Source organism: Roseomonas sp. E05 (assembly GCF_030063475.1).
GTDB lineage: Bacteria > Pseudomonadota > Alphaproteobacteria > Acetobacterales > Acetobacteraceae > Pseudoroseomonas.
In genome coordinates this window covers 1-88469 of sequence record NZ_JASIRT010000019.1, presented here as the reverse complement: position 1 = coordinate 88469, position 88469 = coordinate 1, and the positions used below count along the sequence as shown (strand labels likewise).

Below are 88469 nucleotides of genomic sequence, written 5' to 3'. Positions count from 1 at the left end.
AAGCAGTTCCGTCGCGTCGCAACCCGCTACGACAAGCTCCTCGCCAACTTCCGCGGCTTCGTTCTGCTCGCCTCAATCGCCATCCTACTCCGCTGAAATCGTCACCACCGCCTAGAGCGGATCCCATTCCGACGGCATCATCGGAACGGGTGAAGATGCTCGTAAAATCAAATAGTTAGAGCGTTTTCTGCGGGCCAGAGCGAACGAAAAATGTCTGGGGCGGCTCAGCCGCCGCGCGGGGCCAGCAGGATGATGCCGGCGCCGAGCAGGCAGACCGCCCCGCCGAGCAGGTCCCAGCGGTCCGGGCGCAGCCCTTCCACCGCCCAGAGCCAGCCCAGCGAGGCGACGATGTAGACCCCGCCATAGGCGGCGAAGGCCCGCCCGGCGGCGCTGCTTTCCACCAGTGTGAGCAGCGCCGCGAAGGCGGTGAGGGAGGCGAGACCGGGCAGCGCCAGCCAGGCGCCCTTGCCCAGCCGCAGCCAGGCCCAGAAGGCGAAGCAGCCGCCAATCTCCGCCAGAGCGGCGGCGAGATAGACCAGCGCCGTCCGCTCCATGGCCTCAGCCGTGCCTGATGGCGATGGTCTTGAGCGAGGCGAAGCCGGCCAGCGCCGCGAAGCCCTTCTCCCGGCCATGGCCGCTGCGCTTCACGCCGCCGAAGGGCAGCTCGACGCCGCCGCCGGCGCCGTAGTTGTTGACGAAGACCTGCCCGACCTTGATGCCGCGCGAGAGGCGCATGGCGCGGCCCACATCGGCGGTCCAGACGCCGGCCACCAGCCCGTATTGCGTGCCGTTGGCGATGGCGAGGGCCTCGGCCTCGTCGGTGAAGCGGATGGCGGTCAGCACCGGGCCGAACACCTCCTCCTGCGCCAGGCGGTGGTCGGGCGCGACATCGGCCAGCAGGGTGGGCTTGACGTAGAAGCCGCCCTCCGGCGCGTTGGAGGCGATGCGGCCCTCGCCGGCGAAGCGCAGCCCGTCCCGGCGGGCGACGTCGAGGAAGCCGTTCACCCGCTTCTGCTGCTCGGCATTCACCACCGGGCCGAGGTCGAGGTCGCGCTCGGCCGGCCCGGCTTCCAGCTTGCCGAAGCGGGCGGCAAGGTCGGCCACGAAGCGGTCGAAGACCGGCGCCTGCACCAGCACCCGGCTGCCGGCCGAGCAGGTCTGCCCGGCATTCTGGATGATGCCGTTCATCACCGTGGTGGCGGCGGTATCGAGGTCGGCGTCCTGGAAGATCAGTTGTGGGCTCTTGCCGCCCAGTTCCAGCGTGACGGGAATGGTATGCTTCGCCGCCGCCGTCTGCACCAGGGTGCCCACTTCCGGGCTGCCGGTGAAGGAGACATGCGCGATGCCGGGATGCGCCGTTAGCGCCGCGCCGGCCTCCTCGCCGAGCCCGGTGACGACGTTCCACACGCCTTCGGGGAAGCCGGCCTCGGCGGCCAGCTCGGCCAGCATCAGCGAGGAGAGCGAGGCGTCCTCCGCCGGCTTCAGCACGCAGGCATTGCCCATGGCCAGCGCCGCGCCGACCGAGCGGCCGACGATCTGCATCGGGTAGTTCCAGGGCACGATATGGCCGGTGACGCCATGCGGCTCCCAGATGGTCATCACCGTCATGCCGTCGGCATAGGGGATGGTGTCGCCGTGCATCTTGTCGGCGCTGCCGCCGTAGAACTCGAAGTAGCGGGCGCAGGCCAGGGCGTCGGCGCGCGCCTGGCGGATCGGCTTGCCGACGTCGCGGCTCTCGGCCTGGGCCAGCATCTCGGCATCGCGCTGCACCAGGAGCGCGAGCCGGTTCAGCAGGCGGCCACGCTCGGTGGCGCTCATCCGGCCCCAGGGGCCATCCAGTGCTACCTGCGCCGCGCGCACCGCGGCGTCGATCTCGGCCACGCCGCCGCGCGCGATGCGGGCGATGGTGCCGCCGTCGGAGGGATTGATAACCGGCAGGTGCCGCTCGGCGGTGATGGACTTCCCGCCGATCCAGTGGCCGTAGGTCTGCATGGAGCTTCCTCGGTTTGACGCGCTGGCGCCGGTACTAGGACGGATCGGGCGCCGGATGAAGGGCGCGGCGTCGCCCCGCCGGCCGCTTCGTGCCAGGATGGCCGCCTAAGCAACCAGGGGAAGGAAACCGCATGTCCGACCAGCCCGTCCTGCTCGACATCGACGGTCGCGGCGTCGCCACCGTCACGCTGAACCGGCCGCAGCGCGGCAATGCCTATAACGGCGCGCTGCTCGCCGCGCTGATCGAGGGGCTGGACCGGCTGCGCGGCGATGCCGCCCTGCGGGCGCTGGTGATCCGCGGCGCCGGCAAGCATTTCCAGGCCGGCGCCGACATCGACTGGCTGGCCGAGGCTGCCGGCGCCACGCCCGAGCAGGCCTATCGCGCCTCCATGGCCACCACGGAGGCCATGGCCAGGCTGAACGAGTTCCCGCACCCGACCTTCGCGGTGGTGCAGGGCGCCTGCTTCGGCGGCGGTTGCGGCGTGGTCTGCTGCGTGGACGTGGCGCTGGCGACCCCGGCGGCGGTCTTCGGCCTGACCGAGGTGCGGGTGGGCGTGGCGCCGACGCCGATCTCGACGCACATGGTCCACGCCATGGGCCTGCGGCAGGCGCGCCGCTATGCCATCACCGGCGAGCGCTTCGGCGCCGAGGAGGCGCTGCGCATCGGCCTGGTGCACGAGGTGCTGGCGCCGGAGGCCATTGAGGCGCGGCTGGAGACGATCCTGGCGGAGACCATGCTCTCGGCACCCGGCGCGATCGCCGTCACCAAGCGGTCGCTGCTGGAAGCCAACGGGCTGGCGCTGGCGCCGCGCGACATGGCGCAGCTGGCGAACGAATCCTGGATGCAGCGCGCCTCGGCCGAGGGGAGGGAGGGGCTCGCCGCCTTCCGCGAGAAGCGCCGGCCGAACTGGGCGGGCTGAGGCGGTCAGGCCAGCAGGAAGGCCACCGCCGCCCAGCCGCAGAGCAGCACCGCCAGCATCGAGGAGGCCAGCAGCCGCCAGATCTGCGCCGGGCGGGTGCCGTCGGCCAGCAGCCCGGCGATCATGGCGGTGACGCCGAAGCTCATCCCCGCGCCCGCCGCGCCGGCAAAATTGTGCAGCCCGGCAGCGCTGGCCAGCGGCAGGCCCGCCGCCTGCCCGAGCGTCGCCTGCACCGGCATCAGCGCCGCGTTGGAGCCGACATTGCTGCCCGTCACGATGCCGGAGAGCAGGCCGAGCGGCGGCAAGGCATAGGCGGCGAAGGGGCCGAGCGCAGCGGCGGCGGCGGTGGCCATCCCGCTGGCCACGCCCGCGCCCGCCAGCCAGCGCCCGAGCAGGACATAGAGCAGCATCGCCAGGACCGGCCGCCGCGCCCGCGCCAGCGCCATGCCTGCGGTGGCGAGCGCTCCGCGCGGCCGGAGGGCCAGCAGCAGGACGGAGACACTCCACAGCACCACCGCCACATGGTTCAGCGGCAGCCCCGGCAGGTCGGGCCAGGGCTGCAGCGCCGGGGCCTCGTGCCAGGAGCGCGCCAGCAGCAGCGTCAGGGTCAGCCCGGCCCAGGGTGCCAGGGCCAGGAAGGCATGCCGCCAGCCCTGCGCACCATGCGGCGGATCCAGCCGCCAGAGCACCGCCAGCAGCGGCAGGCCGGCGGCCAGGATGCCCGCCGCCTCGAAGGGAAGGGTCAGGTTGGCGGCCAGCAGCAGCGCCGCCACCGCCGCCATCAGGCCAAGCTGCGCCAGCTTCTCCCGCCCCGGCACGGGCAGGCCTGCCGCCGCCGCCACGTGCCAGCCGACCGGCGCCAGGCAGAGCAGCCAGGCGACCTGCGGCCAGGCGGTGGCCAGCGCCACCGTCTGCGGCGGCAGGCCGGCCAGGGCCGCGCCCAGGGCGGTGCCGGGACCGAGGCCCCCCCAGGGCACCAGCACCAGCGCGAGCAGCGCCAGCGCCCCCGCCGGCGCGCCGGAAAGCCCCATCCGTCGCAGCTGCGCCAGGGCGAAGACGGCGCCCACCGCGAAGCCGGTCACGCTCTCCACGAAACTGCCGCCGAGCAGGGTGGCGGCAAAGACACGGCGGGGCGTCGCCGGCCGTGCCGGCAGGCCGGCCGGGGCCAGCCGCACCACCGCGGCATGGAACAGCAGGCCGCCCGCCAGCACGCTGATCGGCTGCACGGCGAGGAAAGCCCCGCGCAGGCTCTCCTGGCCCAGGAAGCCCAGCGGCGGCGTGCCGGCGGGCAGGGTGAGCCAGACCGCCGGCAGGCTGGCTGCCAGCGCTGCAAGGCAGGCTGGCACCGGCCCGGCACGCCCGGAGATCAGCAGCGCAAGAAGCAGCAGGAGCGGCGCGGATTGCAGCAACAGGAGCATGGCCGCACATCCTCCCCCAGCGGCCGCGTTCACGCCAGGGCGGGGCGGCGGTCCTTTGATCGGCTGCCCGACCGGCGCTCCCTTCCACGCCCGGGCGGGACGGTGCAGCCTGCGGCGTGCCATCGAGAAACGACCGGCGGGCCATCAGCCCCCTGGAGGAGACGAAGCATGACCCTGTCCCTTGTCGCGCCCCGCAAGCTGCTGATCGGCGGCGGTGCGGTGCAGCAGCTCCCGGCCCTGCTGCGCGAGCTCGGCCTCGCCCATCCGCTCGTCGTCACCGACCCCTGGATCGTCTCCTCCGGCATGATCGACCGCGTGCTGGCGCCGCTCGCCGAGGCCGGGATCGCCGCCAAGACCTTCTCCGATACGGTGGCGGACCCGACGGACACCGTGGTCGCCGCTGGCGTCGCCCGGCTTCACCAGGAGCATTTCGACTGCCTGATCGGCTTCGGCGGCGGCAGCCCGATGGACACCGCCAAGGCCATGGCGATTCTCGCCGCCGCCGGGCCGGGCCAGGCGATGCGCGACTTCAAGGTGCCCGCCAGCGCCGACCGCGCCGCCCTGCCGGTGATCTGCATCCCCACGACCGGCGGCACCGGCAGCGAAGCCACCCGCTTCACCGTCATCACCGACACGGCCAATGACGAGAAGATGCTGATCGCCGGCCTCGGCGCGCTGCCGCTGGCGGCGGTGGTGGACTACGAGCTGACCTTCAGCGTGCCGCCGCGCATCACCGCCGATACCGGCATCGACAGCCTGACCCATGCGCTGGAGGCCTTCGTCTCGCGCCGGGCCTCGCCGCTGTCGGACATCTATGCGCGCGCCGCCATGCCGCTGATCGCGCGCAACCTGCGCACCGCCTTCGCCGAGCCCCGCAGCGCCGAGGCGCGGGCCGGCATGATGCAGGGCGCCACCCTGGCGGGGCTGGCCTTCTCCAACAGCTCGGTGGCGCTGGTGCACGGCATGAGCCGGCCGATCGGGGCGCATTTCCACGTCCCGCACGGGCTGTCCAACGCCATGCTGCTGCCGGTGGTGGCCGCCTTCGGCCTGGAGACCGGGCGTGCCCGCTATGCCGAGGCGGCGCGCATCATGGGCCTCGCCGAGGCTGCTACGCCCGATGCGGTGGCGGCCGACCGGCTGCTGGCCGAGCTGCGGGCACTGAATGCCGAGCTGGGCGTGCCCAGCCCGCGCCAGTTCGGCGTCAGGCAGGCGGAGTGGGAGGCGGCGCTGGACACCATGGCGGCACAGGCGCTGGCCTCCGGCAGCCCGGCCAACAACCCGCGCGTGCCCGATGCGGCGGAGATCGTCGCGCTCTACCGGGAGGCCTATCCGGGGTAGCGCTGGCGGTGCAGCCCGCCGCGCCAGGCCATGCCCCAGGCGGGCAGGGCGGCGGCGGGCAGCGGGCGACTGACAGCGTAGCCCTGGGCGTTGTCCACTCCGGCGGCGGCCACGGCGCGCCAGAGCTGCGCGTCGGAAATGCCCTCGGCGGTCACGCTCATCCGCCGCGCATGGGCGCGCGCGGTCAGCCGCTCGACCTCGGCGCGGGCGCGCCGCTGCCACGGCATGGCCGCCACCAGATGCCGGTCCAGCTTGATGCCGGCGAAGGGCAGCTCCAGCAGCGCGGCGCGATCCTCCTCCAGCCCCATGTCGTCGATCAGCACCGGCACGCCGGCCCGCTGCAGCCGCCACAGGGCGCGCCGCAGGGCAGGACGGTCGCGCACCGGAGTGGTCTCGGTCAGCTCCAGCGTCAGCGCGCTGAGCGGGAAGCCGGCGTGGCGCATCAGGCGGCGCATCCAGCCCAGCACGTCCCGCTCCAGCAGTACGGCCAGAGGCAGGTTGAGGCTCAATGCCGCACCGATGCGGGCGGGCGCCGCCGACAGCTCGGCGAAGGCCGCCGCCGACACCGCCATGGCGAGGGCCTGAGCCTGCCCGCTTCGCTCGGCGAGCGGCACGAAATGGTCGGGGCCGACCGGCGGGTCGTTCCGCCGGTGCCAGCGCGCCAGGCCTTCCAGCAGCACCGGCCGCCGGTCAGCGATGCGGACCACCGGCTGGTAGCGGACGGTGATCTCGCCGCGCGCCAGCCCGATCGCCAGATCCTCTGGGCCCGCATCGGGGCTGCGCTCGCGCAGGCCGGCCACTTCCCGCAGCGCGGCGGTCAGCGCCTCGGGGAGCGAGGAATCGTCGGCGAGGCCGGGAAAGGCATCGTCGCCTTCGCCCACCACCACGACTCCCGCCGCTGCGAAGGGGTCGGCGGCCGTGGCCCGCAGGGCGGGCCAGCTCTCCCCCGCGGCGGAGGGCTCGCAGACCAGCTGCCGCGCCGTCTCCCCCATGCTGAACAGGTGGCGCAGCGCTTCCCGGCCGGAATCGACCAGATGCGGCGGGCCGCCGGGTAGCCGGGTGGCGGCAACGCGTGCGGCCTCGATGATCGCGGGATCATGCGCCAGCACCAGCAACGATGCGCCGGGATCGGACGGGATGGGTCGGAACTGCAAAGCCATTCATCTCCCCTCTCGCAGGGAAGTCGCGGTGCAGTGTCTAGGCAGCCCATCAGATCTTTGTAAAGAAAAAATATCAGTTTTGAGACCAAACTTGCGTTCACCACAACCCCTGGTTTAATGGTTTTCCGCCGAATGCTGTATTCGTTCGATCAATTAGCCGAGAGGGCTTGCCATCTCGGCCCGGCCGCCACTGCCAGCGGCCGGGAGAGAGTGCGGAAAAGCAAGAACCGCTCAGCGGCCCGGACGGGCGGGCTGCGGCGGCGTGGCCACGGGCTCGGTGCCGCGGCGCAGCCGATTTTCACCCAGGAACAGCAGCAGCGGCGCCGCCATGAAGATGGAGGACCAAGTGGAGGCGACGATACCGAAAATCATGGTCCAGGCGAAGCCGGAGAGTGCGTCGCCCCCGAAGATGGCCAGCGGCAGTGCCGAGAGCAGCAGCGTCATGGAGGTGCCGATGGTGCGGTTCAGCGTCTCGTTGATCGACTTGTCGATCAGCTGCCGCAGCGGCATGGTCTTGTACTTGCGCAGGTTCTCGCGCATCCGGTCATAGACCACGACCTTGTCGTTGACCGAGAAGCCGATGATGGTCAGCACCGCCGCCACGGTGGTCAGGCTGAACTCGATGCGCGTCACCGCCAGGAAACCGACGACCTTGGTCGTCTCCAGGATCAGCGTGATGATGGCGCCGAAGGCGAACTGCCATTCGAAGCGGAACCAGATATAGGCCATCATCGCCAGCATCGAAATGCCGAGGGCGATCAGGCTGCCGGTGAACAGCTCGTCGCTGACGCGGTTGCCCACCGCCTCGGTGCGCAGCAGGCGGGCGCCGGGCGCCACCTGTTCCAGCGTGGCCCGCACCTTGTTGACGGCGGTCTGGGTGGCGCCCTCCTCGCCCTGCACGGGCAGGCGCAGCAGCACGGTGGAGGCATCGCCGAACTGCTGGACGCCAACCTCGCCGAGGTCGAGCGCGCTGACCGCGCCGCGCAGGCTGCCGAGGTCGGCCGGGCCGGGGGTGCGCACCTCCATCAGGATGCCGCCGCGGAAGTCGATGCCCTTCTCCAGCCCGGGATAGAAGGCCAGCACGACCGAGAGCACCGAGATCACGGCCGAGAAGGCCACGCCCAGGATGCGGCCGCGCATGAACGGGATGTTGGTGTTGTCCGGCACCAGCCGGAACAGGGGGCGCGTGAGGAACATCATCGTGCGTTTCCCGATCAGACCGGCAGGGTCTTGGGGCGGCGGGCGCGGTACCACCAGGAGACGAAGAGGCGGACCAGGGTGGTCGCCGTCCACATCTGCACGACCGTGCCGATCGCCACGGTGACCGCGAAGCCGCGCACCGGGCCGGAGCCGAAGGCGTAGAGGCAGGCCATGGCGATGAGGTTGGTCAGGTTGCTGTCCATGATCGTGCCGGAGGCCTTGGTGAAGCCCGCCTCCAGCGCGCTGATCGGCGGCCGGCCGAGCTTGGTCTCCTCGCGGATGCGCTCGTTGATCAGGATGTTGGCGTCGAGCGCGGTGCCCAGGGTCAGCACGATGCCGGCGATGCCCGGCAGCGTCAGCGTGGCTTCCAGCACCGAGAGCGCGGCCAGCATCAGCAGCAGGTTGACCAGCAGCGCCAGGTTGGCGAACCAGCCGAACAGCCCGTAGGCGAGCCCCATGTAGAGAAACACGAAGGCCGCGCCGGCGGCGAGGCTGAGCAGGCCGGCGCGGATCGCATCCGCTCCCAGCTCGGGCCCGACGGTGCGCTCCTCGACCACGGTGAGCGGCGCGGGCAGGGCGCCGGCGCGCAGCAGCACCGCGAGGTCGTTGGCCGAGGCGGCGGTGAAGCTGCCGCTGATCTGCCCCTGGCCGCCGGTGATCGGCTCGCGGATGACGGGGGCGGTGATCACCTTGTTGTCCAGCACCACGGCGAAGCGCTGGCCGACATTCTGCCGCGTGACATCGGCGAAGCGGCGGGTGCCGATGGAGTCGAAAGTGAAGTTCACCACCCACTCGGCGGTCTGGCTGTCGCGCGCGGCGCGGGCATCGGAGAGGTTGGCACCATCCACCTCGATGCGGCGGCGGACCGGGTAACGGACCTCGGCCGTCTCGCCCTGCAGGAACTCGACGCCTGGCGGCGGCAGGCTGGCCTGCAGGTTGGCGTTCTCGTCCAGCAGGCGGAAGGTCATGCGGGCGGTGCGGCCCAGCAGCTCCTTGATCCGGTTCGGGTCCTCCACGCCGGGAAGCTGCACCAGGATGCGGCTCTGCCCCTGCCGCGCGATCAGCGCCTCGGAGACGCCGGTCTCGTCGATGCGGCGGCGGACGATCTCCAGTGACTGTTCCACCGCGCTGCCGGCGCGCGCACGCAGCGCCGCCTCGCTCAGCGTCACGCTGATGGTGCCGTCCGGCGCGGCGGCGAGGTCGAGATCGGGCGCCGTCGCGCCGCCGCCGATCGCCACCGGGTTGGCCAGCTCGCGCAGGGCGGCCATCGCCGCCTCGGTCTGGCCCTGGTCGCGCACGCGCAGGCTCAGCCGGTTGTTCGCCGGGTCGGCCTGCAGGTTGAGGTAGCCGATATTGGCCTGCCGCAGCTTGGTGCGGGCGGCGTCGGCCAGGCCTTCCAGCCGCTCCTTCACCACCGCGTCCAGGTCCACCTCCAGCAGCAGGTAGGAACCGCCGCGCAGGTCGAGGCCGAGCGAGACCTGCCGGGCCGGCAGCCAGGACGGGATGGCCGAGCGCGGGAACAGGTTGGGCAGGGAGAGCAGCACCCCCACCAGGATGACGCCAAGGATCGCGGCAACCTTCCACCGCGCGAAATACAGCATGGCCGAGCAGGCCCCCCGAGCTTGAGGCGCGGAAAATGCTGCCCCGCCGCCGCCGATGCAACCCACCATGCGCGGGCAACAACTCTCTGCTACACGCCCCACCGGCAGAAACGAGGGGGCAGGCAGCGATGCGGCTGAAGCTGGGTGTTCTGGGCGCGGGTCATTTCGGGCGCTTCCACGCGCTGAAGGCGGCGAAGGCGCCGCGGGTGGAGTTCCTCGGCCTGGCCGATGCCGACCCCGCGCGAGCCGAGACGGTGGCGGCCGAGGCGGGCTGTCAGGTCTGGGAGGCCCCGGCGCTGCTGGCGGCGGCGGATGCGGTGATCGTCGCCGCGCCCACCGCCTTCCACCATGAGCTGGCCTCGGCCGCGCTGGCCGCCGGCTGCCACGTCTTTGTCGAGAAGCCCATCGCCGCCACGCTGGAACAGGCGGATGCGCTGGTGGCGCAGGCGGGGGCGGCCGGGCGGGTGCTGCAGGTCGGGCATGTCGAGCGATTCTCCGCCGGCATGGCGACGCTCTCGGGCAGCACCGGGGTCGGCCGCGCGCTCTACATGGAGGCGGTGCGCATCGCCCCCTTCCGCCCGCGCAGCCTGGACGTCTCGGTGGTGCTGGACCTGATGATCCACGACCTCGACCTGGTGCTCGCGTTGGCCGGGTCGGAGCTGGTGGCGGTGGAGGCGGTCGGCGCCGCCGTGGCCTCGCAGCGGACCGACATCGCCAATGCCCGGCTGCGCTTCGCCAACGGCACCCAGGCGACCATCACCGCCAGCCGCGCCAGCCTGAAGATGGAGCGCCGGCTGCGCGTCTTCGGCGCCGAGGGCTATGCCAGCCTCGATTTCCTGGCGCGCGAGCTGAAGCTGGTGCGCAAGGGCCAGGGGGCGCCGCTGGACCAGGTGCCCGGCCATGGCATCGAGCTGCTCTCCTGGCAGGACCACGACAACCTGGAGGCGGAGCAGGCGGCCTTTGTCGCCGCCTGCCTGGATGGCGCGCCGGTCGTGGTGGATGGCCGCGCCGGTCGCGCCGCACTGGACGCCGCCCTGCGGGTGGAGGCGGCGGTGGCCGCCTCGCTGGCGGCGGCGCTGGGCTGAGGCCCGGCCGCCGGGAGCCGGGGGCGGCGCGCCGCCCCCGTTCCGGTTCTCAGCAGCGACTCCTTCTCAGTATCGACTCCGGCCGCGATACGGCGCCGGGCGGCCATAGCTGCGCTGCGGCTCCTGCGACTGGTTATAGATGTAGCCGCCGGCGGCGCCGGCGCCGGCGCCAAGCAGCGCACCCAGCCCGGCATCACCGGTGAAGGAGCCGATGATGCCGCCCAGGGCGGCGCCGCCGGCGGAGCCGCCGACGACATCACGGGTCTGCGGGTTCATGCCGGCGCAGCCGGCCAGCGCCAGGGAGGCCACCAGCGGAAGGACGAGACGGACAGGTCGGATCATGGTCTGGTTCCTTCCCTCAGCGCGCCGTGCCGCCGCGCGCCGGGCGCTGCTGCGTGGTGGTGGAGGAGCAGGGATAGGTCGCCTGTGCCCAGCGGAGCAGCCCTTCCACGGCCGGCTCGCTGTTGTATTGCGGGTTCTGCCGCGCCCAGGCGGCAAAGGCCAGGCCGGACTGGGCGACGGTCGGCGGCGGGTTGGGCAGGCAGAACAGCGGTGGCCGCGAGCTGCCTGCGGGATGCAGGGCGGTGTGATACTGGCCGGCGGCCGTCAGGTAGCCCTGGCAATAGGCGATCGCCTCCAGGCGCCGGGGGCTGTCGGCGGGCGGGTCGCACAGGATTGCCAGATCGGCGACCGTGCCGGCCTGGCTCACGCTCGATGGGGCTGATGACTGCGCCAGGGCGGGTGCGCCAGCCAGGCCAGCAAGCGCCGCAGCAAGGTAGATGGTCCGCATGCAGAAGATCCTCGCGGTTACGTTGCCGCAGGGCCTCGCCCGCCTTTGGCGCGGATGCCCAGCAGCAAAGGGCGACAGCCGCGGGGCCGGAGCCCCACCGCCATCCCTCCAGGAAGCCCCCACCAGCGGCATGGTTGCCGCCATGCGCGGGCGGGCGACCGGCGCAGTGTCGCCCGGTGGGGCGGGGTGGGCAAGCGGGCCGGCTCCCGCGCGCTTCGCTCAGACCGCACGCAGCACCGTGACCGGCCACCGGCCGCGCAGCGGCAGGCTGCCTGCCGCCTGCAGGCTGGCCCCGGTCAGCAGGCAACGCCAGGAGCGCCCGGCCAGCTCGGCAGGCAGCGGTAGGCGGGTATCGCCCCAGATGCCCTCCGGAAGCGTCAGGCTCTCCTGCACCGGGCCAAGCAGCGGCAGGGCGCGGATCGGCACCGCCACCAGGAGGCTTTCCGTGCCCTCCTGCCGCAGGAAAGCCAATACCTCGCCCGCCCGAGCGCCTTCCGCCCGCAACGGCTGATAGCGGCCCTGGCGGAACAGGGCGGGGCTTTCGTTGCGGGCCGCCAGTAGCCGGTGGATGAGGAACTGCTTCACCGCCCCGGAGGGCCAGGCCTCCAGCAGGGCCGCGGGGTCGGCCAGCGGCGCCTCCAGAGCGGCGCGGCGGGCGGCATAGTCCACCGGGCGGCGGTTGTCCGGGTCCACCAGGGACAGGTCCCAGAACTCGGCGCCCTGGTAGAGGTCGGGCACGCCGGGGACGGTCAGGCGCAGCGTGGCCTGCGCCAGGCTCTTCACCGCGCCGAGGGGCGCGATGCGGGCGGCGAAGGCCTCCAGCCCGCGGGCCAGCCCGGGATGGCTGCCGAGGTCCAGCACGCCGCGCAGGAAGGCGGCGGCGGCCTGCTCATAGGCTTCGTCCGGCATGGCCCAGCCGGAGCGGTGCTTGGCCTCGCGGATCGCCTTCTGCTGCCAGCCGGCCAGCCGCTCGATCCAGGCCTCCACGCCGGGGCGGTCGGTGACGGCCAGGCCGAGCGGCCAGGAGGCGACGATCATCTGCAGGAACATCGCCCCGTCCCCGCCCTCCGGCGCCGGCCCTTCGGGAAGCTGCTTTACCAGGTCCTGGCTCTCGGCCAGGAAGCCACGCAGGGCGCCGGCCCAGTCGTCCGGCATCTCCGACAGCACGGCGAGGCGCATCCGCAGATCCTCGCCGCGCTTGTGGTCATGCGTGGCGGTGGCGAGCAGGGCGTCCGGATAGGTCTCGCCGCGCGCGATGCAGGCGGCATGGAATTCCTCGGGCGCGAGGGAGAACTGGTCCGGGTGCGAGCCGACCTCGTTGCGCGAGAGCAGCCGACCGTAGCGGTAGAAGGCGGTGTCCTCCACCGATTTGGCGGCAGTGGGGGAGGAAAGCTGCTGGAAACGCGTGCGGGCGCGCAGCAGGTCGCGGCGCGATTCGCCGGGCGGGCGCTGGCGGATGTCCTCCTCCGCCAGCCAGTAGAGCAGGTGGGTCAGCACCACATGGTCGGTGGTGCGCAACCGGGCGCGGGCGGCGTCGGCGGCCTGCTTCAGCACCCGCGCGTCCTCCGGGCCGGGGCGCCCGGCGCGGGTGTAGATGCGGTAGACCGGGAAGTGCAGCAGCAGCTCCGCCAACACGCGGCGGATGGCGTTGAAGGCGAAGTCGCGCGAACGGATATGGCCGCGCGCGAGGTGGTGCAGGGCGCGGGCGCAGCCATCCAGCTCGGCGGCGAGGCTGTCGCGCAGGATCTGCTTGCGGGCGGCGATCTCCTCGGCGGGGAAGTCGGCGGCGCTGCCGCTGACCTCGCGCCAGAGGGCGGAAAGCGGCGCCTCCCCGGCCGGGTCGTGCAGCAGGGCACCCACCTGGTCCATGAAGTCGTAGCCGGTGGTGCCGTCGGTGCTCCAGTGGACCGGCAGCGGCTCGCCCGGCGCCAGGATCTTCTCGACAACGACGTAGGGCGGGCCGGCGGGCGCCTCGGGCGGGCGATGGCGGCCGGCCTCGGCCATCTTCCGGCGCAGCTTGCGGCAATAGCCGTGCGGATCGGCGAGGCCGTCCACATGGTCGATGCGCAGGCCGTCGATCAGCCCCTCGGCATAAAGGCGGAGAACCAGCGCGTGGGTGGCGTCGAACACCGCCGGCTCCTCGGCGCGCAGCCCGGCCAGGCCGGTGACGTCGAAGAAGCGGCGCCAGTTGATCTCGTCCGTCGCCGTGCGCCACCAGGCCAGGCGATAGTTCTGCCGCTCCAGCAGCGCATGCAGCCGCGCCAGCCCGTCCAGGCTTTTGGCATCGTAGCGCGCGAGGCCGCCCTCCTCGTCCAGGATCGCCTCGGCGTCGCGCGGCGCGATGGGGAAGCGGTTGTCGTAATAGGCCAGGGCGACGCCGGTCGGCCCCTCGGCGACGAGAGACAGTTCCCCCTCGGCCAGCGCCTCGCCATAGGGCTTGCCCAGGAAGGGCGCGAGCATCTTGCCGCGCAGGGCGGGATCGGTGCTTTCCCAGTCGATGTCGAAGAAGGTGGCGTGGTCGCTGTCGCGGCCCCTGGCCAGCACGTCCTGCCACCAGGCGTTGTGCGGCCCTTCCACGCCCATATGGTTGGGCACGATGTCGAGCAGCAGCCCCATGCCCTCGCGCCGCAGCGCCGCCACCAGCCGGCGCAGCGCCGCCTCGCCGCCGAGCACGGGGTTCACTTCGCCATGCGCCACGATGTCGTAGCCATGCGCCGAGCCGGGCGCCGCCGGCAGCAGCGGCGAGGCATAGAGATGGCTGACGCCGAGCCGCGCCAGATAGGGCACGATGGCCACCGCGTCATCCAGCGTGAACTCGGCGCGGAACTGGATGCGGTAGGTGGAACGCGGCGCGGTGGCGGCGGGCGGGCTCATTCGGGGGCTCTCCGCGCCCGCGCCAGGGCGCGCAGGCGCTGTTCGAAGGCGGGGTCGTGGAACAGCAGCTCCACCAGTGGATCGAGCCGGCGGCGCCAGTTCGGGTGCTCATCAACGGTGCCGGGCATGTTCGGTTGCTCGACCGCCGCCAGCGCGTCCTCCAGCGGCAGCAGCGCCAACTCGCAGCGGGCGCGGCCGATATAGGCCGCGGCGGCATCGGCCACCTGGCCCACCTCCTCCGGTCCTGGCCCTGCGCCCCGGGCGACGCCCACCTTGCGGAAGGCCCCCCAGAGCTTCGGCCGCTCGGCGAGGCGGGTTTCCTCCTGCCCCTCCAGCGTGCTGCCCAACGCCTTCCGCCATTCCAGATCGCGCCCGCGCCACCAGCCGGCGACGGTCGGCAGGTCGTGGGTGGAGGTCATGGAGACCGCCTCGCGGGTCCAGCGCGCCGGGTTCTTGAAGCCGCGGCCGCTCTGCTCGAACCACATCACCCGCATGCCGGCGATGCCGGCGCTCTGCAGCTGCGGCCGGAAGCCCTCGGGCACCGTGCCCAGGTCCTCGCCGATGGCGATGGCCTGATGGCGCATCGATTCCAGCGCCACCAGCCGCAGCAGGTCCTCCAGCGGGTAGCGGATGTAGCAGCCCTCGGCGGGGGAGGCGCCCTGCGGCACCAGCCAGAGCCGCCGCAGGCCCAGCACATGGTCCAGCCGCACGCCGCCGGCATTGCGGAAGGCGGCGCCCAGCATCTCGCGGAAGGCGCCGAAGCCGTTCGCCACCAGCCCGTGCGGCGAATAGGTGGTGATGCCCCAGCTCTGGCCCTTGGCGTTGAAGATGTCGGGCGGCGCGCCGATCTCGACGCCGGAGAGGAACTCGGTCTGCCGCGCCCAGGCATCGCTGCCGCCGCCATCCACGCCGACGGCGAGATCGGCGATCAGGCCGATGCGGGCGCCGCCCTCGCGCGCCGCCTGCTGGGCGCCGGAAAGGCCGCGGTCGGCCAGCCATTGCAGGAAGGCGTGATAGTCAACCTCCTCCGCCTGCGCCGCGGCGAAGGCGGCGACCTCGGCGCTTTCCGGGTCGCGCAGGGCGGCCGGCCAGGTCCGCCAGTGCCAGCGGCCAGGGTCCTCTGCAAGCTGCGCCGCGTGCAGCGCCTCGAAGCGCGCGTGGCTTTCCAGCGAGCTGCCACCCTCCTCGCGGAAGGCGGTGAAGGCATTGCGCAACCCCTCCGGCGCCATCTGCCGGAAGGCCTCGTAGAGCTGGCGCAGCCGCGCGAGACGGGCGCGCGTGCTGGCCGGCCAGTCGACGAGGTCGAGCGCCTCCAGCCGCGCCCATTCCGCCTTCAGCTCGGGCGGGAAGGGCGGCGCGTCCGCCATCAGCGCCTCGCCATCGGCATAGCGCACGTCGAGCCGCAGGCGGCTGGAGGGTGCATAGGGGCTGGAGCGCGACGGGTCGGCGGTGAACTGGGCGTGCACCGGGCTGATGGCGACGGCATCGGCCCCCTGCGCGGTGGCCCCGGCGGTGAAGGCGCGCAGCGCGGTGTAGTCGCCGATGCCGCCGTCGCCGGCGCGCTTCAGGGAATAGAGCTGCACGGCAAGGCCCCAGGCACGGCCGCCGGGGCAGGCATCCTCGATGCGGTGGCCATGCGCCGGCGCCACCGCCAGGGTGAACTGGGCGCCCCCGATCTCCAGCAGGTAATAGCCGGGCAGGGCGGGCACGGTGAGGCGGGCGCCGCCGGGGGCGGACGTCGCGGTACCCTCGACGGTGAGGCCGTCCTCCGCCGTCAGCTGATAGCGCCCGGCGCCGGCGGGCAGACGCAGCGTGGCGCCGGGCGAGGCGGTGTAGAGCGGCGGGGGCGAGGCTTTCAGCGCATGGTGCCAGGTGCGCAGACTCTCGCGCACCTGTGCCGCGCTGCCGGCCGGGAAGCCCAGCGCGCCCAGGACGGTGCGCAGGGTCTCCGGCGCCACCGTCTTGCGTTGGCCGGTGGCATCCTCCCACTCGCTCATCAGCCCGGTGGCGCGCGCCAGGCGGCGCAGATCGGCTTCCTCGCTCACGCGGCGGCGTCCGGCTGCTGCAGCCAGGCGATGGCGGAGCGGGCAGCCAGGCCGTGCTCCGGCACCGAATCCTCCAGGCCGGAGCGGGACTCCGCCAGCAGCCGGCCGGGGCCGGCCTCGCAGGGCACCGCTTCACCGCCGAACTGCGCCGCGATGGTCAGCACCGATCCGTCGGTCAGCTTCCACTGCGCCCGCACGCCGTGCTCGCCCAGCTTGCCGGCGCCGAGCGGCTTCGCCCCTTCGTAGTGCGCCGCCAGACGCATCCGCCGCAGCCGCAGCAGGGTGGAGACGAAGCTTTCCATGTGTTCCTGTTCCGGCTGCTGCCGCTCGGCCGGGTCGAGGCAGCTTGCCTCGAAGGTCTTCGGGTCGTTCGGGTCGGGGATGAGCTCGCGCCGATGCGGATCGGCGAAGGCGGGGAAGCGGGCGAACTCCTTGCGCCGCCCCTCGCGCACCGCCTTGGCCAGATCGGGCGAGGGGAAGCCGGTGAAGAACAGGAAGGGGCGCTTCGAGGCGTATTCCTCGCCCATGAACAGCATCGGCACCTGCGGCGCCAGCAGCAGCAGCAGCGTCGCGGCGCGCACGTTCTCGATCGGCGCCAGCGCCGCGATGCGTTCGCCGAGGGCACGGTTGCCCACCTGGTCATGCGTCTGCATCGAGTTGACGAAGGCCGAGGGCGGCAGGTGCACGCTGGGCTTGCCGCGCCCTTCGGCATGGTTCCTCGAGGCCTCGCCCTGATAGACGAAGCCCTCCGCCAGCGCGCGGGCAAGCCGGCCGGCGGGGTCGTCGGCATAGTCGGCGTAATAGGCGTCGTGCTCGCCGGTCAGCAGGACGTGCAGGCAATGATGCACATCGTCATTCCACTGCGCATCGAAGTCCCGCTCCAGGCGGGCGGCGTCGTTGGTCTCGTTCTCCAGCACCAGATAGACGGTGCGGCTCCCCACCGCGGCGCGGACACGCTCGGAAAGCTCGTGCAGAAAAGTTTCGTCGGCGATGGCGTGCACGGCATCCAGCCGCAATCCGTCGAAGCGGTATTCGGTCAGCCAGAAGATGGCATTCTCGATGAAGAAATCGCGCACCGGCTTCTCGCGGAAATCGATGGCGTCGCCCCAGGGCGTGTGGATGTCCTTGCGGAAGAAATCCGGCGCGATGCTGTGCCAGTAGTTTCCGGCAGGGCCGAAATGATTGTAGACGACGTCGAGCATCACCGCGATGCCATGACCATGCGCCGCGTCCACCAGCGCCTTCAGCTCGTCCGGCGTGCCGTAGGTCTCGTCGGGCGCGTAGGGCAGCACGCCGTCATAGCCCCAGTTGCAGCTTCCGGCGAAATCGGCGACCGGCATGATCTCGATGGTGTTGACGCCGAGGGTGGCGAGCCGTTGCAGCTCGTCCATCACGCCGCGCAGCCCGCCCATGGCACCGAGATGCAGCTCATAGACCACGCTGCGCGGCCAGGGATGGGCCTTCCAGTCATTGTGCTGCCACGCATAGGCGGCGTGGTCCACCACCACGCTCCAGCCGTCCACGTCGCCGTCCTGCGCATGGCTCGCGGGGTCGGGCACCGTGGGGCCATTGCCCAGGGCATAGCGGTAGCGCGTCCCCGGTGCTGCCTCGGTCTCGGCGGACCACCATCCGTCCGGCTCCGCCTGCATCGGCAAGGGCGCGGCGTCCCGCCGCTCGAGCGTGACGCCGGGCTGGCCGGGCGCCCAGAGGCGGAAGCGCATGCGGCCGCCGGGCAGGGGAAGCGCGCCGAAGGAGAGGCGTTGGCTCATGAGGTGGGTTCCTTCGCGGGCAACACAGCCGCCAGCAGGCGGGCCGAGCGGCCGGAGACAATGACGCGCGTGCCGCCTACGGGCGCCTCAGGCGCTTCCGGATCGGCACTGTCGAGCGCGGCGATCCAGGGAAAATCGGGGGAGGGGAGGGCGAAGACCCGGTCGTCCGGCGAGCCGTTGATCAGCAGAAGCGTTGCCTCGGCCATGTCGTCCCGTATGGGGCCGGCGCGGCGCAGCGCCAGGAGAGGGTGGTCCGGGTGGTGCCAGTCCTCGCTGACGAGCAGCTTGGCATGCTCATCGAACCAGGCCACGTCCGGCACACCCGGCAGCGGCTCGGTCAGGCCGTGCAGGAAGGTGGCAGAGCGGAGCGTCGGGTGGCGGCGGCGCAGCTCCGCGGCACGTGCGATGAAGCGCGTCAATGCCTCGCCTTCCGGTCGCGCGAGCAGCGACCAGTCCACCCAGGAGACGTCGTTGTCCTGGCAGTAGGCGTTGTTGTTGCCGCGCTGGGTCCGGCCGAACTCGTCCCCGGCGAGCAGCATCGGCGTGCCATGCGAGGCAAGGAGGGTCAGCAGCATGGCGCGCTTGAGCCGCTCGCGCAGCGCGTTGATCTCCGGATCCTCGGTTGGCCCTTCCACACCCCAGTTGGCGCTGTGGTTGGCGCCGTGGCCGTCGCGGTTGTCCTCCCCGTTCGCCTCGTTGTGCTTCTCGCGGTAGCTGACGAGATCCTGCAGCGTGAAGCCGTCATGCGAGGCGAGGAAGTTGACCGAGGCCCAGGGCCGGCGGCGGCGGCGGTCGAACAGCTCGCCCGAGCCGGAGAGCCGCGCGGCCAGGTCGGCCCGCCGCCCCGGATCACCGCGCCAGAAGCGGCGCACGCCGTCGCGGTAATGGTCGTTCCATTCGGAGAAGCCGGGGGGGTGGTTGCCGAGCTGGTAGCCACCCGGGCCAATGTCCCAGGGTTCGGCGATCAGCTTCAGGCGGGAGAGGATGGGGTCCTGCCGGACGGCGTCGAAGAAGCCCGAGCCGGGGTCGAATCCCGTTCCCTCCCGCCCGAGCGTGCTGGCGAGGTCGAAGCGGAACCCATCCACGCGGAACGCGGTGGCCCAATAGCGCAGGCTGTCCATCACCATCTGCAACACGCGGGGATGCGAGAGGTTCACGGTGTTCCCGCATCCCGTGTCGTTGATGAAGTGCCGCTCGTGACCCGGGATCAGGCGGTAGTAGCTGGCATTGTCCAGCCCACGCCAGGAGAGGGTGGGGCCAAGCTCGCTGCCCTCACAGGTGTGGTTGTAGACGACGTCCAGGATCACCTCGATGCCGGCCGCGTGCAGCCGGCGGATGGCGACGCGGATCTCGTCGTTCTGGCTGGTGGAGAGGTAGGACGGTTCGGGCGCGAAGAAGGCGAGGGTGGAGTAGCCCCAGTAGTTGCGCAGCCCCTTCTCCACCAGGAAGCGGTCCTGCAGGAAGGCGTGCACCGGCAGCAGCTCGACCGCGGTGACACCGAGCCGTTGCAGATGCGCGATCATCGGCGGCGAGGCCAGTGCGGCGAAGGTGCCGCATTCGCGCAGCGGCAGGTCCTCGCGCAGCAGGGTCAATCCGCGCAGATGCGCCTCGTAGATGACGGTCTGATCCCAGGGCACGGCCGGCGGGCGGTCGTCGCCCCAGTTGAAGGTGTCGTCCACCACGACGGATTTCGGCATGGCGGCGGCGCTGTCGCGGCGGTCGAAGCTGAGGTCGGCGCGCGCCGCGCCCAGGCGGTGGCCGAACAGCGCGTCCGACCAGCGCAGCGCTCCCTGCAACTGCCGGGTATAGGGGTCGAGCAGCAGCTTGTGCGGGTTGAAGCGATGGCCGCGCTCGGGCTGATAGGGGCCATGGGCGCGGTAGCCGTAGATCAGGCCGGGCCGCGCCTCCGGCAGATAGCCGTGGAACACCTCGTCGGTGCACTCGGGCAGCGGCATGCGCGCCACCTCGCGCCGGCCCCCCGCGTCGAAGAGGCAGAGGTCGATCTGCGTCGCATGCGCGGAGAACACGGCGAAGTTGACACCGAGCCCGTCCCAGGTTGCGCCCAGCGGGTCCGGCCGGCCCGGCAGGAGGCGGTCGGGGAGGAGCGGCAAGATCAGCTCTCCGTGGGCACCAGCACCAGGGTGGAGAGGCCTGGCAGCTCTAGCGCCATGGAGGCGTCCAGCCCGTGCGAGGGCTCGGCCGCCGCATGCACCATGCCGCCATTGCCGTTGTTGGCGCCGCCATAGATCGCTGCGTCGGAGTTGAACACCTCGCGCCAGCCGCCCGCGAAGGGCACGCCGAGCCGGTATCCCGAGCGCGTCACCGGCGTCATGTTGACCACCACCAGAGCGGGCGGCGTCCCCTCGGGCCCCTGGCGCAGGAAGGCGAATATGCTGTTCTGCGCATCGTCCAGCACCACCCAGCGGAAGCCGGCGGGGTCGGTGTCCAGCGCGTGCAGGGCAGGGGTCGAGGCATAGAGCTGGTTCAGGTCCCGCACCAGGCGCTGCAGCCCGGCATGACGCGGCTCGTCCAGCAGGTGCCAGTCGAGCGAGCGGTCGTGGCTCCACTCCCGCCACTGGGCGATCTCACCGCCCATGAACAGCAGCTTCTTGCCGGGATGCGTCCACATGAAGGACAGGTAGGCGCGCAGGTTGGCGAACTTCTGCCAGTCGTCACCAGGCATCTTGCCGATCAGCGAGCCCTTGCCATGCACCACCTCGTCATGGCTGAGCGGCAGCATGAAGCGCTCGGAGAAGGCATAGACCAGGCCGAAAGTCATGCTGCCATGGTGGTACTGCCGGTAGACCGGGTCTTCCTCCATGTAGTGGAGCGAGTCGTGCATCCACCCCATGTTCCACTTGAAGTCGAAGCCCAGACCGCCCTCGTCGGCCTTGCGGGTGACGCCGGGGAAGGCGGTGGATTCCTCGGCGATCAGCAGCTTGCCCGGGCAGCGCTGCGCGATGACGCGTGAGAGCTCCTGCAGGAAGCTGATCGATTCCAGGTTCTCTCGTCCGCCATGGATGTTCGGCACCCACTGGTCGTGCGGCCGGCTGTAGTCGCGGTAGAGCATGGAGGCCACGGCATCCACGCGCAGCGCGTCCACCCCGTAGTGCTCAAGCCAGTGGAGGGCGCTGCCGAGCAGGAAGTTCCGCACCTCCCGCCGGCCGAGATTGTAGATGTAGGTGTTCCAGTCGTGGTGGAAGCCCTCGCGCGGGTCGGCATGCTCGTAGAGTGCGGTGCCGTCGAAGCGGGCAAGGCCATGGGCATCACTCGGGAAATGCGCCGGCACCCAGTCGAGGATGACGCCGATCCCCGCCTCGTGGAAGCGCTCCACCAGCCGGGCGAAATGTTCGGGCGGGCCGAAAGCGGCCTGCGGCGCGAACTGGCCGAGCGGCTGGTAGCCCCAGGAACCGCCGAAGGGGTGTACCATGATCGGCAGGAACTCGACATGGGTGAAGCCCATCCCCTTCACGTAGGGGATCAGCCTGTCGCCCAGATCCTCCCAGGAGAGCGGCGCATTGCCCTCGCCGCGCATCCAGGAGGCGGCGTGCACTTCATAGACGGACATGGGACGCGTCGCCGGGTCGCCCGGTGCGACGAGCGGCTTCGGCCTGCGGATGCCGGCGGTGTCGGCGACGACCGAACCGGTGGCAGGGGCCGGCTCGGCCTGCCAGGCCACCGGGTCCGCCTTCAGCGGCAGCATGCTGCCGTTGGGGTCGAGCAGCTCGAACTTATAGACGGCGCCGGGCATCACGCGCGGCACGAAGATCTCCCAGATCCCCGCCTCGATGCGATGCCGCATCGGGTGACGGCGGCCATCCCAGCCGTTGAAGTCGCCTACCACCGAGACGCGGCGCGCATTCGGCGCCCAGAGCGCGAAGCGCACGCCGCGCACGCCCTCGAGGGTCATCGGATGCGCCCCGAGGCAGCGGCCGATATCCTGGTGCGTGCCTTCCGCCAGCAGGTAGATGTCCATCTCGCCGAGCAGGGGCGGGAAGGCGTAGGGATCCTCCGTCTCCTGGATCACGCCGTCCCAGTCGATGCGCAGCAGATAGGGCTGCTCGGCCAGCGGCCCTTCGAACAGGCCGGCGGGATGGATCTTCTCCAGCGCCCGCGCCCCGCCGCGCGTCACCACCTCCACCGAGCGGGCGCCCGGCAGTAGCGTACGCACCACCTGCCCCGAAGGCGTAGAATGTGGCCCAAGCGCGGCGAAGGGGTCGCCATGGCGGCCTTCCACCAGGTCACGGATGGCATCGGGATGCAGCGTGGTCTCAGCCATGCGGCGTCTCCTTCCCCAGCAGGCGGGTGGCGATGGCGTCCAGGCCACGGAGCGGGATGTGCAGCCAGGTCGGGCGGTTCGCTGCCTCGTAGCAGATCTCGTAGGCCGCCTTCTCCAGCAGGAAGAGATCGAGCAGCGCCGCCTCCGCCTCGGCTGGTGCCCAGCGGCGCGGCGCGGCGGCGTGCACTGCCTCGTAGGCCGCCATGAAGGCGGCCGTGGCCCGCTGGCGGAAGCTCTCCAGCAGCACGTCGTGCCGCAGCGTGGTCTCGCCGGGATTGATGTGCTCCGGGTCGATGCTCGCCACGGCATAGTCGTAGGAGCGCAGCAGCCCGGCCACGTCGCGCAGCGGCGAGGTCTTGGCGCGGCGCGCCGCCAGCGGCTTGGCCGGCTCTCCCTCGAAGTCGATGATGTAGGCGTCACCCTGCGCCACCAGCACCTGGCCAAGATGGAAATCGCCGTGGATGCGCGTCTTCAGCACGCCGGTGACGGACTTCGCCCGGTCCTCGATGGCGGCCAGGAGGGCGCCACGCTGCGCGGCGAGGCGCTGGGCGCGCGCCGCATCCTCCGGGTCGCGCCAGTTCTGCACGCCCTCGATCGCGCCGAGCGCGGCGAGCAGCTGGTCATGCGCGCCCTTTGCCCAGGCCTGGCCATCCTGCTCGCTGGCGGGCTCAGGGCGGAAGGCCGGGTTGTCGCTGTCCTCCGCCAACAGGGCGTGCATTTCCGCCAGCCGCCGGCCGAGCGCGGTGGCGAAGGGCGTGTAGCTGGAGAAGGCATTCTCCTGCTCGTCGGCCGGCGCCTCCGTCACCGCCATCTCGGTGATGGCGCGCTTGAGGAACTGGGTGGTCCATTCCCAGCCGTCGCCCTGGTTGCGGACGAAGCCCTGCACGACGACCAGCGTGCGCGGCGTGCCGTCCGGCGTGACGCGCACCACCTCGCCGAGCAGCGGCGCGGTCTGCGCGAAGCCGCACTCCGTCAGGTGGCGCGTCATCTCCGTCTCCGGGCTGATGCCCTCGACGATGCGGCGCACCAGCTTCAGCACCGCCTGGTCCCCGATGATCAGCGAGGAGTTCGACTGCTCCGCCGAGAGCCGGCGGATGTCGGCATCGGCGGGGATGCTGTCGGCGTTGAAATGCGAGGTCGGCAGGAAGCGGATCTCGCCCTCGGAAAGGGGGATGACCCGGCCGTCCTTGAGACCACGCAGCACGCCCCAGGGCAGCGCGTCCAGCGCGAAGGCGTCGGTCAGCAGGCCGACGCGGCGGCCGCGGCGGATGCGTGCCAGCGCCAGCTGCTGCGGCAGCGGAGCACTGATCTGTTCCTCCCAGATGATGCCGAGCGGCAGCTGGTAGCGCGCCGGCCCGCCCGCCTCCGTGACCTCGACCTCGGCCAGCAGCACCTCGACCGAAGTGCCCGAGAGCGCCTCGGCGAAGGCGAGACGCGGGTTCGCCGGCGGGCCGTCCTTGCCGGCGAACCAGCGGCGCTTCGAGAGGTATTGGGGCAGGCTATCCTGCTCAATCACCTTGCGCGGGGCGGGGGCCAGGACTTCCGACAGCCCGCCGCGCAGGACGAGCGTGGAAAGCTCCGACATCGGCTCAGGTGCCGGCGCGTGCCAGTTCGGCATGGCTGCCTCCGTTGCAAGGAGAAACCAGTAAAATCCGTAGGGCGGCAGCGTCAGCAGGTAGGTGAGCTGTCCGATCGGCGGGAAGGTGGAACCGCCCAGCAGCTCCACCGGCACGCGGCCGGCGAAGTTGGACAGCTCCAGCTCCACCGCCTGCGCGGTGCGCGAGAGATTGCAGACGCAGAGGATCGTCTCGCCCTCATGCTCGCGCAGATAGGCGAGGATCTTGCGGTTGCCTGGATAGAGATAGCCGAAGGTGCCGCGCCCGAAGGCCTTGTGGCGCCGCCGCACAGCCAGCATGCGGCGCGTCCAGTTCAGCAGCGAATGCGGGTCGGCCGACTGCGCCTCCACATTCACCGCCTCGTACCCATAGACCGGGTCCATGATGGCGGGGAGCACGAGTTGCGCCGGGTTGGCGCGCGAGAAGCCGCCATTGCGATCGGGCGACCACTGCATCGGCGTGCGCACGCCATCGCGGTCGCCGAGATGGATGTTGTCGCCCATGCCGATCTCGTCGCCGTAGTACAGCACGGGCGTGCCGGGCATGGAGAGCAGCAGCGAGTTCATCAGCTCGATGCGGCGGCGGTCATGCTCCAGCAGCGGCGCCAGGCGGCGGCGAATGCCGAGGTTGATGCGCGCCCGCTTCTCGGAGGCATAGGTCTCCCAAAGGTAGTCCCGCTCCTTGTCGGTGACCATCTCCAGCGTCAGTTCGTCATGGTTGCGCAGGAAGATGGCCCATTGGCAGTTCTCCGGAATGGCCGGGGTCTGCCTGAGGATGTCGGTGATCGGGAAGCGGTCCTCCTGCGCCATCGCCATGTACATGCGCGGCATCAGCGGGAAGTGGAACGCCATGTGGCATTCGTCACCCTCGCCGAAATACTGCTGCGTGTCCTCCGGCCACTGGTTGGCCTCGGCCAGCAGCATCTTGCCGGGGGCCATGCGGTCCAGCTCGGAGCGCAGCTTCTTCAGCACCTGGTGCGTCTCGGGCAGGTTCTCGTTGTTGGTGCCGTCGCGCTCGATCAGGTAGGGGATGGCGTCCAGCCGCAGCCCGTCCACGCCGGCATCCAGCCAGAAGCGCATCACGGAGGTCACCTCCCGCATCACCTGCGGATTGTCGAAGTTCAGGTCCGGCTGATGGCTGTAGAAGCGGTGCCAGAAATAGCCGCCGGCCTCGCTGTCCCAGGTCCAGTTCGACTTCTCGGTATCGAGGAAGATGATGCGCGTGCCGTCATACTTCTTGTCGGTGTCCGACCAGACGTAATAGTCGCGATGCGCGGAACCCGGCTTCGCCTTGCGGGCGCGCTGGAACCAGGGGTGCTGGTCCGAGGTGTGGTTGATGACCAGCTCGGTGATGACGCGGATGCCACGCGCATGCGCCTCGTTGATGAAGCGGCGGATGTCGTGCAGCGTGCCGTATTCCGGATGCACCGCCTTGTATTCGGCGATGTCGTAGCCGTCGTCGCGTCGGGGCGAGGGATAGAAGGGCAGCAGCCAGACGGCGTCCACCCCCAGCGAGGCGATGTAGTCCAGCTTGGAGATCAGACCGGGCAGATCGCCCACGCCATCGTCGTTCGAGTCGAAGAACGACTTGATGTGGAGCTGATAGATCACCGCATCCTTATACCAGAGCGGATCAGCCGGCATTTCCGGCTTGGTCTTACGCGGCATGGATCAAGCCTTGTCGGCGGCGCGGAGGCGCCAGATGGCGAAGGGCAGGCTGTGCGGGTCGAGACGGACATGGCGGTGCGTGCCGTACCAGTGCTCCTCGCCGCCCTGCATCAGGTTCTCGGCAATCAGCGTGGCGCCGGGCGGCAGGCCCATCGCGTGCTGGGGCAGCTCGAAATGCGTCTCCAGCGGCTGGTGCGGATCCATCGAGACCGCGACCAGAATGACGTTCTCCCCGTCCGGCGTGGACTTCACATAGGTCAGGATGCCGTCATGGTTGGAGGCCAGGAAGGTGGTGCCGAGATGCGTCTGCAGCGCAGGGTTCTGCCTGCGGATGCGGTTCAGCGTGGTGATCTCGGCGCCGATGTTGCCGGGCCGGTCATAGTCCCACGCCTTGATCTCGTATTTCTCGCTGTCGATGTACTCTTCCTTGCCTGGCGTCAGGGGGCGCGCCTCGCACAGCTCGAAGCCGTTGTAGACGCCCCAGAGGCCGGAGAGCGTGGCCGCCAGTCCGGCGCGGATCAGGTGGCCGCCGCGGCCGCTGTTCTGCAGGAAGACCGGGTTGATGTCCGGCGTGTTGACGAAGAAATGCGGGCGGAAGAAGTCGGCCTGCGGCGGCCGGTTCAGCTCCTCCAGGTACTCGCGCATCTCCCAGGCGGTGTTGCGCCAGGTGAAGTAGGTATAGCTCTGCGAAAAGCCGATCTTCGCCAGCCGGTACATCACCTTCGGGCGGGTGAAGGCCTCGGAGAGGAACACCACCTCCGGGTCGCGCGCCCGCACCTCGCCGATCATCCATTCCCAGAAGGGCAGGGGCTTGGTGTGCGGGTTGTCCACCCGGAACAGCTTCACGCCCTCCTTCACCCAGAACAGCACGATGTCGCGCAGCGCGATCCACAGCGCGGGCTTGGCGCCCTCGGTGTAGAAGTCGACGTTGACGATATCCTCGTACTTCTTCGGCGGGTTCTCGGCGTATTTGATGGTGCCGTCCGGGCGCCAGTCGAACCAGTCCGGATGCTCCCTGAGCCAGGGATGGTCCGGCGAGCACTGGATGGCGAAGTCGAGCGCCAGCTCGATGCCGTGCTCCGCCGCCGCGCGCACCAGGCGCCGGAAGTCCTCGAAGCTGCCGAGCTCAGGGTGCAGGGCGTCGTGCCCACCGGCCTCCGAGCCGATGGCATAGGGGCTGCCGACGTCATCCGGCCCCGGCGTCAGCGTGTTGTTGCGGCCCTTGCGGTTCTTCTGGCCGATCGGGTGGATCGGCGGGAAGTAGAGCACGTCGAACCCCATGTCGCGCACGCGCGGCAGGATGCGGATGACGTCGTCGAAATTGCCGTGCCTGTTCGGGTCGCCGCTCTGGGAGCGGGGGAAGACCTCGTACCAGGAGGCGAAGCCGGCGCTGCGGCGCTCCACGTCCAGCTTGAACGGCTCGCTGCGCACCTTGAAGGGGCGGCTGTCCGCCTCGGTCATCAGGGCGCGGGTCTCGGACGCGGTGAACAGCGCCACCGCATCGGCATCCTCGGCACCCCGCAGCCGCTCGATGATCGCCGACAGCTGCTCCGCCGCCTCGCCGGAGAGCGCGGCCTGCGCCTTCTCCAGCATCGCCATGCCTTCCTGTCGCTCCAGCGTGATGTTCACGCCGGCAGAGTGCTTCTTGGTGATCTCGTCGCGGAAGGCCTCGAAATGATCGACCCAGGCTTCGATGCAGTAGAGATGCCGGCCGATCCGCTCCGGCACGAAGGCCGCCGCCCAGACATCGTTCACCACGAAGGCCATCGGCACCTCGCGCCAGGCCGGCTGATCGGCCGGGCGCCACAGCAGCCGGACGGCGATCTTGCCATGCCCCTCGGTGAACACGTCCGCGGTGACGCGCACCGCATGGCCGACGATCCGCTTCACCGGGAAGCGGCCGCCATCCACGCTCGGGCGGATCTCCTCGATGGCGATGCGGGGCGCCTCGGTTGCGGCGAGGGCGGCGCGCTGGCCTCCCCGCAGCGGCAGGCGCACCGGCGCAACGTCATGGATCGGCATGCAGCGTACCTCTGCGGGGGAAAGGAGCAGGCGCCCCTCGGAATCCAGGCTCTCCGGCGGCACGCTGCCCGGGCGCGCCAGCAGACCGAGCAGCTGCGCCGCCGAGAGGCGGGCGGGCTGCTGCAGCGACGGATTGGCGAGCACCAGGGTGCGCGCCTCCTTGCCGGGCGCGACCGGCGCCTGCCGGAGCAGCGCGACCGGCGCGCCAGGAGCGGAAAGCACCTTCGGCGGCAGCGACGCCGCCTCCGCGGGCAGGGTGGCGCGCAGGGCGTTGGCCTCACGGATGGCGGTCGTGAGATCCAGGCGGGGCGCGCGGCGCAATGCGGCGAACATCTCCGCCTCGTCGGGGCCATGGCCCATCCGGTGCAGCGTGCCGTATTCGAAGCCCATCGGCATCAGCCAGGCCGTGCCGGCGAGCGCGGCGAAACGCAGCGCCCGGCGCGCCGCCTTTTCGCCCGCCGCACGATCGGCATGGGCGGCGAAGAGGCGCGTCTCGAAGGGAGCTTCCGGCGCCATCAGAACCGGCGCGACCATCGCCAGCCGCTCGGCTTCGGCGGACCACCAGCCGGCGCGGAAGTCCCACCACGGCAGCGAGGAGGTGACAAGATCGAAACCGCTGCCCGCCAGTTCCGCCACGGCCCGCTGCGGGGTGCCCGGCGTCCAGGCGATGAAGCGTGTGCCCGGCACCGCCTGGCGCACCCCGGCGATCAGCGGCTCCCAGAAGGCGCGGCCGCCCTCACAGGGTTCCAGGCAGCGGAAGCCGCCGATGCCGGCCTGCGCCCATTCCGTCAGCCGCTCGCGCCAGAAGGTGGCGAGGCTCTCCGGGGTCGGGCGCATCAGCCGTGCCGCATGCAGCAGCTCCGGCGGAAAGCGCGGGTCGGGGGGCGCGTCCTCGGGGGCGCGCCAGGAGATCCAGTCCCGCGCCCCGCGCAGCACGGGTGCATCCTGCGCCAGCCGGTCGGTGACGAGGTCCAGCAGCAGCATCAGCCTCTGCGCACCGGCGGCCTTGGCCAGCTGTTGCAGTGCCGGCAGCGCCTCGCCGCCCCCGAGCGCCGGGTGCAGCCGCGTGTGGTCACGGGTGAGGAACGGGTCGCCCTCGATGCCCGGCGCGAAAGGCGGGGCCATGGCCACGCCATCGAAGCCGAGCGCAGCGATGCGCTCGAATTCGGCGGGCCAGGTGTCGAGCGGCCCGGCCGCCAGAGGGTTCAGGTAATAGATGGCGGTAGGGGGGGCGGCACCAGGCAACGGAATCTCATCCTTCTTCGCCGAACTGCGGACAAGGGGGAGCAGGTTCTGGTGCCGCCAACGTCGCGGCAACAGCCAAAGTTGCGCGACTACCGTAAGCTGCGCCAAGGGCCGCAACCGGACCTCCCCTCCCGCGTTCGGCCGCAGAGGCAAACGGTCCAAGAGGAGCGTCCGATGCGATCTTGCCCCGGCCAAACCCCGGTGTCACCGCCATGCTGACGCTGGAGGAAGCCCCGCCCATTACCCTCGCCCGGCGGTGGCGGCAGGTCCGGGACCGGACCGAGGAAATCGCCGCCAGCCTGTCTCCCGAAGACCAGTGCGTGCAGTCCATGCCGGACGCCAGCCCCGCGAAATGGCATCGGGCACATACCACCTGGTTCTTCGAGCAGTTCCTTCTGGTGCCGCATTCGCCGGACTATCGCCGCTTCGACCCGGCCTTCGCCTATCTCTTCAACTCCTATTACGAGCAGGCCGGGCCGCGGCATGCGCGGCCATATCGCGGGCTGCTGACCCGCCCCTCGGCGGAGGAAGTGGGCGCCTACCGCGCCCATGTCGATGCCGCGATGGAGCGCCTGCTGGAGCAGCCGGTGGCGGCGGCGGTGGAGGAACTGGTGGAGCTGGGTCTGCAGCATGAGCAGCAGCACCAGGAGCTGCTGATCACCGATCTGCTGCATGCCTTCTCCTTCAACCCGCTGCGCCCCGCGCTGGCGCCCACCTGGGCGGAGCCGCCGGCGCTCTCGCGGGAGGAAGCGGCGATGCGCCCGCTGGAAGGCGGCATCGTGCGCATCGGCGCGCTGCATTCCGGCTTCGCCTTCGACAACGAGCGGCCCTGCCACGACGCGCTGGTGGCGCCGTTCCGCATCGGCAGCCAGCTTGTGACCAATTCGGAATGGTGCGCCTTCATCGCCGATGGCGGCTATCGTCAGCCCCTGCTCTGGATGTCCGAGGGCTGGGCGGCGGTGCAGCAGAACGCCTGGGAAGCGCCGATGTACTGGGAGCGGGCCGGCGAGCACCACGATGGCGCCTGGCAGCAGATGACGCCCGGCGGCCTGCGCCCGCTCGATCCCGCCGCTCCGGTGCGGCATGTGAGCTGGTACGAGGCGGATGCCTTCGCCCGCTGGGCCGGCAAGCGCCTGCCGACCGAGGAGGAGTGGGAGACCGCCGCCCGCCGCGGGCAGCTCGCCGATGCCGGGCGCTTCGTCTGGGAATGGACCGGCAGCGCCTACCGCCCCTATCCCGGCTTCCGCCCGCCCGAGGGCGCGGTCGGCGAGTACAATGGCAAGTTCATGATCAACACCATGGTGCTGCGCGGCGGCTCGCTTGCCACGCCACCCGGTCATGCGCGCCTGACCTACCGCAACTTCTTCCACCCCGACCGGCGCTGGCAGTTCACCGGCCTGCGCCTTGCCGACGAGGGCTGAGCCGCATGAACTCCACGACTACGCCCTCCAGCAGGGCGGCGGCGCCGCGCCACTTCGACCCCGCCATCGCCGAGGTGGCGCTGAAGGGGCTGCGCGCGCCGCGCAAGACGCTGCCCGCGCACCTGCTCTACGACGAGGCCGGCTGCCGCCTCTTCGAGGCCATCACCCGGCTGCCGGAATATTATGTCACGCGCACCGAGCTGGCCCTGCTGCGCCAGCTCGGCCCGGAACTGCGGGAGCGCATCGGCCCCGGCGCGGCGGTGGTGGAGTACGGGGCGGGCGCGCCGGCCAAGGCTGCCCTCCTGCTGGCCGCCCTGGACCGTCCGGCCGCCTATGTGCCTTTCGACATCGCCGAGGGCGCCGTCACCGCCACGGCGGAGGCGCTGCGCCAGCGCTTCCCGGGGCTGGCCCTGCACCCCCTGGTCGGCGACTTCATGGACGGCATCGCCCTGCCGGAGCTGCCGCGCCCGCTGCTGGGCTTCTTCCCGGGCTCCACCATCGGCAACCTGGACCCGGAGGCCGCGGTGCGCTTCCTGCGCAAGGTGCGCGCGGCACTGGGCGAGGAGGCGCGCTTCCTGGTCGGCGTCGACCTGCCGAAGTCCCCTGAGGTGCTGGTGCCGGCCTATGACGACGCCGCCGGCGTCACCGCCGCCTTCAACCTCAACCTGCTGCACCGGCTGAACCGTGAGGCGGGGGCGGCGTTCGATGCCGCCCGCTTCACCCATCGCGCGGTGTGGAACGCGACCGACAGCCGCATCGAGATGCATCTGCAGAGCCGCCAGCCGCACTCCGTCGCGGTCGCCGGCGTGCCGATCCACTTCGAGGCGGGTGAGACCATCCACACGGAGAACAGCTACAAGCGCTCCCCCGATGCCTTCCTCGCGCTGGCGGCGCAGGCGGGCTGGCGCGGCGAGGCGCTGTGGTTGGACCCGGAGGGATTGTTCTCGCTGCATCTGCTGGCCGCCTGAGCCGGCCGCCTCGTGCAGCCGGAGGCGCTTCCCTCCGGCTGACCTCGCGAGACGGTGGCCTCAGCGCAACCCGCGGCCGCGCAGCAGCTTCGCGGTGAGCACCGAGACGGCGGTGACCACCACGGCGGAGAGGATGGGGTTGCTGGTCACCGGGTGCGTCATCCGGTTGAAGCGGGCGATCAGGCCTGGACCGCGGGCTTCCGGCGGCATGTCCTGATCCTCGTCGTCCAGCATGGCGGCATAGCGGTCGCGCGTGGCGCGCACCTGCCGGTGCTGCCGCTGCAGCAGCTGCCGCGCCTCGGCGGGAAGGTCGGGCGCGGCCAGCACCTCGTCATAGGCGTCCTCGAGCGCGGTCTCGCCACGCACCACCTCGCGCAGCACGCGGCGGCGGCCCTGTCCGAACAGGCTGCCCTTCACGTCCAGATAGACCCGGTGCATCGCCCCCAGGGTACTGCCGCCCTTCTGCGGTTCCGCGTTCTTCTGGCGCAGCAGGGCGTCCACGTCCTGCGCCATCTTCTCGCGCTTCTCGGCCAGTTCGGTGAACTCGATGCGGAGAAAACGGTCGGCCGTCAGCCTGCGGCCCTGGTCATAGCCGCGATGGCTGTCATGCAGATAGGCGCTGATGCTCCGCAATGCCGCCGGGTCCAGGCCATCGGCCACTGCCACCTGTTGCTCCGCCATGCTGGCGCTGTCCATGCAAGCTCTCCCTGGCATTCCCGCGCTCCGCCTGTTGCCGCGGAGGCTCATGCCGGAAAAACGCCCGCGGCCGCGTTTCGTTCCAGGCCGGGCCGGCCACCCGGCCTCAGGTGCGGTTCGAAGGCGGCGGCTCTTCCGGCTCGGAATTGGCGTAATGCCGCTGCGGAAACTCCTTCTCCGCGTCCGGCGGCATCGGCTTCGGATGGGGGTCGCCCGCAGGCGGGTTCTCCGGCGGCTCCGGACGGGGCTCGGGCGGCAGCACGCCAGGGGCGGCGGGCGCCTGCTGCCGGGGCGGCGCCTCCGGGGTCAGCTGCTTCCGGCGTGCGCTCGCGTCTTCGGCGGGCGCCTGTCCCGGGGCCGCGCCCTGTGGCGGACGGGGCGGGGTGATGTCACTGTTGTCCACGGTCATGGCAAAGCCTCCCGGGCAAGTCTGAGGGGAAATGACTGGGGCGGGGGTCAGGCGGTGCCTTGCAGCTTCCGCGGAGCCACGTCCGGCAGCCTCGCCAGTGCCTCCATCGCAAGCCCCGCCGCGCTTCTGCCAGTCTCGCCTTGCAGGCTCAGGCGCCCGGCGAGCCGCTCCGCCAGCGCCGCCCGCAGGGCGTGAGAGGCGGCCTCGGCAGAGGCGCGAGGGAAGGGCTTCAGGCTGGATTTGGTAGGCACGGTGGTCTCCAGTTGCGGAAAGGCAGTACGGGCCGGCGCCGGTTTCGCGCCGACCCGGATCGGGATGGGTCAGGACGTGGACTCGTCCTGGCCTCGCGCGTTCTTGCTGTGGGTCGCTTGGCCGCCTTTACGGCCGGCAGCCGCCGCCAGGTTCCGGTCGCGTGAAAAGGACCGGTCGCTCGCTTGCACGGCCTGGCCGCCCTTGCGACCCGCCTCGGCGGCGAGGGCGGGGTCCTGTGCGAAGCTGCGCTTCGCCGCCGGGACGCTCTGCCCGCCCTTGGAGGCGATGTCACGCTGCTTGGCCTGATCCATGGAAGCGAAGCCCTGCTTGCCACTGCCTGTTCGGGTTGAGGACATGTCACGGGTTCCTTCTGTGCCCGCCCGGCGGGCTTTTCCCGCCCGGGCCTGGTTGTCAGCCGCCCAGCGCCGCGAGGGCCAGGCTTAGCTACAACCGGCCGGTCCAGGCCAAGTTCCCGGCACCCGGCGTGTGGCGCGAGCACGGCATCAGACCGAGAGCACCCAGGCGAGGGCGAAGGCCAGGATCACCAACGCGATCGAGGCGAGCAGGATCCAGCGCACGCGGCCGGTCGTGCGCCCCTGCCGGGCCGGGGTGGCGTCCAGCGGCTTTTCAGGCATCGGGGCGGCATGCGGCCCCGGCGGCGGCTCGATGGCGCGTTCCCGCGGGGGACGGTTATGCGTGTCGGACATCCTCGGAGCTTCCTTCTGGCAAGGCATGAACCGCTCAAGCTCACCAGGGAAAGCCGGGGGGGCGCGAGGGTTGCAGGCGACGCGCGGAACTCCGACGGTGTTGCGCGGTTATCGTTCCGAGAGACGCAGCGAAAGACGGGAAGCGCCCATGTCGGAATCCATGCCAGGCAGCGGAGACGAGATTCCCCGCCGCGAGACTTCGCAATTGATCAGCTCCGACCGTGTCGAGGGTACGGCTGTCTACGACACGTCCGGCAATCGCCTCGGCGCGATCCAGACCTTGATGATCGACAAGGTGAGCGGCACGGTCGAGTACGCCGTGCTGTCCTTCGGCGGCTTCCTGGGCATTGGCAGCTCGCACTACCCGCTGCCCTGGAACAAGCTGCGCTACGATATCGGCCTCGGCGGCTATGTGGTGGATGTAACCGAGGAGCAGCTGAAAGGGGCGCCCTCCTTCCACCATGACGAGACGGTGGACTGGTCCGATGCGAGCTGGGGAGAGAGGGTAAGGGGGTACTACGGCCCATCCCCTTACGGGTCGCGCGACGGCCTTTAGCTCCCTGTAGCGGTAGCGGGCACCGCCCTGGGGTGGGGCGGTGCCTAGCTGGCCAGACGCTGGCGCGTGTCGGCGCTGCTGCTGCTGCGGTGGAAGCGGTGCGGGCTGACCGGCTGGCTGGACTGCTCTTCCTCCAGCAGGGCGAACAATGCGGTGCGCGCCCGATGGACCCGGCTTTTCACGGTTCCGACGGCACAGTTCAGGACCCGCGCCACGTCCTCGTAGGGCAGGCCGGAACCGGCGATCAGCGCCAGGATCGAACGGTGGTCCTCGGGCAGGCGGTGGAAGATGCGCTGGAAGTCGGACAGTTCCAGCCCTTCCTCCTGGCGTGCGGAGACCGGAACGCGTTCCATCTCCCCGTCATCCATTTCGCGTGTCAGCCGGCGCTTGGCCACGAACTCGTTCAGGAACCTGTTCCGCAGGATGGTGAAGGCCCATGCCTTGAAATTGGTACCAGGCTGGTAGCGGTCGGCGGAGTTCAGCATCCGCACGATCGCGTCCTGCACCAGGTCATCCGCATCATGCTTGTTGCGGGTGAGGGAGCGGGCATAGGCGCGTAGGTCCGGGAGGCAGGCGAGCAGATCATTCTCGATCGACGGCATCTTGACCTGAAGGGTGCGGGACATGTGCTCCTGGAACGTGACCGCCGGGGGATGAGTTTCGCCCCTGCATCCAACAGTCCGCTGAATGGCGGGGGGCGTGGAGCCGGCGCTGCCTGCAGATTCATTCCATCCACATACGATAGCGATAGGCGACTGCATCAGGACATTTAGGATCGCGATGCGAAATCCGCCGAGAGAGCTCTCCGATCGTCGGCGGGCCGGCGGACCGCATGCGGAGAATCCAGATGTTCCTTTCCAATCCCTCCCAGTCCGCTCCTCGCGCCTCCCTGACCGGTGATGCCGGCCCGCATGAGACCGCGCCGCTTTCGCCGGCGCCGTTCACACGGAATCTTGAGCTGCGTATCGAGGAGAGCAGCCGCACCGCCTGGTGCGTGATGCGCCCGCAGGGCCGGCCCAGCTATACGCTGGAGCTGATGCAGGACGTGCACCGCATGCAGCACGCCATGGCCGAGCTGTTCGCCGGCCAGGCGGAGAGCGGCCAGCGCCCGGTGGACTGGTTCGTGATGGCCTCGGCGGTGCCGGGCATCTATAATCTTGGTGGCGACCTGGCGCATTTCGCCGAGCGTATCCGCGCCCGCGACCATGCCTCCCTGGTGCGCTACGGCCATATCGCGGTGGAGGCGATCCACCGCAACACCATCGCCTTCGGCCTGCCGATCGTGACGATGGCGCTGATCCAGGGTGACGCGCTGGGCGGCGGCTTCGAGCACGCTCTGTCCTTCGACCTGATCATCGCCGAGCGCAGCGCCAAGATCGGCCTGCCGGAGATCCTCTTCAACATGTTCCCCGGCATGGGCGCCTACAGCTTCCTCTCCCGCCGGCTGGACCGCCGCCGGGCCGAGGAACTGATCCTCTCCGGCCGCATCTACACCGCCGAGGAGCTGCACGCGATCGGCGTGGTGGACGTGCTGGCCGAGGATGGTGAGGGCGAGGCGGCCGCCTGCGACTACATCGCCCGCCACAGCCGGAAGCACAACGCCCATCTCGCCACGCTCCGGGCCCGCCGTCGGGTGAACCCGGTCACGCTGGAGGAACTGCGCGACGTGGTGGAGCTGTGGGCGGACGCGGCGATGAACCTCGCCGAGGCCGACCTGAAGAAGATGGGCCGGCTGGTGGCGGCGCAGGAGCGGCGGCTGGCCAGCCTTGCCTCACCGGGCTTCGCGCAGGCGGCGGAGTAAGGGCGGCGCGTGCCGGCTGAGCCGTTCAGCCAGGCAGCGGAGTGCCGAGAAGGGCATCGCGGGTGCGCGCCAGGGCCTCACGTCCTCGCTCACCCAAGGCGGTGCCCTCCCGCCGCATTGCCTCCCGGTCCAGCGCGCGCCACTCTCCGCAGAGGCGCATCAGCCCTACCGCGCCCAGGTTCGCGGCACTGCTGTGCAGGGCATGCACCTCGGCGCGGAACCGGTGGGTGTCGCCCGCACGCGCCGCCGCGGTGATGGCCTCCACCAGTTCCTCCGCGTCGGCGAGGAAGTCCTCCGCCAGACTCTGCACGAAGGCATCGCCGCCCAGCTGCCGCAGGTTATCCACCATCTGCGGGTCCACCAGGGGGGCGGCGGGGCGGTAGCGCGGATGGGCGACCATCTCCGTGACCACCGAGCGTTCCTGCGGCACCGCCCGCACGATCTCGGTGCCCGGCAGCGCCGGGCGTGCCCGCTGCTCCACCACCTCCAGCAGCGCCTCGGGCTGCACGGGCTTGGTGATGTGCCCGTCCATCCCCGCCGCCAGGCAGCGCGCCGCCGTCTCGCCGGTGGCGTCGGCCGTCAGCGCCAGGATCGGCAGGTGCGGCTGGCCCAGCGCCATGACACGGAACAGCTTCGTGGCTTCCAGCCCGTCCGTCCGGGGCATGTTCACGTCCATCAGGACGAGGTCGAGGCGGTCTGCCTCGGCTTCCAGGATGTCCAGCGCCGCCTCGCCGTCCTCGGCAAGCACCGCGGTATGGCCGCCATGCTCCAGGATGCGGGCGAAGACCCGGCGGTTCACCGGGCTGTCATCGGCGACCAGCACGCGCAGGCGGCGCGAGGGGCGAACCGCTGCGGCTGCGGCCTTTCCTGCTTCTGGCCTCTCGGCGCCCCTGTGGCGGGGGGCCAGGGCGAGGGCGAGCCGCAGGGCCTTGCCCAGGGTTCCGGCGCCCGCCTCCGGCGTGATCCGCATCGCACAGTCGCGCCGCCGGATCTCGGGCGGCAGGCCGCCCGTGGCGGCGGCATCCAGCCGCAGACAGCGGGTGGCGTCGAGGCCGGAAGGTGTGGCGCCGCTGGCGGAGGCGATCAGCAGCGAGGGCGGTCCATCCGGCCGCTCGCCCTCCGCCAGGAGGTCGGTGGCACGGGCTGCATTCTCCGCCTGCCGCACCGTCGCACCGAGCTGCGCCAGCCGCGCGCCGAGCGTCTCGGCCGCTGCCGGCTCCAGGCGTAGCAGCACCACCGTCAGGCCCGGTGGCAGGAGCGGTTCCGAGGCGCCCGCTGCCTCCGCCGACGCGACAGGGACGCTGAAGCGGAAGGTGCTGCCCGTGCCAGGCGCCGACACCACCTCGATCTCGCCCCCCATCAGCCGCACCAGACGGCGGCAGATGGTCAGGCCCAGGCCAGTGCCGCCGAAGCGGTTGATGATGGTGGAGTCGGCCTGGGTGAAGGCCTCGAAAATGCGCTGCTGCGCCTCTGGCGCGATGCCGATGCCGGTGTCCGAGACCTCAACCAGAAGTTGCAATCGGCCTTCCCGTCCCTCCGCGGGCGCCGCATCCAGCGCCACCGTGATACCCCCCTCGACGGTGAACTTCACGGCATTGCCGGTGAGGTTCAGCAGAACCTCAAGGAGATGGCGCCGGTCGCCGACCAGCCGCAGTGGCGTTCGCGGCGTCACGTGCAGAGAAAAGCGCAGCCCCTTGGCACGGCACTCCGCGGCCAGCAGCGCGCGCAGTTCGGTCAGCAGTTCGCCCACTTCGAAGGCGGTGCTGGCGATCGGCATCCGTCCCGCCTCGATGCGCGAGAGGCTCAGGATGTCCTCGATCAGCGACAGCAGGGCGCGCGCCGCGCTGTCGATGGTCCGCAGCATCTCGCCCTGGTCGGGGTCGAGCCGGGTTTCGCGCAGCAGGCCGCCCATGCCGATGATGGCGTTCAGCGGCGTGCGCAGCTCGTGGCTGACGCTGGCCAGGAACAGCGACTTCGCCTCGCTGGCGGCCTCCGCCTGCTGCCGCGCCTGCGAAAGCTTGTTGATCAGCGTGCCGGCATAGAGCGGCAGCAGCAGTAGGCCGAACCAGAGGCCGATCGCCAGATGGAACTGCCCGGCCCAGAAGGGGGTGGTGGCAATGACGAGGCCGAAACCGGCCAGCGCCAACAGCATCGCCAGCCGCAGCCAGCGCAGGCCGAAGCGGAAGCCGTTGCCGAACACCACCCACAGGTAGATCGGAAAGAACGCCGCCGCCGGCTCGCCGCCCAGGTGCAGCTGCCACGAAAGGAAGCTGCAATCCAGCAGCAGCGCCGCCAGCCGGCGCGGCAGGCAGGTGGCGGGCACCAGTATGATGTGGGCCAGAACCGTGAAGGCGAGCGTGATGAAGACCGCCATCCAGAACAGCGCGTCGCCGGCGCTCGGCGAATTGCCGGCCAGCAGCGCGAGCACGATCACCCCGGCGAAGACGAGCCGGTTGAAGCTCATCTCATGCTCACTGTCCGGCCGGTTGCGCAGCCGGCCGGCCAGCCAGGCGAGCCAGCCGGGCGGCGGCGCGTCCCCCAGGGGAGCGCTCATCGCCTCGTCACGCCTTCGGATTCGGCGCCGTCAGGGATGTGGCCGGCGTCAATCCGGCCTGCACCAGCCGGGTGAAGGCTTCCGCCGGCAGGGGACGGCTGAAGTAGTAGCCCTGCACCTCGTCGCAGCCCTCGGCGCGCAGCGCCTCGAGCTGCGCCTCGGTCTCCACGCCCTCCGCCACCACCTGCAGGCCGAGCGTGTGCGCCAGCTCGATGATCGTGCGGACGATGGCGGCGCTGTTGGGTTCGCTGGTCATGCCACCAACGAAGGATTGGTCGATCTTCAGCCGGTCCACCGGGAAGTTCTTCACATAGTTGAATGAGGAGTAGCCGGTGCCGAAGTCATCCACCGAAAGGTGGACGCCGCGGTCCCGCAGGCTCTGGAGGGTGGCCGCCATTTCCTCTCCCTGGTTCATCAGGATGCCCTCGGTGAGCTCCAGCTCCAGCAGCCTGGGGTCCAGTCCGCTCTCTTCCAGGGCGGCCAGCACCATGGCAGGGACATCCTGATGGCGGAATTGCACTGGCGACAAGTTGACGCCGATGCGCAGGCGCGGCAGCCCTGCGGCGCACCAGGCGGCCGCCTGCCGGCAGGCCTCCCCCATGACCCATTCGTTGATCGGGCCGATCAGCCCGGTTTCCTCCGCCACCGAGAGGAAGGCGCCGGGCGCCACCAGCATGCCGAGGCGCTGCCAGCGCAGCAGCGCCTCGGCGCCGACGATGCGGCCGCTGCACAGTTCCACCTGGGGCTGGTAGTGCAGCACCAGCTCGCCACGGGCCAGCGCCTGGCGGAGATCGGCCTCGATCTGCATGACCTGCCGCGCATGGGCTTCCATCGGGGCAGCGAAGAACCGCCAGCCGTTCCGGCCCTCCGCCTTGGCCCGGTACATCGCGAGGTCCGCGTTGCGCAGCAGCTCGTCCGGCTCGGCGCCATCGCGCGGGTGCATCGTGATGCCGAGGCTGGCGCTGACCGAGAGGCTGTGGCCTTCGCACAGGAACGGCTCGGCGAGGGCAGCGATCACCCGCTGGGCGAGTGCCGCCGCCTGCTCTGCGCCGGCGATTTCGGTCTGCAGGATGGCGAACTCGTCGCCGCCAAGCCGCGCCAGGGTCTCGCCGGGGTGCAGCGCCTGCAGCAGCCGCTGCGACACGCTGCGCAGCAATGCGTCGCCCATATGGTGACCGAGCGCGTCATTGACCGCCTTGAAGCGGTCCAAATCGAACAGCAGCAGGGCAAAGAAGTGGTCGCCGCGCCGGCCGCGCGCCAGCTCCCGGCGGAGGCGCTCGTCGAGGCCGATGCGGTTGGGCAGGCCCGTGAGGGCATCATGCTGAACCATATGGCCGAGACGCCGCTCGGCCTGCTTGCGCTCGGTGATGTCGATTGCGGTGGTCAGCACCGCCACCATCTCCCCCCGGGCGTTTCGGAAGGGCGCCTTGCTGGTGAGGAAGCTGCGGGGGGTGCCGTCGGGGCCGGTGGCTTCCTCCTCCCGCTCCGGCAGTGCCTCCCCGCTGCGAAAGACCAGCCTGTCGAGCGCGCGGTAGTGGGCGGCCCGCTCGGGTCCGAACAGCAGCGATACGTCGTGCCCGACCAGCGTCTCCGGGCTGGCGCCGGCGAAGCGGGCCTGCATCGCGTTGACGAAGACGCAGCGGCCCTGCCGGTCGGCGGCGCTGATCAGGGCGGGCACGGTGTCGATCACCTGCGCCAGCGCCTGGCGGCTGTCGCGCAGCAGCTCCTCGCGGGAGCGGGTGCTGTCCTCCAACTCCTGCTGCAGCGTGGCGGCGCGGCGCTGGATGATCTGCTGCTGCTCGCGCATCCGCAGCAGGTTCCGCGCCCGCGTCAGGAACTCGCAATGGTCCACCGGGCTCAGCAGGAAGTCCGTCGCGCCGGCCTCCAGCGCCTCCAGCCGGTAGGAGCGGTCGTTATAGGCGGTGATGACGATGACCGGGATGTCCGCCGCCGTGGGCTCCTGCTGCAGGGCCCGCAGCCGGCGCGTGAACTCGGCTCCATCCATTCCGGGCATGCGGAAATCGGTGACGACCAGATCGGCGCCATGCTCCCGGAGCCAGTCCAGCGCCAGCGCCGGGTCCCCGAATGCCTTCACCTGAATACCCTGGTCCAGGGACTGCGCAAGCCGCGAGAAGATATGCCGGTTGGTCGTCCTGTCGTCCAGAATCAGGATTGTCGCCATTACGCTTCGCAGTTTGCCTGCGCCTGGTGTTGCATTCCTTGCACCCTAACAGGAAAATTTAGGCCGCACCTCTTTTCGAATAAAAAGATAACCGGGCAGCCATGAAGATGCACGGAATGTCACGCCCAGCGCAGTGATGCGCCCCTGCCATGGCGTGTCCCCGGCGTCCCTGGCTTGTGGCGCCGCATCCCGCGCCCTAGCGTCTGGGCAGGTCCGCCGCGCGGGCCAATGGAGGCGCTGCCATGATCGAGCTGCACTACTGGACCACCCCGAACGGGCACAAGGTCACCATGTTCCTGGAGGAGGCGGGGATGCCCTACCGCCTGATTCCGGTCAATATCAGCAAAGGCGAGCAGTTCCGGCCGGAATTCCTGGCCATTGCGCCGAACAACCGTATCCCCGCCATCGTGGATACCGAGCCGGCGGGCGGCGGCGCCCCGGTCCCGCTGTTCGAGAGCGGCGCCATCCTGCTCTATCTCGCCGACAAGATCGGCCGTTTCGTCCCGCCGCCCAGCGAGGTGCGCGGCCGGGCCGAGGTGCTGCAATGGCTGTTCTGGCAGATGGGCGGGCTCGGTCCCATGGCCGGGCAGAACCACCACTTCTCCATGTATGCGCCGGAGAAGATCCCCTACGCGATCGACCGCTACGTGAAGGAGACCAACCGCCTCTACGGTGTGCTGGACCGCCGCCTCGCCGACCGCGAGTTCGTCGCGGGGGAGGCCTATTCGATCGCCGACATGGCCATCTATCCCTGGATCGTGCCGCATGAGCGGCAGGGCCAGAAGCTGGAGGACTTCCCCAGCCTGGCGCGCTGGTTCGCGGCGGTGCGCGAGCGGCCGGCGACCCAGCGGGCCTATGCGCGGGCGCAGGAGATCAATGCCGCCCCGACCGTCAGCGCCGAATCGCGCGGCGTGCTCTTCGGCCAGACAGCCGCCAGCACCCAGGGCCGCTGATCCGCATGGCGCGCATGCTCTATGAGCTGGCCGGTAGCGATCCGGCCCGCCGCTTCAGCCCCTATTGCTGGCGGGCCCGGATGGCGCTGGCGCACAAGGGGCTGGAGGCGGAGTGCCAGCCCTGGCGCTTCACCGAGGTGGAGAGCATCGCCTTCTCCGGCCAGGCCAAGGTGCCGGTGCTGCGGGATGGCGACCAGGTGGTCTTCGACTCCTGGGCCATCGCCGAATATCTGGAGCGGGTCTACCCCGACCGGCCGGCGCTGTTCCCCGGCACGCCGGAGGCCAGCCGCTTCATCGCCGCCTGGGCCGACACGGTGCTGAACGCGCAGCTCGTCCGGCTGATTGTCAGCGATATCCCGCAATGGCTGGGGGAAGGCCAGCAGGCCTATTTCCGCGCCAGCCGGGAGGCCCGCTTCGGCATGCGGCTGGAGAAGGTCACCGAAGGGCGCGAGGAGCGCCTGCCGGCCTTCCGCGCCGCCCTGGAGCCGCTGCGCGCCACCCTGCGGGAGCAGTCCTTCCTCGGCGGCGAGGCGCCGGCCTATGGCGACTATGCCGTCTTCGGCGGCTTCCAATGGGCGCGGGTCGTCTCGCGGCTGGCGCTGCTGGAGCCGGGCGACCCGGTGGCCGAGTGGCGCGAGCGGATGCTGGACCTGTTCGACGGCCTGGCGCGCGCCACGCCCTCCTGCGGAACGTGATCGGCGCGGGGCTGCTGCGCCGGCGGCCCGCCACCCCACATCCCCGCCACGTCCCGCCGCGAGGAGTCTCCCATGGAGTCGATCTACTGGGTGGCCTGCTGGGCCTGCCACCGCAAGTGCCGCCACTGCTATGAGGCGCGCTTCCGCCCCTATGCGCGCGCGGCGCTGGAGGCGGTGGTGGCGGAGGCCGAGCGCAACAGCCGCCTGGTGCTGGAGAACCTGCCGCCGCGCCTGACCTGGCGCGACGCCCCGGCGGAGAGTGGCGAGCGGCCGGAGAAGCCCGGCCGCGTCATCCTGGCCGGTGGCGAGGCGCTGCTCAACCGGGTGCGGCAGCGTGTGACCTACCCCGTGATCGAGGGGCTGCGGGCGCGCTATGCCGGGCAGGGCGGGGTGAAGATCGTGGTGCAGACCACCGGCGACCTGCTGACCCCGGCGATCGTGGAGGAGCTGCTGGCGCGGGGCGTCTGGATGATCTCGGTCGCGGGGCTGGACGACTTCCATGTCGGCATGGAGGGCACGGCGAAACAGGAGGCCTGGCGCCAGCGGCTCTCGGCGATGCTGCAGGCGGCGGGGATGCGCCCCTCGGGAATCGCGGTGCAGAATCGCAAGGCGCTGGAGGAGGAGGGACCGGTCTTCTCCTTTTTCGGCGCCACGCCGGAGAGCTGGATCGGCAAGCTCTGGCCGCGCGGCCGCGCCTGGGAGAACGGCCTCTCCACCGCCACCCTGGCCGACAACTTCTGCAACCGCTGGTCCGGCGGGCTGAACTTCCTGCGGCACGGAGAGGCCGGCGCGGAAGTCTCGATCGAGCCGGACGGCTCCGTCTATCCCTGCTGCCTGAAGACGCGGCTGCCGCTCGGCAACCTCACCGAGGAGCCGCTGCTGGAGATTCTGGAGAGTCTGCGGGACGATCCGGCCTATGCGGCCATCAGCCGCGGCGAGCCGGAGCGGATGGGTCTGGCGGATGGCTGGTCGGCGGAGGACTTCATTGCGAAATCGTACACAGTGACGCCGCGGGGCCAGCCCTACGCCAATCTCTGCATCGGCTGCGACCGCTTCCATGAGGAAGTGCTGGCGGAGCGGGTGGCGGCGGCGCGGCAGGCGCGCCGGGTGGTACCGGCATGAGGCTGCCACGTCGCGCGCTGGCGCCAGCCCTGGCCGGATGGGCCGCCGCCCTGCGGGCCGGCCCGGCGCGCGCGGCCAATGCGACGGACATGCCGGCCGCGCCGCCTCGGGAGGAAATCCCGGCCGCGACGCCCTGGGAGCGGCTGCTGCGCCGCGCCGCCGGCCAGTCGGTGAATTTCCATGCCTGGGCGGGCGATGCGCGCACCAACGCCTTCATTGCCTGGGCCGCCGGGCGGATGGAGGCGCAGCATCGTATCCGCCTGCGCCACATCCGCCTGCGCGACACCGCTGAGGCGGTGGCGCGGGTGGTGGCGGAGCGTGCCGCTGGCCAGGCCTCGGGCGGGGCGGTGGACCTGGTCTGGATCAACGGCCCGAACTTCCTGGCGATGAAGCAGCAGGGCCTGCTGCGTGCCATCACCGACGCCCTGCCGAATTTCGCCCTGGTGGACACGGCGGGCAAGCCGGCCACCGTCACCGACTTCACCGTGCCGGTGGAGGGGCTGGCGGCGCCCTGGCGGATGGCGCAGGTGGTGTTCATCCATGACAGTGCCCGCCTGCCGGACCCACCGCGCGCGATGCTCGCCATGCCCGACTGGGCGCGCGCCCATCCCGGCCGGCTGACCCATCCCAACGCGCGCGACTTCCTGGGTGCCACCTTCCTCAAGCAGGCGCTCTACGAGATGGTGCCCGACCCCGCCGCGCTGGCCCGCCCGGCCACCGAGGCCAACTTCACCATGCTCGCCGCGCCGCTCTGGGAGTGGTACCGGGCGCTGCGGCCGCATCTCTGGCGGCAGGGGCGCACCTTCCCGGAAAGCGGCCCCGCGCAGCGCAACCTGCTGAACGATGGCGAGATCGACCTGATGATCGCCTTCAACCCCGCCGAGGCGCCGGCCGCCATCGCCGATGGCCTGTTGCCGGAGACCGTGCGCAGCTACGTGCTGGCGGGCGGCACCATCGGCAACTGCTCCTTCGTCGGCGTGCCCTTCAACGCCGCGCAGCCGGAGGCGGCGATGGTGGTGGCGAACTTTCTGCTCTCCCCGGAGGCGCAGGCCGAGGCGGCCGACCCCCGCAGGCTGGGAAGCCCGCCCGTGCTCGACCTCGAACGCCTCGGGCCGGGCGACCGCCAGCGCTTCAGGGACCTGCCCCGCCTGCCGGGGATGCCGTCCGCCGCCGAGCTGGGCAATCCGCTGCCCGAGCCGCATCCGAGCTGGATGACGCGCCTCACCGCCGAGTGGGAGCGCCGCACCGCCGGCGGCGGGCCCTGAGCTGAGCGCAGGCCGGTGCGGCTGCCTGCCTGCCTGCCCGTGCTGCTGCTGGTCGGCACGGTGCTGCTGCCGGTGCTCGCCGGGCTGGCGGGAACGCTGCTGCCGGCCTTCGGCCATCTCCCGGCGCTCGGCGCAGCCGGCTGGAGCCTCGACCCCTGGCGCCAGTTGCTGGCCACCCCGGGTCTCGGTACGGCGCTGCGCCTGACGCTGACGAGCGGCTTCGGTGCCACGGCGCTCTCCTTATTCTCTGTCGCGCTGTTCTGCGCCGCCTTCCACGACCGGCCACTGTTCCGGCGGGTGCAGCTCTGGCTGGCGCCGCTGCTGGCCACGCCGCATCTGGCCATGGGCGTCGGCTTCCTGGCGCTGGCGGCGCCGAGCGGCCTGCTCGCCCGCCTGCTCGCGCCCCTGCTGGGCCTGGACCGCCCGCCGGACCTTGCCACGGTGAACGATCCCTGGGGGTTGGCGCTGTTGCTCGGCCTGGCGCTGAAGGAAGCGCCCTGGCTGCTGCTGATGAGCCTTGCCGCGCTGAACCAGACCCCCGCCGCACGGCTGATGGCCACCGCGCGACTGCTGGGCCAGCCGGCGCCGCTCGCCTGGCTGAAGGTGGTCTTTCCGCTGGTCTATCGGCAGATCCGGCTGCCGGTTCACGCTGTGCTGGCCTATTCGCTGGGCACGGTGGAGATGGCGCTGCTGCTCGGGCCGGGCAACCCGCCGCCGCTGGCGGTACTGCCGGTGCGCTGGTTCCTGGACCGCGACCTCGCCATGACCTTTCCCGCCGCCGCCGCGGCCATCCTGCTGCTGGCGCTGACCCTGGCGGCGATGGCCCTGTGGGAGGGAGTGGCTGCGCTGGCGGGGCGGGCGGGACGGCACTGGGCGGGCTCCGGCGCGACCTCCGGGGCGATCGCCGTCCGGCTGGGCGCGCTGCTGCTGCCGGTCCTGCTGCTGCTGGCAGTGGGCAGCCTCGGAGCCGTGCTGCTCTGGTCGGTGGCCGGACCCTGGCGCTTTCCCGACCTCTGGCCGCGTCGGCTGGACCTCGGCACCTGGGCGGCGCAGCGCGAGGGGCTGCTCGCCCTGGCCGGAGCCACCCTGCGGGTGGCCTTGCCGGCTACCCTGCTGGCGCTCGCCCTGGCGGGGGCGGCGCTGGAGGCGGTGGCGCGCCATGGCCGTGCTGCCTGGCCCTGGCTGCTCGGCCTGAGCTATCTGCCGCTGCTGCTGCCGCAGACCGGCTTCCTCTTCGGCCTGCAGGTGCTGCTGCTGCAACTCGGGCTGGATGGCGGCCTGCCGGCGGTGCTCTGGGCGCATCTGGTCTTCGTGCTCCCCCATGTGCTGCTGGTGCTGGCCGCGCCCTGGGCGGCGCTCGATCCGCGCCTGGCGCGCAGCGCGGCGGCCCTCGGCGCCGGGCCGCTGCGCGTGCTCTGCACGGTCAAGCTGCCGGTCCTGCTGCGGCCATTGCTGGCGGCGGCGGCGGTCGGGGTCGCCGTCAGCGTCGGGCAATACCTCGCCACGCTCTTCGCCGGCGGCGGCCGCTTCGCCACCCTGACCACCGAGGCGCTGGCGCTTTCTTCCGGCGGGGACCGCCGGGTGCTCGGCGTCTTCGCCACGCTGCAGGCGGCCATTCCGCTGGCCTGCTACGCCCTCGTGCTTCTGCTGCCGCGCTGGGTGTGGCGTCGCCGCGCCGGGCTGCGCGCGGTATGAGGGGCCTCGTGCTGCAGCAGGTGGTGCTGCGGCTGGAAGGGCGGATGCTGTTTCCGCCGCTCTCGCTGCAAGTGGCGCCTGGCCAGGTGACGGCGCTAATGGGGCCGAGCGGCTGCGGCAAGTCGAGCCTGCTCGCCTGGCTCTGCGGCACGCTCGATCCGGCGCTGACGGGGCAGGGGCGTGCCAGCCTCGACGGCGCGGACCTCACTGCCTTGCCGCCGGAGCGCCGCCGCCTCGGCATCCTGTTCCAGGACGACCTGCTGTTCCCGCACCTTTCGGTGGGCGGCAATCTGGGCTTCGGTCTGCGGGGGCTGCCGCGCGCCGAGCGCCGGGCGCGCATCGCCGCTGCGCTGGCGGAGGCAGAGATGCCGGGCTTTGCGGAGCGGGACCCGGCCAGCCTCTCCGGTGGCCAGCGGGCCCGGGTGGCGCTGCTGCGCGTGCTGCTGGCCGGGCCGCGCGCCCTGCTGCTGGACGAGCCCTTCGGCCGGCTGGACGCCGCGCTGCGCGGCCGCTTCCGCCGCTTCGTGCTGGACCACGCCGCGGCGCGCGGCCTGCCGGTGCTGCTGGTGACGCATGACGCCGCCGATGCCGAGGCGGCGGGCGGCCCGGTGCTGCGCCTGGGGTAGCGCAGCCTTGAGCGCAACCCCGGCTCGTGCCTGACCGTTCGCCTCCCGAACACTGCAATGGAGATTCGTTTTGCGATCAGAGAATGTCTGGCTGACGAATCAACCGGACGCTCCCAACAATCCACGCCTGCCGGTCCGGCTTTATCGGTCCGCGGTGCCAGCCGGGGAGCCGGCGGCGGCGGAGGCCCTGTTCGCCAGCCATGGCTGGCCGCCCGCCTGGCGCAACGGCATCTTTCCCTATGTCCATTTCCACACCACCGCGCACGAAGCGCTGGCCATCGTCAGCGGGCGGGTGAGGGTGCGGCTGGGCGGCGAGGCGGGGCAGGATTTCGAGCTGGAGGCGGGCGACGTGGTGATGCTGCCCGCCGGCACGGGTCATCAGTGCCTGGAGGCCAGCGAGGACCTTCTGGTCGTGGGCGCCTATCCCGCGGGGCAGCAGCCGGACCAGCACCGCGGCGTCGTCGGGCAGGTGGCGGAGCTTCGCGCGCGCATCGCGCGGCTGCCGGACCCGCCGGCCTGCCCCGTGAGCGGCGAGGCCGTGCCGCGCCGGCCCTGAGGGGGGGCTCAGGCGGCGGCGATCGCCGCGTTCATGGCCTGTACGCCGGCGGCGGAGCCCTCGGGATGGTTCCAGACGGCGCCCACCACGGCCAGGAAATCCGCCCCCGACCGCACCAGCGGGCCGCAATTGGCCGCCGTGATGCCGCCGATGGCGACGCAGGGCAGCTCGAACATCTCCGACCACCATTCCAGCAGCCCGATCTCGGCCTGGTGCTCGACGGCCTTGGTCAGGGTCGGGAAGAAGGCGCCGAAGGCGACGTAGTCGGCCCCGACCTCGCCGGCTTCCATCGCGAGATGCCGGCTGCCGTGGCAGGTGATGCCGAGGGTGCGGTCCGGCCCGAGCAGCTTGCGCGCCGCCGCATGGTCGCCGTCGGTCTGGCCGAGATGGGCGCCATCGCAGCCCGTCTGCACGGCGAGATCGGCCCGGTCGTTCAGCAGGAAGGCGACGTCGCGGGACTGCGCGACGGGGCGCAGCGCGTCGATCGCGCGGCGCAGCGTGTCGTCATCCCCCTCCTTGAGGCGGAGCTGCACAGCGGCGACATCGCCCGCATCCAGCGCCCGTGCCAGCTCGCCCGCGAAGCGGGTGGGGTCGAGGGCAGGGGGCGTGATCAGGTAGAGACGGCAGCGGGGAGACCCGCTGCCGCCATGCGCATCCGCCTTGGCGGACGCGGCCATCAGTTGGACGACTTGTAGACGGCGATGATGTCGGACAGCAGCTTCAGCGCCTCTTCCTTCGGGCGCTGGAAGGTGTTGCGGCCGATGATCGAGCCGTTGCCGCCGCCGGCATGGATGCCCTTGGCCATCTCGACCATGGCTTCCGCCGTGCCGGCCTCGCCGCCCGAGAAGACCACCAGGCGGCGACCGCCGAAGCAGGCCTGCGTGACGTGCTTGATGCGGCCCGCCAGGGTGCCGATCTCGGGGACCGGGCTCTTCTCGTAGGTCTTCTTGGCGGCGTCGAGCGAGATCGCCTCGGTCGGCGGCTTCACCTTGATGATGTGGGCACCGAGCAGCGCGGCCATGTGCGCGGCATAGGCGCAGATGTCGAGCGCCGTCTCGGCGGTCTTGTCCAGGTTCGGGCCGCGCGGATAGGACCACACGACGACGGCGAGGCCGGCCGCCTTGGCCTCCTCGGCCAGCTCGCGCAGCTCCTCCATCATCTCGAACTGGTACTCGGAGCCCGGATAGATGGTGAAGCCGATCGCCGAGCAGCCGAGCCGCAGCGCGTCCGAGACGGTGCCGGTCACGGCCTGGTCCTTGGTGGTGGACAGGCTGTTGGAGCTGTTCACCTTCAGGATGGTCGGGATGGCGCCGGCATAGGTCGCGGCGCCGGCCTCGATCATGCCGAGCGGCGCGGCATAGGCGGAGAGCCCGGCCTCGATCGCCAGCTCGAAGTGGTAGCGCGGGTCATAGGCGGCGGGGTTCGGCGCGAAGCTGCGGGCCGGGCCGTGCTCGAAGCCCTGGTCCACCGGCAGGATCACCAGCCGCCCGGTGCCGCCGAGCTTGCCTTCCATCAGGATGCGGGCGAGGTTCGCCTTGGTGCCCGGGTTGTCGCTCTCATACCAGGAGAGGATTTCCTTCACGCGGCGCGTGAGCTTCATGGTGATTCCTTCCGTATCGGCGCGGTGTCCGGGCTTTAGCCGAGGCTTACGGCGCTGTCACCATCACCCCCCTGGTTCTTCCGCCGCCAGCCAGCGGGTCAAACGGAGATGTGTGCGGGGCGCTGTCGCCCGGCCAGGCCCAAGGTCGACCGCGGGCGGCGGCGCGGGCCAGATGGCGGCGTTCAGGGCCCTCGCCACGGCCTCGGCCGCTGCGAAGGCGGGACATTCCGGTTCCAGCACCACGACGGGCAGCCCCGCACGCAACGCCGCCAGTGCCAGGCCGGGCGCGGTGCGGCAGTCCAGCACCGGCAGCGGCGCCGGAGGCCGCCCCTCGGCCGCCTGCCGGGCCCCCTCGGCCACCATGGCCAGGAACAGGGGCGCGCCCAGCCAGCGCGCCGCGCCGGGCGGCGAGACGAGGGGGAGTGCCTCGCTCCGGCCGAGCGCCTCCGCCGTGCGCAGCGCCAGCGCGACCTGTTCCGCGCTCCGCACCATCACTCCCCGCCTCGCTGGCGGCCGGACCGCTTTCATGCAACTCTTCCAGGATGTTTCCGAGACTGCGGCGCAGCCTTCAGACAGCGGGCGACGTTGACCCTGGCGGCGCCCGCCGCGTAAAGCCTCTGGCAATGAATGGCACGGCGCGAGCAAGGGCGGCAGCATGAGTGAGAGCGTAGGCGAGGCAGCGGCCCGGCTGGAGCAGGCGGTGGAGAGACTGGCGGCGGCACTCGCGGCGCGCCCGATCCAATCCGCAGGTGTTCCGCCCGAGGCCGTGGCTGCGCTCTCCGCGCGGCTGGAGGAAACCCTGGAGCGGCTGCGCGGCGCGCTGGCCGAGATCGAGGGCACGGCATCCGTCTCCCCGGCCGAGCAGGGTGTCATGGCACCCGAATCGGGTATACCCGAAAGCCCCGCCATGCCGGGGGACGTTAGCAGCGAGGAGAGCTGAGCTTGGGCCAGGTCACGGTTCGCGTCGGCGGCTACACCCACCCCGTCTCCTGCGAAGATGGGCAGGAGGGACATCTCATCGCGCTGGCGGCGGATGTGGACCGCCGTGTTGCCTCCATCCGGGCGATGGGCGGCCAGTATGGCGAGAGCCGCCTGCTGCTGCTGGCCGCTCTGCTGCTGGCGGATGAGATCCACGACCTCCGGGTCGAGCTCTCGCGTGCCCGCTCGATGCCGCCGCAGGGCGCCGCCGCCGATCCGCGGCTGGCCGACCGCCTCGGCCGCATCGCGGAGCGCATCGAGGGCATTGCCGCATCGCTCGACCATCCCTAAATGAGGCAATGCGGAGCTGCCCGGTGCGTCAGGCAATTTATCCCTGGGGCCAATAAGCATCCTCCGGGAGCTGGCTCTGGCCGGATCTTGGTCCGGCTACCTGGTGCCCACCTGCTAACGCAGGCCTTAGGAGGATAATACGCCAACGGCCATGGCGGCTCCGCACGCAATTTCTCCCGATCCTTCCGCCGACCCGCCGCCGCTCGCCGCCGCCAAGGCCGCGCTGCGCCAGTCTGCGCTGGCTGCCCGCGGTGCGCTGGACCCCCAGGGCGCCGCCGAGGCGCTGGCCGAGGTCGTGCTCGCCGCCTTCCCGCCGCCACGCGGCGCCGTGATTGGCGGCTTCTGGCCCATGGGAGAGGAAATCGACATCCGGCCGCTGATGCGGCGCCTGGAGGCGGCGGGTCATGCGCTCGCCTTGCCGGTGACGCCGCCGCGCGGCCAGCCGCTTGTCTTCCGCCGCTGGCGCTTCGGCGCGGCGCTGGCGCCTGGGCGTTTCGGCACCTCCGTCCCGGCCGAGGGGGACGTCATGGCTCCCGACTTCCTGCTGGTGCCGCTGCTGGCCTTCGACCGCCGGGGCATGCGCCTCGGCTATGGCGGTGGCTACTATGACCGGACGCTCGCCGGGCTGCCGGGTGCCCGTGCCATCGGCGTGGCCTATGCCGCGCAGGAGGTGCCGGCGGTGCCGGTCGGCGCGCATGACCAGCCGCTCGCCGGCATCGCCACTGAGGCCGGCTTCCTTCCGACCAACAGAGGATAGAACGCGTTGCGGATCCTGTTCCTGGGCGATGTGGTGGGCCGTGCCGGCCGCGACGCCCTGACTGCCGAGTTGCCCGGCCTGCGCACCCGCCTGAGGGCAGACCTGGTGGTGGTGAATGCCGAGAATGCCAGCCACGGCTTCGGCGTCTCCCCCGACATGGTGCGCGCCTTCCTCGCCGCCGGAGCGGATGTGCTGACCCTCGGCAACCATTCCTGGGACCGCAAGGAGATCATCGGCTTCATCGACGGCGAGCCGCGGCTGATCCGCCCGCTGAATTACCCGCCCGGCACGCCCGGGCGCGGCGCCACGGTGGTCGAGGTGCCCGGCGGCCGCAAGGCGCTGGTGCTGAACGTGATGGGGCGCCTCTTCATGGAGCCGCTGGACGATCCCTTCCGGGGCGCCCAGGCCGAGCTGGCGCGGTACAGCATGGGCGCCGGTGGCAGTGTCCAGGCCATCGTGGTGGACATTCATGCGGAGGCCAGCAGCGAGAAGATGGGCTTCGCGCACAGCTTCGACGGGCGGGTGAGCCTGGTGGTGGGCACCCACACCCATGTGCCGAGCGCCGACCACCGCATCCTGGAGAACGGCACCGCCTACATGACCGATGCCGGCATGTGCGGCGACTATGACAGCGTGATCGGCATGCAGAAGGGCGGCGCTGCGCTGCGCTTCTGGCGCAAGGTGCCGGGCGAGAAGCTGGCCCCCGCAGAGGGGCCGGCGACGCTGTCCGGGGTCTTCATCGAGACGGATGACGCCACCGGGCTGGCGAGGCAGATCGCGCCGGTGCGGCTGGGCGGCCAGCTGGCGCCTGCCATGCCGGAATTCTGAGCGGCGGAAGCACGGCGCTCCGGCGGCCATAAAAAAAGGACCACCCGCTCGTCGGTGAGCGGGCGGCGCATCAAAGGCGGGAAGGGGAGCCGGTTGCGGCACCCCTTCCCGCCGGCCGCCTGGTCAGGCGATCGTCAGGCCCACATCCACATTGTTCCGCGTGGCGTTCGAATAGGGGCAGACCTGATGGGCCTTCTGCACCAGCGCCTCGGCCTTGGCCCGCTCGATGCCGGGCAGGGAGATCGTCAGGTCGGCGGTGATGCCGAAGCCACCCGCCACGCGCGGGCCGATCCCCACCCTCGCGGAGACGGTCGCGTCCTCCGGCACGCGGACCTTCTCCTGCGCCGCGACGAACTTCAGGGCGCCGAGGAAGCACGCGGCGTAGCCGGCGGCGAAAAGCTGCTCCGGATTGTTGCCGGCGCCGCCGGCACCGCCCAGCTCCTTCGGGGTGGAGAGCTTCACGTCGAGCGCCCCATCGGTGGTGCGGGAGCGGCCGTCACGGCCCCCGGTGGCGGTCGCCTCGGTGCTGTACTTCACGTCCACGGACATGCGTGTCTCCTTTCGAAGGTGCGCCGGCTACTTTTGCCCAGGAACTCATTGCGAGCTATTCGATAGTGCACAATATGAACGGAGGCAAGGTGATTTCGTGCTAGGACACGCTGCAAGCGGATCCGGAGGTTCGATGACACAATCCCCATCCTGCGGCCGGCTGGAGGACAACCTGTGCTTCGCCGTCTATGCGGCCAACCATGCCTTCACCGCGGCCTACAAACCGCTGCTGGAGCCGCTGGGGCTGACCTATCCGCAGTATCTCGTGCTGCTCATCCTGTGGGAGCAGGAAGGGCGGACGGTGAAGGAGATCGGCGCCCGCCTGCACCTCGATTCCGGCACCCTGACGCCCCTGCTGAAGCGCATGGAGGCGAACGGCCTGCTGCGCCGGCAGCGCGACGCGGAGGACGAGCGGCAGGTCCGCATAAGCCTGACCGAGAAGGGCGCTTCGCTGCGCTGCCAGGCGGCCAGCATCAGGGCCAACCTGGCCTGCTCCCTGAACGAAACGGAAGATGCGCTCGGCGCGCTGCGGGATGCGCTGGCCGGCCTGACCGGAAAGCTCCGGGGTGCCGGCTCCTGAGGCCGCGCCCGCCCGGGCAGTTGCCACGCAGGCCGATGCGATCGGTCACCTTCTCCAGCACCCGCTGGCGCGGCGGGGTGTAGAGGGCGGCGAGAACCTCGAACAGGGCGGCGGCATGGAAGGGGGGAGCGCCCATGTCCGGGGCGCCGGGCTCCGGCCGGAGGGCTGGGCAGCCGTGACGGGGATGGTCAGTCCGCGGCATTGGCGCCGCCGGCGCGCTCCCCACGGCCTGCCTCGGGGCGATCCTGCCGCGATAGCGCCTCGAAGCGGGGCCGGGGGGCGGCGCCTCGCGGCGCGGGCCAGCCCTCGCGCTGCTTGCCGCGGCGGCCATCCAGCTCGTCCGTCTGGTCGTGCAGCAGGTGCACCTGGGTTTCGAAAGGCATGTCGATGCCGGCCTCGTCCAGGGCGTACTTGATTGCCTCCACCACCCGCGAGCTGGTGTGCACGCGGTCGTACCGGCGCGGGTCGGACCACCAGAAGACGCGCAGCACCACCTGCGAGGCGGCGAGATCGGTCACCAGCACCTCCGGGGCGGGGTCGGCCTCCACGCTTTCCAGCCCGCCGATGGCGTCGAGGATGATGCCGCGCGCGGCGCGGATGTCGTCGCCGTAACCGATGCCGACGTCGTACTGCGAGCGGCTCTTGGCGAAGGCGGTGTTGACCACCACGGCGTTGGTGTAGACGTCGCTGTTGGGCACCAGCACCATCCGCGAGTCATAGGTGCGGATGGCAGTGACGCGTGCCTCGATGTGGTCCACCGTGCCCTCGAAGCCGTTGATGACGATCTGGTCGCCCGGGCGGAACGGCTGCCGCAGCAGGAGCAGGACCCCGGCCAGCCAGTTCTGCAGGATGTCCTTGAAGGCGAAGCCGATCGCCACCGAGCCGACGCCCAGGCCGGCCACCAGGTCGCCCGGGTTCAGCGAGGGCAGCACGATGGTGGTGGCCAGCAGGCCGCCGGCGATGATCAGCGCCAGCCGCAGGAAGCCGCCGAGCACCTCGCCCAGGTTCTCCCGCTGGTGCGCCACGGCCCAGCGGTTGAAGCTGCGCCGGGTCAGGCCGCCGAACACCCAGAAGACACCGAGGACGACCGCTGCCACGGCGATGTTCGGCAGCAGGGCGAAGAAGCCGTCCACCCAGCCGTCGAGCTTGGCCTGGAGGCCATCCACCGAGATGCTGATCTGCTCGGCGGCCCTCTGGCCGGCATTGCTCGTGGTCGCTTGGGCAAAGGCGCTGCGCATCCGTTCCGCTCCCTCCGGCAGGCAAGCCGTCCGCCGCGCCGGCAGGCGTGGGGAGCGGCGGCACGATGAGAATGGCGGCCATGGTCCGCGGTTGCTCCGCCCTGGGATGCGGCAGGCCAGGCGGGGGAAGGCGCCCCCCTCGCATCCGGGCGCGCGGGAGGCTATAGCTCCGCGACAGCCCGGAACATCACGAGAATACCGGAGAGCACCGCGTGGCCGGCCATTCCCAGTTCAAGAACATCATGCACCGCAAGGGGGCGCAGGACGCCAAGCGGGCGCGCATCTTCGCCAAGCTGATCCGCGAGATCACGGTGAGCGCGCGCCAGGGCCTTCCCGACCCGGCCTCGAACCCGCGGCTGCGCTCGGCGGTGCAGGCGGCGCGCGTCGCCAACATGACCAAGGACACCATCGACCGCGCCATCAAGAAGGCGACCGGCGCGGCGGGCGGCGAGGACTATGTCGAGGTGCGCTACGAGGGCTACGGCCCGGCCGGCGTCGCCATCATCGTCGAGACGCTGACCGACAACCGCAACCGCACCGCCTCCGACATCCGCTCGGCCTTCTCCAAGTATGGCGGGGCGCTGGGCGAGACCAACTCGGTGGCCTTCCAGTTCGAGCGCATGGGCGTGGTCCGCTTCCCGGCGAGCGCCGGCAGCGCCGACGAGGTGCTGGAGGCCGCCATCGAGGCCGGCGCGGCCGATGTCGAGAGCGGCGAGGAAAGCCACGAGATCCGCACGGCGGTCGAGGACCTGTTCTCGGTTCGCGATGCGCTCGAAGAAAAATTCGGCCCGGCGGAGAGCGCCAAGCTGGAATGGCGCCCGAACGTCACCGTCGAGCTGGACGAGGACCAGGCGCGCTCCGTGCTGAAGCTGGTGGACGTGCTGGACGAGCATGACGACGTGCAGGCGGTGACGGCCAATTTCGAGGTGCCCGAGGCCGTGCTGCAGAAGCTCTCGGCCTGAGTGGGATGTCCGGGGGCATGGTGCGCCTTCTCGGCCTCGACCCCGGGCTGCAGCACACCGGCTGGGGCGTGGTGGAGAGCAGCGGCAACCGGCTGCGCCACATCGCCGACGGGGTGATCTCCACCACCACCGACCTCTCCCTGGCCGAGCGGCTCTGCCAGATCCACCGGGCGCTCAACGCACTGATGGACCTCTGGAAGCCGGACGAGGCGGCGGTGGAGCACACCTATGTCAACAAGAACCCCGGCGCGGCGCTGAAGCTTGGCCAGGCGCGCGGCGTGGTGCTGCTGGCGCCGGCGCTGGCCGGCCTGCCTGTCGCGGAATACCAGGCCATGGAGGTGAAGCGCGCCGTGGTCGGCACCGGCCATGCCGACAAGGAGCAGGTCGCGGACATGGTGCGCCGCCTGTTGCCCGGCGCCACGCTGAAGCGCGCCGACGCCTCGGACGCGCTGGCGGTGGCGATCTGCCATGCGCACCACCGCTCCACCCGCGTGGCGCTGGCGAAAGGCCGCATTCCCGCATGATCGGCAAGCTCACCGGCAAGCTCGACACGCCTTTCGAGGGCGGCTGCATCTTCGACGTGAACGGCGTCGGCTATCTGGTGGCCTGTTCGGCGCGGACTCTGGCCGCCCTGCCGCAGCCGCCGGCCACCGGCTCGCTGCTGGTGGAGACCGTGGTGCGGGAGGATGCCATCATCCTCTATGGCTTCGCCGAGGCCGCCGAGCGCGACTGGTTCCGCCTGCTCACCGGCATCCAGGGCGTCGGGCCGAAGCTGGCCCTGGCGCTGCTCTCCACCCTCTCGCCGGCCGACCTCGCCCGCGCGCTGATGGCCGGCGACAAGGGCGCGCTGAGCCGGGCGCCCGGCGTCGGCGCCAAGCTGGCCATCCGCCTCATCTCGGAGCTGCGTGAGCGGGTCGGCGCCATGCCGACCGGCCCCGCCTTCGCCGCCGGCGTCGCCGCCGCCGCGGTGGACCTCGCCCCGGGCGACCGCGCCACGGCGGATGCCATCTCTGCGCTCACCAACCTGGGCTGGAAGCGGCCCGAGGCCGCGGCCGCGGTGGCGCGCGTGGCCGAGCGGGCCGGGGAGGGGGCGGGGCTCGAAATCCTGATCCGCGAGGCGCTGAAGGACCTGGCGCCGCGATGAAAGTGCCCCAGCCATGAGCGAGCGCATCGCCGATCCCCATCGCAGCGAGGAGGATGCCGCCGAGGCCACCCTCCGCCCGCAGACCCTGGACGACTTCACCGGCCAGAAATCGCTGCGCGAGAACCTTTCCATCTTCATCCAGGCGGCCAAGGCGCGCGGCGAGGCGCTGGACCATGTGCTGCTGCACGGCCCGCCGGGCCTGGGCAAGACCACCCTGGCGCAGATCGTGTCCCGCGAGCTGGGGGTGGGCTTTCGCGCCACCTCGGGGCCGGTGCTGCAAAGGGCGGGGGATCTCGCGGCCATCCTGACCAACCTGCAGCCGCGCGACGTGCTGTTCGTGGACGAGATCCACCGCCTGCAGCCGGCGCTGGAGGAAACCCTCTATCCCGCGATGGAGGATTTCCAGCTCGACCTGATCATCGGCGAGGGGCCGGCGGCGCGCACCGTGCGGATCGACCTGCCGCCCTTCACCCTGGTCGGCGCCACCACCCGCGCCGGGCTGCTGGCGACGCCGCTGCGCGACCGCTTCGGCATCCCGCTGCGGCTCCAGTTCTACACGCCGGAGGAGCTGCTGCTGATCGTCCGCCGGGGTGCGCAGAAGCTCGGCTTCGCGCTCACCGAGGAGGGGGCGGAGGAGATCGCCAATCGCTCGCGCGGCACGCCGCGCATTGCCGGGCGGTTGCTGCGGCGGGTGCGGGATTTCTCGCTGGTGTCCGGCCACAAGGCCGACCGCGCCATGGCGGACGGCGCGCTGAACCGGCTGGAGGTGGACCACAAGGGCCTCGACTCGATGGACCGCCGCTACCTCCGCCGCATCGCCGAGCACCATCATGGCGGGCCGGTGGGCGTCGAGACGCTGGCCGCCGCGCTCGCCGAGGGACGGGACACGCTGGAGGAGGTGGTGGAGCCCTACCTCATCCAGGAGGGCTTCGTGCTGCGCACCCCGCGCGGCCGGGTGCTGGGCGATCCGGGCTGGCGGCATCTCGGCCTGGCGCCGCCGGCCGGCTCCCAGCCCGACCTGCTGGGCGGCGGCCCGTGAGCGGCGCCCCTGCCTGGCCGCACCGCTTTCCCGTCCGCGTCTATTTCGAGGACACCGACGCGGGGGGAATCGCCTACCACGCCAGCTACCTGCGATGGGCCGAGCGGGCGCGGACGGAATCCTTGCGTGCCATAGATTTGCCGCATCAACTTATGATTCAACGTCACGCTTCGTTGCTCGTGGTGCGGCGCATCGAAGTGGAGTATGTGGCGCCCGCCCGTCTCGATGAACCGCTCGTCGTGGAAACCTCCGTGCGCCGCCTGCGTGGCGCATCGGTCGATCTCGACCAGGTGGTGCTCGGGGAGGGCGGCGGGGTGAAGGCTTCGCTTCAGGTCGGGCTGGTCTGCGTGCGCGCCGAGGGAATGCGCCCGGTGGCCATTCCGGAGCCCTGGCGAAGCGCGCTCCGCGCCGCGCTGGGGCAGGGCGCCTGAGGCTTCGCCGGATGACGGCGCCTCGGGAGCGAGGCCCGGGCGGCGCCCGGAACGAGACGTGAAGCCCCGCGCCGCCGGCCGGGGCGATTGAAGGAGAATGCCGTGGGTGAGAGCGTGAGTGCGTCCAACCTCGGTCAGGTGGCGCACGACCTTTCCCTCTGGAGCCTGTTCCTGCAGGCCGACTGGGTGGTCAAGCTCGTCATGCTGGGCCTGCTGATGGCCAGCGTCTGGGTCTGGGCGATCGTGTTCGAGAAGATGACGACGCTGCGCCGGATCAACCGCGCCGCGGACGCCTTCGAGGATCGCTTCTGGTCCGGCGGCAGCCTGGATTCGCTGCACCAGCAGGAGGGCGAGCGCCCGACCCACCCGCTGGCCGCCGTGTTCGGCGCCGGCATGCGGGAATGGGAGCGCAGCGCCGCCCGCCCGGAGGGCGGCGGGGTTTCCGTCGCGGGCGTGCAGATGCGCGCCGAGCGGGCGATGAACATCGCCATCACGCGCGAGATGGACCGGCTGGAGCGCTGGATGGTCTTCCTCGCCTCGGTCGGCTCGGTCGGCCCCTTCGTCGGCCTGTTCGGCACGGTCTGGGGCATCATGAACAGCTTCGCGGCCATCGCCGGCATGAACAACACCAACCTCGCCGTGGTGGCGCCGGGCATCGCCGAGGCGCTCTTCGCCACCGCCATCGGCCTGGTCGCCGCCATTCCGGCGGTGCTCGCCTACAACAAGATCAGCACCGACCTGGCGCGGTTCGCCGCGCGGCTGGAGGGCTTCGCCGCCGAGTTCGGCGCTATCCTCTCCCGCCAGGCCGACGAGCGGACCTGACGTCATGGCGATGTCCACCGGAGGGGGCGGCCCGCGGGGAAATGGCCGCCGCGGCCGCTACCGCGCCATGGCCGAGATCAACGTGACGCCGCTGGTCGACGTCATGCTGGTGCTGCTGATCATCTTCATGGTCGCGGCGCCGCTGATGACGGTCGGCGTGCCGATCGATCTGCCCAAGACCAGTGCCAGCGCGCTCAACCAGGAGACCGAGCCGCTGACCATCTCGGTCAATGCCGAGGGCAAGATCTTCATCCAGGAGAGCGAGGTGCCGCTCGAGAACCTGGTGGCGCAGCTCCGCGCCATCCTGGCGGCGCAGCCGGCGGGCCAGCCGGAGCGGCGCATCTTCGTGCGCGGCGACCGTGGCATCAACTACGGCCGCGTGATGGAGGTGATGGGCACGGTCTCCGCCGCCGGCTTCACCAAGGTGGCGCTGCTGGCCGAGCAGCCCTCCGGCGCGCCCGCCGCCGCCCGTGTGGCTCCGGCACCGGCCCAGCCCCGGCGCTGAGAAAGGCTTCGGCAGGATCATCATGGCCCGTCACGGCCTTCGTTTCTGGGGCGGCGTCTCGGTGGCACTGCACGTGCTGCTGGGGGTGCTGCTGCTGTTCAAGCTGCCGGGACGCGAGATGCCGCCCCCGCAGGAGGCAATTCCGGTCGAGCTGGTGACGCCGGACCAGCCGCAGCTCGCCCAGGCCCCCAACCCCGCCCCGAATTCCGCCCCGCCCAGGCCGGAGGCGGAGCCGAACCCCACCACCGACACCCCGGCGACGCCCGAGCAGCAGCCTACGCCGCCTTCGCCGCCCCCACCCCCTCCGCCGCCGCCGCCCGCGCCGAATCCGACGCCGGCGCCGCCGCCGCCGACGCCCCCCGTGCCGACCCCGGCACCGCCGGCCCCCACGCCGGCCCCGGCGCCGCCACCACCCGCCCCGCCGGCGCCCCCGGCGCCGACCCCGCCCACACCGCAGCCGCCGGCTCCGCCGCTGCCGATGCCGCCGCCGCCCGCCCCGGCGCCGCCGGCCGAGCAGGGCGAGATCGCCGCCGCGCCGGAGACGCCGAAGCCGCAGCAACAGCAGCAGCAGGCTGCCACGCCGCCTTCGCCGCCGCTGCCGATGCCGCCGCCTCCCGCTCCCGCGCCGCCGGCCCCCCCCGCGCCGCCGCAGCCGAGCAAGGAAGCCGAGCGCCCGCAGCCGCAGAAGCAGGCCTCGGCGCCGCCGCCGGCCCCGCCGCGTCCGACGCCGACCAAGCCCTCGACCGCGCCGCCCGCGCCGGAACCGAGCAAGGAGGCCGGCACCGGCCAGACCCCGCCGCCGCCGCGCACGGCGGAGCGCAGTTCGTCCGTGCTCAGCACGCTGGAGAAGCTGCGCGCGGCGCAGCAGCAGAGCCAGCCGCCGCGTGCGCGGCCCTCCGAGGCCTCGGGCCGCCCGGCCCAGGGCGGCGGCGCGCCGACCGGCACTGCCCTGCTGACGGCCGGCGAGGTGCGCGGCGTGGCCGAGCGCATCAGCGAATGCTGGTCGGTGGATGCGGGGATGCTCGGGCTTGATCAGATCGTGGTCGAGCTGAAGGTGGACATGGATGCCTCGGGCGTCATACGCAACGTCCGTCCGGCAAACGGCGTTCCCTCCGACCCGCGCGCCCGCGCGGTGTATGAGAGCGCGCGCCGCGCCCTGCTGGACCAGAAATGCAGCCCCTTGCCCGTTCCCCGCGAGAAGATCCCGTCGCTGAACGCCGCGACCTTCCGTTTCAATCCGAAGGGCCTCGTCCGATGACCCAGCCGAACCCGCTGTTCTCCCGCCGCCTCGCGCTGCTCGGTGGCGCCGGGCTGCTCGCGGCGCCCTCGCTCGCCCGTGCCCAGGCCCCGGCGCCGGGCGGCACCGCCGCCGCAGGCCAGGTGATCGACATCACCCGCGCCCGCACCGACCCGATCCCGATCGCGCTGCCCGACTTCGCCGGCTCCTCGCCGGCAGCGCAGCAGCTCGGCCAGAACATCACCAAGGTCATCGCCAACAACCTGCGCAATTCCGGCCTGTTCCGCCCGGTGGAACGGGCCGCCTACATCCAGACGCCGGAGGCCGCCACGGCGGCGCCGCGCTTCCAGGACTGGCGCGTGATCGGCGCCCAGGCGCTGGTGACCGGCCGCGCCGAGCCGCAGGGCGACCGCGCGCGCATCGAGTTCCGGCTCTGGGAGGTGAATTCCGAGCAGCAGCTCCAGGGCACCGCCTACACCGCCGCCGCCAACAACTGGCGGCAGATCGCGCATGTCATCTCCGACGTGATCTATGAGCGGATGCTGGGCGAGAAGGGCTATTTCGATACCCGCATCGTCTATATCGCCGAGAGCGGGCCGCGCGACCGGCGCACCCGCCGCCTCGCCATCATGGACCAGGACGGCGAGAACAACCGCTTCCTGACCGATGGCTCCTTCCAGGCGCTGACGCCGCGCTTCCATCCGAATGCGCGGCAGATCGCCTTCATGTCCTACTACAACAACCAGCCCCGGGTTTACCTGTTCGACCTGAACAGCGGCCGCCAGGAGGTGCTGGGCAACTTCCAGGGCATGACGCTCTCCCCACGCTTCAGCCCGGATGGCCGCAGCGTGGTGCTCTCCTCGGCACGCGGCGGGGACGCCAACATCTATGTCGTGGACCTGGCCAGCCGGCGCGAGCGGCAGCTCACCTCCGGCGGCGGGCTCGACGTCTCGCCCTGCTACTCGCCCGACGGCTCGCAGATCGTCTTCAACTCCGACCGCGGCGGCGACCAGCAGCTCTACGTGATGGATGCCAATGGTGGCGGTGCGCGGCGCATCTCCTTCGGCAACGGGCGCTACGCCACCCCGGTCTGGTCGCCGCGCGGCGACCTGATCGCCTTCACCCGCATGTCCGGCGGCCGTTTCTCCATCGGCGTGATGCGGCCCGACGGCTCGGGCGAGCGCATCCTCTCCGAAGGCTGGGGCATGGAGGGGCCGACCTTCGCGCCGAACGGCCGCGTGCTCGCCTTCTACCGCGAGACACCGGCGCGGGATGCGCGCGGCGGCGGCTACTCCGCGCGGCTCGCGATGATCGACATCGCCGGCTTCAACGAGCGGCAGATCATCACGCCGACCGACGCGACCGACCCGAACTGGTCGCCACTGTTGTCATCCTGAAACGAGGTGGCGCGAGCTTTGCAGTTTCGGAGGGGCAACCATTCATCGCGCGGAGGTTGGTTGCCTTGAACCTGCCTCAATCGCAGCGTAACCGCCGCCTTAATTCGTTCTGACATCAGGAATCGAACGCATGAAGACCAAACTCATTGGCGCCCTTGCCGCCGCCGCACTTCTCGCGGCCTGCGCCAGCGAGGACACCTCGGGCGCCGCCACCGGTGCCGGCGCCGCCGGCGGAGCCGGTGCCAGCGGCTTCGGCGCCGGCACCATCCGCCCGGGCAGCCAGGAGGACCTGGTTGCCAATGTCGGCGACCGCGTCTTCTTCGCCACCGACAGCAGCAGCGTCAGCGCCGACCAGCGCCCGACCCTGGAGCGCCAGGCGCAGTGGCTGGCGCAGTACCCGCAGGCGCAGGTGATGGTCGAAGGCCATGCCGACGAGCGCGGCACCCGCGAGTACAACCTGGCGCTCGGCCAGCGCCGCGCCAATGCGGCCCGCGACGTGCTGGTGGCGAACGGCGTCGCCGGCGGCCGCGTCAGCACCATCTCCTACGGCAAGGACCGCCCGGCGGCGCTCGGCTCCACCGAGGACGCCTGGGCGCAGAACCGCCGCGCCGTGACCGTGGTGCGCTGAGCGGCGCACCACGCGGCCTTGCATTGACGCAGGGCTGACGGACTGAGAGAAGCGGCGGCCCCTGCTCCGCGGAGTGGGAGCCGCCGCTTTGCATTTCCCGGCGCCGGATCTCCCCGCGCTACCGGCGCCCCTGCGCTACCGGAAGGACATCGCCATGCTCCGCACGCTCCTCCGTTTTGCCCCGCTGCTGCCACTGCTCGGCGCAGTGCCCGCCATGGCGCAGATGGACAGCCGCGAAGGCATCGCGCTGCAAAACCAGATCCTGCAACTGCGGCAGGAGGTGGAAGCGCTGCGCCAGCAGGGCGGCGGGGGCTATCCGGCGCCCGTGCCGATGGCGCCGCCCGCCCGTGCCGGCGCTTCGGCCGGTTCCCCGGAACTGCTGACCCAGCTGCTGGACCGCGTCAGCTCGATGGAGGAAGAGGTGCGGCGGCTGCGCGGCCGCGTTGAGGAATCGGACTACCGCATCCGCACCAACCAGCAGGCGCTGGAGAAGCTGCAGGGTGACATGGACTACCGGCTGCAGCAGCTTGAGCAGGGTGGCGGCGCGGCGCGGCCGGCCAGCCCGGCGCCGCGCCCGCAGCAGCGCGGCGAGGCCGAGGTGCCCGCCAGCCCCGCCGCCAATGCGGCACCGCGCACCGCCGAGCGCGCTCTGGCGGACGGCCAGGCGGCGCTTTCCCGCCGCGACTACAACACCGCCGCGGCGGCGGCGCGCGAGGTGATCGGCGCCCGCAATACCGCCCGCATGCAGGACGCGCAGCTGCTGCTCGGCGAGGCGCTGCTCGGCCAGCGCGAGTACCAGAACGCCGCGCTGGCTTTCGACGACGCCTATCGCCGCAACCGCAGCGGCGCCCGCGCGCCCGAGGCGCTGGTCGGGTTGAGCAGCGCCTTTCTCGGCTTCGGCGCCAAGCGCGAGGCCTGCGCCACGCTGGACGACCTGCGCAGCCAGTTCCCGAAGCTCTCCGGCAGCCTGGCGCAGCGCGCCGCCGATGCGCGCCAGCGCGGCGGCTGCCGCTGAAGCCTGACGCCCCGCCCGAGGCGGCGGAATTCGCGGCGCTGATGGCGCCGCTCGGGCCGTTCGGGGAGGTGCCGCGCCTGGCGGTGGGGGTCTCCGGCGGCCCGCATTCCCTGGCCCTCGCGCTGCTGGCGCAGGACTTCGCGCAGGCCCGGGGTGGTGATGCACTGGCGCTCGTTGTCGATCACGGCCTGCGGGCCGAGAGCGGGGCGGAGGCGGAATGGACCCTCCGCACCCTGGCGGCGCAGGGAATCGCCGCCAGGCGGCTCACCCTTGCCCTGCCGCCCGGTCCGGCCGTCCAGGAGCGGGCGCGCCGGGCGCGGCTGGCGACGCTGCTCGACGCCTGCGCGGCCTGGGGAAGGCCCTGGCTGCTGCTCGGCCAGCACCGGCTGGACCAGGCGGAGACGCTGCTGTTCCGGGCGCTGCGCGGCAGCGGCCCGGCGGGGCTGGCGGGCATGTCCGCGCTGCGCCCGGCGGCCGAGGCGCTGATCCTGCGTCCGCTGCTCGGCATGCCGCCGGCGCGGCTGGAGGCGCTGCTGCGTCACCGTGGCCTGGAGCCTTTGCGCGACCCTTCCAACGCCGATCCGCGCTTCACCCGTGTCCGCCTGCGCGCGGCGCTGCGTGATCCGGAGGGCACCGGCCCCGGCACGGCGGCACTGGATGCCGCCGCCGCCGCCTTCGCGCGCCGCCGGTCGCGCCGGGAGGCGGCCATGGCCGCGCGGCTGGCTGGCGCGGTCACGTTGCATCCTGAAGGCTGGGCGCGGCTGGACCATGCGGCGCTGGGGCGGGATGCGGTGGCGCGGGCGGCCCTGGCGGCCCTGCTGCGGCTGCTCGCCGGCGCGGAGCACGCGCCCGCCGCCGCCGCCGTGGCGGCGCTTCTGGAGCGGGGGCAAGGAACCCTGCATGGCGTCGTCTGGAAGGACGGCCTGCTCTGCCGCGAGCCCGCCGCCTGCGCGCCGCCGGTCCCCGCCCTGCGGGACGCGCTGTGGGATGGCCGTTGGCGCCTGCTCGCCCCGCCCGCCGGGCCGGCGCTGCGGTGGGGCGCGCTGGGTGCCGCCGCAACCGGCCTGGACCGGGCAGCGCGGCGCGATCTGCCGACGCGGGTGCTGGCGGGCCTGCCGGCGCTGTGGCGGGACGACTGCCTGGCCGGCGTGCCCTGTCTCGGGTTCGGCATCGCCGCCGATGCGCTTTTTGCTCCCGCTGGCGGGCCGTTGTGTCCCTAAATATGAAAACGGAGCAAGATCGCGCGCCCGGCAAGGTTTCAGAACCGCCTCGGGCGTCCTATCTTGTCAATGCGCCGGGCCTGGGCAGCGCCCTGGCCGGCACACGGATGGGAACCGCACGGTGAACAATTTCGGCCGCAATCTGGCTCTCTGGGTGATTGTCGCGCTGCTGCTGGTGGCGCTGTTCAACCTTTTCCAGCCTTCGTCCTCCACCCGCCAGACCGGCCAGCAGGTCGCCTACAGCGACTTCCTGAACGAGGTGAATTCCGGCCGCGTCCGGGACGTCACCATCCAGGGCCGCACCTTGACGGGGCAGCTCTCGGATGGGCGCAGCTTCAGCACCTACACGCCCGAGGACCCCACCCTGGTCAGCAAGCTGACCGACAAGGGCGTCCGCGTGGTGGCGCGCCCGGAGGAGAGCGACGTCAACCCGCTCCTCCACTACCTCCTCTCCTGGTTCCCGATGCTGCTGCTGATCGGCGTCTGGATCTTCTTCATGCGCCAGATGCAGGGCGGCGGCGGGCGGGCCATGGGCTTCGGCAAGTCCCGCGCCCGGCTGCTGACCGAGAAGCAGGGCCGCGTCACCTTCGAGGACGTCGCCGGCATCGACGAGGCCAAGGGCGAGCTGGAGGAGATCGTGGACTTCCTGCGCGACCCGCAGAAGTTCCAGCGCCTCGGCGGCAAGATCCCGAAGGGCGTGCTGCTGGTCGGCCCGCCCGGCACGGGCAAGACGCTGCTCGCCCGCGCCATCGCCGGCGAGGCCAATGTGCCCTTCTTCACCATCTCGGGCTCCGACTTCGTCGAGATGTTCGTCGGCGTCGGTGCCAGCCGCGTGCGCGACATGTTCGAGCAGGGCAAGAAGAACGCCCCCTGCATCATCTTCATCGATGAGATCGACGCGGTCGGCCGCCATCGCGGCGCCGGCCTCGGCGGCGGCAATGACGAGCGCGAGCAGACCCTCAACCAGATGCTCGTCGAGATGGACGGCTTCGAGGCGAATGAGGGCGTCATCCTGATCGCCGCCACCAATCGCCCCGACGTGCTGGACCCGGCGCTGCTGCGCCCCGGCCGCTTCGACCGCCAGGTGGTGGTGCCGAACCCCGACGTGCAAGGCCGCGAGAAGATCCTGCGCGTGCACATGCGCAAGGTGCCGCTGGCCTCGGACGTCGATCCGAAGACCATCGCGCGCGGCACGCCGGGCTTCTCGGGCGCCGATCTGGCGAACCTCGTGAACGAGGCGGCGCTGCTGGCCGCCCGCGGCGGGCGCCGGACGGTCGGCATGCACGAGTTCGAGATGGCCAAGGACAAGGTGCTGATGGGCGCCGAGCGCCGCAGCCTGGTGATGTCGGACGACGAGAAGAAGATGACGGCCTATCACGAGGCCGGCCATGCCCTCGTCGCGCTGCACGAGCCGGAATGCGATCCGCTGCACAAGGCCACCATCATCCCCCGCGGCCGCGCGCTGGGTCTGGTGATGTCGCTGCCGGCCGGTGATCGCTACTCCAAGCACAAGTCCAAGCTGAAGGCCGAGCTGGCCATGGCGATGGGCGGCCGCGTGGCGGAGGAGCTGATCTTCGGCCCGGACAACGTCTCCAACGGCGCCTCGGGCGACATCAAGATGGCGACCGACCAGGCCCGCCGGATGGTGACCGAGTGGGGCATGAGCGAGAAGCTCGGCATGATCGCCTATGGCTCGAATGACCAGGAGGTCTTCCTCGGCCATTCCGTGACGCAGTCGAAGAACCTCTCCGAGGCGACGGCGCGCGAGATCGATGCCGAGATCCGGGCGATCATCGATGAGTCCTATGCGCGCGCCAAGCACACGCTGCAGACGCATATCGACGAGCTGCACGCCCTGGCGAAGGGCCTGCTGGAGCACGAGACCCTCTCGGGCGATGAGATCCGACAGGTGATCCGCGGCGAGCCGGTGGTGCGCAACCGTCCGGACGAGCCGGCGCCCTCCGGCCGTGGCAGCGTGCCCAGCTCGGGCCGTTCCACCCGCCCTGGCGGCGGTTTCGGCAGCCCGGCGCCGCAGCCGGGCACCTGAAGGCGGGTTCATTCCGCCCCCCTACCTGCGTTAAGGAAGGGCCCCGGAGATCGGGGCCCTTTTTTCTTTCCTGGAGGTCGGGATGCGTGAACGCTGGGTGGAGCCGGCCGGCCTGCTGCACGGGCCGGCGGCCTTGCAGGCCATCCGGGATGGCTATGCCCTGCCGCTGGCCGGCAGACCCGCCGGCTTCGCGCTGGTGCGGCTGATCGAGGATGGGCGCGACCTCGGCATCCATTCGGCGCGTGCCCTGCCGGAGGGCTGGGACGAGCTGCTGCCGCCGCTGACCCGCCGCCCCCTGCCGCTCGCCGATCTGCCGGGCGACCGTCCGCTGGTCATGGGCATCCTGAACGCCACGCCCGACAGCTTTTCCGACGGCGGCCGGCACCTCGACGCAGCCGCCGCGATCGCGGCGGGGCACGCCATGCTGGAGGCGGGGGCGGACATCCTGGATGTCGGTGGTGAGAGCACGCGGCCGGGCGCCGATCCGGTTACTCCGGAGGAGGAGGTCGCCCGCATCCTGCCGGTCGTGCGCGAACTGGCCAAGGCGGCGGTGGTCAGCGTGGACACGCGCCACCCCGCCACCATGCGGGCGGCACTGGAGGCCGGCGCCGAGATCGTCAACGACATCACGGCGCTGCGGCAGGATACTGCGTCCCAGCGCGTGGTGCGTGAGGCGCGGGCGCCGGTGGTGCTGATGCACATGCCGGTGCTGGACCCGCGCCGGATGCAGGAAGCCACCGCCTATGACGATGTGGTGCTCGACGTCGCCCGCTTCCTGCGCCAGCGGGTCGAGACGGCCGAGGCACTGGGCATCCCGCGCGGCCGCATCGTGGTGGACCCTGGCCTCGGCTTCGGCAAGACGGGGGCGCAGAACCTGCTGCTGCTGAACCGCCTGCCGCTGCTCGCCGGCATTGGCTGCCGGATCCTGGTTGGGGCCTCGCGCAAGCGTTTCATCGGCCGGGTGACCGGGGTGGAGACGCCCGCCGAACGCGTGCCGGGCAGCCTCGCCGTGGCGCTGGCCGCCGCCGCCAGCGGCGCCTCCATCCTGCGCGTGCATGATGTGGCGGAGACCGTGCAGGCGTTGCGCATGTGGCGCGCCTGTGCGGAGGGCGGCGCAGCGGAGCTGGAGTGAGGTTTTCGGGATATTCTCCATTTGGAGGGATTCATTCGCCGGGGGGTTCTGCGCTACAGCCGTCGCCCTGGCTCAAGGGAAGGGAAGCCCGGCATGGCTGATGCGGTGCGCCGCCTGTTTGGTACGGATGGGATTCGCGGGGTGGCGAACCGGGCGCCGATGGATGCCTCCACCGCCCTGCGCCTGGGCCAGGCGGCAGGGCGGTTCTTCAATCGTGGCGCCCACCGGCACCGGGTGGTGATCGGCAAGGACACGCGCCTCTCCGGCTACATGCTGGAACCGGCACTGACGGCGGGCTTCGTCGGCGCGGGGATGGACGTGGTGCTGGTGGGTCCGCTGCCGACGCCGGCCATCGCCATGCTGACGCGCTCCCTGCGGGCCGATCTCGGCGTGATGATCTCGGCCAGCCACAATCCTTTCGAGGACAATGGCATCAAGCTCTTCGGGCCGGACGGGCTGAAGCTCTCGGACGCCGAGGAGGCGGAGATCGAGGCGCTGATGGCCGGCGACCTCAGTGCCCAGCTTGTCGCACCTTCCCGCCTCGGCCGCGCCAGCCGGCTGGAGGACGCGCCGGGCCGCTATATCGAGGCGGTGAAGGCGAGCTTCCCCAAGGGGCTCAGCCTGGCCGGCAAGCGCATCGTGATCGATTGCGCGCATGGCGCCGCCTACAGGGTGGCTCCCACCGTGCTGTGGGAACTGGGCGCCGAGGTGGTGCCGGTCGGTGTCTCGCCGGACGGCTTCAACATCAACCGCGAATGCGGCTCCACCGCGCCGGAGCGGCTGGCCGAGCTGGTCCGCGAGCGGCGCGCCGATCTCGGCATCGCGCTGGATGGCGATGCCGATCGCCTGGTGCTGGCCGACGAGCTGGGTCAGATCGTCGATGGTGACCAGATCCTGGCGCTGGTGGCGCAGTCCTGGGCAGCGCAGGGGCGGCTGCGCGGCGAGGCGGTGGTGGCCACCGTCATGTCCAACCTGGGCCTGGAGCGTTTCCTGCAGGCGCGGGGGGTGAGGCTGCTGCGCACCCGCGTCGGTGACCGCTATGTGGGCGAGCGGATGCGCGAGACCGGCTGCAACCTTGGCGGCGAGCAGTCCGGCCACATGATCCTGAGTGATTTCGGCACTACCGGCGATGGGCTGGTGGCGGCGCTGCAGGTGCTGGCGGTGCTGGTGGAGGAGGGGCGCCCGGCCAGCCAGGTCTGCCGCTGCTTCACGCCGCTGCCGCAGCGGCTGGTCAATGTGCGCTATGCCGGCATCAGCCCGCTGGAGGACCCCGGAGTGGCGGAGGCCATCGCCTCGGCGGAGACGCGGCTGGGCGCGCGCGGACGCGTGCTGATCCGCGCCAGCGGCACCGAGCCGGTGATCCGCGTCATGGCCGAGGCGGAGGAAGAGTCGCTGGTGGAGCGCACGGTGGAGGAGCTGGCGGCGCTGATCCGGGCGCGCTCCGCCGCCGGGCCGGAGCGGGTGCTGGCCAGCCAGCTCGGGGAGGCCGGCTGATGCAGGGGCGGGTGCTGATCATCGCCGGCTCGGATTCCGGCGGCGGCGCGGGCATCCAGGCCGACATCAAGGCCTGCACCGCGCTGGATGCCTACGCCGCCACCGCCATCACCGCCCTGACGGCGCAGGACACGCTGGGCGTGCACGGCGTCCATCCGGTGCCGCCGGACTTCATCCGGCAGCAGATCCGCCTCAGCCTGGAGGATATCGGCGCCGACGTCATCAAGACCGGCATGCTCGGCGACACCGCCACCATTGACGCTGTCTGCGACGCGCTGGAGGCGCACGGGGCGCGCCTGCCGGTGGTTGTGGACCCCGTCATGGTGGCCAAGGGCGGCCATCACCTGCTGGCCGAGGCGGCGGTGGAGACGCTGAAGCGCCGCCTGCTGCCCTTCGCCAGCATCATCACGCCCAACCTGCCCGAGGCGGAGGTGCTGGCCGGGATGCCGGTCGGCTCGGTCGAGGCGATGCGCGAGGCGGCCGGCAGGTTGCTGGCTCTCGGCGTGCCGGCGGTGCTGCTGAAGGGGGGGCACCTGCCCGGCACACGGCTGGTGGACCTGCTGGCGACGCCCGAAGGCGTCGAGACCTTCGAGAGCGAGCGCATCGAGACCCCCCACACCCATGGAACCGGCTGCACATTGGCCTCGGCCATTGCCGCGGGGTTGGCGCAGGGGCTCGGGCTGCGCGGCGCGGTGGCACGGGCGCGCGCCTATGTGCAGGCGGCGCTGCGCACGGCGCCGGGGCTGGGGAAGGGGCACGGGCCGCTCAACCATGCCGTCACGGTGGATCCGGCGCGGCTCGCAACCCTGGCATGACCTGTCGGAGGGAAGCGTGGCCTTCGCGGCCACCTTTCCTGCGGGCAAGCTGGGTGCAGCGCAGTGCAACAGGTGCCCCCGATGGATACGCCACCCGCCTCGCACCCCGCCCGGGTGCCCTTCTATCAGGTTGACGCCTTCGCCGAGCATCCCTTCACGGGCAATCCCGCTGCCGTGGTGCCGCTGCGCGCCTGGCTGCCGGATGCGCTGATGCAGCGCATGGCCTTCGAGCACAATCTCAGCGAGACGGCCTTCTTCGTACCGGACGGGCCGGGCCAGTGGCACCTCCGCTGGTTCACCCCCACCGCCGAGGTGCCGCTCTGCGGCCATGCCACCTTGGCCACCGCCTTCGTGCTCGCCTCTGAACTGGGCGAGCCGGGGGAATTGTGCTTCCGCACCGCCTCCGGCCTGCTCCGCGTGGTGCGGGAAGGCAAGCGCCTCGTGCTGGACTTCCCGGCCAATCCGCCGCGCCGCAGCCACGCCCCGCCACCGGGGCTCGCCGCCGCGCTGGGCGCGGTCCCGCGCGAGGTATGGAAAGGCCGCGACTGGATCTGCCTGTTCGACCGCGCCGACACCGTGCGGGCCCTCTCGCCCGACCATGGCCGTATCGCCGGCCTGCGGGAGGCGGGCGTCGCACCCGGGGCCGCGCCCCGCGTGATCGTCACGGCGCCGGGTGACGACGGGGTGCATGACGTGGTCTCGCGCTATTTCGCCGCTGCCGTCGGCATCCCGGAGGATCCGGTGACGGGCGCCGCCCATGTGCAGCTCGTGCCGTTCTGGGCCGGCCGGCTGGGGCAGGAGCGGCTGGTCTGCCGCCAGGCCAGCGCGCGCGGCGGCACGCTCTGGTGCGAGCTGCGCGGCGACCGCGTCCGCATGGGCGGCCATGCCGTGCTCTATGCCCAGGGGGAGGTGCTGCTGCCCGCGGCTTGACGCCCCGCTTGATCCTCCGGGCGAGCCGGCGCAAACCCCTGCCAACCGTTCCGAACCGCGAGTGTGACCCGCCATGGCGCAAGACAACCCCCGGCCCAGCCAGCGCCCGGCCAATGCCTGCTTCTCCTCCGGCCCCTGCGCCAAGCGGCCGGGATGGTCGCTGGCGGCGCTGGAGGGCGCGCTGCTCGGCCGCAGCCATCGCGCGCCGGTCGCCAAGGCGCGGCTGGCCGAGGTGATCGCGCGCTCCAAGGCGGTGCTGGGCATGCCGGAGGGCTGGCGGCTTGGCATCGTGCCGGCTTCCGATACCGGCGCGGTGGAGATGGCGCTGTGGTCGCTGCTCGGCCCCCGCGGGGTGGACGTGCTGGCCTGGGAGAGCTTCTCCGGCGAGTGGGCCACGGACATCACCCAGCAGCTCCGCCTGCCGGATGTCCGGCTGCTGCCGGCACCCTATGGCCAGCTTCCTGACCTGACCCAGGCCGATCCGAAGCGCGACATGGTCTTCGTCTGGAACGGCACCACCTCGGGCGTGCGCCTGCCCGATGCCGGCTGGATCGCCGCCGACCGCGAGGGGCTGGCGATCTGCGATGCCACCTCGGCGGCTTTCGCCATGGACCTGCCCTGGGACAAGCTCGATGTCGTCACCTGGTCCTGGCAGAAGGTGCTGGGCGGCGAGGCGGCGCATGGGATGCTGGCACTCTCGCCGCGGGCCGTGGCGCGGCTTGAGTCCCACATCCCGGCCTGGCCGCTGCCGAAGATCTTTCGCCTGACCAAGGGCGGCAAGCTGATCGAGGGCATCTTCCAGGGCGATACCATCAACACCCCCTCCATGCTGGTCGTCGAGGACGCGCTGGACGGGCTGCGCTGGGCGGAATCGATCGGCGGCCTGCCGGCGCTGATCGCCCGCTCCGAGGCCAATCTGGCGACGGTGGCGGAATGGGTGGCGCGGCAGCCGCAGGTGGCCTTCCTGGCGGAGCGGCCGGAGACGCGCTCCTGCACCTCCATCTGCCTCCGCATCGTGGCGCCCTGGTTCACCGCGCTGGACGTCGCCGGGCAGGCTGCCGCCACCAAGGCGCTGGTGGGGTTGCTGGAGCAGGAGGGCGTGGCGTTGGACGTGGCGCCCTATCGGGACGCGCCGCCGGGCCTGCGGCTCTGGGGCGGCGCCACCGTGGAAACCGCCGACCTGCACGCCCTGCTGCCCTGGATCGACTGGGCGCTGGCCGAAACCGCCCTGCGCTTCGGCTGAGGCAGGGAGGGGGCGGCCAGACGGCGGCTACCTCCGCCGCACCGCAGAAGAATTATCCGTCTTCTGCCATTTTCGCAGAAAAATTCTCCCAAGCTTTCGCGAATTACCCCTGCAATTCGGTAAGAATGACTGACGTGGTTGCCTTAGGCTCGGTCCTGCACAGGATCCGGGCCGAAGGGCAAAGCCGATGCCGCTGCCAAACCTCCCGACCGTTTCGCGCATCCCCTTCGGCACGCCGGCCGGTCCGCGCTGGCTGGTGATCCTGCTTTTTCTGGGGGCGCCACTGCTTTTCGCCAGCAACATGGTCGGTGCCCGCTGGCTCAGCGGTTCGGTGCCGCCGGTGACGCTGGCCTTCGGCCGCTGGGCGGTGGCGGGGCTGCTCCTCCTGCCGCTGGTCTGGCCGCATCTGCGCGCGGGGGCGCTGCGCCATGCCTCGCCAGGCATGCTGGCACTGCTCGCGTTGCTGGGCGGCGTGGCCAGCGTGGCGCCACAATATGGCGCGGCGCGCTACACCAGCGCCGGCAACATCGCACTGATCGCCGCCATGTCGCCGCTGCTGGTGGCGATCATCGAGCGGGTGGTCTGGGGCGTGCGGCTGCGGCCGGCCATGCTGGCCGGCATCGCCTGCGCCTTCTGCGGCATCGGCGTGGCCGCCTTCCGGGGCGATGTCGCGGCGCTGCTGCGCTTTGAACTGAATCCCGGTGATGCCCTGATGTTCGGCGCCATCCTGGCCTGGGCCGGCTACACCGCGCTGCTGCGCCACCGCCCGGTGCCGCTGCCGCCGATGCTGCTGGTCTGGGTCGTGGCGACGGGCGGCGCGGCCGGGCTGCTGCCGCTGGTCGGGCTGGAATGGGCGCGGATGGGCGTGCCGGCGCTCGGCGCGCAGGCCTTCTGGGGCATGTTGTTCCTTGGCATCGTGGCCGGTATCGGCGCCTATGGCGCCTTCGCGCGGGTGGTCGGCATGGTCGGGGCGGCGCAGGCCAGCATGTCCATGTACCTGGTGCCGGCCTATGCCCTGGTGCTCGGCGCCGCCCTGCTGGGCGAGAGCCTGCATCCCTACCACGCCGTCGCCATGGCCCTGGTGCTCGGCGGCGTCGCGCTCGGGACGCTGCGCCTGCCGGCGCGGGCCTCCTGAAGCGCCGGCCGCAGGTGGAGGCACGCTTTCCATCCTTTGAAAGCCATTCCCGTACCGGAAAACTTCTGCTTGCAGGGGGCCGTGCCAGCAGCGAATCTTCCCACTGAAGGTGGCCGCCAAGTGCCGCCCTGAAGGGAAGAGTCCGAGACATGCTCCAGATCAACCGTCGCCAACTTCTTGCGGGTGGCGCGGCGCTGCTGGCGCCGCTGCCCCAGGCGCGCGCCCAGGCACCGGCCCCCATCCGCATCGGCGTGTTGGCCGACTTCTCCGGCCCCTACCGGGACACCTCCGGCCCCACGGCGCTCGCCTGCGCGAAGCAGGCGGTGGAGGACCTGGACCTTTCCGCCCGTGGCATCCCCGTCGAGGTGCTGCAGGGCGACCATCAGAACAAGCCTGACCTCGCCCTCGCCCTGGCGCGCCAGTGGATCGACCAGAGCGGTGTGGACATGATCTGCGAGGTCAACAATTCCGCCATTGCGCTCGCCGTCGCCGGGCTGGTGCAGGAGAAGAACAAGGTCCAGGTGAACACCGGCGCCCTCTCGGCGGCGCTGACCGGCGAGCGCTGCTCCGCCAACACCGTCCACTGGACGGCCGACACCTGGATGCTGGCCAACACTGTCGGCAAGGCCACCGTGCGCAATGGTGGGGACAGCTGGTTCCTCATCGTCGCCGACTATGCCTTCGGCCACCAGATGGAGCGCGACCTGACGCGCTTCGTCGAGAGCAGCGGCGGCAAGGTGGCGGGCTCGGTTCGCTTCCCCTTTCCGGGGACGACGGATTTCGCCTCCTACCTCGTGCAGGCGCAGGCGAGCCGCGCCAAGGTGGTCGGCCTGCTGATGGCCGGCGCGGACATGGTGAACTGCATCAAGCAGGCCCGCGAGTTCGGTGTCACGCAACGCGGCGTGCGGCTGGCGGGCACGCCGATGTTCGTCACTGATATCCACGCCCTCGGGCTGGAGACGGCGCAGGGGCTGCTGCTGTCGGAGGCCTTCTACTGGGACCTGAACGACCGCACCCGCGCCTTCCTGGAGCGCGTGAAGCCCAAGGTCGCCGGCAACTGGCCGAACCAGGAGCATGCCGGCACCTATTCGGGCGTGCTGCACTACCTGAAGGCGGTGGCCGAGATGGGCCTGCCGGCCGCCAAGGCCAGCGGCCTGGAGGTGCTCACGCGCATGAAGGCCATGCCCACCGATGACGACTGCTTCGGCGCCGGCACGCTGCGCGCCGATGGCCGCAAGGTGCATCCCTCCTACCTGTTCCAGGTGAAGGCGCCGGGCGAGAGCCGCGGCCCCTGGGACTACTACCGGCTGGAGGGCACCGTCCCGGCGGAGGAAGCCTTCCGCCCGATCTCCGAAGGCGGCTGCCCGCTGGTGAAGACCTGAGGGCAAGGCTGGCCTGCGTTTCCTTCGCAGGCCAGCCATCCCTGGCGACTCCGCCCCGATCCGCTATAGCTCCGCCCCGAACGCGGCGGAGAGGTGGATGACGGTCGGCATCGAGATGGGCCAGACGACGGCCGGGCAGGCGGCAACCCTGGACCTGGAGGAGCTGCTGGCGACGCGGCTGCTGGTGCAGGGCAATTCCGGTTCCGGCAAGTCGCATCTGCTGCGCCGGCTGATGGAGCAGTCCGCCCCCTGGGTGCAGCAGGCGGTGATCGACCCCGAGGGCGACTTCGTCACGCTCGCCGACCGCTTCGGCCATCTCGTCATCGACGCCGCCCAACACACCGAGGCCGCGCTGCAGCGCGCCGCCGACCGGGTGCGGGTGCACCGCGTCTCCGTCGTGCTGAACCTCGAAGGGCTGGATGCCGACGGGCAGATGCGACACGCCGCCGCCTTCCTCGGCGGGCTGTTCGACGCCGAGCGCGATCACTGGTCGCCCATGCTGGTGGTGGTGGACGAGGCGCAGCTCTTCGCCCCCGCCGCCGCCGGCGAGGTCTCCGACGAGGCCCGCCGCGCCTCGCTCGGTGCCATGGCCAACCTGATGTCGCGCGGGCGCAAGCGCGGGCTGGCCGGCGTCATCGCCACCCAGCGCCTGGCCAAGCTGGCGAAGAACGTCGCCGCCGAGGCCAGCAACTTCCTGATGGGCCGCACCTTCCTCGACATCGACATGGCGCGCGCCGCCGATCTGCTCGGCATGGAGCGCCGTCAGGCCGAGATGTTCCGCGACCTGCCGCGTGGCGCCTTCGTCGCGCTCGGCCCGGCCTTGTCGCGCCGCCCGCTGGCCATCCGCATCGGCGCGGTGGAGACGGAATCGCGCGGCACCAATCCCGGGCTGATCCCGCTGCCGCAGACCGCGCCGGAGGAGGCCAAGGAGTTGGTCCTGGCCGCCGCGGCGGAACCCGAGCCGGTGATGCGCCCGCCGCCGCGCCGTGCCCCCGCGCCGCCGCCGGACATCCTGACCCAGCTCGCCCAGGCCCGGCCTGCGGTGGCGGCGCCGCGCGCCGAGCCGGAACCGACGCCGGAGGAGCGCGCCGCCCGCAAGCGGCGCCTGGAAGAGATCCTGCGGCAGATCCTGGCCGAGCCGGAGGCCGCCTTCCGCTCCGTCAGCGTGCTGTACCAGGACTTCCTGGTGCGTCTGCGCATTCATGCCATCGCTGGCAAGCCGCCGGAGATCCCCGCCTTCCGCCGGATGCTGGCGGTGGCGCGGGCCGGCGTCAGCGCCGAGGCGGCCGAGGGCGACGAATGGCAGCAGATCGAGGCGCGCGCCACCGCGCTGCCGGAGGACGCGCAGGGCGTCTATCTCCTGCTCGCCCGCGCCGCGCTGGAGCGGCTGCCCTGTCCCTCGGACGCCACGATCGCCCAGGCCTATGGCACCCGCTCCGCCGGGCGGGCGCGGCGCCTGCTGGCCTATATGGAGGAGCAGGGCGCCATCGTCTGCCGCCCCGATGCCGCCGGACGCCGCATCGTCGCGCTGGTGGAGCTGGGGCACGAGACCGCGCCGGGCGACCCCAACGCGCCGCTCGCCTGAGGGCGCCTCAGCCGAGCAGCCAGCGCAGCGAATGCCGCAGCTCGGCGGCGCCGTCGCGCTCGAACCAGCGCCCATGCGCGAAGATGACACGCTCGGGCTGCAGGTCGAGCAGCCGCCATGCGGCCTCGGCCGCTTCCTGCCGCCGCAGCTTCACCACCGCGCGCAGATAGGGCGGCGGCATGGAATCCGGGGCCATCGTGCCGAACATGCGGATCAGCGGGCGCAGCGGCGCCGGCACCTTCGGGGCCTCCAGGCGCATGGCGAGGTCGGTCAGCATGAGCGTGCGCGTGGGGCGGTGGAAGAGCGCGACCTCGTGGAAGCCCATGCCGCCCTCCACCGTGACCATCGCCATGGCGTCGCCCCAGGTCAGGGGCGGCGCCTCATGCAGGTCGTGATCCAGCCGCACGCCGCTCCGCCGCACCTGCGACCGCTCGCGCAGGCCAGGGGCGGCCCAGGTGATGGCGCCGGGGCAGGCACGCTGCCACGCCTCCAGGAACTGCCAGTGCGCGATGCTGGGCGCCACCAGATGCAGGATGGGGCCGAGCTCTTCCAGCTTCTGCTTCAAGGGATGGCTGAACCGCGTGGGCGAGTGCAGGAGCAGGCTGCCATCGGGCAGGCGGATCACCGTCATGCGCACGGGCAGCACCGCGCCCAGCATGCCGGGCAGCAGGCTGTCCACGACGAAGACGTCCTCCGCCACGGGCTTGGGCGTATCAAGCGGCGGATAGCCGACCTGGTCGGCGGCGGTGGCCTCGTCATGCCCCAGCAGAGGCCCGGCGGGTCCGGCATCCTGTCCGGGGCCGCTGACGGGGGTGGCGCTGCTCGCCGCGACCACCGCGAGCTCCGCCAGGCCGATGCCGATGAGCAGCGCCCGCGCCCCGGCCGGCTGCCGGCGCATCAGCAGGCCCGCGCCGCAGATCGCCGCCGCGGCGGCGGCGTCGAGCGCCAGGTGCTCGCGCATCGTGAGCGCCGGGTAGGCGCCCCCCTCGTAGTCCGTCAGCACGGAATAGCTGACATGGCCGGCGCCTGCGGTGGCCAGCACCCGCCGCACCGGAGTAGGGAGCGCGCGCGAGGTGGAAAGGCCGAACAGCGCCGCGGAAACGGCGTAGTCGATCACGCCATGCAGCCGGGTCGGGATCATGCCGGGGCCTCTCGAAGGACAGCGATGCAGAGGCAACCGGAAAAACCCGCGACGGATGCCCGGGATGGCATCGCTATCGCGTGTGGAGGGGGCAGGGGCTTCCCTCAGCCGGGTGGCGCGAGGCCGCGCAGCACCGCCTCGAACTCCGCCCGCCGCGCGGCGAAGCCCGCCTTCTCCGCGACGCAGACCAGCGTGGTGCGGCCGCGCGGCGTCTCCATGATGGCGAAGAAGGAGCGCACCGCCTGGGCGCGCGCCGGCAGGCCGGGCCGGGGGCGCAGGTCGGCGACCATCTGCACGCCGGTGACGCCGCGCTGCTCGAACAGGGATTGCTCCTGCACATCATAGATCGCGGCCAGCCGGGTGCGCTCGATGGCCTGCCAGCCGGGCAGGCGTGTCCGCGTATTGATCTGGTTCTGGCTGTAGAGCGCGTTCTGCGGCGCGGGGACGTAGGCGAGGGTGCAGCCGGTGTCCTGGTCCTCCGGCCGCCGCAGGGTGAAGCGGGCGGTCTGCGCGCCGGACGGCGCCATGGCGGCAGCATCATAGCCGGGCGGCGGGATTATGGTCAGGCCGCTGGTTGGGTCCCGCAGCGGCTCGGCCCGGGCGGGGAGGGCCAGGACAAGCGCGGCCAGCGCGGGAAGGAGGGCGGCGCGCTGGAGCCCTCCACCGCCCCGGCGCATCAGACGAGGCGCCGTTCGGCGGCGGGCGGCAGGAAACGGTCGGTGAACAGGCTTTCGGCGCCGGGCGGGTTCTGCAGGCCATAGGCCTCGGCATTGGCGCGCACCAGCGCCTCGGCGCGCGCCATGTCGAGATGGCCGGTGCCGTGCTCGCGCACCGTGGGGGTCAGGATGCAGCGGTCGCGCGTCATCGCCCAGCGGCGCTTCTCCAGCGCCACGTCGAACAGCGGCTCGCGCTTCTTCACCGATTCCATGGCGGCGTCCGGCTCGGCCAGCAGCAGCTTCAGGCCGCCGACGCAGCCGCGCACGAAGCCGCTCGCCGCCTGCGGATTCTTCTCCAGCCAGTCGGCGCGGGCGATGATGCCGCTGCCGTAGAGGTCCAGCCCGTTCTCGGCATAGGGCCAGGCGAGGATGTCCTCTTCCTGCACGCCGGCGGCCAGCAGGTTGAAGTGGGTGGTGAAGAGGAAGCCGGTCACCGCGTCCACCTGCCCGCGGGCGAGCATGGTGTCGCGCAGGTTGGCGGCCATGCTGCTCCACTGGATGCTGCCGGCGTCGATGCCGGCGGCGCGGGCGAAGGTCGGGAAGAGCACGCGGGAGGCCTCGCCCTCCGGCGCGCCGAGGCGCTTGCCGGCGACGTCCTTCAGCGCCGCGATGCCGCGGCCCTTCACGGTGATGACGGCCGCCGCCGTGCGGTCGAGCACGGGATAGATGCAGACGACGCGCCGCTCCGGATTCTCCGCGTTGAACTTCACCGCCGCCGAGACCTCGGCATAGCCCAGGTCATAGGCGCCGGAGGCCACCTTCACCACCGTGTCGCCGGAGCCGAAGCCGCGGTCGATGCGCGGTGCCAGGCCGGCATCGCGGAACAGGCCGCGCGCCTCGGCGATGGTGAACATGGCGTGGTTGCCCTGCAGCGCCCAGTCCAGCGCGAAGCGCAGCGGCGTGGTCCCTTGCGCGGCGGCAGGGCGGAGGGCGGGCAACGCGAGGCCGGCGCCTGCGGCGGCGAGAAGCGAGCGGCGGTGCATGATGGCGGAGACTCCTGGATGGGCGGGTTGAAGACCCTTCACCCGGCAGCGTCAAGCAAACGGCGGACCGGCCCTCAGCCGGCCGCCGACAGCGCCATCAACTCCGGAGCCTGCCGCTCGAGCGGGCGATGCCACCATCGGGGAGAGGCATGGTCGGACGAGGCAATGCGCTCATGCGACTCTCCCAGACTGAAGGTGGCGCGCGGAAACTGGTCTTTGCAGGACCGGGACGGCAGGCCGTGCCGCGCGCGCGGCGCAACACGGCCGCGCGAGCCCTGGCTCAGGGGCCTTCCTGCGTCAGTTTCAGCGCATCGCGCACCACCGAGCGGAACTCGCGGCGGTGCAGTTCCCGCAGCACCAGCAGGCTGCTGAGGATCAGCGCCACGGGGTGCAGGATCCAGGCCAGCGCGGCGAGGCCGAAGTAATAGGCGCGCAGGCCGGTGTTGAAGTGGCGCGCGGCGCGATTGGCGACCTCGGCTGCCACCTCCGTCTGCGGCAGAGCCTCAGGCAACCTGCCAAGCGCGCCGACGCAGATGGAGCAGTAGTTGAACTGCCGCAGCGCCCAGGTCAGTTCGAAGAAGGCACGCACGAAGATGAAGATCAGGAGGAAAATTCGGATTTCCCAGCCTGCCTCGTCGATCGGCACATGCAGGAAGGGCACCGCGCCGAAGATGCGGCGGCCGAGATCCGGCGCGCCCAGCATCGCCATCAGCCCGCCCAGGATGAAGATGCTGGTATTGGCGAGGAAGGAGGTGGAGGTCATCAGATTGCCGATGATGCTGATGTCGGCAATGCGGTTCTCCCGCTCCGGCACCATGCGCATCCAGCGGCGGCGGTGCTCGTCCATCGCGGCGATCACACTGCGGGCGCGGATGGAGGGCACCCGGTCCACCACCATGGCATAGCCGCTCCAGCAGGCGACAAAAATGGCCAGGGCAATCCAGTCCAGCGTGCTGAGCGGCAGGTCCATGGCGCATTGCATAGCACAAGCCGGGGAGGCCAGCAGTCTTCACGGGGTGCCGCTTGCGCCTCCCGCGCGGGACGTCCAAGCCGGTCCGCATGAGCCCGGAAGCGATTCTGACCTTCAACGAGCCGCGCGCGGCGCAGCGCGCCATCCGCCTGGTGTTCCTTGCCAACGGCACCATCTTCGCCGCCTGGGCGCCGCTGGTGCCATTGGTGCGGGAGCGGCTCGGCCTCGCCGAGGCGACGCTCGGTCTTGTTCTGCTGGCGCTTGGGGCGGGGGGAATCCTGGCCATGCCGCTGGCCGGCGGCCTGGTGGCGCGGCATGGCAGCCGGGCGGTGGCCGTCACCGCCGGCTTCGGCTTCGCGGCGATGCTGCCGCTGCTTCCGCTGGCGCCTTCGGGCCCGCTGCTGGCGCTGGCGCTGTTCCTGTTCGGCGCCACCGGCGGGCTGATGGACGTCTCGATGAATGCCCAGGCCGTGGCGATCGAGGCGCGCGGCCGGCGGCCGATCATGTCCTCCATCCATGGCCTGTTCAGCCTGGGCGGACTGCTGGGGGCGGGGCTGGCCACCGCCCTGCTGGCCTCCGGCCTGCCACCGCTGCTGACGACGCTGCCCGTCGCGCTGGGCGGCGCCCTGCTGCTCGCGGCGCAGATTCCCGCGCTGCTGCCGCGCAGCGCCGACCGCCCTGGTGAGAGCCACGCCTTCACCCTGCCACGCGGCCCGGTGGTGGGGCTCGGCCTGCTCGGCGTGGTGGCGCTGATGGCCGAGGGCAGCATGATCGACTGGAGCGGCATCTTTCTCACCCAGGAGCGCGGACAGGCGCTGCGGCTGGCGGGACTGGGCTTCGCCGCCTTCTCGGTGGCGATGGCAGTGGCGCGGCTGTTGGGCGATGCGGTGAACCAGCGCCTCGGCCCGGTGGCGGTGCTGCGCGGCGGCGCGCTGCTGGCGGCGGCGGGCTTCCTCGGCGCGGCGCTGCTGCCCGGCGCCGGGGCGGCGATCCTGGGCTTCGTGCTGATCGGCCTCGGGCTGGCGAATGCCGTGCCGCTGCTGTTCAGCGCGGCGGGGCGGCTGCCCGGCATCGCGCCCGGCACCGCCATCGCGGCGGTGGCGACGCTCGGCTATTCCGGTCTGCTGGGCGGGCCGGCCTTGATCGGTTTCGTGGCGCAGGCGGCGGGCCTGCCGGTGGCGCTGGGCGGGGTAGGGCTGCTGCTGCTCGGTGTGGCCATGGCGGCGGGGCTGGTGCGCCGCTGAGCATGAAAAAGGGGGAAGGGCAGTGTGCCCATCCCCCCGCTGGCTTTCCCCGCGACAGCCTCAGTCGGCGGCGTCGCGGTGGCCTGCGCCCTCGGGCCGGCCGCTGCTGTAGGTCGGCTGCTTCAGCCGCTCGCCCGGCGGCGGACGGTTCGGCAGCGGCGGCAGGGCCAGGGCCCTCTGCAGGTCGATGCCTGCGCCCTCGGCAACGCGGCGGCCATAGTCCTCGTCGCAGTGCCACCAATGCCAGACCATCCGCAGCGCGATCGGCTCCGGGCACTCCTTCATGTCCGCCACCATGTTGGCGATCAGGTCATCCCGCTCCCAGTCCTCGAAGGAGCGGTAGCGCTCGCCGGCCTGGCGATAGTCGTCGGCGGTGCGGGTGGTCTGGTAGCGGCCGAGATGGCCCTCCACCCACTGATGGTATTCCTTCTGCGGCTTCGGTGCCTCCTGCAGTCCGCCCATCATGCTGGGCTCGTAGTTGACATGCTTGTTCTCGCCGCCGCCATCCACGTGATAGGTCATGATGCCGTCCCGCTGGTTGGTGCGCGCGCGGGCCGCCGGCTGCGGCGCATTGATCGGCAGTTGCAGGTAGTTGGGGCCGACGCGGTAGCGCTGCGTGTCCGAGTAGGAGAGGGTGCGGCCCTGCAGCATCTTGTCGTCCGAGAAGTCGATGCCGTCCACCAGCACGCCGGTGCCGAAGGCGGACTGCTCGGTCTCGGCGAAGAAGTTGTCGGGCACGCGGTCCAGCACCATGCGGCCGACGGGACGCAGCGGAAACTTGTCCTCCGGCCAACGCTTTGTGTCGTCCAGCGGGTCGAAGTCCAGCTCGTCATGCGCATCGTCGCTCATCAGCTGCACGCAGAACTCCCATTCCGGGCAGTCGCCGCGCTCGATGGCGCTGTAGAGATCCTTGGTGGCGTGGCCGACTTCCTTGGCCTGGATCTCGGCGGCCTGCTGGCTGGTCAGGTTGCGCACGCCCTGCTTGGGCTCCCAGCTGAACTTCGCCAGATGCGCCACGCCCTCCGCATTGACCAGCTTATAGGTGTTGACGCTGGAGCCCTGCATTTCGCGATAGCTTGCCGGGATGCCCCAGGGGCTCTTCACCCAGGTCACCATGTGCAGCGCCTCCGGATGGTGCGCCACGAAGTCGTAGAAGCGCCAGGCCTCCTGCCGGTTGGTCACGGGATCGGGCTTGAAGGCGTGGATCATGTCCGGGAACTTGATGGCATCCCGGATGAAGAAGATCTTGAGGTTGTTGCCGACGAGATCCCAGTTGCCGTCGACCGTCTTGAACTTGACCGCGAAGCCGCGCGGATCGCGCGCCGTCTCCGGGCTGTCCTTCGAGCCGATGACGGTGGAGAAGCGCACGAAGAGAGGCGTCTTCACCCCCGCCTCGTTCAGCACGCGTGCCTTGGTGTACTTGCTGGCCGGCTCGTCGCCGATCTTGCCATAGGCCTCGAAATAGCCATGCGCTCCAGCGCCGCGGGCATGCACCACCCGTTCCGGAATGCGCTCGCGGTCGAAATGCGTGATCTTCTCGATGAACTGGTAGTTCTCCAGCGTGGCCGGCCCGCGTTCCCCGACGCTGCGCAGACTCTGGTTGTCGTGGACGGGGTGCCCCTGACGCGTGGTGAGGGTTTTGCGATCTTCGTTCATGCTTCTGCCGTCCCTGAATGCTGGCCCGTTCCCGCGTTCTCTTCCAACAGGCCCATTTGTACTCTAACGACGGAGCCCCTGGCCCGGTCTGGTACGATCCGCTCAGAATCGCGGCCATGTGATCGCGCGCTTGCGAAACGCAGGTGAAGCAAACCTCACTGGGACGGTTCGGTTGCGATGCGGTAGAGCCAGTCGGGGGCACCACCATTGGCCTCGGCGAGCCAGACCTGCTCGCCACGCTTCAGTACACTGGTCCAGAGTGCGTGCAGCGCATCCCGCGGCCGGGGCTTGCAGCCCTCGCCGAGCAGCGGTCCGTAAGTGGCACGGTAGGCTTCGGCATGCATTGCGGCGGTCTGGCCTGCATCATCGAGGCGGGCGCGGCGGAAGCGGGCCATCGGGACCTCCGGATCGGTTCGGAGGGGCAAGGTGCGGTGCCGCGGAGGCGCAAAAAAGGCGGACGCCGCGAGGCGCCCGCCGGTCAGGAAGCTGCAGGAGGCAGAAGCGGAGCCTGCCCGCCTCAGCCCATCTTCTTCTTCAGGTTCTCGTCCAGCTTGGCGAGGAAGTTCTGGGTGTTCAGCCAGGACTGGCCCTTGCCGATCAGCACGGCGAGGTCCTTGGTCATGTAGCCGCTCTCGACGGTCTCGATGCAGACCTGCTCCAGGGCATTGGCGAAGTCCACCACGTCCTGCGTGCCGTCGAACTTGCCGCGATAGGCGAGGCCACGGGTCCAGGCGAAGATCGAGGCGATCGGGTTCGTGCTGGTCTCGCGGCCCTTCTGGTGCTCGCGGTAGTGGCGGGTGACGGTGCCGTGCGCCGCCTCGGACTCAACGGTGTTGCCGTCCGGGGAGAGCAGCACGGAGGTCATCAGGCCGAGCGAGCCGAAGCCCTGCGCCACGATGTCGGACTGCACGTCGCCGTCGTAGTTCTTGCAGGCCCAGATGTAGCCGCCTTCCCACTTCAGCGCGGAGGCCACCATGTCGTCGATCAGGCGGTCCTCGTAGGTCAGGCCGCGCTTCTCGAACTCGGCCTTGAACTCGGCGTCGTAGATCGAGCGGAAGATGTCCTTGAAGTTGCCGTCATAGGCCTTCAGGATCGTGTTCTTGTGGCTGAAATAGACCGAGAAGTTGCGCGCCAGGCCATAGTTGAAGGAGGCGCGGGCGAAGCCCTCGATCGAGCTGTTCAGGTTGTGCTGCATCATGGCAGCGCCCGGCCCCTTGAAGACGAACTCGCCGATCTCCTGCGGCTGGCCGCCCTCGGGGATGTAGGTCATCTTCACGGTGCCGGCGCCCGGCACCTTCATCTCGACCGCGCGATAGATGTCGCCATAGGCGTGGCGGCCGACCACGATCGGCTTGGTCCAGTGCGGCACCAGGCGCGGCACGTTCTGGCAGATGATCGGCTCGCGGAAGATCGTGCCGTCGAGGATGTTGCGGATCGTCCCGTTGGGGGAGCGCCACATCTTCTTCAGGCCGAACTCCTTCACCCGCGCTTCGTCCGGGGTGATGGTCGCGCACTTCACGCCGACGCCGTACTGCTTGATGGCATTGGCGGCATCGACCGTCACCTGGTCATCCGTCGCGTCGCGGTGCTCGATGCCGAGGTCGTAGTACTTCAGGTCGATGTCGAGGTAGGGCGTGATCAGCTTGTCCTTGATGAACCCCCAGATGATGCGGGTCATCTCATCGCCGTCGAGTTCGACGACGGGATTCTTCACCTTGATCTTGGCCATGCTGATCCTCGTATGGACGCCTTCGGTTCTCCGTCAGGGGGGCGGCCCGCGCGCCGTGCCGGCGCGCGCCCGCTAGCCCACTGGCGGCAGGGTCGGAGCGGACAATCGCATCGCCGGCAAGGCTGGGCAAGGGCGGGCCGGGGGCAAACCTGCCGCCGCGGCGGGGCAGGAGGCGCCGCGCGGGGAAAAACTTCCCCAGGGGCGGGGCGTTGAGGGCCGGGGCCCTGAAGGTCCCGCTTACGTGGAGAGTCGCATGAGCGTTTTCGGTTCCATCATGTCCAGGATCTTCGGCCACAAGCAGGCCAGCGCCGCCGCGACCCCCAGTGGCGCTTCCCCCGCGGCGGGCAGTGGTACGGGGGCCGCGCCCGCCGCGCCTGTTGCGGGGACCTCCAGCGCCACCGACGACCAGCCCAAGATCTCCGCCGGCGCTGCGCCGGGGACGGTACCCGGTACGGCAACGCCGGTGGTGCCTGGCTCGGCGCCGATGCCCAGCGGGGCCGGCGCCGCCACGCCCGTACCGGGCGAGGTGGGGCAGCAGCCCGTCGATGTCGAGGCGGTGCTGACGGAGATGGCTGAGAAGAACCCGCAGAAGCTCGACTGGCGCCACTCCATCGTGGATCTCATGAAGCTGCTCGGCCTGGACAGCAGCCTGGAGAACCGCAAGGAGCTCGCGAAGGAGCTGAACTACAGCGGCGACACGCACGATTCCGCGGCCATGAATATCTGGCTGCACAAGCAGGTCATGCAGAAGCTGGCCGAGAATGGCGGCAAGGTGCCGGAGGCGCTGAAGGGCTGAAAGGCCGGGCCGGGGCTCGCTTGCGTTACCAGCCCCGGCCGTAATAGCCGTGGCGGGGGGGGCCGTAGGGCCGGCCGTAACCATAGCCGCGATGCGGCGGCGGCCGGCGGTAGTGGCGCCGGTGCCGGTCGCCGTCATCATTCATCGAGCCGATGATCAATCCGGTGGCGAGGCCCGCGCCTGCGCCGAGCGCCAGGGTGCTGCCCCAGTCGGTTGTGCCGTCCGGATTCTGGCAGCCGGCCACCAGCAGGCTGCCGGCCAGGGCAAGGGCGGGAAGCGTGCGTCGCATGGGCGTGTCTCCTCCGATGCGTCACACCCTGGCCCTTCTACAAGGCAGCCCTGCGGCAGGATCGCGGCGGTGATCGGGCAGCCGGGCGGCTCCGGCCAGCCTCAGCCGGCAGCGCGCGAGAAGGCGTTGAAGGTCTGCACCGTGTAGGTGTCCTTCACGCCGGGCACTGTCTGCACCCGCTCCACCACGAAGAGGCCGATATCGCGGCCGGCTTCCAGGTAGAACTTGCCGAGCAGGTCGTACTGGCCGGAGATGGAATGCATCTCGGACAGCTCCTCGATGGTGTCCGCCATCTCGCGCGCCACCTGATAGGCCTGGCCCATCTCGCACTTGATCATGACGAAGATCGCTCGCATCGCTGGGGCCTCCGGGATTCGGGAATGTCGCGCACCATGGCGCGGTGCGGCCGGCTGGGGAAGGGGCGCGGAACGCCGTCCGGGCCGGGTCGTTCGCCGGGGGGTAGCCGCGCACCGCCGGCTCGGCTAGCGTGCCGCGACTTGTCTGACGACCACCGGAGGGAATGCAAGCGTCATGGACGGGATGAGCACAGCAACACGAACCGGCGGCCAGCTTTTGGCCGACGCGCTGGTGGCCCAGGGCGTGACCCATGCCTTCTGCGTGCCCGGCGAATCCTATCTCGATCTGCTGGACGGCCTCTACGCCAACCAGGACAAGGTCGAGCTGGTCACCTGCCGCTTCGAGGCGGGCGCGGTGAACATGGCCGAGGCGCATGGCAAGCTGACCGGCCGCCCCGGCGTGGCGCTGGTGACGCGCGGCCCCGGCGCCTGCCACGCCGCCATCGGCGTGCATATCGCCATGCAGGACAGCACGCCGCTGGTGCTGATCGTCGGCCAGATCCCCTTCGGCGAGACCGACCGCGAGAGCTTCCAGGAGGTGGACTACCGCCGGATGTTCGGCTCGGTCGCCAAGTGGGTGACGCAGATCGACGATGCGGCGCGCATCCCCGAGCTGATGGCGCATGCCTTCGACGTGGCGACCTCCGGCCGCCCCGGCCCGGTGGTGGTGGCGATCTCGGAGGAGATGCAGAAGGCCCGCGTGGCGGTGCCGGATATCGGCCCGGCCGAGGTGGCGTCCGCCTATCCCGCGCCGGCCGCGATGGAGCGGATGCTGGCCCTGCTCGACCAGGCCGAGCGGCCGCTGGTGGTGCTGGGCGGCTCGCGCTGGACGCAGGAGAGCCGGCGCCTGGTGCGCGAGTTCTGCGTGGCGCGCGACCTGCCGGTGGCCGTCGGCTTCCGCCGCCAGAGCCTCTATGACGGCACCCTGCCGAACTATGCCGGCGACCTCGGCGTCGGCGCCGATGCCGGGCTGGTGGCCAAGGCCAAGCAGGCCGACCTGATCCTCGCCATCGGCACCCGCATCGGCGAGCCGGTCAGCCAGGGCTACACGCTGTTCGACATGGCTGGCCAAGGCGGCCAGAAGATCGTCCACGTCTATCCCGAGCAGGCCGAGATCGGCCGCGTCTATCGCCCGGCGCTGGGCATCACCGCCGAGATCAACGCCTTCGCCGCGGCGCTGGCCAAGCTGCCGGCGCCCCAGGGCGCGGCGCGCTGGTCGGCCTGGACCAGGGAGGTGCACGCCGCCCGCGTCAAGCAGGCCGAGGCCCCGGACTATGCCGGCCCGCTGAACCTCGCGCGCGAGCTGCAGGCGCTGGAGAAGGTGCTGCCGAAGGATACCATCTTCACCTGCGATGCCGGCAACTTCGCCACCTGGCCGAACCGCTTCATGCACATGACGGCGGAGCAGGAGTTCCTCGGCCCGACCAACGGCGCCATGGGCTATGCCGTGCCGGCGGCGATCGGCGCCAAGATCACCTATCCCGACCGCTGCTGCATCGGGCTGGTGGGCGACGGCGGCGCGCTGATGACCGGGCAGGAGATCGCGACGGCCTTCCAGGCCGGCGTGGCTCCCATCGTGCTGGTCTTCAACAACGGCATGTACGGCACCATCCGCATGTATCAGGAGCGCGCCTATCCCGGCCGCGTCTCCGGCACGAAGCTGACCAACCCGGATTTCGCCAAGTTCATCGAGAGCTTCGGTGGCCATGGCGAGGTGGTGGAGAAGGACGGCGAGCTGGTGCCGGCCTTCCAGCGGGCGGTGGCCAGCGGCAAGCCGGCCATCATCGAGGTTCGGGTGAACCCGGAGCAGGTGACGCATCGCGCCACCATCGCCGACCTGCGCGCCCAGGCGGGCGGCGGCAAGAAGCACTGAGGCCGCCCGGCCGGGCCGCCCCTCCCACCGCGGCGGGGCGCTGACAGGAAAAAGGTGGGAGTCCGGGGGAATTCCTTCCCCCGGGCTTTTTTTCTGAGAGCAGATCCCCTTCCGATGGCATCATCGGAACGGGTGAAAATGCTCTAGGCGGTGGTGACGATTTCCTGATCTGAGGGATTCCGCTGCTGAGCGGGGCGTGATTCAAGGCTGGCTTTTGGAGGCTGGCCTGGATGAGCGCGGACCCGGATGCGTT

At 71.3% G+C, this 88469-nt stretch carries 79 protein-coding genes, 1 other RNA gene and 1 pseudogene; 45 read left to right on the top strand and 36 right to left on the bottom strand.

Annotation, left to right across the window (positions count from 1 at the left end; genetic code table 11):
- Nucleotides 1-96, top strand: a pseudogene (locus QMO56_RS17705) (IS5/IS1182 family transposase); the annotation flags it as partial.
- A gap of 128 nt (nucleotides 97-224) precedes the next feature.
- On the opposite strand, the gene QMO56_RS17700 reads toward QMO56_RS17705, so the two are convergent.
- Together QMO56_RS17700 and QMO56_RS17695 are read right to left on the bottom strand one after the other, a co-directional pair.
- Nucleotides 225-554, bottom strand: coding sequence for a YnfA family protein (locus QMO56_RS17700; RefSeq protein WP_283527843.1), 330 nt, complete (start codon nucleotides 552-554; stop codon nucleotides 225-227).
- A gap of 4 nt (nucleotides 555-558) precedes the next feature.
- Nucleotides 559-1992: an aldehyde dehydrogenase family protein gene (locus QMO56_RS17695; RefSeq protein ID WP_283527841.1), complete on the bottom strand. Its 1434-nt coding sequence runs from the start codon at nucleotides 1990-1992 to the stop codon at nucleotides 559-561.
- 131 nt (nucleotides 1993-2123) lie between these two features.
- Between QMO56_RS17695 and QMO56_RS17690 the strand changes: the two genes are divergently transcribed.
- Nucleotides 2124-2912: an enoyl-CoA hydratase-related protein gene (locus tag QMO56_RS17690; protein WP_283527839.1), complete on the top strand. Its 789-nt coding sequence runs from the start codon at nucleotides 2124-2126 to the stop codon at nucleotides 2910-2912.
- A gap of 5 nt (nucleotides 2913-2917) precedes the next feature.
- On the opposite strand, the gene QMO56_RS17685 is transcribed toward QMO56_RS17690, so the two are convergent.
- Nucleotides 2918-4330: a hypothetical protein gene (locus QMO56_RS17685; RefSeq protein WP_283527837.1), complete on the bottom strand. Its 1413-nt coding sequence runs from the start codon at nucleotides 4328-4330 to the stop codon at nucleotides 2918-2920.
- A 168-nt stretch (nucleotides 4331-4498) separates the two neighbouring features.
- Between QMO56_RS17685 and QMO56_RS17680 the strand changes: the two genes are divergently transcribed.
- Entirely contained in the window at nucleotides 4499-5668 is a 1170-nt protein-coding gene (locus QMO56_RS17680) for an iron-containing alcohol dehydrogenase (protein ID WP_283527835.1), read from the top strand.
- Here QMO56_RS17680 and QMO56_RS17675 read toward each other — a convergent pair.
- The 3 genes from QMO56_RS17675 to secD all read right to left on the bottom strand — a co-directional run bounded on the left by QMO56_RS17675 (nucleotide 5656) and on the right by secD (nucleotide 9629).
- Nucleotides 5656-6822 carry an EAL domain-containing protein gene (locus QMO56_RS17675; protein WP_283527833.1) on the bottom strand — a complete coding sequence of 389 codons (1167 nt, stop codon included), beginning with the start codon at nucleotides 6820-6822 and terminating at the stop codon, nucleotides 5656-5658. The genes QMO56_RS17680 and QMO56_RS17675 overlap by 13 nt on opposite strands.
- A gap of 237 nt (nucleotides 6823-7059) precedes the next feature.
- Nucleotides 7060-8025 carry a protein translocase subunit SecF gene (gene secF / locus QMO56_RS17670; protein ID WP_283527847.1) on the bottom strand — a complete coding sequence of 322 codons (966 nt, stop codon included), beginning with the start codon at nucleotides 8023-8025 and terminating at the stop codon, nucleotides 7060-7062.
- 17 nt (nucleotides 8026-8042) lie between these two features.
- A complete protein-coding gene (gene secD, locus QMO56_RS17665; RefSeq protein WP_283527831.1) occupies nucleotides 8043-9629 on the bottom strand; it encodes a protein translocase subunit SecD in 1587 nt (528 codons plus the stop codon).
- Nucleotides 9630-9757: 128 nt separating this feature from the next.
- On the opposite strand from secD, the gene QMO56_RS17660 reads away from it, so the two are divergent.
- Complete coding sequence (locus tag QMO56_RS17660) at nucleotides 9758-10714, top strand: Gfo/Idh/MocA family protein (RefSeq protein ID WP_283527830.1); 957 nt, start codon at nucleotides 9758-9760, stop codon at nucleotides 10712-10714.
- Between the two features lie 66 nt (nucleotides 10715-10780).
- Here the strand turns inward: QMO56_RS17660 and QMO56_RS17655 are convergent, their stop codons facing one another.
- The 9 genes from QMO56_RS17655 to QMO56_RS17615 all read right to left on the bottom strand — a co-directional run bounded on the left by QMO56_RS17655 (nucleotide 10781) and on the right by QMO56_RS17615 (nucleotide 29021).
- Nucleotides 10781-11056 (bottom strand): glycine zipper domain-containing protein, encoded by a 276-nt coding sequence (locus tag QMO56_RS17655; protein ID WP_283527829.1) that lies wholly within the window; start codon nucleotides 11054-11056, stop codon nucleotides 10781-10783.
- Nucleotides 11057-11072: 16 nt separating this feature from the next.
- The gene (locus QMO56_RS17650) at nucleotides 11073-11504 is read right to left on the bottom strand and encodes a Rap1a/Tai family immunity protein (RefSeq protein WP_283527828.1); all 432 of its coding nucleotides are present in this window, start codon (nucleotides 11502-11504) and stop codon (nucleotides 11073-11075) included.
- A 219-nt stretch (nucleotides 11505-11723) separates the two neighbouring features.
- Nucleotides 11724-14378: a malto-oligosyltrehalose synthase gene (gene treY / locus QMO56_RS17645; protein ID WP_283527827.1), complete on the bottom strand. Its 2655-nt coding sequence runs from the start codon at nucleotides 14376-14378 to the stop codon at nucleotides 11724-11726.
- Nucleotides 14375-16423 carry a 4-alpha-glucanotransferase gene (gene malQ / locus QMO56_RS17640; RefSeq protein ID WP_283527826.1) on the bottom strand — a complete coding sequence of 683 codons (2049 nt, stop codon included), beginning with the start codon at nucleotides 16421-16423 and terminating at the stop codon, nucleotides 14375-14377. Before malQ ends, treY begins: the two co-directional genes overlap by 4 nt.
- Nucleotides 16420-18192 (bottom strand): malto-oligosyltrehalose trehalohydrolase, encoded by a 1773-nt coding sequence (gene treZ, locus QMO56_RS17635; protein WP_283527824.1) that lies wholly within the window; start codon nucleotides 18190-18192, stop codon nucleotides 16420-16422. Before treZ ends, malQ begins: the two co-directional genes overlap by 4 nt.
- Nucleotides 18189-20303, bottom strand: coding sequence for a glycogen debranching protein GlgX (gene glgX, locus QMO56_RS17630; protein WP_283527822.1), 2115 nt, complete (start codon nucleotides 20301-20303; stop codon nucleotides 18189-18191). Before glgX ends, treZ begins: the two co-directional genes overlap by 4 nt.
- Nucleotides 20304-20305: 2 nt before the next feature.
- Complete coding sequence (gene glgB / locus QMO56_RS17625; protein WP_283527820.1) at nucleotides 20306-22471, bottom strand: 1,4-alpha-glucan branching protein GlgB; 2166 nt, start codon at nucleotides 22469-22471, stop codon at nucleotides 20306-20308.
- Nucleotides 22464-25754 carry a maltose alpha-D-glucosyltransferase gene (treS, locus tag QMO56_RS17620; protein WP_283527818.1) on the bottom strand — a complete coding sequence of 1097 codons (3291 nt, stop codon included), beginning with the start codon at nucleotides 25752-25754 and terminating at the stop codon, nucleotides 22464-22466. The genes glgB and treS overlap by 8 nt, the downstream gene beginning before the upstream one ends.
- Before the next feature lie 3 nt (nucleotides 25755-25757).
- Nucleotides 25758-29021 (bottom strand): maltotransferase domain-containing protein, encoded by a 3264-nt coding sequence (locus tag QMO56_RS17615; protein WP_283527817.1) that lies wholly within the window; start codon nucleotides 29019-29021, stop codon nucleotides 25758-25760.
- A gap of 182 nt (nucleotides 29022-29203) precedes the next feature.
- Between QMO56_RS17615 and egtB the strand changes: the two genes are divergently transcribed.
- Both egtB and egtD read left to right on the top strand, forming a co-directional pair.
- Nucleotides 29204-30442 (top strand): ergothioneine biosynthesis protein EgtB, encoded by a 1239-nt coding sequence (gene egtB / locus QMO56_RS17610; protein ID WP_283527815.1) that lies wholly within the window; start codon nucleotides 29204-29206, stop codon nucleotides 30440-30442.
- A 5-nt stretch (nucleotides 30443-30447) separates the two neighbouring features.
- Nucleotides 30448-31410 (top strand): L-histidine N(alpha)-methyltransferase, encoded by a 963-nt coding sequence (egtD, locus tag QMO56_RS17605; RefSeq protein ID WP_283527813.1) that lies wholly within the window; start codon nucleotides 30448-30450, stop codon nucleotides 31408-31410.
- A gap of 60 nt (nucleotides 31411-31470) precedes the next feature.
- On the opposite strand, the gene QMO56_RS17600 is transcribed toward egtD, so the two are convergent.
- From QMO56_RS17600 to QMO56_RS17585, 4 genes are all read right to left on the bottom strand, one after another.
- Nucleotides 31471-32106, bottom strand: coding sequence for a PA2169 family four-helix-bundle protein (locus QMO56_RS17600; RefSeq protein ID WP_283527811.1), 636 nt, complete (start codon nucleotides 32104-32106; stop codon nucleotides 31471-31473).
- A gap of 106 nt (nucleotides 32107-32212) precedes the next feature.
- Nucleotides 32213-32515, bottom strand: coding sequence for a hypothetical protein (locus tag QMO56_RS17595; protein ID WP_283527809.1), 303 nt, complete (start codon nucleotides 32513-32515; stop codon nucleotides 32213-32215).
- 320 nt (nucleotides 32516-32835) lie between these two features.
- On the bottom strand, nucleotides 32836-33123 hold the full coding sequence (locus QMO56_RS17590) for a general stress protein (RefSeq protein WP_283527807.1): 288 nt from the start codon (nucleotides 33121-33123) through the stop codon (nucleotides 32836-32838).
- Between the two features lie 147 nt (nucleotides 33124-33270).
- Nucleotides 33271-33474, bottom strand: coding sequence for a hypothetical protein (locus tag QMO56_RS17585; protein ID WP_283527805.1), 204 nt, complete (start codon nucleotides 33472-33474; stop codon nucleotides 33271-33273).
- Between QMO56_RS17585 and QMO56_RS17580 the strand changes: the two genes are divergently transcribed.
- Nucleotides 33434-34030 carry a PRC-barrel domain-containing protein gene (locus tag QMO56_RS17580; protein WP_349362369.1) on the top strand — a complete coding sequence of 199 codons (597 nt, stop codon included), beginning with the start codon at nucleotides 33434-33436 and terminating at the stop codon, nucleotides 34028-34030. The genes QMO56_RS17585 and QMO56_RS17580 overlap by 41 nt on opposite strands.
- 44 nt (nucleotides 34031-34074) lie before the next feature.
- Here QMO56_RS17580 and QMO56_RS17575 read toward each other — a convergent pair whose 3' ends face one another.
- Complete coding sequence (locus QMO56_RS17575) at nucleotides 34075-34656, bottom strand: sigma-70 family RNA polymerase sigma factor (RefSeq protein ID WP_283527803.1); 582 nt, start codon at nucleotides 34654-34656, stop codon at nucleotides 34075-34077.
- Nucleotides 34657-34877: 221 nt separating this feature from the next.
- On the opposite strand from QMO56_RS17575, the gene QMO56_RS17570 reads away from it, so the two are divergent.
- Nucleotides 34878-35831, top strand: coding sequence for a crotonase/enoyl-CoA hydratase family protein (locus QMO56_RS17570; RefSeq protein WP_283527801.1), 954 nt, complete (start codon nucleotides 34878-34880; stop codon nucleotides 35829-35831).
- 25 nt (nucleotides 35832-35856) lie between these two features.
- Here the strand turns inward: QMO56_RS17570 and QMO56_RS17565 are convergent, their stop codons facing one another.
- Together QMO56_RS17565 and QMO56_RS17560 are read right to left on the bottom strand one after the other, a co-directional pair.
- The gene (locus QMO56_RS17565) at nucleotides 35857-38385 is read right to left on the bottom strand and encodes an ATP-binding protein (RefSeq protein ID WP_283527799.1); all 2529 of its coding nucleotides are present in this window, start codon (nucleotides 38383-38385) and stop codon (nucleotides 35857-35859) included.
- Nucleotides 38386-38392: 7 nt separating this feature from the next.
- Entirely contained in the window at nucleotides 38393-40567 is a 2175-nt protein-coding gene (locus QMO56_RS17560; RefSeq protein WP_283527797.1) for an EAL domain-containing protein, read from the bottom strand.
- A 242-nt stretch (nucleotides 40568-40809) separates the two neighbouring features.
- Here QMO56_RS17560 and QMO56_RS17555 point away from each other — a divergent pair, with 242 nt between their 5' ends.
- From QMO56_RS17555 to QMO56_RS17525, 7 genes are all read left to right on the top strand, one after another.
- Nucleotides 40810-41520, top strand: a complete 711-nt coding sequence (locus QMO56_RS17555; protein WP_283527795.1) for a glutathione binding-like protein — start codon at nucleotides 40810-40812, stop codon at nucleotides 41518-41520.
- Between the two features lie 14 nt (nucleotides 41521-41534).
- Nucleotides 41535-42215, top strand: coding sequence for a glutathione S-transferase family protein (locus QMO56_RS17550; protein ID WP_283527793.1), 681 nt, complete (start codon nucleotides 41535-41537; stop codon nucleotides 42213-42215).
- Nucleotides 42216-42287: 72 nt separating this feature from the next.
- Nucleotides 42288-43337 carry a radical SAM/SPASM domain-containing protein gene (locus tag QMO56_RS17545; RefSeq protein WP_283527791.1) on the top strand — a complete coding sequence of 350 codons (1050 nt, stop codon included), beginning with the start codon at nucleotides 42288-42290 and terminating at the stop codon, nucleotides 43335-43337.
- Nucleotides 43334-44602 (top strand): ABC transporter substrate-binding protein, encoded by a 1269-nt coding sequence (locus QMO56_RS17540; RefSeq protein WP_283527789.1) that lies wholly within the window; start codon nucleotides 43334-43336, stop codon nucleotides 44600-44602. The genes QMO56_RS17545 and QMO56_RS17540 overlap by 4 nt, the downstream gene beginning before the upstream one ends.
- 15 nt (nucleotides 44603-44617) lie before the next feature.
- A complete protein-coding gene (locus QMO56_RS17535; protein WP_283527787.1) occupies nucleotides 44618-46297 on the top strand; it encodes an ABC transporter permease in 1680 nt (559 codons plus the stop codon).
- Nucleotides 46294-46923: an ATP-binding cassette domain-containing protein gene (locus tag QMO56_RS17530; RefSeq protein WP_283527785.1), complete on the top strand. Its 630-nt coding sequence runs from the start codon at nucleotides 46294-46296 to the stop codon at nucleotides 46921-46923. The genes QMO56_RS17535 and QMO56_RS17530 overlap by 4 nt, the downstream gene beginning before the upstream one ends.
- 70 nt (nucleotides 46924-46993) lie before the next feature.
- Entirely contained in the window at nucleotides 46994-47479 is a 486-nt protein-coding gene (locus QMO56_RS17525) for a cupin domain-containing protein (protein ID WP_283527783.1), read from the top strand.
- An 8-nt stretch (nucleotides 47480-47487) separates the two neighbouring features.
- Here the strand turns inward: QMO56_RS17525 and thiE are convergent, their stop codons facing one another.
- The 3 genes from thiE to QMO56_RS17510 form a co-directional block, all read right to left on the bottom strand.
- On the bottom strand, nucleotides 47488-48156 hold the full coding sequence (gene thiE, locus QMO56_RS17520; protein ID WP_283527781.1) for a thiamine phosphate synthase: 669 nt from the start codon (nucleotides 48154-48156) through the stop codon (nucleotides 47488-47490).
- Entirely contained in the window at nucleotides 48156-49079 is a 924-nt protein-coding gene (locus QMO56_RS17515) for a class I fructose-bisphosphate aldolase (protein ID WP_283527779.1), read from the bottom strand. Before QMO56_RS17515 ends, thiE begins: the two co-directional genes overlap by 1 nt.
- 63 nt (nucleotides 49080-49142) lie before the next feature.
- Entirely contained in the window at nucleotides 49143-49571 is a 429-nt protein-coding gene (locus QMO56_RS17510; protein ID WP_283527777.1) for a hypothetical protein, read from the bottom strand.
- Between the two features lie 163 nt (nucleotides 49572-49734).
- On the opposite strand from QMO56_RS17510, the gene QMO56_RS17505 reads away from it, so the two are divergent.
- From QMO56_RS17505 to QMO56_RS17485, 5 genes are all read left to right on the top strand, one after another.
- Nucleotides 49735-50019, top strand: a complete 285-nt coding sequence (locus QMO56_RS17505) for a hypothetical protein (RefSeq protein WP_283527775.1) — start codon at nucleotides 49735-49737, stop codon at nucleotides 50017-50019.
- A gap of 2 nt (nucleotides 50020-50021) precedes the next feature.
- Nucleotides 50022-50348 carry a cell division protein ZapA gene (locus tag QMO56_RS17500; RefSeq protein WP_283527773.1) on the top strand — a complete coding sequence of 109 codons (327 nt, stop codon included), beginning with the start codon at nucleotides 50022-50024 and terminating at the stop codon, nucleotides 50346-50348.
- Between the two features lie 10 nt (nucleotides 50349-50358).
- Nucleotides 50359-50513, top strand: a non-coding RNA gene (gene ssrS / locus QMO56_RS17495) — 6S RNA.
- Nucleotides 50500-51105: a 5-formyltetrahydrofolate cyclo-ligase gene (locus tag QMO56_RS17490; RefSeq protein WP_283527771.1), complete on the top strand. Its 606-nt coding sequence runs from the start codon at nucleotides 50500-50502 to the stop codon at nucleotides 51103-51105. The genes ssrS and QMO56_RS17490 overlap by 14 nt, the downstream gene beginning before the upstream one ends.
- Before the next feature lie 6 nt (nucleotides 51106-51111).
- Complete coding sequence (locus QMO56_RS17485) at nucleotides 51112-51933, top strand: TIGR00282 family metallophosphoesterase (protein ID WP_283527769.1); 822 nt, start codon at nucleotides 51112-51114, stop codon at nucleotides 51931-51933.
- 123 nt (nucleotides 51934-52056) lie between these two features.
- Here QMO56_RS17485 and QMO56_RS17480 read toward each other — a convergent pair whose 3' ends face one another.
- Nucleotides 52057-52482: an organic hydroperoxide resistance protein gene (locus tag QMO56_RS17480; RefSeq protein ID WP_283527767.1), complete on the bottom strand. Its 426-nt coding sequence runs from the start codon at nucleotides 52480-52482 to the stop codon at nucleotides 52057-52059.
- A gap of 133 nt (nucleotides 52483-52615) precedes the next feature.
- Here QMO56_RS17480 and QMO56_RS17475 point away from each other — a divergent pair, with 133 nt between their 5' ends.
- Nucleotides 52616-53062 carry a MarR family winged helix-turn-helix transcriptional regulator gene (locus QMO56_RS17475; protein ID WP_283527765.1) on the top strand — a complete coding sequence of 149 codons (447 nt, stop codon included), beginning with the start codon at nucleotides 52616-52618 and terminating at the stop codon, nucleotides 53060-53062.
- A 188-nt stretch (nucleotides 53063-53250) separates the two neighbouring features.
- Here the strand turns inward: QMO56_RS17475 and QMO56_RS17470 are convergent, their stop codons facing one another.
- Nucleotides 53251-54300, bottom strand: a complete 1050-nt coding sequence (locus QMO56_RS17470; protein ID WP_283527763.1) for a mechanosensitive ion channel family protein — start codon at nucleotides 54298-54300, stop codon at nucleotides 53251-53253.
- Between the two features lie 212 nt (nucleotides 54301-54512).
- On the opposite strand from QMO56_RS17470, the gene QMO56_RS17465 reads away from it, so the two are divergent.
- The 21 genes from QMO56_RS17465 (at nucleotide 54513) to QMO56_RS17365 (ending at nucleotide 76463) form a co-directional block, all read left to right on the top strand.
- A complete protein-coding gene (locus QMO56_RS17465) occupies nucleotides 54513-55262 on the top strand; it encodes a YebC/PmpR family DNA-binding transcriptional regulator (RefSeq protein ID WP_283527761.1) in 750 nt (249 codons plus the stop codon).
- A 17-nt stretch (nucleotides 55263-55279) separates the two neighbouring features.
- Nucleotides 55280-55786: a crossover junction endodeoxyribonuclease RuvC gene (ruvC, locus tag QMO56_RS17460; RefSeq protein WP_283527760.1), complete on the top strand. Its 507-nt coding sequence runs from the start codon at nucleotides 55280-55282 to the stop codon at nucleotides 55784-55786.
- A complete protein-coding gene (ruvA, locus tag QMO56_RS17455; protein WP_283527759.1) occupies nucleotides 55783-56406 on the top strand; it encodes a Holliday junction branch migration protein RuvA in 624 nt (207 codons plus the stop codon). Before ruvC ends, ruvA begins: the two co-directional genes overlap by 4 nt.
- 13 nt (nucleotides 56407-56419) lie before the next feature.
- Nucleotides 56420-57445, top strand: coding sequence for a Holliday junction branch migration DNA helicase RuvB (gene ruvB / locus QMO56_RS17450; protein ID WP_283527758.1), 1026 nt, complete (start codon nucleotides 56420-56422; stop codon nucleotides 57443-57445).
- Nucleotides 57442-57876: a YbgC/FadM family acyl-CoA thioesterase gene (locus tag QMO56_RS17445; protein WP_283527757.1), complete on the top strand. Its 435-nt coding sequence runs from the start codon at nucleotides 57442-57444 to the stop codon at nucleotides 57874-57876. The genes ruvB and QMO56_RS17445 overlap by 4 nt, the downstream gene beginning before the upstream one ends.
- A 102-nt stretch (nucleotides 57877-57978) precedes the next feature.
- A complete protein-coding gene (tolQ, locus tag QMO56_RS17440; RefSeq protein WP_283527756.1) occupies nucleotides 57979-58698 on the top strand; it encodes a protein TolQ in 720 nt (239 codons plus the stop codon).
- A 4-nt stretch (nucleotides 58699-58702) separates the two neighbouring features.
- Nucleotides 58703-59203, top strand: a complete 501-nt coding sequence (tolR, locus tag QMO56_RS17435) for a protein TolR (RefSeq protein WP_283527755.1) — start codon at nucleotides 58703-58705, stop codon at nucleotides 59201-59203.
- A 22-nt stretch (nucleotides 59204-59225) separates the two neighbouring features.
- Entirely contained in the window at nucleotides 59226-60461 is a 1236-nt protein-coding gene (locus QMO56_RS17430; RefSeq protein WP_283527754.1) for a hypothetical protein, read from the top strand.
- Nucleotides 60458-61837: a Tol-Pal system beta propeller repeat protein TolB gene (gene tolB, locus QMO56_RS17425; protein WP_283527753.1), complete on the top strand. Its 1380-nt coding sequence runs from the start codon at nucleotides 60458-60460 to the stop codon at nucleotides 61835-61837. The genes QMO56_RS17430 and tolB overlap by 4 nt, the downstream gene beginning before the upstream one ends.
- A 130-nt stretch (nucleotides 61838-61967) precedes the next feature.
- Complete coding sequence (pal, locus tag QMO56_RS17420; RefSeq protein WP_283527752.1) at nucleotides 61968-62465, top strand: peptidoglycan-associated lipoprotein Pal; 498 nt, start codon at nucleotides 61968-61970, stop codon at nucleotides 62463-62465.
- Nucleotides 62466-62619: 154 nt separating this feature from the next.
- Nucleotides 62620-63480: a YbgF trimerization domain-containing protein gene (locus QMO56_RS17415; protein WP_283527750.1), complete on the top strand. Its 861-nt coding sequence runs from the start codon at nucleotides 62620-62622 to the stop codon at nucleotides 63478-63480.
- 41 nt (nucleotides 63481-63521) lie between these two features.
- Nucleotides 63522-64700 carry a tRNA lysidine(34) synthetase TilS gene (gene tilS / locus QMO56_RS17410; protein ID WP_283527748.1) on the top strand — a complete coding sequence of 393 codons (1179 nt, stop codon included), beginning with the start codon at nucleotides 63522-63524 and terminating at the stop codon, nucleotides 64698-64700.
- Between the two features lie 121 nt (nucleotides 64701-64821).
- Nucleotides 64822-66747, top strand: a complete 1926-nt coding sequence (gene ftsH / locus QMO56_RS17405) for an ATP-dependent zinc metalloprotease FtsH (RefSeq protein ID WP_283527746.1) — start codon at nucleotides 64822-64824, stop codon at nucleotides 66745-66747.
- 82 nt (nucleotides 66748-66829) lie between these two features.
- A complete protein-coding gene (gene folP, locus QMO56_RS17400; protein WP_283527744.1) occupies nucleotides 66830-67879 on the top strand; it encodes a dihydropteroate synthase in 1050 nt (349 codons plus the stop codon).
- 93 nt (nucleotides 67880-67972) lie between these two features.
- Nucleotides 67973-69373, top strand: a complete 1401-nt coding sequence (gene glmM / locus QMO56_RS17395) for a phosphoglucosamine mutase (protein WP_283527743.1) — start codon at nucleotides 67973-67975, stop codon at nucleotides 69371-69373.
- Entirely contained in the window at nucleotides 69373-70188 is an 816-nt protein-coding gene (gene thiD / locus QMO56_RS17390) for a bifunctional hydroxymethylpyrimidine kinase/phosphomethylpyrimidine kinase (RefSeq protein ID WP_283527742.1), read from the top strand. The genes glmM and thiD overlap by 1 nt, the downstream gene beginning before the upstream one ends.
- 81 nt (nucleotides 70189-70269) lie before the next feature.
- On the top strand, nucleotides 70270-71118 hold the full coding sequence (locus QMO56_RS17385) for a PhzF family phenazine biosynthesis protein (protein WP_283527741.1): 849 nt from the start codon (nucleotides 70270-70272) through the stop codon (nucleotides 71116-71118).
- Nucleotides 71119-71191: 73 nt separating this feature from the next.
- Nucleotides 71192-72361: a phosphoserine transaminase gene (locus QMO56_RS17380; RefSeq protein ID WP_283527740.1), complete on the top strand. Its 1170-nt coding sequence runs from the start codon at nucleotides 71192-71194 to the stop codon at nucleotides 72359-72361.
- Nucleotides 72362-72548: 187 nt separating this feature from the next.
- Entirely contained in the window at nucleotides 72549-73496 is a 948-nt protein-coding gene (locus tag QMO56_RS17375) for a DMT family transporter (protein ID WP_283527739.1), read from the top strand.
- A gap of 149 nt (nucleotides 73497-73645) precedes the next feature.
- A complete protein-coding gene (locus QMO56_RS17370; RefSeq protein WP_283527737.1) occupies nucleotides 73646-74878 on the top strand; it encodes an ABC transporter substrate-binding protein in 1233 nt (410 codons plus the stop codon).
- A gap of 97 nt (nucleotides 74879-74975) precedes the next feature.
- A complete protein-coding gene (locus QMO56_RS17365) occupies nucleotides 74976-76463 on the top strand; it encodes an ATP-binding protein (protein WP_283527735.1) in 1488 nt (495 codons plus the stop codon).
- Nucleotides 76464-76470: 7 nt separating this feature from the next.
- On the opposite strand, the gene QMO56_RS17360 is transcribed toward QMO56_RS17365, so the two are convergent.
- The 4 genes from QMO56_RS17360 to QMO56_RS17345 form a co-directional block, all read right to left on the bottom strand.
- On the bottom strand, nucleotides 76471-77604 hold the full coding sequence (locus QMO56_RS17360; protein ID WP_283527733.1) for a DUF4336 domain-containing protein: 1134 nt from the start codon (nucleotides 77602-77604) through the stop codon (nucleotides 76471-76473).
- Nucleotides 77605-77708: 104 nt separating this feature from the next.
- Nucleotides 77709-78131, bottom strand: a complete 423-nt coding sequence (locus QMO56_RS17355) for a hypothetical protein (protein ID WP_283527731.1) — start codon at nucleotides 78129-78131, stop codon at nucleotides 77709-77711.
- A gap of 149 nt (nucleotides 78132-78280) precedes the next feature.
- Nucleotides 78281-79303, bottom strand: coding sequence for an ABC transporter substrate-binding protein (locus QMO56_RS17350; RefSeq protein ID WP_283527729.1), 1023 nt, complete (start codon nucleotides 79301-79303; stop codon nucleotides 78281-78283).
- A 280-nt stretch (nucleotides 79304-79583) separates the two neighbouring features.
- The gene (locus tag QMO56_RS17345; protein WP_283527727.1) at nucleotides 79584-80273 is read right to left on the bottom strand and encodes a DUF599 domain-containing protein; all 690 of its coding nucleotides are present in this window, start codon (nucleotides 80271-80273) and stop codon (nucleotides 79584-79586) included.
- An 89-nt stretch (nucleotides 80274-80362) separates the two neighbouring features.
- Between QMO56_RS17345 and QMO56_RS17340 the strand changes: the two genes are divergently transcribed.
- Nucleotides 80363-81517: an MFS transporter gene (locus QMO56_RS17340; RefSeq protein ID WP_283527725.1), complete on the top strand. Its 1155-nt coding sequence runs from the start codon at nucleotides 80363-80365 to the stop codon at nucleotides 81515-81517.
- A 60-nt stretch (nucleotides 81518-81577) separates the two neighbouring features.
- Here the strand turns inward: QMO56_RS17340 and QMO56_RS17335 are convergent, their stop codons facing one another.
- The 3 genes from QMO56_RS17335 to QMO56_RS17325 form a co-directional block, all read right to left on the bottom strand.
- Entirely contained in the window at nucleotides 81578-83173 is a 1596-nt protein-coding gene (locus QMO56_RS17335; protein ID WP_283527723.1) for a catalase, read from the bottom strand.
- 155 nt (nucleotides 83174-83328) lie between these two features.
- On the bottom strand, nucleotides 83329-83568 hold the full coding sequence (locus QMO56_RS17330; RefSeq protein WP_283527721.1) for a hypothetical protein: 240 nt from the start codon (nucleotides 83566-83568) through the stop codon (nucleotides 83329-83331).
- A 122-nt stretch (nucleotides 83569-83690) separates the two neighbouring features.
- Complete coding sequence (locus tag QMO56_RS17325) at nucleotides 83691-84902, bottom strand: NADP-dependent isocitrate dehydrogenase (protein ID WP_283527719.1); 1212 nt, start codon at nucleotides 84900-84902, stop codon at nucleotides 83691-83693.
- A gap of 253 nt (nucleotides 84903-85155) precedes the next feature.
- On the opposite strand from QMO56_RS17325, the gene QMO56_RS17320 reads away from it, so the two are divergent.
- Entirely contained in the window at nucleotides 85156-85698 is a 543-nt protein-coding gene (locus QMO56_RS17320) for a DUF3597 domain-containing protein (protein WP_283527717.1), read from the top strand.
- A gap of 25 nt (nucleotides 85699-85723) precedes the next feature.
- On the opposite strand, the gene QMO56_RS17315 is transcribed toward QMO56_RS17320, so the two are convergent.
- The gene (locus QMO56_RS17315) at nucleotides 85724-85987 is read right to left on the bottom strand and encodes a hypothetical protein (protein WP_283527715.1); all 264 of its coding nucleotides are present in this window, start codon (nucleotides 85985-85987) and stop codon (nucleotides 85724-85726) included.
- A gap of 101 nt (nucleotides 85988-86088) precedes the next feature.
- On the bottom strand, nucleotides 86089-86343 hold the full coding sequence (locus QMO56_RS17310) for an Lrp/AsnC ligand binding domain-containing protein (protein WP_283527713.1): 255 nt from the start codon (nucleotides 86341-86343) through the stop codon (nucleotides 86089-86091).
- A gap of 175 nt (nucleotides 86344-86518) precedes the next feature.
- Here QMO56_RS17310 and QMO56_RS17305 point away from each other — a divergent pair, with 175 nt between their 5' ends.
- Nucleotides 86519-88216 (top strand): thiamine pyrophosphate-dependent enzyme, encoded by a 1698-nt coding sequence (locus QMO56_RS17305; RefSeq protein WP_283527711.1) that lies wholly within the window; start codon nucleotides 86519-86521, stop codon nucleotides 88214-88216.
- Nucleotides 88217-88469 lie beyond the last annotated feature (253 nt).

Bases quoted from the DNA above. Each gene is read 5' to 3' on its own strand.
- QMO56_RS17515 (WP_283527779.1), bottom strand. From the start codon at position 49,079: ATGAAGCTCACGCGCCGCGTGAAGGAAATCCTCTCCTGGTATGAGAGC.
- tolR (WP_283527755.1), top strand. From the start codon at position 58,703: ATGGCGATGTCCACCGGAGGGGGCGGCCCGCGGGGAAATGGCCGCCGC.
- secF (WP_283527847.1), bottom strand. From the start codon at position 8,025: ATGTTCCTCACGCGCCCCCTGTTCCGGCTGGTGCCGGACAACACCAAC.
- QMO56_RS17575 (WP_283527803.1), bottom strand. From the start codon at position 34,656: ATGTCCCGCACCCTTCAGGTCAAGATGCCGTCGATCGAGAATGATCTG.
- QMO56_RS17580 (WP_349362369.1), top strand. From the start codon at position 33,434: ATGGCGCGTTCCCGCGGGGGACGGTTATGCGTGTCGGACATCCTCGGA.
- QMO56_RS17590 (WP_283527807.1), bottom strand. From the start codon at position 33,123: ATGTCCTCAACCCGAACAGGCAGTGGCAAGCAGGGCTTCGCTTCCATG.
- QMO56_RS17340 (WP_283527725.1), top strand. From the start codon at position 80,363: ATGAGCCCGGAAGCGATTCTGACCTTCAACGAGCCGCGCGCGGCGCAG.
- folP (WP_283527744.1), top strand. From the start codon at position 66,830: ATGCGTGAACGCTGGGTGGAGCCGGCCGGCCTGCTGCACGGGCCGGCG.
- egtD (WP_283527813.1), top strand. From the start codon at position 30,448: ATGAACTCCACGACTACGCCCTCCAGCAGGGCGGCGGCGCCGCGCCAC.
- QMO56_RS17415 (WP_283527750.1), top strand. From the start codon at position 62,620: ATGCTCCGCACGCTCCTCCGTTTTGCCCCGCTGCTGCCACTGCTCGGC.
- ruvB (WP_283527758.1), top strand. From the start codon at position 56,420: ATGAGCGAGCGCATCGCCGATCCCCATCGCAGCGAGGAGGATGCCGCC.
- QMO56_RS17540 (WP_283527789.1), top strand. From the start codon at position 43,334: ATGAGGCTGCCACGTCGCGCGCTGGCGCCAGCCCTGGCCGGATGGGCC.
- QMO56_RS17365 (WP_283527735.1), top strand. From the start codon at position 74,976: ATGACGGTCGGCATCGAGATGGGCCAGACGACGGCCGGGCAGGCGGCA.
- glmM (WP_283527743.1), top strand. From the start codon at position 67,973: ATGGCTGATGCGGTGCGCCGCCTGTTTGGTACGGATGGGATTCGCGGG.
- QMO56_RS17695 (WP_283527841.1), bottom strand. From the start codon at position 1,992: ATGCAGACCTACGGCCACTGGATCGGCGGGAAGTCCATCACCGCCGAG.
- thiE (WP_283527781.1), bottom strand. From the start codon at position 48,156: ATGGCCGCGTCCGCCAAGGCGGATGCGCATGGCGGCAGCGGGTCTCCC.
- QMO56_RS17680 (WP_283527835.1), top strand. From the start codon at position 4,499: ATGACCCTGTCCCTTGTCGCGCCCCGCAAGCTGCTGATCGGCGGCGGT.
- QMO56_RS17700 (WP_283527843.1), bottom strand. From the start codon at position 554: ATGGAGCGGACGGCGCTGGTCTATCTCGCCGCCGCTCTGGCGGAGATT.
- QMO56_RS17560 (WP_283527797.1), bottom strand. From the start codon at position 40,567: ATGGCGACAATCCTGATTCTGGACGACAGGACGACCAACCGGCATATC.
- QMO56_RS17345 (WP_283527727.1), bottom strand. From the start codon at position 80,273: ATGGACCTGCCGCTCAGCACGCTGGACTGGATTGCCCTGGCCATTTTT.
- QMO56_RS17385 (WP_283527741.1), top strand. From the start codon at position 70,270: ATGGATACGCCACCCGCCTCGCACCCCGCCCGGGTGCCCTTCTATCAG.
- QMO56_RS17360 (WP_283527733.1), bottom strand. From the start codon at position 77,604: ATGATCCCGACCCGGCTGCATGGCGTGATCGACTACGCCGTTTCCGCG.
- QMO56_RS17490 (WP_283527771.1), top strand. From the start codon at position 50,500: ATGGCGGCTCCGCACGCAATTTCTCCCGATCCTTCCGCCGACCCGCCG.
- QMO56_RS17565 (WP_283527799.1), bottom strand. From the start codon at position 38,385: ATGAGCGCTCCCCTGGGGGACGCGCCGCCGCCCGGCTGGCTCGCCTGG.
- QMO56_RS17480 (WP_283527767.1), bottom strand. From the start codon at position 52,482: ATGTCCGTGGACGTGAAGTACAGCACCGAGGCGACCGCCACCGGGGGC.
- tolB (WP_283527753.1), top strand. From the start codon at position 60,458: ATGACCCAGCCGAACCCGCTGTTCTCCCGCCGCCTCGCGCTGCTCGGT.
- QMO56_RS17305 (WP_283527711.1), top strand. From the start codon at position 86,519: ATGGACGGGATGAGCACAGCAACACGAACCGGCGGCCAGCTTTTGGCC.
- tilS (WP_283527748.1), top strand. From the start codon at position 63,522: ATGGCGCCGCTCGGGCCGTTCGGGGAGGTGCCGCGCCTGGCGGTGGGG.
- ruvC (WP_283527760.1), top strand. From the start codon at position 55,280: ATGGTGCGCCTTCTCGGCCTCGACCCCGGGCTGCAGCACACCGGCTGG.
- QMO56_RS17325 (WP_283527719.1), bottom strand. From the start codon at position 84,902: ATGGCCAAGATCAAGGTGAAGAATCCCGTCGTCGAACTCGACGGCGAT.
- QMO56_RS17505 (WP_283527775.1), top strand. From the start codon at position 49,735: ATGAGTGAGAGCGTAGGCGAGGCAGCGGCCCGGCTGGAGCAGGCGGTG.
- QMO56_RS17530 (WP_283527785.1), top strand. From the start codon at position 46,294: ATGAGGGGCCTCGTGCTGCAGCAGGTGGTGCTGCGGCTGGAAGGGCGG.
- QMO56_RS17370 (WP_283527737.1), top strand. From the start codon at position 73,646: ATGCTCCAGATCAACCGTCGCCAACTTCTTGCGGGTGGCGCGGCGCTG.
- QMO56_RS17335 (WP_283527723.1), bottom strand. From the start codon at position 83,173: ATGAACGAAGATCGCAAAACCCTCACCACGCGTCAGGGGCACCCCGTC.
- QMO56_RS17555 (WP_283527795.1), top strand. From the start codon at position 40,810: ATGATCGAGCTGCACTACTGGACCACCCCGAACGGGCACAAGGTCACC.
- QMO56_RS17550 (WP_283527793.1), top strand. From the start codon at position 41,535: ATGCTCTATGAGCTGGCCGGTAGCGATCCGGCCCGCCGCTTCAGCCCC.
- QMO56_RS17315 (WP_283527715.1), bottom strand. From the start codon at position 85,987: ATGCGACGCACGCTTCCCGCCCTTGCCCTGGCCGGCAGCCTGCTGGTG.
- glgB (WP_283527820.1), bottom strand. From the start codon at position 22,471: ATGGCTGAGACCACGCTGCATCCCGATGCCATCCGTGACCTGGTGGAA.
- thiD (WP_283527742.1), top strand. From the start codon at position 69,373: ATGCAGGGGCGGGTGCTGATCATCGCCGGCTCGGATTCCGGCGGCGGC.
- ruvA (WP_283527759.1), top strand. From the start codon at position 55,783: ATGATCGGCAAGCTCACCGGCAAGCTCGACACGCCTTTCGAGGGCGGC.
- QMO56_RS17355 (WP_283527731.1), bottom strand. From the start codon at position 78,131: ATGGCGCCGTCCGGCGCGCAGACCGCCCGCTTCACCCTGCGGCGGCCG.
- treZ (WP_283527824.1), bottom strand. From the start codon at position 18,192: ATGAGCCAACGCCTCTCCTTCGGCGCGCTTCCCCTGCCCGGCGGCCGC.
- QMO56_RS17655 (WP_283527829.1), bottom strand. From the start codon at position 11,056: ATGATCCGACCTGTCCGTCTCGTCCTTCCGCTGGTGGCCTCCCTGGCG.
- QMO56_RS17310 (WP_283527713.1), bottom strand. From the start codon at position 86,343: ATGCGAGCGATCTTCGTCATGATCAAGTGCGAGATGGGCCAGGCCTAT.
- QMO56_RS17470 (WP_283527763.1), bottom strand. From the start codon at position 54,300: ATGCGCAGCGCCTTTGCCCAAGCGACCACGAGCAATGCCGGCCAGAGG.
- QMO56_RS17510 (WP_283527777.1), bottom strand. From the start codon at position 49,571: ATGGTGCGGAGCGCGGAACAGGTCGCGCTGGCGCTGCGCACGGCGGAG.
- secD (WP_283527831.1), bottom strand. From the start codon at position 9,629: ATGCTGTATTTCGCGCGGTGGAAGGTTGCCGCGATCCTTGGCGTCATC.
- QMO56_RS17585 (WP_283527805.1), bottom strand. From the start codon at position 33,474: ATGTCCGACACGCATAACCGTCCCCCGCGGGAACGCGCCATCGAGCCG.
- QMO56_RS17685 (WP_283527837.1), bottom strand. From the start codon at position 4,330: ATGCTCCTGTTGCTGCAATCCGCGCCGCTCCTGCTGCTTCTTGCGCTG.
- QMO56_RS17350 (WP_283527729.1), bottom strand. From the start codon at position 79,303: ATGCACCGCCGCTCGCTTCTCGCCGCCGCAGGCGCCGGCCTCGCGTTG.
- QMO56_RS17475 (WP_283527765.1), top strand. From the start codon at position 52,616: ATGACACAATCCCCATCCTGCGGCCGGCTGGAGGACAACCTGTGCTTC.
- QMO56_RS17375 (WP_283527739.1), top strand. From the start codon at position 72,549: ATGCCGCTGCCAAACCTCCCGACCGTTTCGCGCATCCCCTTCGGCACG.
- QMO56_RS17595 (WP_283527809.1), bottom strand. From the start codon at position 32,515: ATGACCGTGGACAACAGTGACATCACCCCGCCCCGTCCGCCACAGGGC.
- QMO56_RS17650 (WP_283527828.1), bottom strand. From the start codon at position 11,504: ATGCGGACCATCTACCTTGCTGCGGCGCTTGCTGGCCTGGCTGGCGCA.
- treY (WP_283527827.1), bottom strand. From the start codon at position 14,378: ATGAGCCCGCCCGCCGCCACCGCGCCGCGTTCCACCTACCGCATCCAG.
- QMO56_RS17690 (WP_283527839.1), top strand. From the start codon at position 2,124: ATGTCCGACCAGCCCGTCCTGCTCGACATCGACGGTCGCGGCGTCGCC.
- QMO56_RS17660 (WP_283527830.1), top strand. From the start codon at position 9,758: ATGCGGCTGAAGCTGGGTGTTCTGGGCGCGGGTCATTTCGGGCGCTTC.
- QMO56_RS17600 (WP_283527811.1), bottom strand. From the start codon at position 32,106: ATGGACAGCGCCAGCATGGCGGAGCAACAGGTGGCAGTGGCCGATGGC.
- QMO56_RS17430 (WP_283527754.1), top strand. From the start codon at position 59,226: ATGGCCCGTCACGGCCTTCGTTTCTGGGGCGGCGTCTCGGTGGCACTG.
- QMO56_RS17380 (WP_283527740.1), top strand. From the start codon at position 71,192: ATGGCGCAAGACAACCCCCGGCCCAGCCAGCGCCCGGCCAATGCCTGC.
- QMO56_RS17320 (WP_283527717.1), top strand. From the start codon at position 85,156: ATGAGCGTTTTCGGTTCCATCATGTCCAGGATCTTCGGCCACAAGCAG.
- QMO56_RS17330 (WP_283527721.1), bottom strand. From the start codon at position 83,568: ATGGCCCGCTTCCGCCGCGCCCGCCTCGATGATGCAGGCCAGACCGCC.
- pal (WP_283527752.1), top strand. From the start codon at position 61,968: ATGAAGACCAAACTCATTGGCGCCCTTGCCGCCGCCGCACTTCTCGCG.
- QMO56_RS17570 (WP_283527801.1), top strand. From the start codon at position 34,878: ATGTTCCTTTCCAATCCCTCCCAGTCCGCTCCTCGCGCCTCCCTGACC.
- QMO56_RS17545 (WP_283527791.1), top strand. From the start codon at position 42,288: ATGGAGTCGATCTACTGGGTGGCCTGCTGGGCCTGCCACCGCAAGTGC.
- treS (WP_283527818.1), bottom strand. From the start codon at position 25,754: ATGCCGCGTAAGACCAAGCCGGAAATGCCGGCTGATCCGCTCTGGTAT.